Here is a 115,343-nt window from a genome sequence, read left to right as displayed (position 1 = left end):
AGCCATCTACTTCAATATCTGTAATATATTGTTGAAACAACAATTCTTGAGCTTCTCCATTTTCTTCAATAATAATTTCATAAGCCTGTACATCGTCTGTTTCAAAAAAATTAGAGGTGTTATACAACACTCTTAAACCACGGTAGGTACCAATCCATAATTGATTTCTATTATCTAATGCTAAAGCTGTAGCCCATGGATCGGGCATGTTTTGGTCTTCGGAATAAATGGCCTTAATTACTGGACTTTCATTTTCATTATAAGCAATCACACCATACTTATAACAAGAGGCCCATTTTGTGCCATTGTTACCTATAACCATATCTGAAAACCCTAGATTACCATCACTGAAACCATCAGAAATAACATCTTCATAACTAAAGCTTCTCCATTGGTTGGTTTCTGGGTTAAACGATTTTAAAGGTTTATCTACTAAGCTGGTAAGCGTCCATAAAATCCCATTATTATCGAAAGCTGAGGCACCAACTCGAATATCTATATAATTTGGGTTGTTAGACAAAACCAAGGACTCTAAACCACTATTTTCTTGATTGTATAAGGTAGTTGGTAAATCATCATTAATTTCTAGTAAACCACTAAAAAAAGAACTTACAAATACTTGGTTGCGATTATTAGGATTTACTGCTATTTCGTTTAAACTTTTTGCTTCAAAAACCGCATCGTAATTAATATTTATCCAAGAACCGAATTTTAAATGACTAACACCTCTGTTATCTAACGGATAAGGGTTGTAAAAACCGGTGTACTCACCAAAAGTTACCCATAAACCATCGGGCGACGATTCTATTGAAAATGGTATATTTAAAAGTGGTCCCTCAGGATGCACCTCAATGAAATCAATACCATCGGTAAGTGCCGTTTGTAAAACTCCAAAATCCTGAGTGCCAATGTATAAATTTTGGGTATCGCTAATTGCGGCCGTGTATTGCGTATCGAATAACGGGTTAATATCTACTTGTAAAATTGGATTAAATTCCGAATCATAAACAAATACATTATTCTGTGTTGTAACTAATAGATTATTATTGGCCGATTGTAATTTTAAGGGCGTAGTACCATATTGTACTAACCTAGTTAATACATCATTTTCCATTTCGTATATCCAGCGTCCTCCACTTATCACGTAAAGTTTATTGTTAACCATTTGAGCATTCAACCAATTTCCAGTTGCAACACGTTCCCAGTTTTGGAAATCGATTAAATTAGTATTAGCAATTAAACCTTTGCGGATGCCATTACCACTAGTACAAGCTGCATAAATATACCCATTAGAAACAGCGGTTTGATTGACTTGAATTTGAGCACCGTTATCGCCAATAAAATAGGTGTCTCCAAACTCTAATCGGTCTAAACTAAAAACGGTTATACCATAATTGGTAGAAACGTACAACTTGTTTTCGAAAGCATTAAAATGATTGATTCTTTTGTTAGCGGGTGAAATGGTTACTTTTTCAACAATATCAACTAAGGTTAAAACACTGCTACCATCTTCAAAAACCACTTCAATTAATCCGTTTTCGTATCCAACTACTAAAAGTTCATAATCTTCGCTATAATAAATGGTTGAAATAGTTTCACCAGAAAGTCCATGAATTGTGCTAATTTCTTCCATGTCATTATTTTGAGTATTCAAAGAAAAAATAGCATTTGTTGAAGCGGCAAATATTTTATTTTCACCTTTTGAGACATCAATTATTTGATTATATGAAAAATGACCTTCCCAAAGCGCAGAATAATCTTGAGCAAAATAACCCAAGGGTATCAAGCAAAATATTAAAACAAAAAGTTGTTTAAGCATGTTTGTGTATTCAATGGTCAAATATATTTATTACTAACGAGTTTTAGTGTAAAATAATATATTTTCAAAAAAAATACATTTACTAAATAGCCTTTAAAACAACTTTAGCTGCCCTCCTTTATATTGCTCAAACAATTCAGTATTTAGTTTGGGCATGTTTTTATTGGCGAAATATTTACGTTTAGCTAAACTTACAAGCATATTAATTTGTTCGGCTATTTTACCCTCGCCACGCATTCGGGTAGCATAACGCGAATCGTTTAAGTTACCACCGTGACAATCTTGAATTTGATGCAACACTTTTTCTGCACGATCTGGCATGGTTTTGTTAATCCAATCGGTAAAAATTTCACCAATAGCACCATTTAAACGTACCACGGTATGTCCAATAGATAGCGCTCCACAATCGGAAACCGCTTTAGTCAGCGGTAAAATTTCATGACTATTTATGCTGGGTATTATGGGAGCTAACATAACATTAACCGGAATATTATTTTCACTAAGTACTTTTACCGTTTCTAATCGCTTTTTAATTGTTGTTGTTCGCGGTTCTAAAATACGACGTGTGTCTTCACTTAAAGACGTTATCGATATATTTACACCTATTAAATTGTGTTTCGCGAGCGCTTTAAGCAACTCTAAATCTCGAAGAATTAAATCGTTTTTGGTAATTATACCAACAGGATGCTTATACTTTAAAAACACCTCCAAACATTTTCTGGTAATTTCAAATTCCTGTTCTGCGGGTTGGTAACAATCGGTGTTTCCTGACATAACTATAGTTTGCGCTTTCCAGGATTTCTTTTTCAAATGTGCTTCCAACAGTTTAGGCGCATCTTTTTTTACCAAAATACGACGCTCAAAATCTAAACCCGCACTATAACCCCAATATTCGTGGGTATTACGGGCATAACAATAAATACAACCGTGCTCACAACCTTGATACATATTCATAGAATACGCCATACCAACATCGGGACTTTGTACTTTGTTAACTATAGTTTTTGGAAATACCGGTAGGTAAAGTGTTTTATTTTTGTCGGCCTTTTCACCTTCTTTTTGGCAATATTCCAAGAAATCGTTACGCATTTCATGGCTAAATTCGAAAAAGCGATTGGGCGTGTTAAGTTGCGCTCCGCGACCTTTTAAAGCAGATTTTGGGTTCAATTTTTAGAAGTTTTGAGGGTTTTGTGGAAAAATTCAGTTTAAAGTTAGGGATTAATTTAAGCGGAAAATGTTAAAGCGAAAGTTGGTTATTAACAAAATTGGAATTTTGAACAAAATACTTTAATTTTAAAATTAAGTTATTGAAAATTAAAAACTTAAATGTGATTAGTCGAATTAACAACCTTTTAAATAAAGTAATTTTTATGTCTAAATATCCTTTAAGCACAAACAGATTTACAGTAAACTGGGGCGGGAATCGTATTGGCGTTTCGGAAGTAATAGGCCTTGCATTAGAAATAGAACCTATTCAATATACTGAAGGAGCCTTTGTTACAAACGGCCCAGTTTTGATGCCTGGGCAGCAAAAAAAGAATACCATAATTTTAAAACGAGGTATTATTAAAAACGACAATGACTATTACGATTGGATAAATTCTGTAAAAGGAAACACGATTGATCGTCGAGATATTACCATTTCATTACTCAACGAAAATAAAGAACCTGAAATAACATGGATACTAACGAATGCCTTTCCTATAAAATTACGTTGGAGTGATTTAAATGCGCGAAGTAATGAAGCTGCTATGGAAACATTAGAAATCGTATATGAAAGTATACGTTTAGCGAAATAATGCACTTACTTCAACCTCTTCTTAAAATACCAAGACATTAAAATTCCTAATTCTTTATAAGCAGCACCTATGCGCAACTCTCTTTTGTAAGGCGCTGCTTTAGCTTGTATCCTAATTGGAGTTTGCGATTGCCAAATCACATTTTCAGGATTATTAATTTCGTAAACCTTAAGAGCAACATCAATTTTTGCAGGATGCGAAAACCCCACATTATAACCGGGATATACCCAAAGTGTTTCAATATGTAAATTATACTTGGCCTTAGGGTTGTTTTTAACCAAATTAATATGTCGTTTTTGGGGTAGTGCCTTATTAATATCTTCAATAAATAAAGGTTCGTAAAACGCTTCTCTGTCGGCAAACCAAGCTTTTTCGAAAACAGCTCCAGAACCTGGTTCGTGTTTTTCTCTTAATTGGGCTTTAACTTTAACAAATTCGGTTTCGGTATCGTAGCCATGTACTTTAATGCTATCGTAGCTAAAACTAACCGCGAGTTCTTTTTCTCCTTTTAAAATAGAAATATCACCGCTTTCTGTTTTAATGCGCTGACAAAACCCTTGAAATACAAAAACGAAAATAAAAATAACACTTAAAAAATACCTCATCATCTACGCTCCTGGAAAATTAGCCTTTCGTTTTTGTAAAAAAGCGGATGTACCTTCTTTAAAATCTTCGGTATCAAAACAAGCACCAAACGCTTCAATTTCTACTTGATAACCATCTACAGCTGTTTTATAATTCGCATTAACCGCTTGAATAGCTTTACCAATAGCCACAGGGGAATTTCTCATTATTTTGTTGGCTATACTTTCGCAAAAACTCAGCAATTCAGCTTGAATAGTAATATGATTTACCAAACCATAATTTAAGGCATTATTAGCATCAATCATGCCTGCGGTCATAATCATTTCCATAGCGCGACCTTTTCCAATTAGTTGTGGTAAACGTTGCGTACCGCCATAACCCGGAATAACGCCTAAACTCACTTCTGGCAAGCCCATTTTAGCATTGTTACTGGCAACTCTAAAATGGCAAGCCATCGCTAATTCCAGTCCGCCACCGAGCGCAAAACCATTAACTGCCGCAATAACGGGCGTGCTTAAATTTTCAATAAAATTGAAGAGTATTTCCTGACCTTTTGCTGCTAATTCGGCACCTTCTTCACCTGAAAAATCTGCAAATTCGCTTATATCGGCGCCTGCTACAAAAGCCTTATCGCCACTACCCGTTACAATGATTACCTGCGTCTCTCTATCGGCATCGGCTACTTTAAAAGCCTCATGAAGCTCACTGATTGTTTCTTTATTTAAAGCATTAAGCTTTTTAGGGCGATTAACCGTAATTGTAGTTATACCACTTTTATAGGTTGATAAAATATTTGAATAGCTCATAATTTTTATTTTTTAATCTTTAGGAAAAATCACTTTAAAGGTCGTACCAATATTTTTTTCGGTAGTAAAGCTGATGCTTCCTTTATAGGTTTCAACAATATTTTTTACCATCGCTAAACCAAGTCCCATACCACTGGTTTTGGTTGTAAATTTAGGCTCGAAAACCTTATCGATGTTTTCTTCCGAAATTCCGGTACCATTATCAGCAATGGTAATAATTACGTTTTCATAATCTTGATTTACATTTACCAGTATTTTTCCGGACTTCGCATCTGGTATAGCTTGAATAGCGTTTTTAACTAAATTAGTAACTACACGAATAAGTTGTGTACGATCTAATTTGGCAATTATTACTTCTTCATCAGCCGTAAAAACAATGTAATTTTCGTTAAAAATATCTAACGCTAATTTTACAATTTTAACCACATTAAGAGTTTCATTTTGTTGCGCAGGCATTTTTGCAAAATTTGAAAACGCCGAAGCAATGCTACTCATGGTATCTATTTGCTGAATAATAGTTTTACTATATTCATTAACTTTTAAATGAATATCGGGATCGCTAGGATCGAACTTACGCTGAAAGTTTTGAACCGTTAATCGCATTGGAGTTAACGGATTTTTAATTTCGTGGGCTACCTGTTTTGCCATTTCGCGCCACGCCTGTTCACGCTCGCTTTTTGCCAATTGAACAGCACTTTCTTCAAGCTCGTCAATCATACTATTATACGAACTCACGAGTGTTGAAATTTCCTCACTCGTGTCGCTAGTTTCAAGCTTTTGGTTGCGTCTTTCTAATCGCGTTGCATTAATTTTATCACTTATGGTTTTTAAGGATTTTGTAATGTATTTTGATAACAAAAAGGCAATTCCTATGGCCATCAACAACACTAAAAAGAAAGCATATCTTAATCGCTCTAAAAACTGATTAAGTTCCATTGACAAGAAATCGTCACTCTCTAAATAAGGTAAATTTAGTATCGCTAAAGGTTTCGATTTCTGATCTTTAATATAGATATAAGACGATAAAAATGTTTCACCATTCTCTTCATGTATATCAACATATCGGTGATCGGCGGTGTGCGAAATAGCGTTTAAAATTTCGGCATCAATGCAACGTTCGGCTAAATCTGGCTTCAAATTAGCCTTCGATGAAATAAGCATAGAACCCTCCAAATCATATAAATTAATTTGTAATTTATGAATATGCGCAATGGTATAAATATCCTCTTTAAAAATGTACGGAATATTCTCAGTTTTTACTTCCCAAGTATTTTGCCTACCATTTAAAACACTGGTAATGTGCGTTCTAATATTATCTTCTTTTCGCCCTAAACGATCGGTGTGATAATCTTCACTTTGCTCTTTATACTGATAAATGGCCACAACGGTAATTAATACCGAAGCTAACACCACCAGTAAAATCATGGCTATAAAAATGCGTGTTCGTAAGGATAGTTGTTTTAGTTTCAAGCGAAAATTATATTGGATTTAAATATAGCAATAATTACACCAAAATTTGTTAGTCTATGTAAAATGAAGCTTTTTGAACTGAAGATTTATTTACAACTAAAATATCCGATTACGCCTCAGGGTTCTTCTCACGAATACGTTTATATAGCTTAAAACCAAGCATAAGAAGCACACCTAACACTAAAATGCCAACAACTCCCCAAACCCAATTTATCGCGCTTTTTAAAATGACTAAAAACACTACCGCAAACAGAATAAACGTCGCACCTTCGTTCCAAATACGCATAAAACTCGATGTTTTTTTACAGCTATCGTTTTGCAATTGTTTGTAAAAAATGTGCGTTTTATAATGATAAATAAACAGTAAAAATACGAAGGCAAGTTTTACATGCATCCAAGCTTGGTGCAACCAAAACGGATTAATAATAAGCAACCAAATTGCAAAAATAGTCGCCAAAATAGCAGACGGCCATGTAATAATAAACCACAAACGCTTTGCCATGAGTTTAAGCTGTTTGCTTAAAATTTCTTTTTCTGGTGATGGTTTTTCGTTAGCTTCAATTTGATATACAAACAAACGCGGAATATAAAACAAACCCGCAAACCAAGTAATTACAAAAATGAGATGAAACGATTTTATATAGTTGTAATAGTCCATAATTATTCAATTTTTGTAATTAAGTTTTTACGAATTTCTCGATTTAAAAAATAAGCTGTCACAATGGTTGCAAGCGTATCGGCAATAGGAAACGATACCCAAACACCAAATTCACCATACAATTTTGGGAGTATAAAAATTAGCGGAATAAAGAAAAAGCCTTGTCGACTTAATGTTAATAACAACGCTGGTTTTGCTTTACCAATGGCTTGAAAATATGCAGCACCTATTAACTGAATGGCAATAATTGGCGTTGCTGCAAACACCCATCGCATAGCACTTGGTGTTTGCTTTATAACCTCAACATCGGTAGTAAACATCTTAGTGATTAAAACCGGAAAAGCCATAAGCAGCACAAAAACAATGGTTGCTAAAATAGACGCATATTTTATGGCTGTATTGATGCTTTCGCGTACGCGGGAAAAATGCTGAGCTCCATAATTAAAGCCTGCAATGGGCAAAAACCCTTGCGTTACACCCAACACAGGAAACATAGCAAACATAAGCATACGCCCAACAATAGCATAAGCCGTTACCGATGTAGCGCCACCGAGATTGAATAAAATATTATTCATTAACAAATAAGTGATACTTACCACAGCTTGCCTTGAAAGCGTTACAAAACCAAGTGAAGCAATTTCTTTTACAATATTAAATTGAAGTGTAAAGTGTGGAAAACTCAATTTTAACTCGGAATGTTTAGAGATAAAAAACCACACAATAAATAGAAAACACACCACATACGAAATAGTAGTTGCCCAGGCAGCGCCTTCCATTCCCCAACCAAATAGGTTGATAAACAAATAATCTAAAATAAGATTACTAACCGATGGAAGCATCATCGCGTACATAGCAAATTTAGGCTTACCTTCGGCGCGAATTACTGTATTTCCCATCATACTTAGTGCCAAAATAGGAACACCATATAGCACAATACGGTAATAAATTTTTGCAGGTTCAAAAATGGCGCCTTTACCACCAAAAGCAGGAATAATATCATTTATAAAAACTAAGCCAAAAACCACCAAAGTAATGGTTAAAAGCAAAGTAAGCGTGATTTGATTACCAAAAGTTGATAACGCCTTATCTTTATTATTAGCACCAAGCGCTCTCGAAATAATAGACGATCCGCCAATACCAATACTCATACCCAACGCTGCAATAAAAAACGACACTGGCAACACCACATTTATGGCAGCAATAGCAATAGAACCTATCCAATGCCCAACAAAAATGGTATCGACTAAAATGTTAAGCGACATTACCAAAATACCAATAGATGCTGGTACAGCTTGCCTAACTAATAGTTTGCTAATGGATTGCGTTCCTAAATCTTCAGATTTTATTTTTGCCATCTATTTTTTGTCTTGAGCCTTATGCCTTCGCCCAATTTTCAACCCATGTTGCGAGTAAACTTGCCCATTCTTGGTCATCGTTTAAACAAGGTACGGTTGTAAAATCGTTACCTCCTACTTCATGAAAAAGCTCCTGTCCTTCCATGGCTATTTCCTCTAAAGTTTCTAAACAATCGCTCACAAACGCTGGCGTTACAATAGCCATGTTTTTTACACCTTGTTTTCCTAAACGCTCAATAGTTCTATCGGTGTAAGGTTGCAACCACGGATCGAAACCTAATCGCGATTGAAACGACGTTGAGAACGTTCCTGCTTCCAGACCTAATTTTTCGGCCACCAAACGGGTAACCTCCAAACACTGATGCCTGTAACAAAACTCGTGCGCTTTACTTGGTGTAGCACAACAACTACCGTCTATTTTACAATGCGATTTTGTAATGTCGCTTTTGCGAATGTGGCGTTCTGGAACACCGTGATAAGAAAACAACACGTAATCGTAATTTTTGTCTTGTAAATAAGCTTTGATTGAATTTGAAAGCACCGAAATATATTCTGGTTTGTTATAAAACGCTGGAAACGATTCTATTTTTAAATTCGGAAAATGAGCTTCTCGTAATTCTTCGGCTAAAACCGTAATAGTCTCGGTAGTTGCCATGGCAAATTGCGGATACAACGGAAATAACAACACTTCCTCCACACCTTGATCTACTAAAGCTTGCAAGCCTTTTTTAATCGTCATACTTCCATAACGCATGGCTAAACCAACAGGCATATCGAGTTGTTCTTGCACTTTGGCTTGAAGTCTTTCGGAAATAACGATAAGCGGCGAACCTTCGTCCCACCAAATTTTTTGGTATGCTGCTGCAGATTGCTTTGGGCGCGTTTTTAAAATAATACCTTTTACTAAAGCCGCACGCGCAATGGTTGGAATATCAATAACCCGCTCGTCCATTAAAAATTCACCTAAATACTTTTTAACGTCTTTTGGCGTTGGGCTGTCTGGAGAGCCTAAATTAACAAGTAAAACTCCTTTTTTCATTTATAATTTTTTTCAAATATCTGCCGTTTTAGCAAATTTTAAAACATATTGTTATACGAAAATGTAACTTTAAAATAAAAATTACTTATACTTTTTGGTTTGTTTATATAATCAAATTTATGGGTCATTGCTTCTTCTAACAACGCCTGAATTTCAGATGCGCTTAAAAACACTTGTTCTTTGGGCATAAATATGGCACATGCGAGCACCTTGCCTTTTTCATTTAAAATATAATCTAAGCTAAAATGTATTTCTTTTTCAGCTTTAAAAATATTTTCCTTTTTTTCTGATTTTACCAAGTTGAAAAAACTTTGGCTAAATCCTGTGTGTGCTTTATATTTTGCTTTGGTATCCGCTTTTTCAAGTTGGTTGTTTATAGTTTCTTTTTGATTCTGAAGCTTCTGTGAATAAACATCAAAAGCATCAGTTTCAAACACCGCATTATGTTCTTCCGCGTAAGCGAAAACATGAACCTCTTGCGCCATAATTTCAACTGAAACCAACACAAAAATGAGATACACCAACCACTTCACGGTAAAAAAATGCTTGGTAACTTTCAATTGCTATCGGTTTAAACAATAAAAAATTCCGCCTAACAAATGCTGCTGAAAATCGGCATTACCATACATTTCACTCGTGTGCCCTAAACCTGTGTAAAACATGCGTCCACCATCAAATTCTTGATACCATGCTATTGGATGAAACCCACCATTTTTTCCACCTTTATAACTCGACTCGTCGAGCGTTAAAACCACTGTAATGGCATCGCTTATATTTTTAAAATTGTACCATTCGTCGTAAACCGACCACGTTGATTTTAAATGTTTTGTTGAAGGATGCGTTGTATTTACCACATTAATGGTTGCGTTGCATTTTTCGGGGTGATCTAAAAAATAAGCACCAACCAATTGGTTGTACCATGGCCAATCGAACTCGGTATCGGTTGCGGCATGAACTCCTAAAAAGCTACCACCGTTGTTTATGTAAGTTTTAAAGGCTGTTTGTTCATTTTCGTTAAATACATTTTTGGTAGTGTTTAAAAATACAACTAATTGATACTGCGTTAAATTTTTGGTATTAAACAAAGTTGCATCTTCGGTGTGATGTACTTCAAAATGGTTGCTTTTCCCTAAATTTTCAATGGTTTTTACACCAATTTCTATCGATTTATGCCTAAATCCATCCGTTTTACTAAAAACCAAAACTTTTTCTTGAGCGCAAAAAACACCTGAAAACAACGTAACAACAATTAGTAGTAACTGTTTCATTTTATTTTAAACCTTTCTCAATTTTTTCCTCGTAATAATACTTTTGGCGCCCGTTTTTATTTTCGGTATCTTGAAAAATACCACAAGACACGCCTGGTTTTACCAACGATTTTTTACTGTCTTCTTTTGCTAATGCTTCAATTTCTGGGGTTAAAAATTTCATAACAAATTAATTTAAAGAGGTTACATATTTTTTTGGCGTTGTGCCATACTTCTTTTTAAAAGCTGCGATAAAATGACTTGCGGTACTGTAGCCCACTTTTAAGCCAACTTCGTTTACATTGTCGTTACCGGCTTCTAGTAGTTTACGCGCCACTTCCATTTTATAATCAAACAAAAAGCTAAACACCGAATCGCCATAAATTTGCTTAAAGCCTTCTTTAAGTTTTTTAAGCGGTAGCGCAATTTCGTCGGCAAGCTCTTGTAAACTTGGTGGCTCTGCCATTCTTGCGATAATAATGTCTTTAGCCTTGCGTATTTTTATCACATTGGTTTCATCAACTAAAAACGGACATTGCTCTACATCGGCATCTTCGCTGCGGTTAAAATACAGACTTAAAAGCTCGTAAGCTTTTCCTTTATAATAAATGTGTTTTATGCTTTGGTTAAGATTATAGTTTATTAACTGATTGAGAACTATTGCCATAGACGGCGATATAACCCCATCTTTGTAATATTTTTTATCCTTATTCTCGTCGCTTAAAAAGGTAATGTATCCCGCTTCTTGGGAAAACAAACTATGAAATTTTTTAATTGAAATTAATATGGAAACAATCCAAGAATTAGGGTCTATTTCTAAGTTTATAGGTAAGTCACGTTGCGGGTTGTAAAGCAACAACGCATTCTCTTCAACAATATTTAAAGCATAACGGCCTTCGTTGAAAATAAATTTACAACAGCCTTTTAAACAAAAGTGAAACTGAATAAAGTCGCTATTTATATCTTTAACAATACTTTGCGTTTCACTAGTGTCGTTTTTGTAGGTTAAAATTGAAAAACCATCGTCTACTTTTGTTTCTTCAAATGAACTTACAGCGACATTTTTTTGAGCACTTTGAGCGTTATCCATTTTGTTTTTATTTAGAATAGTTCTAAATAGAATTTATCAAAACTATTGATTTTACTACAAAAATATGATATTTATCATACTTTTTCCTAAAATTACACCAAAAAACGCATAGCGTTATTAAAAGTTCGTTTAGCGTTATTTTTTTTTGAGCCATACCTATATTTTTGCTTCACATTTTTCAGGTATAGCATGCAGAACTACAACATTTCAAAAAGTAGCTCCTTTTATGCCATTGGCTTAAGTTACAAAAAAGCCGATGCAGACATAAGAGGACATTTTAGTTTAGATGACGAGTCTAAACTGAATTTATTAGTGCAAGCCAAGGAAAATAACATCGAAAGTTTATTGGTAATTTCTACTTGCAACCGCACCGAAATTTACGGTTTTGCACAACACCCTTACCAACTTATTCAATTACTTTGCGACAATACTCGTGGTACTGTTGAAGAATTTAGAGAAGTCGCGTACATATACAAAAACCAAGAAGCCATTGCGCATATGTTTCGCGTTGGTTCTGGTTTAGACAGTCAAATTTTAGGCGATTTCGAAATTATAAGTCAGTTACGCGTTTCTGCACGCTTATCTAAAAAGCATAATTTACTAAATCCGTTTTCAGAGCGATTAGTTAATGCGGTTATCCAGTCGAGCAAACGTATTAAAAATGAAACTGGAATTTCGTCTGGCGCTACATCGGTATCTTTTGCATCTGTGCAATATATTTTTGATACTGTTGAAGACATTTCTAACAAAAACATATTACTTTTTGGTACTGGTAAAATTGGTAGAAACACCTGCGAAAACCTGGTAAAACACACCAAAAACGAACACATAACGCTTATTAATCGCACCAAAACAAAAGCTGAACAAATTGCTGGAAAGTTTAATTTGGTGGTTAAAGATTATGCGAATTTACAAGAAGAAATAAGTACTTCTGATATTTTGATTGTTGCCACTGGCGCACAACGTCCAACGGTAGATAAATACCTTATTCAATCTAAAAAACCGTTGCTAATTTTAGATTTATCGATTCCTAAAAACGTCGATGAAAACGTTAACGATTTACCAAACGTTTCGCTTGTTCATCTCGATCATTTGTCGAAAATTACCGACAGAACTTTAGAAGCAAGAAAACAACACATTCCGTTTGCCGAAGCGATCATTGAAGAGGTAAAAGCCGAATTTAACACGTGGCTAGAAACACGCAAATTTGCACCAACCATTAAAGCTTTAAAACACAAGCTTAACGGATTTGCTTCTGCAGAACTTGATGTACAACGCAAAAAAATATCGGACTTTAACGAAGCGCAAGCCGAATTAATTAGCAATAAAATTATTCAGAAAATAACCAATCACTTTGCGCATCATTTAAAGGATGATACTATTTCAACCGACGAAAGTCTTGAACTTATTAAAAAAGTATTCCAGCTAGACCCTTCACCAAAAAATGCTTAAAACCATAAAAATAGGCACACGCGATAGCGAATTAGCGCTATGGCAAGCCCATGTTGTTAAAGAACAACTCGAACATTTAGGTTATAAAACCGAACTTGTTCCTGTAAAATCTACAGGCGATTTAGTGCTAGACAAACCACTTTACGAACTTGGTATTACCGGTGTGTTTACACGTACGCTCGATATCGCCATGTTAAACAACGAAATTGACATTGCCGTACATTCGCTAAAAGATGTACCCACTGTTTTACCAAAAGGTATTGTGCAAGCTGCTGTTTTAAAACGTGGTAATGTAAACGACACCTTGGTTTTTAAAGATAATGAAGAGTTTTTAGGCGCAAAAAATGCCGTAATTGCCACAGGAAGTTTAAGACGACGTGCGCAATGGCTAAATAAATACCCAACACACAGCATTGAAGATTTACGAGGTAATGTGAACTCACGTCTTCAAAAATTAAAAGATAACGAACATTGGAATGCTGCTATTTTTGCCGCTGCAGGTATTGGCAGAATTGGTATTCGACCAGAAAATGCGGTCAATTTAGATTGGATGATTCCTGCACCAGCACAAGGTGCTATTATGATTACCGCTTTAGCTGAAGATGAGTTTGTAAAAAACGCTTGCGCGGAATTAAATCACCCAGAAACCGAAATTTGCACGACCATAGAACGTACCTTCTTAAATAAACTAGAAGGTGGTTGTACCGCTCCAATTGGCGCTTTGGCGACTATAAAAAATGAAGAAATTCACTTTAAAGGTGTGCTTTTAAGCTACGATGGTTCTAAAAAAATTGAAGTTACTCGTGTTGAAAAACTAGGCAAACACAACCATTTAGCAGAATGGGCTGCCAATTATATTATCGAGCGCGGTGGTAAACGCCTCATGGATACCCTTAAAAATTCTACTAAAGCCACAAACGTATTTTCTACAAAGTCGTTAACCGAAGACCAGCGTTTACTTTTAAGCGATAATGTTTCGGTAAAAAGCACCGATTTTGTAAAAATCAGCTTAAACAGAATTCATCCTCGATTTTTAAAAAACGAAATAGAAAACGTTGTTATTACCAGTAAAAATGCTGTTGAGTCGTTAGTAACCAACTATTCGGCTACCGAACTTCAGTTTAAAAATATTTACTGTGTAGGCCGACGTACAAAACGACTGATTGAGAAAAAAATAGGTCCTGTTAAGCACATCGAAAAAAATGCTGAAGCTTTGGCTAACTATTTAGTTGAATATATTGAAGGCACAAACGTTACCTATTTTTGCAGTGATATTCGATTGGATGCGTTACCAAACATCCTTAAAGAAAACAACATAAACGTTACTGAAGTTGAAGCATATCAAACCAAATTTGATGGCGAAAAAGTAGACGATTCTGTTGAAGCTGCTATGTTTTACAGTCCTTCAACCGTAGATAGTTACGTTGCCAAAAACAACAAAGAAATTATAGCGTTTTGTATTGGCGAAACCACAGCTAAAGCCGCAAAAAAACACTTTAGCGATGTGCGAATTGCTAAAATACCAACTGTAGAGAGCGTTATTGAATTAGTGAATGAACATTATGTTTAAATCGTCATTACGAGGCAGCATGACGAAGTAATCTCATAAAAAGATTGCCACGTCGTTCCTCCTCGCAATGACTAGACAAAATCATATGATTAAAAACGATTTATTTTTAAGAGCATTAAAAGGTGAAACTGTTGAACGTCCACCAGTATGGATGATGCGTCAAGCAGGACGTTACCTTCCAGAATTTATGGCTATTCGTGAGAAATACGATTTTTTCACACGCTGCCAAACACCCGAGTTAGCTAGTGAAATTACGGTGCAACCTATCCGCAGATACGGTATGGATGCTGCTATTTTATTTAGTGATATTTTGGTTATTCCGCAAGCCATGAATATCGAAGTGCAAATGAAACCTAATTTTGGTCCGTATTTGCCTAACCCAATCCGTACGCAAAAAGATGTTGACAACGTTATTGTTCCAGATGTAAAAGAAGAACTAAACTACGTTTACGAAGCCATAAAAGCCACTAAAGAACTATTAAATAACGAAATTCCGTTAATTGGTTTTGCTGGTTCACCATGGACTATTCTTTGTTACTGTGTACAAGGTCAAGGCAGCAAAACGTTTGATAAGGCCAAAGAATTTTGCTTTACAAACCCAATTGCGGCACACCAAATGCTTCAAAAAATAACCGATACCACCATTGCTTACCTAAAAGAAAAAGTAAAAGCAGGCGTTAACGCTGTTCAAGTTTTCGATTCTTGGGGCGGCATGTTATCGCCAACCGATTATCAAGAATTCTCTTGGCAATATATTCAGCAAATAATCGATGCCTTAAAAAATGATGCTCCAGTAATTGCCTTTGGTAAAGGGTGTTGGTTTGCACTCGATGTTATGGCAAAATCTGGTGCTTCAGCGCTGGGTGTCGATTGGACGTGTTCTGCAAAAAATGCACGTTATTTAACTGGCGGAAACATTACGTTACAAGGTAATTTCGATCCGTCGCGTTTGCTGTCACCACCTTCAGAAATCAAAAAAATGGTTACCCAAATGATTAACGATTTTGGTAAAGATAAATACATTGTAAACCTAGGTCATGGTATTTTACCTAACATTCCGTTAGATCATGCCAAAGCGTTTATTGATGCTGTAAAGGAATATAAAGAGTAACAACAGCTAACGATGGGAGCTTCATTAAAAAACATACAAAAAAAATACACACTTTTTAAAAAAAAATGGACTCCTCAACAGAACCTATTTTATGGGTTTTTGACGTATGTTTTAGCTGGTTTTGTTTTATTATGCATTCCAATATTTCATAAAACTGACGTGTCTATTTTAGACAACTTGTTTACAGCAACCTCTGCCGTATCTACCACAGGCCTAGTTACCGTATCTGTCTTCGATAGTTATAATTTTTTTGGTCAATTTATCATCATGATATTAATTCAACTCGGTGGTATTGGATATTTAACATTTACAACTTACATGTTGTTAAGCACCACAAAAAAAATGACGCTATGGCATAAAAAAATATTATCCACTGAGTTTATTTTACCTGAAAGCATCCAAATTAAAGATTTTTTAAAATCAGTAATCATATTTACGCTAATAATGGAAATTTTGGGGAGCATAATGTTTTTCATTGTTTTTAAACAAGACCTACCTTTTTTTAACGCTTTATGGTCTGCTATTTTTCATAGTGTAAGCACATTTTGTACAGCCGGATTTAGTTTATTTAACAATAGTTTTATTGATTATGCAAATAATCCTTTATTAAATTTCACAGTTGCTTTACTTGCAATTTTTGGCTCTTTAGGATTTATTGTTGTTACAGATTTTTATTTAAAAGTTAAAAATTTTACACATAAAATTAGTTTCACCACAAAAATTATACTTTATGGGTTTATCATACTTTTAAGCTTTGGTACCTGTTTTTTATATTGGTTCGAACCTTCTATCACTCAATTAACCCAAGGCAGGTTATTAGCATCTTTTTTTCAAAGTATGTCTGCAATGACTACCGTTGGTTTTAATACGGTTGATTTTGGATTATTTAACCAATCAATGCTATTAGTTTGCATTTTCTTAATGTACGTTGGCGCATCTCCTTCTGGAACTGCTGGAGGCATTAAAATAACAACCCTATCTGCCATTTACGCCATAATTAAAAGTAGATTACGAGGACAAAAAAAAATAACTTTTATGCATAGAGTTATTCCTTTTGAAAGACTTTACATCGCCACATCTGCTTTTATTTTTTACACAACAATTATTGTTTTGGGCACTTTTTTAATAACTTTTACAAACGACTTTAAATTTGAAGACATTCTATTTGAAGTAGCATCTGCCTTAGGAACTGTAGGTGTTAGCACAGGCATTACAACTAAACTAAATACAATAGGCAAATTAATTATTATTGTTTTAATGTTTATAGGTCGCCTAGGTGTTTTAACTTTTGGACTAGCACTATGGCATAGAAAGAAAGAAAACCAGAAACATAAAATCTTAAAAGAAGATATTGCAATATAAATAAATATGATAAAAAACATACTAAAGGGGTTGCAAGGTTATGCCGGAGCATTTGGTTTAATATCTAAACTAAAACTCTGGAAATTTTTCGCAGTGCCTATGTTAATTAGCTTCGTTACAGCCATAATTATTTTTGGTACGGCGTATAGCTTATCCGATAACATTGGGCATTTTATTGCTAAAATCTGGATTTGGGATTGGGGTCACGATACTTTTGAGACCTTAAGTGCTTTTCTCGGCGGACTCATCGTACTCGTAATTGGCTTAATACTCTACAAACACATTATTATGGCCTTATCGGCGCCATTTATGAGTCCCGTTTCCGAAAAAATTGAAGCGCACATAACAGGCAAAACAGTGCATTACCATCGTAATACCACATTTAATCAACAATTATGGCGTGGTATACGCATAAATCTTAGAAATTTGGGCATGGAACTGTTGTACACAATTCCCATTTTACTCTTAAAATTAATACCTGTTGTAAATATATTTTCAACCATTTTATTATTTCTACTGCAAGCCTATTATGCTGGTTTTGGTAATATGGATTATACGCTAGAACGCCATTTTAAATACAAAGAAAGCATACAATTTGTGCGCAAAAATCGTGGTTTAGCAATAGGTAACGGTATTGTGTTTTTACTATTTTTATTAATTCCTGTTATCGGTGTTATTTTAGTGCTACCGCTATCTGTTACTGCGGCTTCAACTAAAACGATAGAAATACTGAATGTAGAAAATTAATTAAGACCTGTCAGGTTTTGAAAACCTGACAGATTTAGAAAACAATCAAATAACCGCTTCAACTTCACAAACAAATAACCAACTTGAATAAAACAAACATGAAAGACAAATTCTACCAATACATACATGATTTACAAAACACCATAACTTCTGGTTTAGAAGCTATTGATGGTAAAGCTAAATTTCAAGAAGATATTTGGGAACGACCTGAAGGCGGTGGTGGTCGTACCCGCGTTATAGAAAATGGTCATGTTTTTGAAAAAGGTGGTGTAAATATCTCTGGTGTTCATGGTAAACTTCCAGACAGCATGCAAGCTTACTTTGGCGTAAAGGATGCCGATTTTTTTGCCTGCGGATTAAGTTTAGTGCTACACCCAAAAAACCCTATGGTGCCGACTGTTCATGCGAATTGGCGCTATTTTGAAATGTATGACCAAAAAGGCAATATTGTTGACCAATGGTTTGGTGGCGGACAAGACCTTACGCCCTATTATTTATTTGAAGAGGATGCGAAACACTTCCACCAAACATGTAAAACCGCTTGCGATAAACACAATACAGCATTTTACCCAAAATACAAAGCGCGTTGCGATGAATATTTTCACAACACACATCGCAACGAAGGGCGCGGTATAGGCGGTTTATTTTTCGATTATTGTAAAGCATCAGAAGATATGACCATGGAAAATTGGTACAATTTCGTGACTGAAGTTGGCAATAGTTTCCTTAGCGCCTATCTACCTATTGTTGAAAAACGCAAAGATTTACCATATACAAAAGCACAACGCGATTGGCAAGAAATTCGTCGTGGCCGTTATGTTGAGTTCAATTTAGTGCATGATAAAGGGACATTGTTTGGTTTAAAAACTAACGGACGTATAGAAAGTATTTTAATGAGCTTACCACCGCATGTGCAATGGGTTTACGACCATCAACCTGAAGCTGGAAGCGAGGAAGAAAAATTAATTGAAGTATTAAAAAAACCCATAGATTGGGTGTAGAGTTTGAGTAAGCAACTTGTAATTTTACACTTTTAACTTTTTAAATTAAAAAGCATGTATCCATTAAGAAGAAATAGACGATTAAGAACCAACGAAGCCATTCGTAGTTTAGTTCGCGAAACCGTATTAACTCCAAACGATTTTTTAGTGCCACTTTTTGTGGTTGAAGGCAAAGGTGTTAAAGACGAAATTGCTTCTATGCCAAATTACTACCGTTACAGTTTAGATTTGCTTGAAAATGAAGTTAAGGAATTGTGGCGATTAGGCTTAAAATCGGTGTTATTATTTGTAAAAGTGCCCGATAATTTAAAAGACAATAAAGGTGCTGAAGCTTTAAACCCCAACGGATTAATGCAACGCGCCATAAAAACCGTTAAAAACGTTTGTCCTGATATGTTGGTGATGACTGATGTAGCTTTAGACCCTTACTCGGTTTACGGACATGATGGCATTATTGAAAACGGACAAATAATAAACGATGACACTGCCGAATTTCTTGCAGAAATGAGTATTTCGCACGCCAAAGCAGGTGCCGATTTTGTGGCGCCAAGCGATATGATGGACGGACGCATTCTTACCATTCGCGAAGCTTTAGAAGATGAAGGTTTTATAAACACTGGTATTATGAGCTATTCGGCTAAATATGCATCGGCATTTTACGGGCCATTTCGTGATGCGCTAGATTCTGCTCCGGTAGATGTTGTTGATATCCCGAAGGATAAAAAAACCTATCAAATGGATTTTGGCAACCGCTTTGAGGCCATTCGAGAAACCGAAATGGATATTGATGAAGGCGCCGATATTGTTATGGTAAAACCAGGTTTATCGTATTTAGATATTCTGCGAGAGATAAAAAATGAAGTCAATGTTCCTGTAGCTGTATATCAAGTTTCTGGCGAATACGCCATGATTAAAGCTGCTGCCGAAAAAGGTTGGCTTAACCACGACCAAGTGATGCTAGAAACCACCATGGCATTTAAGCGCGCAGGTGCTGATATTATAGCGAGTTATTTTGCTAAAGATTTAATGAAGCTAATATCATAATTATTTTTCCCATTTACTAACTTGGTAGGTTGACTCAAAATAACCTAATTTACCATCAGGCGAAATTGCTTCTAAAATTATGAGCATATCGCCTGTGGTATCTGCGTTGTAGAATTCTATTTCGGCTTCACCTTGCTCATTAGTTGTTATACTTGGCGACCAGTGTATAGTTGAACGTAAATCTGCAATATCCCAATCTACTGGCTCAAGAACATCATATTTTGGCGCATAAAATTCTTTTCTGGGAGAAAACCCAGAAATAACTCCTTTAAAAATGCCTTCAGTACGACCTATACCATAAAGCCCTTTACCAGAATAGGTATAAATACTAATAATTGCGAATGTTTTAAAAGCTATATCTTCAGACACTGGAAAAATTTGATAAAAATATCTTCTTGCATTTTTAGGATGATTTAGAATTTCAAAACTCTTAACACCCTCTACAGGTAAACGAGAAACTAACGGATATTCATAAAGATCTATTAAAACACCATCAATTAAAATAAAAGTAAAATCAGCACCAAAGGCATTAGCCATATCGAATGAATCAAGACCACTGCCTATTTGACTGGTTTTAAAATAATCATAACCCGATTTATTAACTCTTTTTATCCTAATATCATCAGGGAACTTTGACCTTAAAACACTATAAAGTCCAAACATCCATTTTTCTTCTTCTTTTTCGAGTTCTTCATTGCTGATAACTACATCTGGTGGCCCATGAAGTTTAAATACTTTTTCTCGTTTTGGAGTAAGGTTATACCCCGTTAATTCTACTGCATTTAATTCAATGGTATTATCGGGAGTTACAAATCCATCGTTTACTTTTTTATTTTCTATACTTGTATTTAAATAAGGGGTTACAATGGTATCGGCTAACTGAAAATTTTGTTGTTCTTCATAATATATTTTTGGTGGCGCTAAAGCGTCATCTAATGCTATATTATAGTCCTTTTTTACACCTTTCTTATTTGTTGATTGAATTACAAATTTTAAAGTATCTGCATACTGGCTTCCTAAGTTAAAGGCAAAACGCCCTAAAGAATCTGTTTTTTGAAGATAAAATCCTCTAGGATCTCCAAAGGTAAATAAAGATAAATCAACTGTTTTTTTGGGCGGCTTATTTTTATTAAATACAGAATTTACTATGCCTGAGATCCATAAATCAGTTTCAGGCTTTATGCTAAAACTGTTAATTGTATCGGTTTTATTAAATACATAATTACTCCAACCTTGAGTTAGCATTAACGATTCCATATCGCGTTTTCTATTAATACTATTCTTGTTAAAATAATATTTAGGGTTTTCAATTGTTCCTTTTAGTTCTGAGCTTAACAAAAAATGCGATAAAATATTAGGTTGCAATTTTCTAAAATCTCCTAATTGCTTTTTATCAATAACCAAAAGAGAAAGATTTGTTTTAACAGGCTGTCCGTTTGTATTAGCTACTACTATATTTAACTTAGTTTTATCTCGTTGGCTATATCTTGGTTTATTGGTATTTACCGAGATATTTAGTTTTTCTGATTCTTTAAAATTATAGAACAAACGTTCGCATAATGGCACATGATTATTATTTAAAAGTACAACACTATGTATGCCTTCATTAAAAGCATTTTTTTGCATTAATACTTGATAAAATCCGTCTTCTACTTTAAATGAATGTTCTTGTATTAAAACGCCTCTCATTTTTATCTGTACAAAAAGACTATCTGTATTTTTTACATTGGTTTCTACTTTTAAATTTAGATAATTGGTAGTTTCTAAAAGAGACATTACATACCCAGACTTATGTACTTTTGGTAATTCATATTTATAAATTGTACCATCGGCATTTGTAACTTTACAGTAATACGTTTTGGTTATATCTGGTTTTAAAAATATGTAACCCATACCTAATTCGTTACTTAACACCTCAAATAACACATTGTCTTTTTCATCAACAATATCTCCATTTACAACTGTACCTAAACCATTATACTTTACACCTTTATAGCCTAATTTGCTTTTAAGCCCATCAACTAGTTTACCACCTTCAGGAAAAAACTGTAGGTCTAAAAAGTTTTTATCAATAACTATTGTTTTTGTGTGAGTATTATTAACCTTTAGCTTATTATTTTTTAATTTAGTGTCTTCCAATTCTACTTTAAGCTTCACACTATAAGCATCTGTTGGAATTTTATACTCCAAAGCATATTGTTTTTTCTGCTTCTTAATTTCAACGGAGTCCAAAAGGTTTTTAGAATGAATATGCACCTTTAAATCTTTGGCATACGTCTCATCTATTACTTGAGGATTTATATTTGCTGATAGTTTAACTTCTCCTTCTTGTGTTTTAGTAAGTACTATATTTGTTATTACCTCGCCTTTATCAATATCTTCAAGAGAAAACAAATCAATATACCTTTCAAAAAAGAAATCTTTACCAAAATTTCTATTCCAATTGGTATAAGCTCTAATTAAATAACGCCCCGTTGGATACGATTCTCTTAACTGGAAAAAGCTATCTGCAATTCCTTTTTCCAATTTCAATTTTTTAGAGATTAAAATGTTTTTATCAAAATCTACAAGTTCTACATGAACAACACCACTTAGGCTTTTAGGATGGTTAAACACATCGGTAACAATGGCTTTAAACCAAACCGTTTCATTTGAAGTAAAAATTGTATTATTTAATTGTAAATAAATTTTTTCGGTAAAAGCAAATTCGCTAAGAGGTTGTATTTGAGGTAAATTCTGAGCATTTACAAATGATACGAACATGAAAAAAATCAAATTAAACTTAAATAAAAACTCATTTTTCATGTTAAATGTTTATTATTAATATTTACAAATATAATCAACCAACCAGTAAAAACACCAATATAACCCCTTAACATAAAGCTTATTAAGCTAATTACCTCGTTTTTTAGCCTCCTATTTATTTTCAATTTATATTCTAAAAAATATTTTTAAAAGAGAAAAAGTAAAATAGCCATAACTTGTTTACATTTAAAAGGAAGCTAAATAAGATAGTAATAACACATTTAAAATTATTGATAATATAACATGAAAAAAATTGTATTGCATTTGCTCTTAATTCTTGGGTTTACAAAACCTTGTTATGCCCAAATGCCGTATGCTTCGCCAGAATCGGTTGGCTTAAATGGCGACTTTATTAAAACACAGATTGATTCTATAATGCACTTTGGTATTAGCGAAAAAGCCTTTCCGGGTGCGCAACTTTTAGTCGCAAAACAAGGGCAAATTATTTTACACAAAGCTTACGGTTTTCATACCTACGACAGCATTACCAAAGTACAATTAAACGATATTCACGATTTAGCATCGGTCACCAAAATTGTTGGGCCGTTGCCTGCTTTAATGAAACTTTACGAGGAAGGCAAACTAGATTTAGACGCGCCATTTAGTAACTATTGGAAACCATGGAAACACCGAAAAGACAAAAAACACATTACCCTGCGTGAACTTTTAGCGCACCAATCGGGACTGCAACCTTACATTGTATTTTTAAACTCGGTAACTAAAAATGGTAACGTTAAAAAGCGTTTTATTCATTCTGAAGCTAGCAAACGGTTTTCGAATCAAATGTACGACGGAATTTACGTTAAGAATCGATTTAAAAACAAGCTGTTCCGTATTATAAATCGATCGAAAGTAAGCGACAAAAAAGTCTATACTTACTCAGGATTAGCGTCATTAATTTATCCTGAAATTATTGAAAACATCACAGGAGAAACTTACACTAATTATCTTCAAAAGCATTTTTACAAGCCATTGGGATGTGAAACTTTAGGCTATCTTCCTAAGAAAAAGAACTTTAAAAATGCCATTGTTCCAACCGAAAACGATTCCATCTTCAGAAAAACGCTCGCTCAAGGTTGGGTTCATGACGAAAACGCTGCTTTATTTGGTGGTATTTCTGGTAATGCAGGTTTATTTGGTACAGCTAAAGATTTGGCTAATTACATGCAAATGTTAGCAAATTATGGTACTCTTAATGGCACGACGTATTTTAAACCTTCAACCGTAAAGGAATTTACTAAAATTCAATATCCAGAAAATAACAACCGCCGTGGTTTGGGTTTCGATAAACCTTTAATTGGTAACGACACCTTAAACATTACAAAAGCATATCCTGCGCCACAAGTTAGTAAAGAAAGTTTTGGTCATGCGGGTTTTACCGGTACGTTTGTTTGGGCTGACCCCAAAGAACAATTAGTTTTTATTTTCCTATCTAACCGCGTTTATCCTTCAAGAACTCACCGAAACATTTACAACTTAAACATTCGCCCAAAATTGCAACAAGTGTTTTACGAGGCTCAACTTGAGTAATAGTCATAAATAAAATCTTCTTAAAACAAGTGTAAGCAACCTCTTATAGCTTCGACTATTTTAAAAACCGAAAGCTATGACTAAATTTTACACCACTGTTTTTATTGTTATTACCTTCCTGTTTTCATCCTGTAAAGGTGAAGATATTTTAGATGATGAAGTTCCTAGAGAAGTTAGAATTTTAAATCCTATTGAAAACCTTACCGAATCATCAACCCATCAATATAATGCATCGTATTTTAATAATATTGGGCAACAAGAGAGCATTACTATATCCTGGCAAAGCTCAAACGAATCTGTGGCAACAATAAATACTAGCGGATTGGTTACTGGTGTTATGGCAGGCCAAACAGAAATTAAAGCTATTGTAATGGTTAACAATACTACTATTGAAGACAGCACGCCGCTAAATATTGTAATGGATTCCAACACCTCAAACAGTTCTAGCAAAACGGGTACAATTGCCACTACAAGTAGTTACGAACTAAGCGGCACGTTTACACTCTCAACTATTGAAAACACCAATAATCTGTTACTTTCTATAGATGCAAATTACAAAGCTTCAACCAGTTTACCTGGTTTATATGTGTATTTAACCAACAATCCAAATTCGGTAGCCAACGCCTTATCTTTAGGTGCTGTACAAGTATTTAGTGGAGCCCATAACTACGTTATAGAAAATGTTGGTATAAACGATTATTCCTATTTATTGTACTGGTGCGAACCTTTTAGTGTAAAAGTTGGCGGTGCTGATATCGAGTAATTTTAATGATAAAAATTAATATGAAAACATCCATTAAGTCACTCGTTATTTTCACTTTATTAATGAGCTTTTTTATAGGAAATGCCCAATGGACTAAAGGAAAAGGTAATGGTTATTACAAACTATCGTTTTGGTATTTAGAATCGGACAAACATTTTACGGATACCGGAAAAACCGACCCAAATGTAACACGTGGACAAGTTAATGCCAGTTTTTACGGCGCTTATGGCATCACCAATAAACTAGATGCCATTGTTTATTTCCCTTTTTTTAGTAGCACTTATGAAAACGACGTTATTTCGGGAACAACAGGCGAGACCATCTCGTCTGGAGAAACTGTAAATTCTATTGGCGATATTGATATTGCCGTACGCTTAAAACTATTAAAAACTAAACGACTTGCGCTATCAACCTCATTGGTATTTGGTTTGCCCACAGGAAATAGCCAAGGTGGTAGCGATGGCAGCTTTCAAACAGGTGATGGTGAATTTAACCAACTCTTAAAAGTGAATTTAGGCACTCCTTTTAAGCTGCTTAACGCGCCTTTTTACGCAAAAACCTATGTTGGTTTTAACAACAGAACCAATGGTTTTTCAGATGAATTTAGAACAGGCTTAGAAATTGGCGGTAACTTTTTTAATAGAAAAATATGGTTAATTGCCAGAAGCCAAATAGTAGAATCGATGCAAAACGGAAGCCTAAACGCTCAAAATAGCCAAGGAAGCATTTTTGCAAATAATATTGAATATACCAATATTGGCGGCGAAATAGCTTACTACATTACAAAAAAACTTGGTGTTTCGTTAAACTATACACATCCTATTAGCGGCCGTATTATTTATGCCAATGCATCAATTTCTGGTGGTATTTTTTTCGATGTTAAATAAACCTAAAACAACTCACTAAAATCTAAATCCCAATTAACACCTAAAAGCGTAATTAAATTATTTTCTTCGGGAAAATCTTTACCAAAAGCACCTGTTAAACTCACTTTTTTAAATAACTGGTAATTAATATTACCAACCGAACGGTATTGACTACCAAAACCATCGCGTTTTAAATACTCGTAAGCAAATTTTAATTTATTAAACTCAAGTTCAACTTTTCCGCCATAATCCCAAAATACACCTTGGTTTGCAATAAAGCCATCATCAACATACTTAGCAATGCCGTAAATATGTAAATAGTTGGCAGGTTGTGAGGCTTGTTTTTCCTTTTTAATCAAGTTAATAGCAAAGTCGAGGGTTAACCAACCCGAAAACCTGTTTACATTTGATGAGATTGTATTTTCCTTAAATAACATGCCGTAAGCCAAAGCACCATCAAGTCGCAAAAACGGTTTTATATCTTTTGGGTTGTAATAAAACTTTACAATTCTGTCGGTAACCTCTTTAAAATAGGCATTTGCCAAACTTTTACCATCGGGATAATTGGAATTAAAATCAGGGTTTTTAGTCAAAAAACTATTGGCAGCATCAATATAACTTTGAGGTATTTTGTTGTTTATAATATATTCTTCAGCATCAAATTTGGTTACAATTAAATTTAAAAATACTAATGTACCATTATATTTTTGGAGCGCCTCGTTTGAATATGGTGCCGCTGTTTTACTTATAATATCAACTAAACTTTTTACTTTATTTTCACTATAAAGTTGAAGAATGGCCGTTCTTGCACCAATTGAAGCTACTTTTTTATCACCCGTATAACCATCAAATTGTTTTGTTACATATCCAAATGAAAACGAAGAATTTGTTTTAATACCATTAAACGGATTGATATAAAATTCGCCTTTCTTATTTAATTTTATACCTCGAAAATCTTGATAAGAGCGATCTTTTTTATTTGGGATTATCCAATACGGATTCGACTCCAAAGCAATATTTCCATTATTATAACCATTGTAAACATATACCGCCAAACTTTTAATATTTTCGGGCGAGTTAATAGCAGTTGGTGTTTCATCAACCAACGTAAACGCTGGTGTTGTGGTGCTTTCAAAATTAAAGTCGTTAATGGTTGTTTGCGCTTGTTGGGTAGTTACAAAACCTACTAAAACCAAAAAAATGATTGAAAACCGCTTCATAATTATGAGTTTAAAGATTTAACAAAGGCTCTGTGATTACTTCTTAAATCTTCGTTTAAAACAATCTCAATATTTTTTTCAACTGTAAATTGCTCGGGCGATACTTGAATGAATTCTGATTCAAAACTTATAAATGAAGAATAATACGTTTTCCTATTATCTTGGTCGTAAACACTATAACGAATTAGTGTACGTTCCATAACTCTTTGAAGGTTTGGCTCTTGGGTTATATCCACAATAAAAACAAACTTTACAGCTAATACAGGTAATGTTTTAGATTGTTCTTTTGAAAATGAAGAGGTATTTTCAACACTATCTAAAATTTCAAAATTCATTGGATCATCTGATGCTCTTAAAGCAAAAACAGTTGGTCCTACTTGTTGCGCTATAGTTTCAATGTCGGTAACATTAATGGTAATGCGCTGATTATTATCAAAAGTTTCAAATGTTTCCATAGTATTTAGTTTAATGGTGATTTTTTATAAAATACACATCTGCGACGTAATGAAGCACATGTATTTATTACAATACTAAATTGAAATTTTTAGGGAGGAAACACAATACCCAAAAACGGGTATCTAATTGATTTTTATAAAATTACTAAAAATTGTTTTACCGAAAAAAGAAATATTAACCTGTTATCGTTTTAACGAAAAGTGCGACACAAAATGCTTTAACTCACCGTTTTCTTCGTAAGTTAAATCGAACCAATAGTCGTTTGCTGGTAACGGTTGCCCTCTAAAAGTACCATCCCAACCTATATCGTTAGCTCGTAATTGTTTTAATAACTTACCATACCTATCGAAAATTTTAACAGTAGTAGTTGGCTGATCGCTTACAGCAAACACATGCCACGTATCGTTGTAACCGTCGTTATTCGGCGTAAGTACTTTTGGATAATTTATTATAGTAATATCATCAATTATTATAGAACCACACGACGGATTTTCGGTTTTCCTATCGTAAACCGTAACGCTATGTGAACCGCTACTTACACTGGTAAAAATACCTGCATTATCTTCTATTGGGCCATCATCTAACTGAAACCAGTATTCGCCATAACCCTCAACAGTTACAGTTATTCTTGGATTAGGCTCAAAAGTTTCTGTTTGCGATACATCGACCAATACTGGTGGTCCTGATTGTAATACTTCAAACCCTTCGCTAATTTCAGAAGAACAATTAGCAATGGGCGTGTTTTCTTCAATACTCAATGTATAAATACCAGGAGTTGCAGTATCAATTATTAATTCACTAGAAGTTTCTCCAGCAATTTCGGTTCCGTTTAAATACCAAGTATACACATAATTGGCGTTTTGTAAATCGCTAACTAAGGTAACACTGTTTAAAACTGTATTAGTCTCAAAATCTACACATAAGGTGTTGTTTCCTGTTAACGACGAAATTAATGGTTTTAAAACTGGATTTACTGTATAATTAACCGAGGTTGTAGCATAACATACATCTGGCGAACTGGCATGATACACACGAATATAAATAGTTTGAAAATTAGCAAACCTATTTGTATAAGCGTCAGGATTTGTAATTGCATTTATACCATCTTCGGCATCTTGCGAATCTTCAAAAAAGGCCACAATATAATTACTTGGATCTTGTCCATTTAAAACTTCAGTATTTAAAGAAGTTAAATCGAATTGATGAAACCCATCGTTATCACCATCTTCGTCACAAATATTAATAGGATTTGGTGCTGTTGCTAAAGCAGCATCTTCAACCGTTAAATAAAACGTAAAAACAGCATCGCACAAAGTAGCATTATCTGTAATTTGAACATAAATGGTATGAGTGTATGCTACCGAATTCGTATACGGATTTGTTGTTATTTGCGTTGACGCCGAAGCGTCTTCAAAAAATTCAACAGTAAAATCTGAAGCATCTTGGGTGCTTCCTAAAATATTAGGAATTTCGGCAATTAAATCGAAATCGAAATACCCATTTCCGCTAAAAGTACAGGCTCTTAAATTATCTAAATCTATTATTGGTGTAGGACTTACAATAATGCGCATAGTTTGCTCACTTGCACATTGGCCAGCATCGGGCGTGAAAGTGTAAATAGTGGTAGTCGTATTATCTATTGCCGGACTCCAACTTCCTGTTACACCATTTCTTGAGGTAGTTGGTAAAGGGTTAATGTTTTGTCCACTGCAACGTGGCGCAATTTGTGTAAATTCAGGAATAATTATTGGATTAACCGTAATGGTCATGGTTTGCGCTGTGGCACACTGTCCAGCATTAGGAGTAAAGGTATACGTTGTGGTGGTTGTATTATCGAGAGCTGGACTCCAAGTTCCTGTAATACTATTATTAGATGTGGTTGGTAATGGCGATAATGTTTCGCCGCTACAAATAGGAGCTACCTGTGTAAATTCGGGTGTTAAACTTGGGTTGACTGTTACAGTTTCAGAATCGGTTAATGTTTGCGAACAAATTACAGTTCCCGAACCATCAATTACCTGAACACTTTCTAAAGTTAATGTTGAATTTACCGTTAACACTTGATTTAAAGTTGCTATACCTGAATTATCAATATAAACTTGTTGTGCTGCCCCACCATTAATATTATAATTTACAGTTGTATTTTCTGTTCCTGTAAATGTAAAAGTTACCGATTCACCTTCACAAATGGTATTTCTATCAACAGAAACTACAGCATCTGGAATAGGAGAAACCACTAAATTAAAATCGATTAAACTATAGCAATCAGTAGTTGCGGACTTTACTTTTGCATAAATCTGTTGCGGATTACTTGTATTATTATAAATATCTGGCAATTCATTAATATCATCGGTAGCATCGGCTAAATTTTCATAAAACTCAACAGTATTGCTTGCGTCAGAATTAATACTATTTCTTAAACTTCCTAAATCAAAAGACGAAGCATTAGGTGTACTACTACAAGCAATAACATCGTTGATAGCAGTAGCTATTGGTGGAGATGGAAACGCTCCTGCACCTTGCATAGCTGTACCTGTCCACTGTATTTCAAAACTACCTGAAACGTTTGGTCTATCAATAACAATAAAATAAGTTTCACCAACAGCAACGGTTAACCAATCTACATAACCATTACCATTTGCTCCTGGTCCCGTTTGCGTTTGGGTTGTACTGCCATTTATTCCTGTATGGTTATTAAGTAAACCTGCCTGCTGAGGATTGGTAGTAGCACAACGAATAGGACTACCAAGATTAGCACATAACTGGTTAGGGCCATATACCCAAAAATTATAATCAATAGAAATATCTGGATCGTCAGGAATTAAATCAAACCCCAAAGTTCCACCTTGTACAATATTAATCTCTAACCATATTGAATTTTGCTCGAAACCACCACAAGAATTAACTTCTGTTGGATTATTTCCTGGTCCTGTCGCATTCGATTGAAAATTTCCGTTACCACAAACTGTAATAATATTATCGCAGTCGTTTGGTTCGTTTTGAGCTTGCAACGGTATAAAAATTAATATAAACATGCCAAAACACATAAACCTAACCGCTTGAGCTATCTTCATAATAATCAATTGATTTAGGCCATAAATTTAATCATTCTATTTCTTAATTATCAAGAATTGTAAGTGTCTATTTTAGATATTTTAAAGAATAATAAAGTTTGCTTTTAATTTTAGTTATTTACACAACAACAACCTACTATTTTATATCTAAAACTTCATTATTAAACTTTATTCGAGCATAACAAAAAAATGCTCCATAATTATAAATTCCTTTTTGTAACTTAGTGCTACAATAAATTATAATTCAATCTATGGCCTTACTTATTTTTTACGGCGTTATTTCTATTTTCTTTTCGTTTTTATGTTCCATTTTAGAAGCCGTTTTATTAAGTGTTACCCCAACTTTTATAAATGTTAAAAAACAAGAAGGTAAAGCCTTTGCTACTAGTTTAGAGCAGCTAAAACAAGATGTGGACCGTCCATTAATTGCCATTTTAACGCTAAACACCATTGCTCATACTGTAGGTGCAATTTTAGTAGGTGTACAAGCCAAAGTGGCTTACGCTGAAATGTATGGCACAAAAACTTCAACAGTTTTAGGTATAACCATTACAGAAGATTTAATGGTTGGTATTGTATCATCAATAATGACCATTTTAATACTTGTGGCTTCAGAAATTATTCCCAAAACTATTGGTGCCACCTACTGGAAAGGTTTAGCAAATTTTACAACAACAGCACTTCATATTTTAATATTTCCTTTAAAATGGACAGGTATTTTATGGTTGTTACAACTTACCACAAAACTTATTGGAGGCAAAGGTCATGGTAGTGTTTTAAATCGTGAAAGCTTTATGATGATGACCGATATGGCACATAAAGAAGGTGTTTTTCAAGAAAACGAAAGTAAAATAATTAAAAACTTACTTACTTTTAAAGAGGTTTTTGCCAAAGACATTATGACACCGCGAACGGTAATGAAAACTGAAGACCAAACCACTACGGTTGAAGGTTTTTTTAACAGAAACCTAAACCTACGCTTTTCTAGAATTCCAATTTACGCCGATAATCCCGACAATATTAAAGGTCTTGTTTTAAAAGATGAAATTTTTAAAGAAATGGCACTTGGTAATGGCACTAAAAAATTAGAAGAATTACAACGAAACATTATTATTGTTGACCGTAATTTACCAATTCCTACGCTTTTCGAACAACTTGTTGAAAGCCGAAACCACATGGCTTTGGTTGTTGACGAATACGGAAGCGTAAGCGGGTTAGTTACTATGGAAGACGTTATTGAAACCCTTTTAGGCTTAGAAATTATGGACGAAAGCGATAATGTATTAGACTTACAATTACAAGCACGAAAAAGTTGGGAAGCACGCGCTAAAAAATTAGGTATTTTAAACGATGAAACGCCTACAAACTAATGGAGAGTTGCATCATTTCATCACCACTTGGGTTCACTAAAATTGAAGGTGATGTTAATGGTATTACATCAATAATTGTTTTAAATTCTGAAGAAAAACCAACAGATATTATCCCCGAAGTTTTAGAAGATTGCACCATACAACTCAACGAGTATTTTAATGGTACACGAAAACAATTCAGCTTAAAACTAAACCCTAAAGGCACAGATTTTCAGCAAAACGTATGGAATGAGCTAATTAATATCCCCTATGGAAAAACCACCTCATATTTAGAGCTGGCAAAACAATTGGGTGATGTTAAAGCTATTCGTGCTGTTGCCAATGCCAATGGTAAAAACCCGTTATGGATTGTAGTGCCATGTCATCGTGTAATTGGTAGCGATGGCAGCTTAACAGGATATGCTGGTGGCTTGCACCGTAAACAATGGCTATTAAACCACGAAAGCCCGTTTAAACAGCAAACCTTATTTTAGTTGTTGCAACTAATGCTTCTTCCCTATTTCTTATCGATTTTTATGTTAAAAAAGTTATCTAGCTAAAATATTCCCTATATTTATTTAAACTATAAAATAAACTCATGAAATTTATAAAAAACCTATTTAAATGGCTTTTAGCCTTAGTAATTCTGTTGGTTGCGCTACTTTATATTTTCGACTATGGTTATATTATTCGTGGAGCCAAAGTAGTTTATTTTACAGGACATAAAACCGCTTTTATAGACGATTACCCATATTTTGAAAACGATACCATTAAAAAAGGTAATCATGTAGATGAATGGCCAATTCATAAAAATTACAACACCGTAAATGCAACAGAAAAACTCGAAAAAGTAAATACCGATTGGGGCACAATAGCCTATGTAATTATTAAAAACGACAGTATTTGGTTCGAAAAATATTATGATGGTTTTAATAAAAACTCGCAAACCAACTCGTTTTCAATGGCAAAAAGTATAACCTCAGCGATGTTAGGAAAAGCCATTATGGATGGTTACATAAAAAGCCTAGACCAACCTTTAAGCGATTTTTACCCGCAATACAGTTACGCCAAAACTACGGTAGGCGATTTATCGTCTATGTCGTCTGGTCTCGACTGGGTTGAACATTATACAAGTCCGTTTTCGGTAACCGCAAGAGCTAATTACGACGACGATTTAGCCGAAACCATTTTAAACCAAAAAGTCGTAAAAACACCTGGTGAATCTTTTGAATATTTAAGCGGTAGCACTGCACTTCTGGGCATGGTTTTACAAAAAGCAACAGGTAAAACGTTATCCAATTACCTATCAGAAAGCTTCTGGAAACCTATGGGAGCAGCAAACAACGCCTTGTGGCAACTGGACGACGACGACAACCGTTTAGCCAAAGCATTTTGCTGCATTTCGAGTAGCGCACGCGACTTTGCACGCTTTGGAAAACTATATAAAGACTATGGTAAATGGAACGGCAAACAACTACTAGACTCTGCATTTGTAAAAAAAAGCATTACACCTCGTTTTAAAGCAAGTCCAGAGTACGGTTATGGCTGGTGGCTAAAAGACATTGGCGACAAACACTTTTTTATGATGCGTGGCCACTTGGGGCAATACGTTTTGGTAGAGCCTAACGATAACCTCATCATTGTGCGCCTAGGCCACAGAAAATCGCCCGATCAAGGTGTAGGTAAGTTTACTAACGATATTACTGTTTATGTTGAAGAAGCTTATAAAATGATGAATAATTAAAATAGCGCTTTCGCGGAAAACTGGCATGATACAAAAGTTAAATCTAGAAAACATATTATTTTTAGACATCGAAACAGTACCAGAAACTGCGTATTTTTCAGATTTAGATGAAACCAAACAAATGCTTTGGGAACATAAATCGCAATACCAACGAAAAGACGATTTTACAGCAGAAGAGTTTTATGATCGTGCCGGTATTTGGGCCGAATTTGGTAAAATCGTATGTATTTCGGTTGGCTATTTTAATATTAAAGGTGACTTACGAAAGTTTAGAGTGACTTCTTTTTATGGCGACGAATCTAAAATTCTGCGCGATTTTAAAAACTTACTTTTATCACATTTCAATCAAAATCACCATTTACTTTGTGCTCATAACGGTAAAGAATTTGACTTTCCATACATAGCACGTCGCATGATAATTAACAATATAGAATTACCATACAAACTCAACCTTTTTGGTAAAAAACCATGGGAAGTGCCGCATTTAGACACGCTAGAACTCTGGAAATTTGGCGATTATAAAACCTATACCTCTTTAAAATTACTCACAAATGTATTAGGAATTCCATCACCAAAAGACGATATTGACGGTAGTGAAGTGTCGCGTGTTTTTTATAAAGAAAACAATATAGACCGCATTATAATTTATTGCGAAAAAGACACCATTGCAGTTGCGCAAATTTTACTTCGTTTACGTGGTGACGACATTTTAAGCGAAGATGAAATCTTGCACGTATAAAAAGGAACAATTAAAATGAAAAAAGAACCCATTTTATCAGTTAATAACCTTAAAATCGCCTTTGGTAATAACGAAGTAATTCATGGCATTACATATCAAGTTTACGAAAACGAAATTTTAGGCATTGTTGGCGAATCTGGTTCGGGAAAATCGGTATCTTCATTAGCTATTCTGGGTTTACTTCCTAAGAAAATTTCAAAAATAACCTCGGGCTCTATTTCATACTATAATCAGGAATTAACCAGCTTACCGCAAAAAGCATTTCAAGACATTCGCGGTAATAAAATTGCCATGATTTTTCAAGAACCTATGAGTTCTTTAAACCCATCTTTAACTTGTGGTGATCAGGTTTTAGAAATATTAACACAACACACCTTTTACGACAAAAAAGACGCTATTCCAGAAGTTATTTCCCTTTTTGAAAAAGTGAAACTTCCCAATCCTGAACGGGTATTTAAAGCTTATCCTCATGAAATTTCTGGCGGACAAAAGCAACGCGTTATGATTGCGATGGCCATTGCCTGCAAACCCGATATTTTAATTGCAGACGAACCCACAACAGCGCTCGATGTAACCGTACAAAAGGATATTGTAAAACTTTTAAAAAGTCTGCAAAACGACACCAAAATGAGTATTATTTTTATTACTCACGATTTGTCACTCATCTCCGAAATTTCCAACCGTATTTTAGTCATGTACAAAGGCGATATTGTTGAACAAGGCGATGCAAAAACTATTTTTAGAGAACCGCAACACCTTTATACCAAAGCTTTAATAAATTCCAGACCATCGCTCGATACCCGATTAAAAGTATTACCTACCATTCAAGATTTTTTAGATGGCACGCCAAAAACCGAAATCATTACAACGGAACAACGTGCCAAAAATCATAAAAAAATATACAACAAAGCCCCACTTTTAGAAGTTATAAATGTTGAAAAAGAATATTTAAATAAAGGTGGTTGGTTTACAAAACCCGACAGTTTTAAAGCGGTAAACAATGTAAGTTTTAAACTTTACGAAGGCGAAACCTTAGGGTTGGTTGGTGAATCGGGATGTGGCAAAAGTACCTTAGGAAATGCCATTTTACAGTTAAACAAAGCTACTTCTGGAAGTATTTTATATAAAGGCAAGGATATTACAAAACTTAAAAGTAGCGCCTTAAAAAGCTTAAGAAAAGAGATTCAAATTATATTTCAAGATCCATATTCGTCATTAAACCCACGTATGCCCGTTGGTGAAGCCATTATGGAACCCATGAAAGTGCATAAACTATACAAAACCGATAAAGAGCGTAAAGAAAAAACCATCGCTATTTTAAACCGAGTGGGCTTGGGTGAAACCTATTTTAACCGATATCCGCACGAATTTTCTGGTGGCCAACGTCAACGTATTGGTATTGCACGCACTATCGCGTTGCAACCCAAGTTAATTGTTTGCGACGAGTCGGTTTCTGCACTCGATATTTCGGTTCAAGCTCAAGTTTTAAACTTATTAAACGAGTTAAAAGAAGACTTTGGTTTTACCTATATATTTATTTCGCACGATTTAGCAGTTGTAAAATATATGAGCGACCAACTATTGGTAATGAATAAAGGTAAAATTGAAGAATTAGATGATGCCGATGCTATTTATAGCAATCCTAAAAAGGCATACACCCAAAAGCTAATTCATGCTATACCCAAAGGGTTATAGCATGAAAATCTTTTTGGTTAGATAAAGCAAACTTTTCAAAAACTGTATATTTTTTCTAACAGTTTCCTTGAATTTGCTTTCAATTAAAGTAGGTTGTTCAGGTAGATTTGAGGCAAAGTTCATAGGTTAAAGTTTTTGGTTAAGTTCAGGTAGATTTGGGTCTACATGTTTGGTTAATTTTTTAGTAGATTTGAGTAAATCTATTATTAATATTTTGGTTATTTTGGGTGTTACGAATATAAGAGAGTTTTTAAAAACCATCGCTAAAAAACATATTTTTTCGTCGAAATACATGTTTTTTTAACATTTAAAATGTTTTTCACCGAAATCAGCTAAACTAAAAACATACAAACTATGCCAGTTGCACCACTTTATACACCACCAAGAAGCGTTACGCAACAAAGCCATTTAAATAAATATAAAAACTGGTTATCAACGCATTACAATCTGCAGTTTAATTCATATGAAGACTTATGGAATTGGTCCATTACGCATATAGAAGATTTTTGGAAAAGCATTACCCAATATTTCGATGTTAGCTTCCATTCACCATACAAAAACGTACTATCAAATTACAACATGCCTGGTGTAAAATGGTTTGAAGGCGCTACACTAAACTATGCCGAACATATTTTTAAAAATTACCAAGCCAACAAAACAGCCATTATTTTTGGTCACGAATCAGGCACCATAAAAAATATAACTTGGAAAGCATTAAAGCTTAAAGTTGCCGCTATGGCACAATATTTTAAAAGTATTGGTATACAAAAAGGCGATCGTGTGGTGGCGTTTTTACCCAACATACCCGAAGCCACCATTTGTTTTTTGGCAGCAAATAGTTTAGGCGCAATTTGGTCGAGCACCTCGCCAGATTTTGGCGTTGATAGTGTAATAGACCGCTTTTCGCAAATAAATCCAAAAGTAATAATTGCTGTTAACGGCTATTATTACAACGGAAAACCCTACGATAAAACCGATGTTGTAAATAGTATTGTTAAAGCATTACCATCGCTAGAAGAAGTTGTTATTCATAATTACATAAAGGAAGCTAACACATTTCCAGAACATTATACAAGTATTGAAACCCTTTGGAACAACACTACCGAAACTTTAGAATTCACGCCAGTTGAATTTAACGATCCTATTTGGGTTTTATACTCTTCGGGCACAACAGGACTTCCAAAGCCCATTGTGCATAGCACTGGTGGTATTTTATTAGAACATTTAAAATATATGGCTTTTCACAACGATGTGAAACCTAACGAAAACTACTTTTGGTTTTCTACAACCGGTTGGATGATGTGGAATTTCTTGCAAGCTTCATTACTCATGGGATCCAGCATGGTATTGTTCGATGGTTCTCCTACGTTTCCCAATTTCAATGCGCTATGGGATTTTTCCGATAAGGTAAACATCACACATTTTGGCACAAGCGCACCGTTTTTAGTCGCGAGTATGAAGCGCAATATATCGCCAAAAACAACTCATAATTTGGCGTCCATTCGCTCTATTAGTTCTACGGGCGCACCACTGCCTCCCGATGCTTTCGAGTATGTTTATAAGCACATTAAAGATGATGTTTGGCTATGCTCAATGGCTGGTGGCACCGATGTTTGTACTGCTTTTGTTGGTGGTTGTTTAGAGTATCCTGTGTATTCCGGTGAAATTCAATGTAGAGCTTTAGGCGTATCGCTTTTTGCTTATAATGATGTAGCCGAAACAGTTGAAGATGAATTAGGCGAAATGGTAATTGATAAACCTATGCCCTCAATGCCTATTTATTTTTGGAATGATGCCGAAAACAAACGTTATAAATCCAGTTATTTTGAAGATTACCCAGGCAAATGGCGCCACGGCGATTTTATAAAAATTAATTCTGAAACCAAAGGATTAGTAATTTACGGACGTTCTGATGCTACTTTAAACCGACACGGTATTAGAATTGGTACTGCCGAAATTTACAGAGCTATAAACAACATCACCGAAATTGAAGATGCTTTAATTGTTAATTTAGAACTTGAAGGTGGTAACCATTACATGCCACTTTTTGTAAAAATGAAACCCAACCAAGTTTTAAATGATAATTTAAAAGCCCTAATAAAACACGAACTTAAAACCGAATATTCACCACGCCACATTCCAGATGCGATAATTGAAGTTCCAGATATACCGTATACGATTAGCGGAAAAAAAATGGAAGCACCGGTAAAAAAGATTTTACTTAAAATGCCTTTAGAAAAAAGCATAAATATTGACGCTATGAAAAACCCCGAATCGGTGGCGTTTTTTGTTGATTTTGCTAAAAGTATTAGTTAAAAATCCAAATCATCTAAAGTTTCTTCGGTATTTGGAGTATCATCTGAAGCATTATCGTCATCATCTTTAACGGAGCAATCAATGTTAATTGTTAACTCTTTTGGAGCAATAAAATCTTCTTTTGAGATATTTAAATCGGTATCGGCGTAACAATTTTTCATATAAACACCCCAAATAGGTAGAGCCATCGACGCGCCTTGTCCGTAAGTAATACTAGCAAAATGCGCCGCTCTATCTTCGGCACCAACCCAAACACCCGTTACTAAATTTGGAACCATCCCCATAAACCAACCATCACTTTGGTTTTGTGTAGTACCTGTTTTACCAGCTATTGGGTTTGTAAACTGGTACGGATATCCTGTAATAACTTCTCTGTATTCTGCACGCCATTTATCGTAACCTACAGTACGTAAGCGCGTACCCGAACCACCTTCGGTAACACCTTGCATTAATTTAACTGTAACATACGCTGTTTCTTCACTTAAAACATCGCGTGTTTCTGGTTTAAATTGGTATAAAATAGTCCCGTTTTTATCTTCAATTGTGGTTACCATAACTGGTTTGGTGTAAACACCTTGGTTTGCAAACGTAGAATAGGCACCAACCATTTCGTAAACACTAATATCTGGTGTACCTAAAGCAATTGATGGCACTGCAGGAATATCAGATTCTATTCCAAGTCTTTGAGCTAAATCGGCTACGGTTTGCGGACCAACTTTGTCTATTAACTGCGCGGTAATTGTATTTACCGAATTTGCTAAGGCGTTTTTTAATGATCGGGTTCCACCATAGTCTGGCGTCGAGTTTTTTGGACACCATTCTTCCGGATTTCCATATTTATTAGCTTCTATACAATATGGCACATCTGGAAACTCATCGCATGGTGAATAGTGTAATTGATCGATAGCTGCTGTATACACTAAAGGCTTGAAAGTAGACCCTATTTGGCGCTTTCCTTGTTTTACCATGTCGTATTGAAAGTGTTTATAATTCATACCACCAACCCACGCTTTTACATGCCCTGTATGCGGATCCATAGACATCATACCTGTACGTAAAAAAGATTTGTAATAACGCATAGAATCGATTGGCTTCATAATGGTATCAATCTCGGTTGGTTTACCATCAACCCAGGCAAAAACTTCCATTTGCGTTGGTTTATAAAACGAATCTTCTATTTCTTTATTCGATTTTTTTAAATCGTATTTCATGTGTCTCCAACGCTCCGATCGTCGCATAGAGCGATTCATTAAATTGGTAATTTCATCTTTCTCTAAATCTAAAAACGGCGCGGTTGGGTTTCTATCCGGTGTATTTTGATGAAAAAACTCCGCCTGTAGCCTTGGCATGTGTTGCGCCACCGCATCTTCGGCATATTTTTGCATACGCGAATCGATGGTGGTGTAAATTTTAAGTCCGTCGTTGTATAAACTCCATTTTTCACCATCAGGTTTAGGATTCTCTTTAATCCATTTTTTCATGAAATCACGTAAATATTCTCTAAAATAGGTCGCGATACCTTGACTATGCGTTTCTGGAGTATAGTTTAGATCGAGTTCGGTTTTTTGTAAAGAATCTTTAACAGCTTCTGAAATATAATCGTATTTATACATTTGCTGTAAAACAACATTTCGTCTATTTTTTACACCAACAGGATTTTTTCCTGGTCTTGGATTGTATAATGAAGAATTTTTAAACATCCCAACCAACATCGCCGACTCCTTTAAATCGAGCGCCTCAGGTTCTTTGTTAAAATAAATTCTGGAAGCGCTACGAATACCGTCGGCGTTATTACCAAAATCGTAAATATTAAAATATTGTGCTATAATTTCTTCTTTGGTGTATTGGCGTTCTAAACGTATGGCAATAATCCATTCTTTGGCTTTTTGTAAGACACGCTCCACTATGTTTTTTGAACCTTCACCATGAAACAATTGTTTGGCTAATTGCTGCGAAATGGTACTTGCACCACCTCCAGCGCCTAACTTTACTATAGCACGTAAAGTACCACGAGCATCGATACCTGAATGATCGAAAAAACGAGCATCTTCGGTCGCGACTAAAGCATCAACTAAATTTTGAGGTAATTGATCGAAACCTACCGGTGTACGGTTATCATCGAAATAAAATTTACCAAGGGTTTTTCCATCGGAAGATATAATTTCGGTAGCCAAATTTGTTTTAGGATTTTCTAAAACAGTATGGTCTGGCATCTCACCAAAAGCACCCCAAGATGCTAATAAAAAAATGAAAATAACAGCAAAAACACCACTTAAAAATAACCACCAAAACCAGCGAATGTATTTAGTAAAGCCTTGTGTTTCGTTTTCTTGTTTTTTTGCTTTAGCCATAATTTAAAAAAAAGCCGTTAATTAGTACTTGCTATATGTTCTACCCTAAAACCAACATCGGTTACACCTGTTAATTCTTCTACGCCATTAACTTTACCATTTTCGCGCATGGCGTGCTGTATGTTAACCGTGTAATTACCTGTTTCGTTAAAAACAACACCTTCTTTATACCATAATTTATTTTCTTTAACATCGGTAAAACCGGTACCTAAAAGTTTGCCTGTTGGATCTGCCATTCTGTACTCTAAAGTATCTTTTATGGTTTTGCCATGTGGAAATTGCATTTCTACAATTAAAAATAAATTGTTGAATTGGTAGGCATTAGTATTTCGTAAATTAACAAATAAATTATAGGCGTTAGTTGAATCGGGCGGTGTTATATTAAAACTCACAATAGAATCTTTATGCCATTGATTTGGCACCGATTTAAACGTATCGAACACCCGATTGGAATCGCAGGACATGGCGCTTATTACAACAATTACCAACAATAAAATAACATTATTTCGAGCCATTATCAGATTTTTGTCTTTGAGGTTTTCTTCGCTTGTTGTTGTTATTCTTGTTATTATTGCGGTTGTTATTACGGTTACGGTTGTTACTACTATTATTGCTATTCCCGTTGTTTTTATTCCCGTTATTTTGTTTGTTTCTATTGTTTTTACGTTTTCTAGGTCGTTTTGGACTATCGAAACGCGTTAAACTATCTTGACCTACAACGTTCTCGAAATTGGTTTTAGTATCTTCAACCACGTCGCTAGCATACTCTTCGAGGCTTGCAATTTTTTTATTTTGTTTATTAAGGGCAATAATTTCGTTGGCTTGCTCGGTAGTAATTTTATGCCAATTCATCCATTCGCCTTCATAAGCGTACCACATGTGCCCTTTAAAAATATCGGTTTTTTGGCAAACAGCAGTACCTTTTTCGGTTTGAATTTTGGTTTCAACTTTAGGAAAATCTTTCAACGCATCTAAATAAGTATCGAGCTCGTAATTTAAACAACATTTTAATTTACCACATTGGCCTGCCAACTTTTGCGGATTTAAAGATAGTTGCTGATAACGCGCTGCTGATGTACTTACCGAACGAAAATCGGTTAACCAAGTAGAACAACACAATTCGCGTCCGCAAGAACCAATTCCGCCAAGTCTAGCGGCTTCTTGACGAAACCCAACTTGTTTCATCTCAATTCTTGTACGAAACTCACGTGCAAACACTTTAATTAGTTCTCTAAAGTCTACGCGCTCTTCGGCCGTATAATAAAATGTAGCTTTACTGGCATCGCCTTGAAATTCGATATCAGATATTTTCATTTGCAATCTTAAATCTATTGCAAACTGGCGTGCTTTAACCTTCATAGGTTCTTCGCGGTCGCGTGCTTTTTGCCAAATATCAATATCTTTTTGACTTGCTTTTCGGTAAATTTTTAAAGCTTCCTTGATGTCTGTTGCTATTTTTTTGCGTTTCATTTGTACACGCACCAATTCCCCCGTAAGGGTAACAACGCCAATATCGTGTCCCGATTTAGCTTGAGTGGCAACTACATCGCCCATACTAAGCGTTAAATTTTCGGTATTATGATAATATTCTTTTCGGCCATTTTTGTATCGTACCTCAACCCAATTAAAAGGTTGTTCGCCCGTAGGTAGCGACATGTTAGATAACCAATCGAAAACGGTTAATTTGTTGCAACTATCTGTACCACACGTGCCATTATTTTTGCAACCCTTTGGTTGTCCATCTTTAGTTGAGCAACTTGCACAAGCCATATATTAATAAAGTATATATTGAATTCGCTAATAATTAATTTATTACGAATAACGATTTGTAAATAGTTTTAATGCGTAAAGATAACATTATTTACTTAGGAAATAAACATGCTAATTTTTAACAATTTAATATTTTCTTCAGAAAAAATCCAAATCAAATAAAACTAAGAATTTTCTGAAATATTTGAAGGAAGTAAATGAATTTTAACTTAAATTGATGACATGTTGAAATTTATGCGATATGGTTAAAAATCACTTTAATTAATCCTGAATATGAAACAGTTTTACGTACTCCTCATTACTTTTTGCGCATTTGCAACCATTGAAGCACAACAAAACTCAGTGCTTTTTAATGCTGAAGGCGGTGAATTTAAGATAAACCAAAACATGCCTTGTTTAACAAATACCCAACGCGCCGCAATAAAAGAAACCCTTAAAAAAAGTTATAATCAACTTAAAGCTACGGGAAAACTCAAGTACAAAAAATCGACTAACATTCCCAATCCCAAATTTATTTGGCCCATAAAAAAAGCGGCACATGCAAGTTATAACGATACTTGGGGAATTTCTAACTATGTAGACCACAACACGGCTTACCCCGACCAACTCACCGATTATAATTGTGGTAGCAAAACTTACGATACTTCGGCAGGCTATAATCACCAGGGCATCGATGTGTTTTTATGGCCTTTTAGGTGGCACCAAATGGATAATAACTACACCGAAGTTATTGCTGCGGCCGATGGACAAATTGTTGCTAAAAACGACGGTGAATTTGATAGAAGCTGCAGTTTTAACAATAATATCTGGAATGCTGTTTATGTGCAAAATACCGATGGCAGTATATCGTGGTATGGGCATTTAAAAAACGGATCGTTAACCACAAAAGACGTTGGAGAAACCGTAACAGCAGGCGAATATTTAGGCGTTGTAGGTAGCTCGGGTAATTCTACAGGACCGCATTTACATTTCGAGGTTTATGAAGATAACACGTATAGCCAATTAATCGATCCGTATGCCGGAAGCTGCAATAGTTTAAATTCCGAATCGTGGTGGCAAGAACAAAAACCTTATGCTAACCCTAACATAAATGCGGTTTTAACCCACAACACACCTCCTGTTTTTAACGATTGTCCAACCAGTGAAACTACTAATGAAGTTAACAGTTTTGCTGATAACGAAAGGGTATATTTTGCATTATACATGCGCGATCAACAAGCTTCAACAGCTATAAACCTTCAAATTATAAGACCTGACGACTCGGTGGTTTACAATTGGAATTTCGACTTTACCGATACCTACAACTCATCGTATTGGTATTGGTACTACAGCGGTATTTTCGATCAAATTGGCACTTGGAAATGGCAAGCCTCATACCAAGGTAAAACAGTAACCCATACCTTTGAAATTACATCGTCGTTAAATACAGAAACAAATACCTTAGGTACTTTTAGTTTACATCCAAATCCGTTTAACAATGTTGTCAATATAAACTCCAAAAACCTTATAAAGAAAGTTACCGTTTACAACACTTTTGGTAAAGAAATTTTAACAGTTAATGATAATTCAATAGAAAAAATAGAATTAAATCAAACCGCTCCAGGTTTATATTTTGTACGCTTAGAAGATATATATAAGAATACTAAAACCTTGAAAATAATAAAAAAGCAGCTTTAAATAGCATAAGCACGTAAAACCAAAAAAGCTTCACCAGTAAAAGTGAAGCTTTTTTTTATGAAATAAAGTATTTTTAAACAATACCTTGGGCTAACATGGCATCGGCAACTTTTACAAAGCCAGCAATATTGGCACCTTTTACGTAATTAATATAACCATCATCCTCGGTTCCATATTCAATACAAGAATCGTGAATATTTTTCATAATACCTTTTAAACGATCGTCTACTTCTTTACGCGTCCAACTAATTCTTAACGAATTTTGCGACATTTCTAAACCAGATGTAGCTACACCACCAGCGTTTGATGCTTTTCCTGGCGCAAATAAAATTTTAGCATCATGAAAAGCGGAAATGGCACCTTTAGTAGATGGCATATTCGCACCTTCGCTAACACAAATACAACCATTTTGTAAAAGTGTTTTGGCATTTTTCTCGTTTAATTCGTTTTGGGTTGCACAAGGTAACGCGATATCGCAAGGCACTTCCCATGGTGTTTTTCCAGAAACAAACTTTGCATTTGGATATTGCTTGAGATATTCGTTAATCCTACCACGTTTAACATTTTTTAGCTCCATTACAAACTTAAGTTTGGCTTCATCAATACCTCCTTCATGGTAAATATACCCCGAAGAATCAGATAAGGTTACTACCTTTCCTCCTAATTGCAATACTTTTTCGGCGGCAAATTGAGCCACGTTACCCGACCCAGAAATTACAACGGTTTTACCTTTTACAGATTCATTTTTTGTGTTTAACATACTTTCTGCAAAATACACCGTACCGTAACCTGTTGCTTCTGGACGAATTAGAGAACCACCCCACGATAATCCTTTACCTGTTAATACTCCGGTAAATTCGTTACGCAATTTTTTATACATACCAAAAAGGAAACCAATTTCGCGTGCACCAACACCAATATCTCCCGCAGGAACATCAGTATTTGGTCCAATATGCCTAAATAGTTCACTCATAAAAGCATGACAAAAACGCATAATTTCGTTATCACTTTTTCCTTTAGGATCGAAATCACTACCTCCTTTGCCACCACCCATTGGTAATGTTGTTAACGAGTTTTTAAAAACTTGCTCGAAGGCTAAAAATTTTAAAATACTAGCATTTACAGTTGGATGAAAACGCAAACCACCCTTATATGGGCCAATAGCAGAGTTCATTTGTATACGATATCCGCGGTTTACTTGAATTTCACCGCTATCATCCACCCATGAAACTCTAAACGAAATTAATCGTTCGGGTTCAACCATTCGCAGTAAAATATTTTTACCATAATATATGTCGTGTTTAACAATATAAGGAATTACCGTTTCGGCAACTTCCTCTACAGCTTGCAAAAATTCTGGTTCATGACCATTCCTCTGTTTTACAAGATCTAAAAATTCTTCAATGTTTTTTTTCATATACAATAGTATTGCAATGCTAATTTATTAAAATAATAATTTTTCGCCACAAATATACGATATCTATAATTTAAACGTTGATGTTTTTATAATTTCGCAATAAAAAAATCACAAATTCCCTCTTAACTAATATTATTTGTTTGTTATCGCAGTTTTTATATATTTGTGAACATTAATTTGCCTCAAGAAAAACAAACCTTATTATGCTTAACTTGAAACACTTAGTTTCTTTATTCCTGCTGTTTGTTTCAATACAAACTGTAAAGGCTCAATTAGGCTTTTCTCATGAAATTGGTGTTGTTGCTGGTCCAGTTCAATTCCGATCAGACTTTGGTGGCAGAGATGAAAACGAAACTAATTTTGGCAATACAGGTTTTGGAATTGGTTTAATTCACTATATAAACTTCGCATATAGAGCTGATTGTAACTGCTATACAACCGATACTTATTTTAACGACCATTTTAAATTGCGAAACGAACTTTCGTACAACCGCACTAAATTAAATCACTTTGGAAAATGGGTTGATGCCAACAGAACGTCGTTAGATGCAGATAGACTTAGAGCACATAGTGGTATTGCAAGTAATTTAGATATTGGTACGCAACTTGAATATTTCCCGTTAAGTATTCGAGATTTTCAAGGATTTGCTTATAAATTTGCACCGTATATTAGTTTAGGAGTGCACTATACCTGCAGTTCTCCAAAAGCAACAACTACCTTTGGAGATGGTAATATTTATAACGAAGATAATATTTACTCGCCCTGGTACAAAGATCAAAGTTATTTACCACCGTTAGATGGCGGAACTACTCGTGAATATCCAATTGATACTTCTTCGTTTTCTGCATGGTCTGCAGTTGCAAGTGTTGGCGTGCGTTATAAATTAACGAAACTATCTGATTTACTTTTAGATCTTAGATGGCAGTATTACTTTAGCGATTGGGTTGATGGGCTAAACCACGAACTTAAATTTAATAAACACAACGATTGGTTGGTTTGGTTTAATGTTGGTTACGTTTATTACCTTAATTAATTTTCAATTTTTAAAATATTGTTAAGTTTTTTGCAATTAATAGGCTGTATTAATTGCATTTTTTATTTTTAAAGGTATTAAAATGCTTCATGAAACAACTTAGCCACTACCTCGTTATATTCTTTTTTATCAGTTCTTTTTTTAATTGTAAAGAAGAATCAACACCTATCGAATTTAATGAAATTAGTATAAATATTGAACACAACAAGCTTGTAGAAATAAATACAATTAAAGCTATAGGCGATTCAAAAATTGCATTAAAAATAAACAACCAACTTAACGCAGCTCTTATAAATGCATTACATATAGGTAATACAGAAACTCCTAAATCAAAATCTGTAGAAGAAAGCATAGCCTTATTTAACCAAGCCTACAATGCTTTTTCTGATGAAGTAAAAGAAGCCACCCCACCATGGGAAACTCAAATAGACGCTGAAGTGATGTATCAATCTCCCGAATTAGCTTCAATTGCTATTACTACTTACGCTTATACCGGTGGTGCACATGGGCTTACTCATATAGTATTTAAAAACTTCGACACCACTACGGGCAACTCAATCGCCACTTCTGATTTATTTAGCGATTTTGACGGTTTTAAAACTCTAGCAAAAATGTTTTTCGATAAAAATTTAGATGATAAAAACATTTTATTTGAACCTACAGAATTCAACCTCCCAAAAAACATTGCCTATAATAGCGAAGGCATCGTTTTATTATACAATACTTACGAAATCGCTCCGTACTCAACAGGAATAATTGAGTTTGTAATACCTTTTAAGGACGCAGCGCCGTATTTAGCTTTTAACAGCCTTTAATAGCGCCAAAATGTACCCATAATGCAATCCTTCGTGAACAGCAGCAAATTGTAAAGCGTCTTCTATTTTGGTTAAGGTGTTTCCTGTTGTAGACACGGTATACTCATTAAACGTTTTAAACACACCAGCCTTATAATTGGCTTCGGTATTTTGTATAGTTGAAATTAATAAGTTTTTAATCTCGTTAACTTCATGTTGCGAAATAGCACCGTCAGGTTTTGTATCTTTACGGTATTTGTTTATCATCTCATTTGAAACAGAAACCTCTAAACCAGATAATTTATAAACCAACAATTGCTCTGTTACAATAATGTGGGCAATATTCCAGATAACATTATTATTAAAACCTTCTGGTATTTTATTTAAATCTTCAAGTGTGTTTTCTTCTATAATTTTTTTAAAAATACCACGTGTGTTATTTAAAACTTTAAATACGAAATCCATTTGTTTATTTTTGGTTTAAATATACCGCTAATTTACTGTTCAAAATAAAACAAACATGAAAAAAGTCTATTATTTAAAAACCTGTAATACTTGTACTAGAATTTTAAAAGATCTTAATTTATCTGAGAACTTTATATTACAAGACATAAAAAGCGAGCCTATAACAGTGAAGCAAATTGAGGAAATGAAAGCGCTTTCGGGAAGTTATGAAGCTTTATTTAGCAAACGAGCAAAGCTCTACAAAGAAATGGATTTAAAAAACCAAGATTTATCCGAGCGCGATTACAAAAACTACATTTTAGAGCATTACACTTTTTTAAGTAGACCAGTAATTGTTTTGGAAGACAAAATATTTATTGGAAGTTCTAAAAAAGTTATTGAAGCGTTAAAAACAGTAATGAGTTAAAATAAAAAAAGCCCAACATTTCTGTTAGGCTTTTTGCTCCTCAGGCTGGGCTCTACGCGACCGACCTATCTATCTGATTAACATTTGTTTAATGAAAAAGCGGTTTTATTGAAACCTTTTTTAAAGCCTAATTATTTAAACTTTTAAATTTCTGCTTGACTAAAAACATTACATAGTCTAAATCAACTCCTTTAGAAACCTCAATTTTATAAACTGTTCCTTTGGTACCTCTCTTCCATTCCCAAGAATGTTCCTTAGCGATTTTTTTGGGGTCATCAAAAGTAAAGTATTCTTTTGAAGTACTTCCATCGGTGTTAATGTTACCTCTGGGAACATCTAAAATTATTTTAGTCTTTCTAAAATTTAAAAAACAAATAGCTTTATTATTATCGTTTACTAAACTTATATAATGCTTTTTTGGATTTAAACTTACCTCTCCCAATTCGAAAAAACGTTCTTTTAATTCTAACCAAATATTATAAATCTGATTATTTTCGGGTGAAACGTGATGTTCCTCTCCATACACTACAACTTCTTTATTTACTGAAGTAATAATATTTTGTGTGCTAGACGTAGATAACGAAGATATACTCTCTTTAGAACTTATTTCATGTTTATCTAAAACAATAATATCGTTACCAAAACGCTTAATTTCCCAGAGCTCGAAAGGCAAATTTTTAAAATTTACACTATCCTTTTGGTAAGCATTAAACGAAGGAGAAACAAAAACTATTTTTGATTGACTCCAATCGACATCACTAGTTTTTAAAACTTTGTTCTGATACTGAGATAGCGCTAAAACGAAATCTGACTTGTTATTAAGCAACAATTGCAAATAAGTATACCCCTGATCTATAACCGAATAACTTGCTCCTTTTTTATATTCTATAATTACAAAAGCATTGTTATCAGAATCAAAACATAACGAGTCTATTCTGTAATTACCAACAGTAAATTCCGATTTTACTAGTTGTAGCTGAAAAATTGTTTCTAAATTATTTTCAACTAAATCTTGAATTTCTTTTTCGAGTTTAAAAGATTTTACATCTATTTTCTCTACTTTATCTTTCTTTAAATTAAATAATTCCATAACTAACTTTAATTAACAGCCTACAATGCTACCCTGCATTATCATTAACATTATCTATAATTGAAATAATTTGCCTAACATCGTGTTCATCTTCAAAAACACCTATAATTCCAGAGTCATGTGATTCATTAAAGGGCGGTTTTACTAATAACGATTTGTCTAGTGTACCATTTACGTTTAAATAGTTGATTAAAGTATTAATAAAAGTAATTTGCGCAGCTTTTAAATTTTCGTTATTTATAAAATCGGCAAATAGCTGATTTACCACACTTATGTTTAAACCCACTACACTTCTAATAAAACTACCTAGCGGCATATCTCCTATTTTACCTTTATAATCGTCCTTAGTACTATTTGTGCCGTCATATAAGAAAGACTCTAACAACGCTAACTCTTTTTGCGTTATAGGAATATTATTATGCAACTTATTAACAACTAAGTGGGATTTATGCTTTCGTATAAAAACTTCAATTCTATCCCTGTAGGTTTGTAAATTAGCATAAGATGCCATTATATCCTTTTCTTCAACTTTATCATAAAGTAAGGTATCTTGAAAATCTGTATATACTGGCTTTACATCTTCTTTATCAATAAACTTAACCAAGTCTCTTAACTCTGTTCTAACATGTTCTATTTGAACAACACCAGCTTCTTTCCAGAATGTGGCGTTTTTAATTTGATTAATAACTTCTAACTTATTGGCTACAGCTGGTATATTTCTTTTTTTAAATAATTGCTCTCCTATACCGTAAATAGTTGTTGTTAGTCCTGTAACAGCCTTAGATTTTAAAATTACTGCCTGTTGCAACCTTAATACTAAGACATCGAAACGCTTAGCTAATTCATCTTCTTTTTGACTAATAATAGGTAAATGCGATAAATGGGTACAAATATCTGAAACATCGCCTATTGATAAATTTTGCCAACGTTGTATGTTTTTATAATCCTTAACATAGCGCAACGACTTTCTAACTTCGAAACGAGTTTCATCTAAAGTATTTATAGCCTCATGCAATTCGTGAATAAATTTTTTAGCTAAATCATCCTCGTTAGCACTGGACTCGCTACTACTTCTTAATGCTATTGCTATTTGCAGTTTAGTTTCAAATATTTTTTGAGATAAAGTTTTTGAACTATTGGTTTTTACACCATCTGGAAATTCATCAAAAAATTCGAAATTACCGCAAAAATCGAATATTAAAAAATGGGTCTTATCTTCTCCAGGAGCAAATAAATCTGGCCTTAATCGCGTACCTCGCCCAATCATTTGCCAATACTTAGCATACGATTTTACAGACTTAAAAAACACTAAATTTACAACTCTAGGAGCATCTACACCTGTATCCATCATGTCTACAGACACAGCAATTTGTGGATCTATTTCTTGTTTATCGTCTGTAAACTTGTCAAGTAAATCTTGTGCTTTAGTTTCATAGTTATCAATTACCCGCAAAAACGAACCGCCATATTCTGGATAATTTTTATTGAATCGTTCTTCAATATAAAGGGCATGTCTATGGTTTTTTGCAAACACAATAGTTTTACCAAGTTTATCGCCTCCATTTACCTTTATCCCTTCATTCATTAAAAAATCTAAGGCAACATCAATGGTTTTGGTATTAAAAAGAAAACTATTTAACTGGTTTTTATCAATTTGCGCCGTATCATCTTCTGGTTCTATTTCAAAACTGCCAAACTGTTCTTCGTATTTACGTTTATCTAGATCGGAAAGTTGATTGTATTTTACACCTTCTTCTAAAAATTGTATAGGTACTTTTTTAGCTTTTGGTGGCACTAAATAACCGTCTTTTACAGCTTGATTTAACTCGTAAGCAAAAGTTGGGTTATCATCTTCTATACCAAACAACCCATAAGTATTATGATCTATATCTTTTTTTGGTGTTGCTGTTAAACCAATTAAAATCGCATCAAAATAATTAAATATAGCGCCATATTTTTGGTAAACCGATCTATGCGCTTCGTCAATTATAATTACATCAAAATGCCCTACCCCATAAAACCTATTATCATCAACAATGCTGTCAATTTTATTCATTATAGTAGGGTATGTAGAAAACACCAACCTCGTGTTGTTATCTTCTTTTTCTTTAGTTAAATCTATAGCACTTAAATGGGGTAAATGTTCTTTAAAAGCATTTTTAGCTTGTGTTACCAAGGCATTTCTATCGGCTAAAAACAGCACCCTTTTTGCCCAATTGCACTTGGTAAACATATCTACCATTGCTGCCGAAGTTCTTGTTTTTCCACTTCCCGTAGCCATAACCAAAAGTGCTTCTCTATGCTTGCCCTTTAACGTATTCTGAAACGTTGTAACTAATGTTTCTGAAACACGTTTTATAGCTTCTAACTGATAGGGGCGTCCTGCAATTTGTGTATTTACTTGATACTGCCTAATATCTTTCCTGTTTTTACGCTGCTGTATTAAAAACTGAAGCTCTTCTTTGGTGTAAAACCCAAATACTTCGCGTTCTGGATAAAACAAATCATCCCATAAATACGTATCGAAACCATTTGAATAAAATATTATGGGACGTTGTCCTGTAGATTGCTCTAAACAATTAGCATATAAAAGGGCTTGTTGTTTTCCTTTTCTGGCATCGTGTAAACTTTGTTTAGCCTCAATAACTGCAAGCGGTAAACCATTATTATCCCACAACACATAATCAACATAGCCTGTACCTGAAGGATTGGTGCTTTTTGGCATTCCTGTAACAGGGTATTCAATATCTATACCTTTTTTTAAAGTGTGCCAACCTGCTTCTTTTAGCAACACATCTATATACAGTTTTCGTGTTTCAAGCTCTGGTGTAAGCTGCGGAATATCGCGTTCAGGAATAACTTCCTTTTGGCGTTTCTCTTTACGTTTAGCTAATTCCTGCTGTTGTTGACGTACTTGCTTTTTTAAAAGCTCGTTTTCTTTTAACAAAGCCTCTTTTTGAGCCTGTTCTTCTCTTAATTGTTTAAGTTGAGCCTCCTTTTCTTCAGCTAATGTTTTAAGCTGCGCTTTTGTAATGTTACCTGTTGCCTGATTATTTACAGGTATATAAGTTTCGTTAAAAGTTGGAATTTCAACTGGGGTATTGCCATAATACTTTACGAGATACACCGAAAAACTAAAAATTGCTTTTAAAGCAACCATAGCTTTTGTTTTAGATACGGCATTACCATGTGCGCCATCGTTTCCAAAACGCCTTACCAAGTCTAACTCCTTATGCAACGATGGTTTTACACTACTTTTAAAATCGTAATGAAAAAGTAAAGCCACTAATTTAGTATCATAAGGCTTTGTAAAGTCTAAATCATTATCATATAACCAATGCAAGCCTAACTCTAAAACGGTTCTAGATAATAATGCAGCATATTTAGGCTCGGTTAACGTATATTTTTCTGCAACTACAGCTTCGTTATACAGCTTTGGAAAATCTGGTTTTAAAAAGTTAAAGTTGCTCATATATACATTAATTAGTAAACAATTTAACCAACCTATAATTTATGTAGTAATTAAACTTGCCTTGTTTCATTTTTATAAGCACCCCATCATCTGCTAAAGTATTTAGGTAACTTGCTGCGGTAACTCTACTAACATGCAGTTCGTCTTTTAAAAATTCTATTTTAGTATAAGGCTGCCTAAACAAATGGTTAATTAAATCGTGACTATAAAATTTATAGTTTTTACGCAGTACTTCTTTCATTTCCTGCATGGCTTTTTTAATTTCTTTTACCTTATCTATGGTTTGATAAGCTGTTTCTTCTACACCTTGTAGCATAAACAACAACCATGCTTCCCAACTATTCGTATCTCTTACGTCTTGTAGTTTCTTATAATAATCTTGCTTATTAGCTATTATATAACGACTTAAATATAATATAGGAATATCTAAAAGGTTTTGTAGAACTAAGTACAATATGTTTATTATACGGCCTGTACGCCCATTGCCATCGTAAAATGGGTGAATACTTTCAAATTGAAAATGTATTATAGCCATTTTTAAAACAGGGTCGTAATCACTTAATGCTTTATCGTTAATATAGGCTTCAAGATTTTGCATAAGTAATTTAATAGTTTCTGCATCTTGTGGTGGTTGATAAACTATTTCTCCTGTTTTATCATTCTTTAAAGTTGTACCAGGCAACTTACGTAACCCTGCTTTATTATTTTCTAAAACCTCTTGTATTTTAATAATATCGTTAACCGATAATACTTTTTTTGCCTTTACTATGTTTGCTCCTTTTTTTAAAGCTTCTACATAATTTCTAACTTCTTTTGTGGCAGGAGACAAGTATTTTTCTGCGGTTATAGTACTTTTATAAATTTCGTCGTGAGTGGTTACAATATTTTCTACCTCCGAACTGTCTTTTGCTTCCTGTATAGCTAAGGTATTAATTAAAATATCTTGCTGAGGCATAGTTTGTGCCAACCCTTTAAGTTCTGCCAATGCACGGTTTACCAATGCTAATTTTTTTAAAACAGCTTTGGTTTCTAAATCTTGTGTGTATGGTAATAGTTTGGGTTGCCAACTCATGTAAACAAACTTTACAAAACTTTATATGTTTTTAATTCATGTAAAGATAATTGAATTTTCTTTACACGTTGTGCGGTTGTATAAAAAAAAAGCCATTTTCTTTATATGTAAAATATTGGTGTATAAATAAGCTAAATTATTTTACACGTAATTTTTACTACCCACAAAAAACACTACACTAACTCGCCTTTAAACGCCCTTTGCAATAAACTATTAAACAAAGCCTCACTTTTTTGCAATGCCGTTTGCGCTTGTTGCTTTTGTTCATATATTAATTTTAAAGAATCAACAAATTTCTTCTGAATTTTAATAGGAGGTAATATTATTTCATAATCTCCCATAATTTTTGTGTTCAAATTTGGTTGCGTTCCATCAGGTGCGGTGTCTCTGAAATATTTTGTCACAGAATTTAAAGTTTTCAAAAGAAAAATTTTATCAATTATATTTTCATCAAACTCAGAAAATGCTAGCCAACCATCATGAATACAACCTTCAAACTGGATAATTCTGGCAAACCCTAAACTTACCCCACAATTAGCAAATATTAGACTTCCCTTAGGTAATAACCTCGTTTTTCTTAATCCTTCATCAATTATACTTTCTTTAGTAGAATACAAATAAATATCATCACCTTTTGAAGCATCACCTATTTTTATCCATGGGTTTTTTCCTCCCAAAAAATTTTTAATTGGTCTGGGTGAGCCTCCTCTTACAATGCTCATTAATGATTTCATTGGCTTCTTCTCCCACCCTTTCGGATTTGTAACAGGGTCGCCAAACATTTCTAAAAACAAGCTTTGGGTTAAGGCGTTGTATTTATTAATAAGTTGCTGGTTAAGTTGGCGTATGTTATCGGCTTCATCTAAAATGGCAGCTATTTTTTTTTGGGTTTCTAGGGGTGGTAGCGGGATTTTAATCGAATTTAATGATGATTTCGTTAACTTCCCCCTAGTAGCTCCATTAATATATAGAGATAAATCGGTATAATTCAAATAATACATTAAATATTCTAAAATAGTATTATCCTTAGCAGTAACTACATGCGCATGATTATTTACCCAACATTTTTCATTATAAATTTTTGAGCAAACTTCATTAAAACCCCAGCTACCACCATCTTCAGCTATACATAAAATTTTTTCATCATATATATACTCATCGATATACCCCATTATATTGTTAGCCCCGATATATGGATATAAAGGCTTAGACTCCTTTTCGCTCCTTTGTTTAGAATTTAAAGGAATTCTTCTATTATCTAGATTGTTTGTTAATTTAACAAATTCAACAAATTCCATTAACTCATCATCTTTTCCAAGTTTAACAAAGCTTCGTTACGTTGTTTATCGAGGGTTTTTATTTGTGCAATAAGGGCTTCTGGTTTTTCGTAAACCACTTCTTCGTACACAATTTCTTTATAGCGGTTTATGCTTAAATCCCATTGGTTATCGGCTATTTCTTGTTTAGGCACTAAAAAGCTTTGTTTTGTGCGGTCTGAGAAGTTCTTTTCAAGAGATTGCTTCGTTCCTCGCAATGACGCACTATTCATTATTTTATTAGCATCTAGTAATATTTGTGGTATGTCGCATTTGCCTTTTACTTCTTCTAGTATATTTTCTGGTTCGGTAAAGCATTGCTCAAATGCTTCTTCTGGTACTAAAAGGTTGCGTTTATCGTCTAAACTTAAACCATCGGCTTTCATATCGTAAAACCAAACGTTATCTGTTCCACCAGAATTGGTTTTAGTAAAAAATAAAATGGCTGTACTTACGCCTGCATAAGGTTTAAACACACCACTTGGCATGCTTATTACGGCTTGCAATTGCTGGTTTTCTACTAGTTCTTTACGTATGTTTTTATGTGCTGTACTACTACCAAATAGTACGCCATCGGGCACAATTACTGCTGCTCTACCACCTGTTTTTAACATACGTAACATTAAGGCTAAAAATAAAAGCTCGGTTTTTTTTGTTTTGGTTACTTTAAGTAAGCTACTTTCTACTTCATCGTAATCTAAACTACCTTTAAAAGGTGGGTTTGCCAGAATAAGCGAGTATTTGTTTTCTATGTTAGCATTAGCTTCGCTAAGAGCATCTTTACCTATAAGTGTTGGATTTTCTATGCCGTGTAATTGCATGTTCATAGCACCAATACGCAACATGGTAGGATCGAACTCCACACCATTAAACATACTATCTTTAAAATGTTCACGAAATGTTTTTTGGGTAAACCAATCTTTATGCTTATCGTAAATATATTGTCCCGCGGCTACCAAAAACCCTGCTGTACCACAACTAGGGTCGCAAATTACATCGTCTTGTTTAGGCTGTACCATTTGCACCATCATTTGTATAATATGGCGCGGTGTTCTAAACTGCCCGTTGGTACCTGCCTCGGCTATTTTAGAGAGCATGTACTCGTATAAATCGCCTTTGGCATCTTTATTTTCTAGATTTAAATCTTCTATTTTTTGCACCACCTTATCGAGCAACTTTGGTGTAGGAATCATAAAAATAGCGCCTTTCATGTACTGCGCAAAAACACCACCTTGCTCTCCTATATTTTTCATAAAATCGAAAACTGTAAGGTCATCAAGGTCTCGTTGTGGTTTTGTAAACAAATCGAACATAACCTCGGGGTCTTTATCTTTAAAGTTGCTCCAACGCAAAGGAGCTTGTGCTTTTGTATAAATGCTTTTGCCCGTTGGTACACCTAAAAGGTTTTCGGTTTTATCGTTTAAAGTTTGCTTTTGGTCTAGCTGTTTTAAAAATATTAAATACGTAAATTGTTCTATAACGGTAAGTGGATTAGAGATACCTCCCGTCCAAAAATCTGTCCAGATTTTATCAATTTTACTTTTTAATTCGCCTGTAATCATAGATTCGTGTAGTTGCATAGCACAAGTGTTTTAAATTTTAAATATGGTTTTACTTATTTTGTAATACCATGGTTTAAAATTATTTACAACTTGTGCAGTGTATTTGCATTAATAGTTTTGTTGTGCTTTTTGCAATCGGTTTTTTATGTTTTGCTTAATAAACTCTGGGTTTATAACCCGAAGGTCTTCACCAAAGGACAAAATTAATTTTTCCATTTCATAATTAGGTATCACTTCAATAGAAAATGTATATCCATTTTCGTTTTCTTCAACTTTTTTTTGTGAACCGTGAAGTGGTTTTGTTTTTATATAAGGTGCCAATGTTGTACTTGCCTGTAATATAATAGTTATTAAGACATCGTTATGTTTTGTTACGCCTATTACATCTTCAAAATAGGTTTCAAAATCAACCATTTCGGAGTCATCATAGGGTTCTATACAAGGCTGAATAGCTTGTATTCTATCTAAAGCTAAGTTTGTTAAACCCTTAAAATCTTGTTTTTTTCCAAATACAAACCATCGATTATTATGTTGTTTTAAATAGTAGGGGTGATATACCCAACGCTGCGCTGTTTGGTGCTTAAAACTTTGATAGATAACTGTAATAGCTTGCTTATTATTAATAGCTGTAAACAAGGGCTCAATAAACTCCAAGCCTTTTAAATAAGGATTATTATCGAAACCTATAATATCTTGATTGTGTTCTGATAAATTAAAGCTTTGGTCTAATTTAGGAATTAACTCGTTTACCCATTTAAATTGCGGCAAGCCTTTAAACCTTGTTAATACCAAAATAGCTGATTTTAATTGTTCTGCCTCTAAATTATTTAAAGGTTGATTATTAATAGAAAACGAGGCATCTTCATATTGATAATAAGCACGTCTGCCATCCTTTATTTTTAATAAAATAATGGAGAAACCTTGAGAAGACTCCATAAACCTTATATCGTCGTAAAGTTGACGCTTTTTTATGCCATCGGAATTTGGATCGAACTCAAAAATGGCTGTATTACATGCTTTTAGTAAATCTTCAATATAATACCGCTTACCTGTATTACGGAAGCATTTATCCAAGGTTTGATAACGTATTATAGCATGCTTGTTAGTAGACATAAACCCGCTTTTGGGTAAACTTAAACTATTATGCGCACATACACTGCATTAATAGCCATTAAAATTGCAGCAGTATTAACTTTTATTATAATAACATGCAACGTGATTATTTTTTACGCTTTAATATTGCTGGATTTTCGTACTATGAAGGTGCTATAGCTTTTAAAAAACTACAAATAGGTAAAAAGCTAAATTTAAAACCAGAACCTAAAAATGTGCATGATAAACATGCCGTAGAAATTTATTTTAAAACATTAAAATTGGGATACATTCCACGACAGGATAGCAGAAAAATTGCACTCTTATTAAAATATGGTTTTGACAAATTTCAAGCACGAATACAATGTATAAACCCTGAGGCTCATCCTGAAGCACAAATTGAGGTTATTTTATATTTAGTAGAAAAAAAGGCGGTATAAATCAGATACCGCCTTTAATTTTTTAAGATTTATAGCTCCATTTATAACCGCCACTGTATTCTCGTTCACCTCGACAAACCCTACTGATACAAGTTTTACTTACACTTGTTTTTTTACTAGCCTCTGCAACTGATTCATAAGTTGCCACTTGTTTACCAGCAAGCGTATATTGAATGACCTGCTTTTTACGCAAATCTTTTTCTGGACTAAAAGGAACGCTAAAGTTATAGCTCCAATAATACCCTTTACAAGTTTTGTTTTGTCCTATACATGCATTTCCAATAGCATTTTTATGTGCACTAACTGCACTAGCTGCATTTTGTAGGCAATCATATGTATTTACTAGACTACCATCTTCAATAGAATACTGATACACTGTTTTTTTAAACCCACCACCTGAATTACAATTATAACCTGTCTCTTTGGATTTTAATTTATTTATGTATTCTTTTTCTTTTCTGGCAAGCTCGTCTGTTGTATTAGCAGTATCCGTCATCTCCCAAGTAAACGCCTCTGCACCATGTGTAGCTATAGCTTTTGCAAAAGGATGCTTTTCTCCTCTATTTGCACGCTCTATATGGTCTAGTTTTCGCTGTTCTAATGAATCTGTTGTTGCACCAACGTAAAATTCTCCTGTTATTTCACACTTTACGGTATAAATTATACCTGCGGATTTTTTATTCTTCTTCATCGCTTGCCTCCTTTCTTGACTTTAACTGAAACGAATAAATACCACCAGAAGATTTAGACTGGTAGGACAAATTGTTTTGTTTGGCATACTCTATTGTCCATTTAGTAAAAGTGTGTGACGTAATATCTATTAAATGAGGATATTCGATATGAAACAAACCAATCATCTTACGTTTATCATGCCAGGTATCTGACGTAAACATCTTCGTAGAAAAAGCTTCAAATTCAGCAGAACTCACGTTAATCAACCTATGCTTTTTTAAATTTATTGGACTAGCTTCAACTAGACCATGCTTAAGGTACACTTGTAAACATTCAATCATAAAGTTGTCAAAGTTGTCCCATTCACATTTGTCCCATTCATCAAAAAATTGATTCCCATAAACCTTATAAGGCTGGTTTTTTACAAAAAAATCCGATAGCTCAAATTCGTAACGGCGTCTCTCATCAGACGAACCTCCTGGTCCCTTTACAATATAATTAGATGAAATTAGGTATTTCGGAGCTTCTTTTGCGCTTAGGTGAATTTCATCCTTTCTTTTTCTTTCAATTACAATTCCAGAAGTTAATTCCGAAAAAATGGTTTCAATTGAAAAATCCTTTCCAACATCGTCATAAACAGAAATATCCGTATCGACACCAATTCTTTGATTCCTAAACCAAGAACCTATTTTCAAATTTTTGCCCTCTGTAAAAACGACATTAACCATATGCTTTAAAGCTTTTGCAATCAAACTTTTACCAGTACCTCCATTAGCTTGTCCATCAAAACTTATTTTTTCATCATTTAAGATAATTGCTTTACATAAACTTGGATTATTATATCTATGCATTAAATAACCTATCGCTGTCTGAAGTGCTAAAAACCTATCTGCACTGGATTTTGAAAGCTTAAAGCAAAAGTCTCTAAATTGCCCTTTTTTAGAAATTAACTTCTTAAAGTTCCTTGTTCTTATTCTAGACTTCCAAATATTATGATCTAACTGCTTATAAGGGATAATTTCAATCGAGTCTGCCATGACTTTAACAGCGGTGTTTTTATAATATATCCAACCACAATCTGACTTATCTTTATCTGAAAAGCTTTCTATTTTTGGAAGTAACCCTAATTTCTTTTTATTTATATAACTTCCTACTCCAACAGCGAACTTTTCCAAAACATTATTTAGCTTTAAACTTACTAAGTAATTTTGAATACACTTTATTAGATCACTTTCATCAACTTCTCGAATAATGTTATTTTTTATCTTTACAAGCATTGTTCCTCCTTTTTCAAAGAACATCAAAAAATATCCATTTTGGGCTAAAAATTGAATGAGAGTATAATGTAAGATGGTTATTTTACCATCTTCATTTATTTTATAGAATTTAATCTTTGTCATTACAACAAGTTTTTAATTAATAAAAATTTGTTTCTTCATTAGTTGGATAGTGGAAGAATCGTGCACCATCGCAACTAATCACATGACAAAGATGCTATAGAAAAGTAATATTTAAAAAAATATAAAAGGTATGTATGGGATGAAAAAATATCCCATAAAATATTATTTAAATTTCAAAATGTGATTTTTTTTAATTTCTTTGAAGGTGTAGCATATGCAGCATCTGTTCTTAACGTTGAAAAATAATTATAAGCTTTATCCATACTCATGTATTTTTTTGACTTTTCATTATAATACAAGAAATGTTTTTCTAACAAAGCGCCTAGTTCCTTTTCTTGAGCTTGGTCTTTATTAACAAAACCTAGATCTGATAATTTCTGAAATAACTGACATACTTCCTTTTTATTTAGATTAAACATTATTTTATCTGCATTAAAATCAGAAAAAGAATTTGGCATTTTACTTTTCAAAATATTTATAATTTCTTCTAAAACGATTTTTGTTCTGTCTTTTGCAGTATTATAATTTGCGTACAAACTAATATTGTTCAAGGCATTTGAGTATGAATTAATTAAATTTATTTCACTCTCAATAAAGTACATTTTAGAATCTGGAGCGTGTATATCTTGATTTAATTTAGCGTTAAAATTATCGACATACTTATTTTTCACTATTCTAAGTAAAGGGAAAAAATAATCGTCGAAAAAATCTAATTCCTTTTCTTCTGGATAATATTGCCATGTAGGTATTTTTTTCTCTTCACCATCTTCATCGAATATTATGTCGTAAATCATATCATTACTTGGTACCATAAAGACACGCTTAAATTGACCATTTTTTACATCAATTCCATTAGCAAAAAACCTATGCTTAATAAAACCTATTTTTTCTTCGATGAAAAAATCTACTAAACTAACATTAGGGTAAAAAAAATTAAAATTCATATAAACAATTTTTAATAACTAACTCCGTGCCATTTAAATAGGCACGAAGACGTTATTTACGATTCATTTTCAGTGGTTTTCTTTAAAGGCTAAACCGTCTCAAAAGAATGTTAACCTGTATTGAAAAGTACAAATTTCAAACAAAATACAGCATAAAGCCAATCTATAGATTTTAATTTTAGCCCTGTATTTATCACAAATGGGTTAAAATGTCGAAATAATTATAATAATATGCCTGCTTATTAATTATAAAAACTGTTTTACCAGAAGAGGAAAGTTTGACTTCTTCAACCTTTGCATAATCTCCAACCGACAACTTGCCAACTTTTTTCTTAACTTTTACGGTTATGGGACAATACAAAGTCTTAAGTTTACCATACCACGTAATTACCAAAATACTACTAGGAGAGCAGTACCTCCATAATTCGGAGAAATCTTTGTTATCCATGTGATTAAAATAAAATGCCCTATTTTTTAAAAAGGGCATGTTTAGCTATGTATTATTAATTTAAATACCATATAGGTATATCATTTTGCAGTGAATCAGCTAGCTTTTGAATAAGCTCATACGAGTTTAAACTTCTAGTCAAAAAAGAATCAATGTAGCTACTTTTTGTTGCTTCTGTTAGCAAATTGTAAACCTTCCATAAACTAATACTACCGTCTTCTTGCCTTGAAAAGTTATTATCATCATAATACCCCTTTGCAACGGTGTTAATCTGCCCATCATTTAATAATAATGCAGGTATATTTCCCTTTTCTGGTTTAGGCAAATAATTATACATTCGACATTTACCCAAAAACTTAGCAAACTGCTTTTCAGTTAAACTATATTGAGATAAGCTTTTTAAAGTATTTAAGTGGTTTTGCATTTCATACCTCCCCAACATATCTAAAACTTTTGCCTTTAGTTCATCGACGCTAACCGCTCTTAACTCTTCTACCAGACCATCACTACTTACACACAGATTCGTACATACTATATTTTTAAAACCAATGAAAACCTTAAATTTTTCAAAATTCTTTTTACTATATAGATTCTCCTGATTATAGGCACGAACACCACCTACTACTAAATTTAACTTATTACCACTAATAGACTCAGATATTGTTGGTATATCAATTTTAAACATCATCCTTTCGTAATAAATTGTTTTTTCAGTCTCTTTTAAATCCTTTACAGGTTTACCAATAGCTTCTGGTATCCGACCTTTTATTACATGACTAACACGCAATTCTGGACTTAAAATTCGCTGCCCTGAAAAAATAGCTTTTACACTAGTATCAACAGCATTAATAAATTCGTGATGAGCCACCGTACATTCATTATCCTTACTAAATACGGGAATAGTACAATCTTTTTTTAAATGTAAAAGGCTAACCTCTTTTGTGTTAGCCTTTATAAATGGTTTAGATAACGTTGAATTAACTATAACATCCTGTTCTGGTATGACAAGGGATTTTCTAACTTGTTGTAGTTCCATTATTTATGTTTTTAAATTCAATAATTTCTGAATTAGGCACAATATTATGGTTAACCGTTTCTATTAGGTTTTTTCTTTCCAAAATATCGCTTTTAATTACTGTTTGATAATTAGGGTATTTTGCATAAATATGCCTTAAACCTTCAAGAGTTTCGCATTTAGCAATTTCTTTTCTCGCATCTGCTAAATCACTTCCATTATTACACCAAAAAACTAATTTCTTCCCTGTTGATGCATTAATTACAAATTCTGGTTTATTTGAAAACAACCCTGTTCTGTCCTTTGAAGCTTTAACAAGATGCTTATCGTTTATTAACTCAAAATTTACAGTTAACTCATACTCATAGCCTTCTCTTGTAATTTCCTTGGTACCATGTTTAACAACTTTAGTTTTACCATTCCCATCCGAATCCATTGAATAATCAATTTTTCGTCTGGCAGTTGTTATCACATGACAATTAGTTTGTAATATTTTATCAATAAACAACTGATGACGTGGTGTTACTGATGCCCAATCTTGAAATCTGCCACCTAACTGCTCATGAATCTGTAAACACCCTCCTGTACCATTCCATTCGTGTGTTATACTATCTATAATAATTACCTCTATTTTAGCTTTTTCGCAAACCTGAATGGCTTGAACATATTTTTCTGGTGAATAGGGAGCACTTAAACTTAAGGTATTATAATTACCTAAATGTGAATATAAGTTTGCAGATTGATTCTCGGTATCAATAATAGCTATTTTACTGTAATCACCTGTAATACCATAAGCTAAAAGCAACGCGGAATAAGTTTTCCCAAATCCTGAAGCTCCGCTAATACCTATTTTTAATTTTACTTGCTCTCTCTTAGCTTGTTTTAATTCCATAATTAATTTATTTAAAACTATTAACTACATTAATATTTAATATATAACCATAAAAAAAAGAGGCTATAATGCCTCTTTTTAATATTTTGTAACTAATAAATTACATAACTTCTTCTTCCTCAACTACGTTATCTTGAACTATTGGCATAGACTCATCTTGATACTCCCAACGATGCTCTAAAGTGATTATCTCTCCTGTTTCTGGCAAGGCATATTCATACGGTTCCACATCAACTTTAACAATTTTACCTGGAAATTCCTGACCTATAATTTGCTGGCAAGTCTCCTCGTCAAACGTTGTTGGTGCCGTTGCAGTTTTGGCAGTAAAGTACATTTTACCAGATTCCTTACTTTTTACTGGTGTTATACCTCCTTGTAATACTAAAACAAAAAATTCTTCACCTGTTTTAGATTCTCTTTTTTTGAAATCAATAACTTTTACCATGATTTTAAAATTTAATTAAACAATGACGGGGAGCCATTCCCCTCCGCAGATTAGGGAGGGGTGGTTTGTTAATTATTGACTGTTTACGGATATAAAAAAGTTTCAAAAAAAATTTTATAATATTTTTTGAAAAGTTGTCGCGTTATTTAATTGTCGTGAATATTATAATAGCACGAGAAAAAATCTTTAAAACCTTTTAACGATTGCTTTCCATTCGGATAAATACGCCTGTAACAAATATCTAGTTCTCCATTACTATTTTTAACTTCTGAGTAGCTCATATAGGGAATACCCTCATAATCAAAATAAATTACTTCTGTAGAAGACAGCTTACCTTCTACACTAAAACCTTTCGTTATAATAAAATGATTAAATATTTCCTCCTCGTAAGAACATGAAATTTTATCATTTATGTATTCCTTAATGATTTTTTTGTTATTCTGGTAAAACACTCTTTCATAAAACAAAGTTGGGCGTATATGTGTCTTACTATTGATTATCAACACTTGGTTTTGAAAATTGCCTTTATCGGGAAATCTTATCTGCATATTTATTTTAAAAATTAAACTGAGCATTCCAATTTTTTTTTACAAACCACTTTATATGTGTCTATAAAATATCGATATGCATTATTGTTAAAAGCTCCGTCCGTTATGTAATATTGTTTCTTACCATTAATTTCTTTACCGCACTCTTCCATATTATTCTTAACCCATACCTCTACATCTGGATATGCTATTGTAAACCAATCTACAACGCCTAAGCTCCTTTTCATTATATCTTTTGAGAAATATTTTTCAAAAGTAGGACTGGGTTGAAATTTTAAAGACTCGGTAAAATAAGGTAGTACATAATTAAGTTTTCTCCATATATCTAACCCATTAGGAAAAAGCGCAAGGTTAACCCTTTCATTATCACCATATTTAAAAAAATCAATTTTGTCAGCAATAAAAAAAGACCTTATAACAACTTCTAATTCATTTGAAATATCTAATGTTTTAAATACCGTTTCCCATATCATCTTATTTGCTGCTTCATTTGAGTCAAATGAACTAGGAATTCTATTTTTCTTTGTTTCAGAAGTATTTGCCCGTATTGGTTTTTTGGCGAGCACTTCCTTCCATAATTCTCTTTTTTCTAACTGTTTCTTAACATTATGCTTTTTAGCTTTATTCTCAAAATAATCAGAAACAAAAAGCACACCAATGATTGAAGCAAAAAACACAAGTAAAATTATTATACCTCCAAAAGCTCCAAGCTCTGCACCATCAAATATAGACACCAAAATACCTACAATAGTAAATGCCATTATTAATCCTAAAACTAATTTTAATTTATCCATACTAATTTTAATAATTATATGTGCTGTTAAGCCTTGTAAAAACATCTAAAACTTCACTATCTAAAACGATGCAATCATTTATATTAACTTCATCATTAAATTTTTTAAGCAGCAATGCCATTGCAAAAATACCAACTGCCTTACTTGACAATGAAAGCTTAATATTACTCAACATACTTTGTCTTAAATCAATTGGATTTGGGCAAATTTTCCTTAAATAACACTGATTTAGTAAACTTCTAGTATGTTTAGAATTATTGATTGTTTTTTGAATACTCCTAATTTTACGCTCTCCAAACTCTCTTAAAAAATCATTATAATATATTTCAAAAGCTGTATTGTAATCCATTGTCTTTGATTTTATTAATTGTTGACATATATGCTTACCCTATGAGCTAATTTAAAAAGTATCATTGACATAAATGTCAATAGATTCAAAAAAAATACTTACCTACCAGAAGGAATTTGGCAAACAGCTTAAGAAAATAAGATTGAGTAAAAAAATGTCTCAACTTGATTTAGCTGCAAGTTGTGATTTAGAAAAAACGAGTATTTCTAGAATCGAAAACGGAAGAACCAATACTACACTCAAAACCATGATTATAATATCGGAAGCGCTAAATGTAAATATTTACGAACTTTTTGATTTTGAGATATAACAATTGTAATATTTGAAAAAAGTTAACATCTTGACAAATTCTGTCCAAGTACATTAATCTTTTAACTAGCAGCAAAACTTTTAAATATACACCAATAGAGTTTCAACAATAATTTACTAATGAGATACGCTCGAGTTGGGAAAAATTAATCATCCCTTAATTTTTTAATTTCCAAACTAATTCTTTTTTGAACTACCTTTCCATAACTATCTTGCATTATTTTTATATTAGAATGCCCTAATAACTCACTTACTATCTCTATAGGTACATTATTATAAAGCAGAACAGTACTAGCAAATGTTCTTCGAGCCATATGGGTTGTCAAATTCTTATCTATACCAACAATGCTAGCAATTTCTTTTAAATATGAATTATAACGCTGATTACTAATTCGAGGAAAAATATCGCTCCCTTTATTCTGGTAAAAAGTTAAAATTTTTTCTGCCTTAGGTAATAGAGGTACGGATAGTTCTCTCAATGTTTTATCTCGTTTTATTTTAATCCATAAATTGTTATCAAAACCTTTAACCAAGTGTTTAGCTTTCAATTTCATCAACTCGTTATATGGTAACCCAGTATAACAACAAAAAATAAACAAATCACGAATAAAATTTAACCTTTGTTGTTTAAAGTTGTAACTTTCTAACTTTTGAAGTTCATCAGATGATAAGAAAACAACTTGTTTTGTAACATTTTTAGCTTTGTAAAGCAAAAATGGGTCTTTTTCTAGAAAATCTTCTGCTACAGCAACCCGAACTACTTTTCTAAGCCTTTGAATTTTCTTGTTTATGGTAACTTGCTTTAATGGTGGCTCATGCTGAGTTTTATAGTAGTACTCCAACTCTGTTAAAAAATTTGGCTTTAATTCTTTTAACCGAATATCATTAGTTTTATACTTCCATTTAATGTAACTTTTTACGTCATTTTTAATATATTCAAATTTATTATAGGTTACTTGCTTTATATCAATACCTACAAGTGTTTTCAGCTTATTTAAATAGTTTTCGTAAAACTCAATTAGACTATAATTTTGTGTAGCTTTTTTACCTAAATAAGCGTTATATATATCATTTACTGTAAAACTTCTTTCCTGAATTTGAAGCAATAAAAAAGCCCTATTAATTTTTGTTTTAATAAGGCTTAATTGTTGGTTGATATTATCTCTATCAGGTTCTGGCGGTTTCACCAATTGTTTTTTACTATCCCAATTTTTTGGATTTATAAATTGACCGACGGCAAAAGACTTCCTTTCTTTATTATAAGTTAATCTACAGCTAAGAGGAGCCCGATTATCTATTCTAGTTCTACTTACTGATATGACGAATAGTATGTTTAATTTATGTTTATTCATATTTTTAATTTTTAATAGAAATTGACAACTGCAACCTTTTAAATTTAGACTGCAACCTCAAGTGCAACCTTTTTTTTATAAAAAGTTGGCAATTTGTCAAAATTGATAAAATGTGGGTAATGTGCTTAATGCAGGTATAATAAGGAAAGTTTAATCCACAAAAAAAGCCCAACATTTCTGTTAGGCTTTTTGCTCCTCAGGCTGGGCTCGAACCAGCGACCCTCTGATTAACAGTCAGATGCTCTAACCAACTGAGCTACTGAGGAAGGTTGTGCTTTGTCTTAGCGAGCGCAAATATATAAGTTATTTTAATTTATACAAAACTTAAACAAAAAAATTATTTAAAAAATTTTCTATTTGCACATTTAATTAAACAGCGCCTTGTAAATATCATTTCCGTTGGCAAACAACACGAGTGCTATAAGTATAAAAAAACCAACCATTTGGGCATATTCCATAAATTTATCACCTGGTTTTCTACCTGAAATCATTTCATAAAGTAAAAACATAACATGTCCGCCATCAAGTGCTGGAATTGGTAATAGATTTAAAACGCCTAACATAATTGATAAAAAGGCTGTAATACTCCAAAACACTTGCCAGCTCCAAAACTCAGGAAATATATCGTAAATGGCTTTAAAACCACCAACACCTTTATAAGCTCCTGTACTTGGTGTAAAAATAGCTTTTAATTGATCCCAATAAGACACCATCTTTTCTTTAGCTTTATTTAAGCCTACAGGAAAGGACTCAAAGAACCCGTATTTCTTGGTTTCGAATTTATAGTAACCAAGAGTTTCTAACGTTTTTGGTGTTGAACCAGAAGCATAAACCAATCCTAATTTGCCCTCATTGTTTATTTTTAAAGGCACGTTTATTTCGGTTTCTTTACGCTTTACGGTTGCAGTCACCTCTTGACCTTTAAAAGTTTCTAAAGCCTTTTTAACTTGATCGGCATACTTAGTTTTTACATTATTTAATCCAACTACAATATCTCCTTTTTGTAACCCGCTAACTTTGTTGCTCGACGAATCTGGAACTTCTACGATAATAAAAGGTTCTCTTAAATCTATAAAATCTTTTTCTTTAGAATCTATTAACTGCGCCAAGAAATCCTCCGGCATCGTTACGGTAGATTTTACACCATCGCGCTCAATGCTAATTTCTTTTCCAAATAACACCTTTTCTGAAATCTCGGAGAAATTATTTATGGTTTTACCATCTACAGCAAGAATTTTATCTCCTGTATATAAACCAGCTTTATTCGCAACGGTATTTTCAATTAAAACCCCATCTACAACATTTTTGTTTGGTAAAAATCTATCGCCATAATAGTAACTCATACCAATGTAAATAAGTATGGCTAATAAAAAATTTACGGTAACACCACCAAGCATAATAATTAAACGTTGCCATGCAGGTTTAGAGCGAAATTCCCAAGGTTGTGGTTCTTTGGCCATTTGTTCGGTATCCATACTTTCATCTATCATTCCCGAGATTTTCACATAACCACCAAGGGGTAACCAACCAATACCGTAAACGGTTTCGCCTATTTTTTTCTTAAATAATGAGAACTTTACATCAAAAAACAAGTAAAATTTTTCTACTCGTGTTTTAAAAGCCTTTGCTGGTATAAAATGCCCTAATTCGTGAAGAACAATAAGCAAAGACAAACTCAGTAAAAACTGAGAAATTTTTATTACAAACTCCATAGTATGTTTTCTATCAATTTTTTAGAATCGCACAAAAGTACATTTTTAAACCAACTTTAAAAAGCTTAATAATTTTTGAAGTGGTATTTAACAATAATTTATAGCCCATATATATTTTTAAGCTCTAATTTTCAATGTATTTTTGTGTAAATTTCTAGATTTATGTTAACCTTTTTTAAAGACTACAAGAAGTTTGCCATTGTGTTTTTAATAATTTCGGCAGTTATTTTGGCTTTAATTTATAATACTTTAAATGTTTATCAGCCTTTAAACATTTATCAGCCTGCTATGGTAGATGAGCAATTGGTTGATAGCACCATACAACACCAACGAAAATACCACAAAATTGCCAATTTTAAGCTTATTAACCAGAATGGAGACACAATAACCCAAGAGACTTATAAGGATAAAATTTATGTAGCCGATTTCTTTTTTACCACCTGCCAAACGATTTGCCCCATTATGACCGACCATATGAGCGATATACAGAAAGAAATTATTAATGATGATGAGGTTATGCTACTATCACATACCGTAACACCAAAAATTGATTCGGTCGCGCAATTAAAACGTTACGCCAAACGAAAAGGTGTTATTGATAAAAAATGGAATTTGGTTACCGGCGATAAAAAACAAATTTATGAACTCGCCAGAAAGAGCTATTTGGCTGTAAAAGATTTTGGTGATGCAGGACCGTTTGATATGATACACACCGAAAACTTTATGCTTATTGATAAAAAACGACAAATTCGCGGGTTTTACGATGGCACGGATAAAGAAGAGATTAACCGATTACTAGACGATATAGCCATTTTAAAGGAAGAATATAAACAGTAACTGCTACTTGCATTAGGGATTGCAGCGGATAGCTTTTGGCGAGGCGCACATCGAGCCAAAACTACTAGCGGAAAGCCCGACCCTTTGGGTAATGCCCTTAAAAACCCTGTTTTATTTAGAAAACTTTAAACCTGAAACTTTTGAACCTGAAGCTTTTTTACATTATTTTTGCTTCTTTAAAATCAATCTAAATAAGTTTGCAATACACTTTAGCACATTTAAAACGTGGCGAACGCGCTGTTATTACAGATGTTTCGTCTAACCTTATTCCGTTAAAACTTTTAGAAATGGGCTGCTTACCTGGTAATACCGTAGAATTGGTACAGCTTGCACCGTTTAAAGACCCTATGTACTTAAACATAAATGGGGCGCATCTTGCTATTAGAAAAGAAACTGCAACTCTTGTATTAATTGAAAAAATAGCAGATGAGTAAACAAATTAATGTCGCTTTAATTGGTAATCCAAATACCGGTAAAACCTCAGTATTTAATGCACTTACCGGATTAAACCAAAAGGTTGGAAATTACCCTGGTATTACGGTTGAAAAAAAAGAAGGTTCTTGCAAACTTACTAACGGCACCAAAGCTCATATTATTGATTTACCTGGTACTTACAGCCTTAACGCATCGTCGTTGGATGAAAGTGTGGTTATTGAACTTCTTTTAAATAAAAACGACAAAGATTTTCCGGATGTGGCTGTTGTGGTTGCCGATGTTGAAAATTTGAAACGTAATCTACTAATCTACACCCAAATTAAAAACTTAGAAATCCCGACCATTTTAGTCATTAATATGGCCGATAGAATGGAGAAAAAAGGAATTTCGTTAGATATTAATGCGCTTGAAAAAGAGCTAAATACCAAAATAGCGCTTATCAGTACGCGTAAAAAAACGGGGATTGATAATTTAAAAGCGCTTATTGAAGACTACCAAAGCTTAAACACAGAACCCTGCTTGAATGTGAGCGACATAGATCCTGATTATTTTAAGCGTTTAAGTGATGCCTTTAAAAATCAACTGCCCTACAAGTTGTGGTTAGTGATTACTCAAGATGTTAATTTTGGCAAAATTGAGCGCGATACTTTTAATCAGGTTGAAGATTTTAAAACTAAAAGTGAAGCCGATTTAAAAAAACTACAGCAAAAGGAAACCATAAAGCGCTATCAGTTTATAAATAATGTGCTTAAAAAAGGTTTAACTGTAGATTTAAGTACTGCTACCGATTTAAGAATAAAACTCGACAGAATATTAACCCACAAAGTTTGGGGTTACGCCATATTTTTTGTGATTTTATTTTTAATGTTTCAAGCGGTTTACGAATGGGCTGGTCCGCCAACAGATTTAATTGATGAAGCCTTTGCAAGTTTAGCCGATTGGGTTAAAAACACCCTGCCCGCCGGTGCGTTTACCAACTTATTATCCGATGGTATTATTGCTGGTGTTGGTGGCGTTATGGTCTTTATTCCGCCCATTGCATTTCTATTTTTGTTTATTGCACTGCTTGAAGAAAGCGGTTATATGAGTCGCGTGGTGTTTTTAATGGACAACCTAATGAAACGTTTTGGACTAAGCGGAAAAAGTGTTGTGCCACTAATTTCTGGTAATGCCTGTGCAATTCCTGCCGTTATGGCCGCAAGAAATATTGAAAACTGGAAAGAACGCCTTATTACCATTCTAGTTACACCGTTTACTACTTGTTCGGCGCGTTTACCGGTTTACGTTATTATTATTGCTCTGGTAATTCCAGAAGGTTCGTTCTTAGGTATGAGCTATAAAGCGCTAACCTTAATGGGACTTTACATTATTGGGTTTTTAACCGCGATAGTGTCGGCGTATATTTTAAACAAAATATTAAAGATTAAAAGCAAAAGCTATTTTGTTATAGAAATGCCAAGTTACAAAGTGCCATTATTTAAAAACGTAGCGATAACCGTTTTAGAAAAAACAAAGACTTTTGTACTTGAAGCTGGTAAAATTATTCTAGCTATTTCTATTATTTTATGGTTTTTAGCTTCTTATGGTCCTGGTGAGAATTTTAATAACGCTGAAAACATTGTAAAAACGGAATATCCAAATTTAGATGAAACCGAATTAGACGATAAAGTAGCTTCGTTTAAGCTAGAATCGAGCTATATTGGCATTATTGGAAAAGCGATTGAGCCAGCTATTCGTCCGTTGGGTTACGATTGGAAAATTGGTATTGGTTTAGTAACATCGTTTGCTGCACGGGAGGTTTTTGTGGGTACCTTAGCCACTATTTACAGCGTAGGAAGCGCCAATGATAATGAAGATGAAGACACGATAAAAAGTAAAATGGCTGTCGAAACACACAACAACGGCACCAAAGTGTTTACTTTAGCATCTGGCATTTCTTTATTATTATTTTATGCGTTCGCAATGCAATGCATGAGTACTTTGGCTATTGTGAAACGTGAAACTAATAGTTGGAAGTGGCCATTAATACAATTAGGTGCAATGAGCGGATTAGCCTATATTGTAGCTTTAATAGCCTATCAATTTTTGAAATGATTTGGATGTAACTACGACTGAAGCACTATGAACTCGATAATACAAAACATGCTCGTTACCATTACCGTTGCTTTTGCTGTCGTTTTTTTAGTTAGAAAGTTTTTCTGGAAACCTAAAAAGAAAGACTCCAAAAGTTGTGGTAACCAAAATTGTGGGTGCGGTTAATACATTTTGATTACCAGAACTTTTTAAATCTTATGTCAACTTGTGGTGTATTCGAGAAAAACGATATGAAACTTAAATTAACGATATTTTTTCTAACCTTTAGTTCAATCTTGTTTTCGCAAGAATTGAAAACAATCCAAGCAGTTCAAAGAACAGATTCTGAATTTTTTGACTATGAAGATTATGAAGCACCTGACAAACCTATAGGAGAACTAATCTTTTTGAAAGGTTGCAGTTGGTATTGTGGTGGTTCTGTAAAATCGATTAACGCTTCATCTGAATTGAAAGAAAATAACGAAATAAATTACTCACCGAAAAATGCTCATGATTTTAACAAAAACACAGCTTGGATTGAGGGAAAACCTGATTTTGGGGTTGGAGAATTTATTGAATATTGTTTTGACTTTAACGAAATAAAAGGATATAAAGGTGGTTTAGGTATTAATCGAATTTTACTAGCAAACGGTTACAAAAAAAATAAACAGATTTGGGAAAACAATTCTCGAATTAAACAACTTAAAGTTTATTTAAACGATAAACCTTATGCGATTCTAGACCTTTTGGATTCATTCGAAATTCAAACAATTGACATCGGAGAAATAAAATTTCCAGCTAATAGAGAAACAAAACTGAAATTTGAGATTACGCAAGTTTACGAAGGAAAAAAACACAAAGACACTGCTATTAGTCTGCTAATGTTTGACGGAATTGGAGTGCATTAAAAAATAAAAACGACAACATAACAATGTCTAGAAATAGCTGCTTGATCTGTTTCTAATCGGAAAATCCGTTGGATTTTCCTTTGGTTTCTTTGTTAAATCGCAACCAAACCACGTAACCATCCATAGTTGCGTTAAGCGCAGTCGAAACCAAATTAAGATAAAGCTGTTTCAAAGCTATTGGATTGTAGCTACCGATTATTTCACCTCTATTCTGTCATGCTGAACTTGTTTCAGCATCTCAAATCACATCATCTAAAAATCAACTTGTTGCTATGAGACCCTGAAACGAGTTCAGGGTGACACGCCATTTTATTTTAGTTTACAGATTCTTATTTGAACAGTTCTTTATGAGTTTATGTTGAACTCATATTAATTCTTACAACAGAAACTCAGTCTACAATTTTTTGGCAGCATCTTCATCAAGAAACCAATATAAATTTCCTGAAGTTGGATTTACTAAAGCCGCTGGATAATCTTTCGCTGCTTCCGATTGATTAAAAATCTCATCAACTTTTTCGGCTTTATTAGCGCCCGTTACTAAAAATGCCACTTGTTTCGCGTTATTTATAATCTTTCCTGTAATCGATACGCGACGTTGCCCTGAATCTGGATGAATTGCAACAACACAGTTTTCACTAGCATCCCAAAGATCAATTTCATGCGGGAAAATAGAAGCTGTATGTCCATCGTCGCCCATTCCAAGAATGACTAAATCGAATTGCGGTATATCATTTTCTGTTTCTAGCGTATCGTTTAAAACTTGCGAGTAGCGCACGGCTTCGTCTGCTGGCGTATCTTCACCTAAAACTCTAAAAATATTAGCTTCAGGAATATCAATTTTAGAAATTAAATGATCGACTGTCATTTTATAATTGCTTTCGCTATCGGTTGGCGGCACACAACGCTCATCACCCCAATATAAAAGCACTTTGCTCCAATCTAAATCATTAAAATTTTCAGCTATATAATCAAAAATAACTTTTGGTGTACTGCCGCCCGAAAGCGCAATGGTTACTTTTTCATTAGTTTTTATAAGTTCCTTTAAATACAGTGCGAAGTATTTAGAAACTTCAGCTTTATCTTTATATATTTTTCTTTCCATTTTTCTTAATATTTAAAACACAATAGCTAGGTTCGTCTGCTAAATTCTTACTTGGGTTACGCCAAAAACCACGACCTTCAATTAAGTCGTCTGCATGTAAAGGTCCCCAAACACCTGCAGAATAACCATGTACTGTAGCCGATTTGCTCTCATTCCAATACTTTAAAATAGGATCAACAAAAGCCCATGCTGCTTCAACCTCATCAGCACGCGCATAAAGCGTAGCATCACCTTGCATGGCATCAAGAAGTAAACGTTCGTAAGCTTCCATTATATTGTTGCCTTCATCTAAATCGGAATAATAAAAATCCATATTAGCACGCTCTACATTAAAGCCTTGTCCTGGTACTTTTACTCCAAATTTTATTAAAATACCTTCATCTGGCTGAATACGTATTACCAATTTATTATCAGTATCAAAATCTTGATCTTTAAAAATATGGTGATGCGACGGTTTAAAATGAATCACTATTTCGGTAACCTTGGTTGGCATACGTTTAGCTGTTCGCACATAAAAAGGTACATCTTTCCAGCGCCAATTATCAATATAAAACTTAATAGCAGCAAAGGTTTCGGTAATAGAATCTGGCGCAACACCTTCTTCTTGACGATATCCTTTTACGATTTCACCATTTATTACAGCCGATGTGTATTGTCCTTTTATCGTATGATCGAATATGGTTTCATCATCCTCCATAATACGCAACGCCTTTAAAGCTTTTACCTTTTCGTTACGAATTTCTTCAGGGTCGTCGCTAATAGGCGGTTCCATAGCCACAATAGACACAATTTGCATTAAATGGTTTTGAAACATATCGCGCAGCGCTCCAGATTTGTCGTAATACCCACCGCGATTGCCCACACCAACACTTTCAGCATTTGTAATTTCTATATGGCGAATGTAATTTCGGTTCCAAAGCGGCTCAAAAATGGTATTCGAGAAACGTGTCACCAATAGGTTTTGTACCGTTTCTTTACCTAAATAATGGTCTATGCGGTAAATCTGCGATTCTCTAAAGTATTTTTGTAACCCTTTATTAAGTTCTTTTGCAGTTTCTAGACTGTAACCAAAAGGTTTTTCAACAATTAAACGTTTCCAGCCCACACCTTCAACACTTAAATCTACTGCAGCTAAATTTTTCGCAACCGTTTCGTAAATACTTGGTGGCAACGAAAAGTAAAATACAAAATTGTGGTTTATTTTAAACTCATCATTTAAAACGTGTATTTTTTCTTTAAGCGGTGTAAAATCGGTATCGTAGCCATCACCTAAATCTTTATAAAATAGTTTTTTTGCAAACTCTGCTTTAGTTGCTTCGGCATGTTCAGATTCATCCTTTAAAAATTCACTATTAAAAACCACGCGATTTCTAAAATCGTCGTCGGTTAAATCGCTTCTACTCGTTCCCAAAACCACAAAGTTTTTAGGTAAAAAGTTGCCTTTATGAAGCTCGTATAATGCTGGAATTAATTTACGTTTAGTTAAATCGCCCGATGCTCCAAAAATAATTAGCATCTGCCTGTCTATAGATTTCATAAGTATTAAATAATTTTTTGAAAGTAACGTTTTTAAGCTCCATTTTTAATGGATAACTAAATATTTTATTTTACTTTTGAATAGATATTTTCTCGGCAACTAAGATACACTATCTTTCTAAGCACATAAAGGTTTTTGCCGATTTTTACAAAACAATTTAACTACTAATTATGAGTGACAAAAAATATGATTTTGGATTAGTTGGCCTTGGCGTAATGGGGCGTAATTTTATATTAAATGTTTCCGACAACAACTTTACGGCTTTTGGGCACGATACAGACCAAGAAAAAGTAGATGCTTTAATTGAAGAAGGTGGCAATGCTCAAAAAGTAAATGCTTCAACCGATTTAAAAACCTTTGTTGATGCATTAAGCGTACCACGAAAAATCATGCTTTTAGTTCCTGCTGGAAAAATTGTAGATATTGTTATTGAAAGTTTAATTCCGCATCTTGATAAAGGCGACATTATTATTGATGGTGGAAACTCATTTTACACCGATACCGACAGACGCGATGCGTATTTAGAAGAAAAAGGTATTCACTTTTTTGGTGCAGGTGTTTCTGGTGGTGCAAAAGGCGCTAGAAAAGGCCCAAGTATTATGCCTGGTGGCGATGCTGAAGCTTATAAAGTGGTACAACCTATTTTTGAAGCTGTTTCGGCAAAATATAAAGGTGAGCCTTGTGTGGCTTACATGGGAAGAAAATCTGCTGGAAACTATGTAAAAATGGTTCACAATGGCATTGAATACGGCCTGATGCAACTAACCAGTGAAATTTACGATTTACTTAAAAAAGCTGGCGGATTAACAAACGAAGAGCTTCATAAAACCTATGCAGAATGGAACGAAGGACGCTTACAATCGTTTTTAGTTGAAATTACTGCTGATATTTTCACCGAAAAAGATGATAAAGGTGAAGGCGATTTAGTTGATAAAATTCTTGATAAAGCCAAACAAAAAGGCACTGGAAAATGGACCTCGCAAAATGCTATGGACTTAGGTATTCCTGTACCAAGCATTGATATTGCGGTAAGTATGCGTGAAATTTCAGCTTTAAAAGATGAGCGTATTATTGCTGATGAGCTTTACGGAAAACCAACGCCAGAAGCCATTGATAAAGCAGAATTAATTAAACTAGCCGAAGAAGCACTGTATTTTGCTTATATAGTTACTTATGCTCAAGGCTTGCACCAATTAACCGATGCTTCTAAAGAATATGATTACGGCTGTGACATCGCAGTTATTGCCAAAATCTGGAGAGCAGGTTGTATTATTCGCGCCGCGTTATTAGCTGATATTACTGATGCTTACAACGACAACCCAGAGCTTAAAAACTTATTATTAGCACCTGCATTTGTTGAAAAAGTAACTTCAACCGTCGATTCTGCTAGAAATTTAGTGGCTTATGCTGCAAAAAGTGGCATTCCTGTTCCGGGATTATCAAATTCGCTAACTTATTTTGATGCGTACACATCAAGCAGATTACCATTAAACCTAATACAAGCACAACGCGATTACTTTGGTTCGCACACATACGAGCGTTTAGATATGGAAGGTATTTTCCACACCGAGTGGGAAGCCGAATAAACAAATAACGCTTTTAAAAAAAACAAAACCCCTTAAACAATTGAATTTAAGGGATTTTTTATTGCCTATATTATTTTTTTAGCTACATTTGAATAAATTTTTAAGCTTACTTAAAAATAATTTAAAGCCAATTAAATGTCTGTAGCCATTGAAAACTTTGTAAAGGCCATTTACAAAAACGGAAAAAGCAATACCAACGACACAAAACCTGGTAATATTGCTAAAGAACTTGGTATTTCTAGTGCCGCTGCCACCGATATGGCTCAAAAACTAGCAGCAAAAGATATAATCGTTTATAAAAAATATCAACCTTTAAAGCTTACCGAAAAAGGCAACAAAATGGCATTAAACATTGTGCGTAAACATCGTTTATGGGAAAGTTTATTGTTTAAATTATTCGATTTATCGTTACATGATATTCATCGTGAAGCCGAATTATTAGAGCATCAAACTTCCGATTTGTTAGCCGAAAAAATAAGTGATTATTTGGGCAACCCAAAATTTGATCCGCATGGTGACCCTATTCCAACAGCAAGTGGAGAAATTACAACTACAGATACATCTGTACCGCTTTCAAAAGCATCAGAAGGCAAAAATTACATTATTTCGAGACTATTAAGCACCGATAAAGAGTTTTTCGATTTTTGTTCGGCAAATGCTTTAAAATATGGCAATACCATTCATGTGTCAAAACAATTTACTTCAAGTAAAATGACACAAATTTCAATAAACAATAACACCATCGTGCTTAATAGCGATTTCTCTAACATTATATATGTCGATGAAAAAGAGTAGTCTCGTTATAATATTTACTTTATTAGCTTTCATATTAAAAGCACAAAATATAACTGGTAAAGTTACTTCAAACAATGCGCCTTTACCTTATGTTAATGTGTATTTAGAACACACAACAAAAGGCAATGCCACGAACGAATCTGGAAATTACAGTATAAAAAACGTTTCCGAAGGCACTTATACAATAGTCGCCTCTTTCACTGGGTACAAATCTGTTAAAAAACAGATAAGCATTAACAATCAGAATGATATTACCGTAAATTTTGAGTTGGAAGAAACCGATAATTTAAACGAAATTGTAGTTACTGGAACCTTAAAACCTGTATCTCGTTTAGAAAGCCCGATTCCTGTTGAAGTCTATTCTACCTCATTTTTAAAACAAAACCCAACACCAAATATTTTTGAAGCACTCCAAAATGTAAATGGCGTACGACCTCAACTAAATTGCAATGTTTGTAACACCGGCGACATTCACATTAATGGTCTCGAAGGACCTTACACTCTAGTTTTAATCGATGGTATGCCCATTGTTAGCGGTTTATCTACGGTTTATGGTTTATCAGGAATTCCAAACGCATTAATAGAACAAATTGAAGTGGTTAAAGGCCCTGCTTCGTCGCTTTACGGAAGCGAAGCCGTTGGCGGATTAATTAATATAAGAACCAAAGATTTTTATCGCGCTCCTATTTTTTCTGCGGATGCTTTTGTAACCAGTTGGGGCGAAACTAACATCGATTTAGGAGCTAAAGCAAATGTGGGTAAATCAGCAAGTGTGTTATTTGGGTTGAATTATTTTAACTACTCCAACCCTATTGATAACAACAATGATAACTTTACCGATGTTACCTTGCAAGATCGTATTTCGGTGTTTCAAAAATGGAATTTTAAACGGAAAAGCGGTAAGTTATTTTCTATTGCTGGTAGATATTTTTATGAAGATAGATGGGGTGGCGAAATGCAATGGAATTCATCATACCGCAGTGGAAACGAAGTTTACGGCGAAAGTATTTACACCTCACGATATGAGTTAATTGGAAACTATCAATTACCAATACCTGAAAACGTTAGCTTTCAGTTTTCATATTCCGATCACGACCAAAATTCGGTTTACGGCGACACACCGTACCTCGCCAAACAACGCATTGGTTTCGGACAATTGCTTTGGGATAAATCCTTAACAAATCACGATTTACTTTTTGGTATTGCTGCTCGTTATAATTTTTACAATGATAATACGCCCGCTACAACAAATGCCGATGAAGTCACTATTCCTTCAATTTTTATTCAAGATGAAATAAAATTAGACGAAAAACAAAATCTGCTTTTAGGTGCACGATATGATTACGACAAGCGCCATGGATCAATTTTTACACCACGAATGGCTTACCGTTTTAAACCTTCAAAAAACGATATTATTAGATTAAATGCAGGCACTGGTTTTCGCGTGGTGAATTTATTTACCGAAGAGCATGCTGCACTTACGGGAGCACGCGATGTAGTGATTGAAGAAGCCTTGAAGCCTGAACAATCATACAATATAACTCTTAACTATCTAAAATCACTCAAAACGAACACAGGCGAATCGTTTACTTTCGATGCTTCCGTTTGGTACACCCATTTTACCAATGCTATTATTCCCGATTACGACACCAATCCTAACCAAATTATCTATAGTAATCTTGATGGTTATTCAACCTCAAAAGGCACTAGCATAAATATTGATGCTGTTTTAAACGCCAATTTAAGAACTTCAATTGGCGCAACATATCAAGACGTTTCAAAAACAGAAAACGATGTGAAAACACAACAAATTTTAACTGAAAAATTTAATGGAGTTTGGTCGGTTTCCTATAAAAATTACCCAACACATCTTACGCTAGATTATACGGGCAGCATTTATGGCCCTATGCGATTACCGCTTTTAGGTGATCTTGACCCAAGAAGCGAATATTCGCCAACATGGAGCATTCAAAATATTCAATTAACCTACAACGGATTTACTAATTTTGAAATTTACGGTGGCATTAAAAACCTATTAAACTGGACACCAAATAAAGGCAATCCGTTTATAATCGCAAGACCAGAAGATCCGTTTGATGAAAATGTACAGTTCGACAACCAAGGTAACGTCGTTGCTACCAACGATAATCCGTATGCATTGACTTTTGACCCTTCGTATGTGTATGCACCAAACCAAGGACGACGATTATTTTTTGGCATGCGATACAGCTTAAATTAATACAATTAAATGTTTTAAAAAATGAAAAAATATATAGTTTTAATAACCCTTGCAATCAGCCTTATAAGCTGCAAAAACAACACCAAATCTAACTCCAAATTAAACGTTGTAACCACAACCACCATGATTACCGATTTGGTAAAAAACATTGGTGGCGACGTTATTGAAGTTAAAGGTCTAATGGGAAGCGGTGTCGATCCGCACCTTTACAAAGCCAGCGAAGGCGACGTAACAAAACTTACCAACGCCGATGTTATTTTTTACAACGGTTTACATCTTGAAGGTAAATTGGTTGAAGTCTTTGAAAAAATGAAAAGCAAAAAAACCGTTGCTATTGCTGATGCTTTAGACAAATCGACTTTAATTGGTTCGGAATATTTTGCCTCAAACTACGATCCACACATTTGGTTTAACATCGATTATTGGATGCAAGCCGGTGCCTATGTTGCAAAAACACTGGAAGAAGCAACTCCAGAACACGCTGAAACTTTCAGAAAAAATTGGGAAAGTTATCATGCGCAATTAGTAACTTTAAAACAGGAAATTTCAGGGATAATTGAAACGCTTCCGCAGGAAAAACGCATATTGGTAACAGCACATGATGCCTTTAATTACTTCGGAAAATCGTTTCATTTTGAAGTTGTTGGTTTACAAGGTTTATCAACAGCCACTGAAGCCGGTGTGCAAGATGTACAAAAGCTCGCAGCCTTTATTATTGAGAATAAAGTGAATGCGATTTTTGTGGAAAGCTCGGTACCAAAACGCACCATTGAAGCTTTGCAAGCTGCTGTAAAATCGAAAAACCACGACGTAGCTATTGGCGGCACATTATATTCTGATGCCCTAGGAAATGCAGGCACGGTTGAAGGCACTTACATTGGTATGTATAAATACAATGTGAATACGATTGTTGGCGCGTTGAAAGCCTCTCCTAACCTCTCCAAAGGAGAGGAATAAAACGCTAACTTATAAGTTTAGTTTTTAGAGAATTGAAAGTTTAATTTGAACAGTCCAGAAAATACCAGAAACCAAGTCCCACATTCCGATAAAATCGGAATCATCAATCTGCAGAAATAGAGAGTGAGAAAACGTAATTGCGAAGTGTAGCTTCAAGCATGAAGTTTTTAAAACAAAAGTTCCGCAGGAATTTCCTCAGATTGATATGATTTTTTGGCTTGGTCTATCCTGAGCGTAGTCGAAGGGTTTTGCATCAAGGCAAAATGAATAAATAAATTTATTAACATTATGTCACAACAAGTAGATAAAACAAAAACGGAAAAAACAGGTGCTATTGCAGTTCAAGTAGACGACCTCACCGTTGCATACAACTACAAACCCGTTCTTTGGGATATCGATTTAGAAATTCCCGAGGGTGTTCTTATGGCAATTGTTGGACCAAACGGCGCGGGAAAATCAACCTTAATAAAATCTATTTTAGGCATTTTAAAACCTATTGCAGGTAGTGTAAACATCTACGGAAAGTCTTATAAAAAACAACGTCATTTAGTGGCTTATGTTCCTCAAAAAGGCAGCGTTGATTGGGATTTCCCAACCACCGCACTCGATGTGGTTACTATGGGAACTTATGGTAGTTTAGGTTGGATTAAACGCCCCGGACAAAAAGAAAAAAAGGAAGCCCTTGAAGCCCTTGAAAAAGTTGGTATGTTACCCTTTAAAAACCGACAAATTAGTCAGTTATCTGGTGGACAACAACAACGTATATTTTTAGCGCGCGCTTTGGTGCAAAACGCTTCTATTTATTTTATGGATGAGCCATTTCAAGGTGTTGATGCCACTACCGAAATTGCCATAATTAATATTTTAAAGGAATTACGCAAAGCAGGAAAAACAGTAATTGTGGTGCACCACGATTTACAAACCGTTCCCGAATATTTCGATTGGGTAACCTTTTTAAATGTTAAGAAAATTGCCACCGGACCAGTAAAAGATATTTTTAATGACGATAACCTTACGAAAACTTACGGTATTAATTACAAAGTAAGTATTCAAGAATGATGTAATTCCTGTAAAGAATGAACATAAAAGAATACATAGAATTACTTTTCACAGATTACACCTTGCGTACCATAACACTAGGCACCGCTATTTTAGGTGCGGTTACTGGCATGCTTGGTAGTTTCGCCGTATTAAGAAAACAGAGTTTATTAGGCGATGCTATTTCTCATGCAGCGCTACCTGGCATTGCTATTGCTTTTTTACTCACAGGTACAAAAGATTCAAATGTGTTGCTTATTGGCGCTTTAGTGAGTGGTCTTGTCGGTACATTTTGGATACGAGGTATTATCAAAAAAACACATTTAAAATCCGATACGGCTCTTGGATTAATTCTGTCGCTCTTTTTCGGTTTCGGAATGTTATTGCTTACTTTCATTCAAAAGCAACCTAACGCCAACCAAGCAGGATTGGATAAATATTTATTCGGACAAGCAGCGACACTATTAGAGCGCGACGTTTGGCTTATGACGATTGTTTCTGGCGCCTGTTTAGTTGTATTATTATTGTTTTGGAAAGAATTTAAAATCTTACTTTTTGACTCAGATTACACAAAAACTCTTGGGTTTAACACCAAAATAATTGATATTTTAATCACCTCTTTTATCGTACTCGCCATTGTATTGGGTTTACAAACCGTAGGTGTCGTACTTATGAGCGCCATGTTATTAGCTCCTGCTGCTGCTGCGCGACAATGGACCAACAAACTTGGTGTTATGGTGTTTTTAGCCGCTTTATTTGGCGCATTTTCTGGAGTTTTTGGTACAGCTATTAGCGCCACACAAAACAACCTTTCTACTGGTCCTGTAATTGTAATTATCGCGGGTGTTTTTGTGTTGTTCTCATTTGTGTTTTCTCCAAACCGAGGACTGCTATTTAAACAAATTCGTTTTATAAAAAACCGACGCGATTTACAGCTTCATAAAACCTTAACCTTTATGTATCACATTGCCGATACGCATGATAATGTTTCGCATCCGCATACGGTTAAAATACTGAACAATTTTCAAGGTTATACCAAAGGCACGCTTCAAAAATTGGTAAAACGAAATTTAGTTGAATTAGATGGAAACATGTGGAGTTTAACCGAAGAAGGTTATAAAACAGCTTCAAATTTGTACAATCAGCAAAACAAAACCGATGAGTAACGCACAAATAGAAATACAACTTATCGCCGCGTTAGTTGCCATAGCTTGCGCCATTCCAGGTTCCTTTTTAGTCCTCAGAAAAATGGCCATGATAAGCGATGCTATTAGTCATTCTATACTACCAGGTATTGTTATTGGTTTTTTTATTACTCAAGATTTAAACTCGCCTGTACTTATTCTTTTAGCTGCCCTTACCGGAATTATTACCGTGGTTTTGGTAGAATACATACAAAACACAGGATTGGTAAAAGAAGACACCGCTATTGGTTTAGTTTTTCCAACACTATTTAGTATTGGTGTTATTTTAATTGCTAAAAATGCCAACGATGTACATTTAGATGTAGATGCCATTCTTTTAGGTGAATTAGCCTTTGCGCCTTTTGATAGATTACTTATTTCTAGAGTTGATGTTGGGCCAAAATCTTTATGGATTATTGGATGCATTTTAATTATAACAATCACATTGCTTATCGCCTTTTTCAAGGAATTAAAAGTAAGCACATTTGATGCTGGATTAGCGGCTTCCTTAGGCTTTTCGCCAACGTTAATTCACTACGGGTTAATGTCGATATCATCAATAACCTCGGTTGGTGCTTTTGATGCTGTTGGTGCCATTTTGGTGGTTGCTCTAATGATTGCTCCTGCTGCCTCGGCCTATTTAATCACTAACAATTTAAAGCGTATGCTCGTCTATGCCATAAGTTTTGGTGTGTTTAGTGCCATTGCAGGTTATTGGCTCGCTCATGCGTTAGATGCTTCTATTTCGGGTTCTATTACTACCATGCTTGGTCTCGTGTTTTTAAGCGTGTATTTATTTGCTCCTAACAAAGGCGTTATTGCAGTTTTATACCGAGAGAAACAACAACGCACCGAAGTACTTTTACTTACGTTTTTACTTCATTTAAAAAACCATACCGAAGAGACGGAACGCCATGTAAATCATTTAAATGAACATATTAATTGGGGGAAAGTTCGGAGTAAGACCATATTAGATTTGGCTCTAAAAAACAACATGATTCAGTTTAACAAAAACATTGTGGCTCTTACCGAAAAAGGTGATGCGTTTACTACGCAAGCCATCGATTACATCATTACCAACGAAGATGGACAAATTGAAGACATGAAAGATGATTTCTTTTTGTTTAGGGGTTAGTTTTGGTATCTTTATTGTGGCTAATTAATTCAAAAACTAGCCATTATGAAAACTATTATACTCAATATCTTCGTAATCTTTTGCTTCATTTCTTGCAATAATGAATCGAAATATCAAGGCAAGTGGATAAACTCTGCAGTTAAACCAAGTCGTTTAAATAATGAATCAAAAAGTATCATCATTGAAAATGATTCAATCAAATTCAACTTTCCTTATTTTGATTATTGGCATAAATACTCTTTAAAAATTAAAAATAGAGAGTTACTTTTTAATGATTATTCTGTTAAAGCTAATGTAAAAAAAGACACTTTAACACTCAACGATTCAATCTTTTTGGTTAGAAATATTTCTGATACTTCAAATTGGGATAAACCTTTATTAAAAATAAATCTACTCAACAGCATTATCCCTCAAGCATTATTCAAAGAAAATAGCGATAATGAAATTTTCCTATATTTCGGACAGAGCCTAAAAACGAATTCGTTAAGCTTACGATTAAATGATTCTTATGCAGAAATAAACGATATACCCCAGTTTGTATACAACGAACGTGCAAGCTCAAGATGCGAACTTACGCCATTTTATTCTGCCACATTTTTTATTGATAAAACTACACCGATGAAGTTTGTTGAAGACATGCTCTATCAATTAAAAGCTGTCAATCTTTTAAAAGTTAATTTCGTTGGAAAAATAAATTTAGAATATGATGATTCTCTAGGGTTTAGATACAGCTATGACATATTAACTAAAAAGCTATTTCCCTTTATTGAGAACGACGGTTACTACACAAATTCACTTAAGAAAATCTCCAAAGTACCACCACCGCCAATAACACTCTCGCTTTCAGATACCATAATACCGAAAACACGAATTATTTATTTAAAGAATAATCAAATAATTCATAATAACACAACGATTACTACTGGTCATTTAAAAAATCTTATAAAACCATGGATTGAAGAAAATGATATTATAATTAGCCTTTATGATTTAAATTCGAATTTTAATATATTTTTTGAGATGAACGCCATAATTAACAATGAATATATAGACTTTAGAAAATCTTTGGCTAAACAAATGTTCAATAAATCACTTTATGAGTTAACCGATGAAGAATATTTTGATATTAAATTGAAACATCCTATGACTCATGTTTGGGATTTTTCAATACCACATTACAATCATATTATTAGAAATAATAATTCCTTTTTTGGCTTAAAAGTTCCTTTAGTGGATTCCGCATCGAGGGCGGAATGACAAAATAAACCCTACTTTAGCAAAATGGCACAACACAACGAATTAGGCAAAAAAGGTGAACAGTTAGCGGTTGATTTTCTTATTGAGAACAACTATGATATTATTGAACGCAACTACCGATTTGATAAAGCCGAAGTTGATATTATCGCTCAAAAAGAAGATACATTAGCCATTATTGAGGTAAAAACACGATCAACCATAGATTTTGGTAATCCTCAAGATTTCGTAAAACCAAAACAAATAAAAAATTTAGTTAAAGCTGTTGATGAATATGTTACCGTTAACGGATTAGATTTAGAAGTTCGATTTGATATTATTGCTATTGTAAAAGAGGGCAAGCAGTATAACATAGAACATTTAGAGGATGCTTTTTATTATTTTTAAGGCTTATGTCATCCTGAACTTGTTTCAGGATCTCAAAACCGAAAGATAACCACGTCCACTCCTCGTTATGACATTTTAATTACTCTTCTCCTTCAAAAAACAGTTTTAAAGCCTCAAAATCTTCTGGTTTGGTAATAATTTTTTTGTCTTTATCAAGTATAAAATAAGTTGGTGTTGCTGTAACACCATAATCGTTACCAATTTGATTATCCCATTTGCCTTCACCATACACATGAATAAACTCAGGATAATTGTAAGTTAGGGTTTTCCAACCATAAATTTGATCTTCTAAACCAATCGCAATTACTTTTACTTTACCTTTTTCGTAAGTTTTTACCAATTTATGTAACTGAGGGATTTCATCTAAACAATGCGAACACGTGCTACTCCAAAATACAATAACGTAATTTTCAGCCAGCTTTAATTCGCTTAACTTTTTGGTGGTTACTGTACTTTCTTTTTTAAACTCAATTGAAAAATCGGGAGCTACACTACCATTCGATAGGTTTTTGTACAGAATTAAAGTGTGTAAAAGCTCTTGATCGTTAAGCTCTACGGCAATATTCATTAAATAATTTTCAGAAATATAGTTAGCCACAGGTTCTATTCCTAAATCAACCATTTGTTGCCATAAATCGACCAACATGATACGTTTAGTTTTTACAGGCACCTTCTGCATGGCCTTACAAAATACACTTATGTTTTGTTTATAATTGGTAATATCGTCTTTGGTTTCATCACTCATTCCAAAAACGTAATTCAGCATTTTTTCATCTAAAAAATTAGAACTTTGAAGGGTAGTATTTGCAAAATCGATATTATCGAAATAGTGTTTCCTTAAATTACCAATATAGGTTTTAACATTTTCAACTTTTGTTGGAATATAAGGTTTATTGGCTTTAATAAAATGTAATGCAATGGTGTTTTGAGCCGCTTTTTCAAAATTAGTTTGAGTTTCCTTTTGGGTTTTAAAAATAGATTTTAAAGCCGTTGTATCTTTACTTTGACTACCATAATAATTACTTAAACTCTGTGTAATCATAGACATGCTATTGGTATAAGAGGTAAGCAATTTGTTTTCGATAGATTTTACAAAAGTTACGCCTGTTTCAGAATTAAAGGTTAGTTCAATATTTTCTTTTCCGTTGTAAATAATATCGAAATTATAATCTTCTTGTGGTAACGCATAAACCAAGCGATACATCCCTTTTGTTACTGTTGAATCTAATTGTATTTCGAACGATCCGTCCTTCTCCAATTCATAACTCGCCACATACTCCGAAACTGTTGGTGTTACTTTATACAAAATAGTAGCGCGAAACTCTCCCGCAGGCGAAAAAACCCCTTTTATAGTATGTTGCGCCAACAACATATTGGGTAAAAAAATGAAGAGAAAAAATATGCGTTTCATTTATATTGATTCTTTTGGTATGTTGGTAATCTTCTTTTTAAGTTTGATGCTAAAACAAATTCAGTATCACGTAAAATTATTAATTCAATAATTAAGCAGCAATAGGTTTTAATGCGTTTAACGCCTGTTTTACAGTTTTTATGTTGTTAAACGTAAGCAATAATCGCAATCCGTTTCGGGTTTGTTTTTCCTTCATTTTACAAGCTTCAGGGTGTTTTTGTACAAACTGTAACACGTTAGTAAAATTAGTACTTTGATAAAAACTACTTTGCTGATCGTTAATAAAATACCCTATTAATTTGTTTTGCTTCATCACCACTTTTTCGAAACCAATTTTGGTTGCCAGCCACTTTATTTGGACACTGTTTAATAAATCGGTCACTTGTTGTGGTAATTCGCCAAATCTATCAATTAAATTAGCTTCGAACTTTTGTAATTCTTCGTCTGTTTTCAATTCGTTAAGTTGAGTGTACAAACTTAAACGCTCTGCAATATTATTTACGTAATTATCTGGGAAAAGGAGCTCGAAATCGGTATCAATGGTAACATCTTTTACGTAAACCTTGTTTTCTTCAGGTTCGTCGTATAAATCTTTAAATTCGTTTTCCTTTAATTCTTCAATAGCTTCGTTTAATATTTTTTGATAGGTATCGAAACCAATTTCATTTATAAATCCGCTTTGTTCACCGCCCAATAAATCGCCTGCACCACGAATTTCTAAATCCTTCATAGCAATATTAAAACCACTACCAAGCTCGGTAAATTGGGATAAAGCTGTAATTCGTTTTCTGGCATCTTCAGTCATTGCCGAATACTCTGGCGTAATAAAATAACAGAAGGCTTTTTTGTTGCTACGCCCTACACGACCACGCATTTGGTGCAAATCGCTCAAGCCAAAATTATTGGCGTTATTAATAAAAATGGTGTTGGCATTTGGCACATCGAGGCCACTTTCAATAATTGTTGTACTTACCAACACATCAAAAGCGCCATCCATAAATTGCAACATGAGTTCTTCGAGTTTTTTACCATCCATTTGCCCATGTCCAACGGCTACTTTAGCATCGGGTACCAAACGTTGAATCATGCCTGCTACTTCTTTAATATTTTCAATACGATTATGAATGAAAAATATTTGTCCGCCGCGTTCTATCTCATAACTTACCGCATCTCGAATGGTTTCTTCGTTAAAACGAATTACGTGACTTTCGATTGGATAACGGTTTGGCGGTGGTGTTGTAATAACCGATAAGTCACGCGCTGCCATTAAACTAAACTGAAGCGTTCGTGGTATTGGCGTTGCGGTTAGCGTTAACACATCTACATTTTCTTTTATGGTCTTAAGCTTTTCTTTTACAGCAACCCCAAATTTTTGTTCTTCGTCTACAATTAAAAGGCCTAAATCTTTAAACTTTACGTTTTTATTTACTAATTGATGCGTTCCAATAATAATATCCACAGTGCCTTTTTCGAGCTGCTCTAAAGTCTCACGTTTTTGCTTTGCCGTTCTAAAACGGTTGACATAATCTACAGTTACCGGGAAATCTTCTAAACGCTTTCTAAAGGTTCGAGCATGCTGATAAGCCAAAATGGTTGTTGGTACCAAAACAGCTACTTGTTTGCCATTATCTACCGCTTTAAATGCGGCTCGAATAGCCACCTCGGTTTTACCAAAACCAACATCGCCACAAACCAATCTGTCCATGGGGCGCTCGCTTTCCATATCGGCTTTAATATCGGCTGTTGCAGTACTTTGGTCAGGCGTGTCTTCGTAAATAAAAGAGGCTTCTAATTCGTGTTGTAAATAACTATCGGGTTGGTATTGAAAGCCTTTTTCGGTTTTACGTTTCGCGTAGAGTTTTATTAAGTTGAAAGCGACATGTTTTACACGTGCTTTAGTTTTTTGTTTCAGTTTTTTCCAAGCGGTACTGCCTAATTTATAAATTTTAGGTGGCTTACCATCTTTACCATTAAACTTGGTGATTTTGTGCAAAGAATGAATGCTTAAATACAGTACATCGCGCTCGCCATACACCAATTTTATGGCTTCTTGTTTATTACCTTCTACATCTATTTTTTGTAAGCCTCCAAAACGTCCAACACCATGATCGATGTGTGTTACGTAGTCGCCAATTTCTAAATTAGTAAGCTCTTTTAAACTTATAGCTTGCTTTTTAGCATAGCCATTTTTAATGTGAAATTTATGATAGCGCTCAAAAATTTCATGATCGGTATAACAAACTATTTTATTTTCATGATCTATAAAACCCTGATGAAGCGATACGATTATGGTATTATACGGACTAACCTCAAGATTTGAATCGTCGAAAATGTCGTGAAAACGTTTGGCTTGTTGCTCACTTACGCAGGCAATATAGTTGGTGTAGCCTTTGTTATGATTGCTATTTAAATCTTCAATTAATAAATTAAATTGTTTGTTAAATGATGGTTGCGGTGTTGTGTTAAACTCTAAGAAAGTATTCTGCGAAGTTTCTATTTTGTTCAGCATAACTGCCGAATTACCAAACTCAACAAGTGTAAAATCTAACAACTGCTTTTTTAATAACGAAGCATCGCAAAATAACTCGTTAGGTTTAGCGTGTTTTATATCTTTTGAAAGGTTTGCGAAAGCGTCTACAGCTTTACCATAAAAATCGTCGATTCTCGAAAACAATAAATCTGCATTTTTTATGCCTACAACTGTTTTTTGAGCCACGTATTTTAGGAAGCTTTGGCGTTTTTCTTCCACCATTTTATTCGCCACATTGGGAATAATATTGATTTTTTTAAGCTGATTTATGGACAGCTGCGTTTCAACATCGAAGGTTCGAATGGTATCGACCTCATCGCCAAAAAACTCGATTCGATACGGCTCGTCGTTACTAAACGAAAACACATCTACAATACCACCGCGTACCGAGAATTCTCCAGGTTCGGTTACAAAATCCACACGTTTAAACTTGTACTCGAAAAGGACTTCGTTTACAAAATCGATAGACAAATTATCGCTTACCGCAATTTTTAGTGTATTGCGCTCTAACTCTTTTCGGGTTACCACTTGCTCGAAAAGCGCATCGGGATAGGTTACAATTAAGGCCGGTTTTTTTTGCGAATTAATGCGATTTAAAACCTCGGCACGCAATAATACATTGGCGTTATCGGTTTCCTCAATTTCGTATGGTCTGCGGTAACTTCCTGGGTAAAAAAGTACATCTGGCTTATCGCAAAGTTGCTCGAAATCGTTCAGGTAATGTGCAGCTTCTTCTTTATCATCAAAAACCAGTAAAAACGGCTTTTTTGCTTGCTTAAAAGCATTTGCTAAAACAAATGATAATGCAGAACCTACAAGACCTTTTAAATGTGTTTTTGTTTGAGTTTGGGCAATAGCATCGTGCAGATTATGCGATTGCAAAACCTGTAAATAGGCTTGAGAGATATGGGTTTTACTCACCTAATTGTGTTTTTAAAGTTGCAAAGATAAGGCATGTACTTTATTTTTAGTATAATACTGTATTAAAATGCATGGTTTACGGATTTAATTTGCGTTAGGGATTGAGCGGCATGTTTGAGCTCGCCGACGCAGGAGGCAGCGAGTAGCGAAAGCCCGCCCCTTGTGGTAACGCCCAAAATTTAAAATTTTTAGGTTAAATTATTAAAAAAATATGTAGGTTTGCAACACTTAAAAAATTGATAATTATGTCGTTTTCAGATTTATTTGATAGTGGTTTTAAAAAACGTAATGAAGACCATTTCGCAGCTATTGTTCGTGTAGCCATGGACGATGGTATTATAACCGACGGAGAAAAAGCGTTTTTAGATAGATTAGCTCGTAATTTAAATATTAGCGAAGTAGACTATGCCGCTATTTTAAAAGATTACAAAAAACACCCTATTAACGCCCCTCATTCTTATGATTTAAGATTAGAGCGTTTATATGATTTAGCAAGAATGGTTTATGTTGACCATATTAAAGATGAGGATGAAATTAGCTTGCTTAGAAAAATTGCAGTTGGCTTAGGATTTCATCCTGAAAATGTAAAATATATTGTTGACAAAGCATTAACATTAGTAAGCAACGGTGTTGATTTAGATACTTTTACTGATGAAATGAAAAATATGAACAAATAATAACTTCATTTGTTTTATAATAAAAAAGCGCGTTCTTAATACAAGAACGCGTTTTTTTATTTATGCAATTTTAATTGAATACGCTTTCGCGGAAGATCTACCTCTAAAACTTTAACTATTACCTGCTGATGCAGACTGATATGCTCGTTTACATCGCTGACAAAACCATCGGATAGGTTTGAAATATGAATTAAACCACTTTCCTTAATACCAATATCGACAAAAGCACCAAAATTAGTAACGTTGTTTACAATACCTGGTAGCAGCTGTCCCGGTTGTACATCGGTAATGGTTTTTATATTTTGATTAAAGCTGAACACTTTAGCTTGCTCGCGAATATCTAACCCAGGTTTTTCAAGCTCTTTTACAATATCTTGAAGGGTTGGCAACCCTACTTTATCTGAAGCATATTGTTTTAAATTGATGCTTTGCAACACTTGCGAATTACCAATAAGTGCATCAACTGTTTTACCTTCATTTTTTGCAATAGTTTTTACAATATGATAGCTTTCTGGATGCACCGCAGAATCATCTAACGGATTTTTAGCATCTTTTATTCTAAGAAACGCCGAACCTTGCTCGAAGGCTTTTCCTCCTAAACGCGGCACGTTTTTTAAATCGGTTCGCGATGCAAATGCACCATGCGTATCCCGATAAGCTACAATATTTTCGGCTAGTTTTGGTCCGATTCCAGACACATAACTCAGCAAACTTTTACTGGCCGTATTTAAGTTTACGCCAACAGCATTTACACAATGCTCTACAACAGTATCGAGTTCGTTTTTTAGTTTGGTTTGATCTACATCGTGCTGATATTGCCCAACACCAATACTTTTGGCTTCAATTTTAACCAATTCTGCCAACGGATCTTGCAAACGGCGACCAATAGACACTGCTCCACGTACCGTAACATCGTAATTTGGAAACTCGTCGCGTGCAATTTTTGATGCTGAATAAATACTCGCACCCGCTTCACTTACCACAAATACCTGAATATCGTTTTTAAACCTAATTTTTCGAACTAACGCCTCAGTTTCACGCGATGCGGTTCCATTCCCAATGGCAATGGCTTCAATTTTATAAGCTTCGGTTAATGAGCTGATTTTTTTAATAGCGCCCGTACTATCATTTTTTGGCGGATGCGGATAAATAGTTTCGTTGTGTTTTAACTGCCCTTGCGCATCTAAACAAACCAACTTACAACCGGTACGAAACCCTGGATCGATAGCTAAAATACGTTTTTCGCCTAATGGCGAACCTAGTAACAATTGTTTTAAGTTTTTTGCGAAAACGGTTATGGCCGAAGCATCGGCTTTTTGTTTGGCGTTTTGCAAAGCTTCGTTACTTAACGATGGTAAAAGCAAACGCTTGTAAGCATCTTTTATGGCTAGCTCGATTTGTTCTGCGCAATCGTTATTCGATTTTATAAGACGCTGTTCTATTTTATTTAGTGCTCTATCGTCATCAATTTCAATTTTTACACGAATAAAACCCTCACCTTCAGCTCTTAAAATAGCTAATAAACGGTGTGATGGTATTCTGTTAAGCGATTCTTCCCAACCAAAATAATCTTTAAACTTTTGAGCATCTTCTTCGTGCTCTTTAGTTTTTACAACCTTTGTTGAAATAATGGCGAAACGCTCAAGTTGATAACGAATGTTGTTACGAATATCGGTACGCTCGTTTATCCATTCGGCTATAATATGGCGCGCACCTTCTAGAGCGTCTTCGGCAGAATTTACCTCACCTTTTACATAACGAAATGCCACCGACTCTACATCTCTTGCATTTTGGCTCATTATTATTTTAGCCAAAGGTTCTAAACCTAATTGGCGCGCTTTTTCTGCTTTAGTTTTTCGGCTTTTCTTGTAGGGCAAATACAAATCTTCTAAGGCCGTAGCATCTTGAGTGGATTCAATTTTTTGTTGCAATTCGGGGGTTAAAACATCTTGTTCTTCAAGGGCTTTTAAAATGGCGGCTTTTCGTTTTTCTAAAGCTTCAAACTGCTCTTTATATTTTACAATGTCGCCTATTTGTACTTCATCTAAATTTCCTGTGGCTTCTTTCCGGTATCGGGAAATAAACGGTACAGTACACGCATCATTAAGTAAATTAATGGTGTTTTGTATGGCGGTTTTGGGCAGTTGGGTATGCGAGAAAATATAATCGGTTATTAACATAAAAGGTGTTCTTATTCTGTAAAAAAGCAAATATAGAAAGTTACTTTATTAAAATATACGACATTCATCGTATTACTTCCTGTTTCATTAAAAAGTAGTTTTGTTTCCCTCAACAACACGTATTTTTTATGAAAACTCTGAAAGGTTTAAGTTTCTTAATTACACTACTCTTAGCATTTAATGCTTATTCTCAAAAAGTAGATTTTGTAAATGCACCACTAAATCCTATTGCTTTTAAATACAAACTAGAGCATTTTAATTTAAAAGGCGATGTTTATTCGGCAGGTTTTAAAGATGGCTTCAAAAACATGCCTGTTTTTAGTAGATCAGGGCATTGCATAAAATCTACTCTACACTATAATTATGAAAACGGTATTTTAAAAGGTAATGGTGGCCATACCTATACAGTTAATGAAGCTGGTTACATTACTAAAATACGTTACTTTGGTGGTGCTACAGAAACCTTTGTTTATGAAAACGGTTTAATTGTTAGCAACGATCATGTTTATAATACAAAACACAGCATTACAAAATACACTTACGATAATAAAAATAGGCTGATTTTTGAGGAAATCAACCAAAATGGAGACCTTAAAACTATAGCCTATCAATATAACTTATTAAATGATGCGCTACAGATACAATACACTTCAAAAAATAAAAACAAAGAATTAACTTACATAAATACCTATAAAAATGGATGGCTAGTAAAAACCGAAGGCGGATATACCCCAAATATTACCACTGAAATATTTTATAAGTTTGATGAAAAAGGAAACCCAATAGAGCAAACCTACAAACAGTCGAACGGCATTACAAATGTTTTTACAACCCCAATTCAATACTATAGCGAGCTTGAAAAAAAGAACGAAATTACATTCGGTTCGGTGTATCCCGATAAAGCTTATCCTGTATCTATTTTTAGAAATGGCAAAGTAGCCAACGATATTAGTTGGAGCAAACTACCAGAAACGGAAGATATACAGTTATATGATGTTTTTTCACATTCCTATTACACCGTAAAAGGTTCTCATGCCAAAGACAGAAAGCCAACAAGCCGCTTAAAAGCAGAAATGGTTTTACCAAACTCCGATGTTATGATGCATAAATTAAACGCGAGTTTTGCCCCATATTATCAAGGCGTACCCGTTTTTACAGACGCAAAAAAAAGTATGAGTAAAACCACAAAAGGAGACCGTATTGTTTACGCTTCGAAAAACAAATATTACGACACAAAAACTCTTATATATTATGATATAGACAGTAATAAAGCTTATTTAAACGGCAAACTTTTAAAGCACAGCAAAACACCTAGTAGTCACTTTTTTTATTATAAATATGATAAAAATGATAAAACATATTTCTATTTAGTTGTTAAAGGCAAAATACAAAATGAAGTAAAAGAGATAACCTATACAACAACTTTTGATCAGGTAGTAACTTTACCAGATGATACAAAAATAACGCTATCATCCTATAAGTATGCCCAAAAAAACGAATGGCTTCCTGCCAGATATTTTGATGCAACTACAGATATCATCAGTCAAAATAAACCCGAGCTAACTGCAACTACAAAAACAACCTCCCCGTGTATTTCAGGAAATTGTAAAGACGGTTACGGTACTTATGAATTTGAAAGTGGAGCAAAAATAGAAGGTTTCTTTAAAAACAGTAAATTCCATGGATATGGACAGTTTCTTTATGCCAATGGTGATATTTATAGTGGTAATTTTTATAACGGGCAGCGAAGTGGATTTGGAACATATGAATGGAAATCAACAAACGAACAATACTATGGGCATTGGAAAGACGGCAAACAAGATGGCTATGGCTATTACTATAAAAACAACAAATTAAGTCAAGCAGGTATTTATACCCAAGGCAAATTAACCACCAATTTGTTAACCGATTATTTAAACAAAAAAACAACTGGAGATAATTGTTTGGGTAATTGCCAAAACGGATACGGAGTTATTAAATACAATCAAGGCGATGTTTATTCTGGATTCTTTAAAAACGGAAAGCCCTACAAAGTAGGTGGCTATAAATGGAAAAAGAATGGTAACTTCTATGTAGGCGATTGGGACAGCCAAGGAAAAATTAATTACGCTGGTATGTTTGCAACAAGCACGTACATCTATAACGGAGCATTTGCCCACAATGGACAATTATCAGGTCTAGCCGTAAAAACCGATAGAAAAACATTCAAAAAAACTTATGGCGAATTTAAAAACGGAGCGTTAGTTGTTGACTATTCTAATATTTACACACCAAAAGCTACTACAACTACTAATAGCCACAATACAAATGCTTCCGAACAAATAGATCGTGCTATGCTAAGCTTAACAAAGTTATACATAAGCACCTTCTATAAAAACAAATCTGAGTTTAAACAAATAGTAGTTAACCAACACAATAATCTTGCACAAAAAATAAGCATCGACAGATTAAACAAAGATCATGCATCACTATTTAAACGGCTTTATCAATTAGACAAAGTTGTGGCTCACAGATATTTAATTAACATACCCAACCCATATGCTAGAGCGCATACAAAAAACATTTTATCTGAATTAAGTAATGAAGAGCGCACATTTATTCGAGAAGAATCTAAAAGATTTACTAGCCAATATAAACTTAAAGAACAATATGTCCCTAAAAATTAAATTACTATCTGCTAGCCTATTATTTCTGGGTTTAAATGTAATTGCGCAATCGCTTCCTAGTATTAGTTACAAGAATTATGGTTTTGAAAATGCAGTTTCAAAGGTTGAATCTGTTTATTACAACCTCAATAAACAACCAAAAGAAAAATCTGCACATCAATTCACTAAAAATGGCTTTATTGAAAGCTCTCTAACGGAAAATTTACAGGAGAAAACATGGTTGCTAACAAAAAGCAGCTACAAAAAAGGCAAACTGAACAAACGTATTTTTCAAAGCAATGACGCATCAGTAAACAAAAAACACACTTACAAATACAATGCAAAAAACGAGCTTGAAAAAGAAACCATAATTTTTAAAAATGGTCAAAAAAATCAAATTAATTTTACCTTCGAGAATGGTAGATTGAAGGAAACCATAGCCCATAAATATAATTCGCTAACCACAATTAAGTATTTTTATTCAGAACAAGGTAATCTTTATAAAACTACAAAAACCCTAAAGAAAAACAACCAGCCTGATGTTATAACTAACAGTTTTTATTTAGAAAATAAGGAAATAACTTCGTACGTTGAACCGCAAAGCAATTTTAAAGTCAGCACCTATTTAGACAACCTAATTTTAAAATTTAATTTAACTGAAGACGAAAAAACAACGGAAAGGCTTCTAAAAGGCATGCAGCGTTTCAACAAAGAAGCGCCTAAAGATAATTTACCTTTTGGGTTAGAATCCTACTCTAACCAAACACTTCAATTTTACTCAAAAAACAAAGACAAACTTCAACTTACAGAAGTAGTTCTGTTTGAATACATAACCGACAAACAAAACCACAAAATAGCTTACGCGGAAGCACATATCGATTTAAACACAAATACTATTGCAGGAATTCGGTTTTATAAAACCACACTAGCTAATGGCGAAATTTTAGGAAACACCGCATACGAAGATGCCGTCCTACATAAGTTTCAAGACATGCTAGAAGCTGTAAAAGCAATGTAATCATTTAATAAACTAGACATGAGTTATCTAAACACATTATTAGACAAACCCTTAAAACATTATGCACAATGGGACTTTTTGGTGTTTACGCTTCTAACAGCGCTGTCGATATGGAACGGACAAACAACTGTGTTTTATGTTCTTTTCTTCTTTTGGTGGAACGAGCTTATTAGAATAATTATTGATAGAATTCTTTTCAAAAGAAACAAAAATGCAGTGCTTGTTGGTAACCAATCCACATCAATTTTTGGTTCTTTTATTCAAATGGGTGTTTACTTCATTTTTATTGTTGTGTTTTTTGCATTTATGGCAAATTGGAACAATGATACACTCATTTTAATAAACATGAAAATACTGTTTTTCAGGAATTGGTTTTTCAATATCAACCTAATATTCGTAATTATAGAACGCATTATGATACACAGCTCAGATCAACCTGTAAAAGTAAGTTTTGGAGTTTTTACCCCAAATATGCTCGTGCTTCATGTGTCCATCATTCTAGGCGTTATATTTATGTTTTTTGTGGTTCGTAATTTCCCTGAAACTTTTACACCAACTAACTTATTTGGCTCAGTACTCATCATTTTACCTTTTTTATTAATTAGAGCAGCAGTTCAATATGTTAGAATGAGATATTAACCGAAATTAAAATTCGCACTTTTTTAAAATGAAATTTCCAAGACTATTAGTTTTAGTTGGTATTGCTGGTTTAATCATTTTTCTGAAACTGTTTTTGCCCACAGAGAAAGAACGTGAAGAATCGGTAATGAACGAACTTGTAAACCGAAATACACTTGAAAAACAATTGGTTGGAAAATGGAGTTCAATAAGGTATGTTGATGGATTAGTGCTTTATGGACGATTCCATTTATTAAGCGCAAACCTGAAATACAGATACCGAGGCACCGACAATAGTAAAATTTGGGGAATAACTTGGTGTGTTAATCAAAGTGATTCGGTACTTACTACAAAGACAGCTTCGGGTGACCAAAATCGTTATAAATTATTAGAAATTACACCAAACCGCATTAAGCTGCAGTACATAAAAAATGATAGTCTTGCGCAAATTGAGCATTGGTATCGCCATCCGTATGGAGATTATAATTAAAATGAAATATAAACCGCTTTAAGAAGAGGTGTTAAGCGACCTTTTTTAGCAAATCGAAACACGGGCATTTGCCACAACGTTTATTTTCGCCCTTTTTGTATTTTTCACAGCATTTGCTTTTTACCTTTTTCGCGTTTATAATACCCGCCTTGTGTAAGGTTTTTAAAGCTTTTTTCTGTTCTTTTTTATCTTTTTTCTTCTTTCCCATGTAGTTATAGAAAATAAAAACTGGGCAAATGTAGACTATTCTTAATTAATCTAAATAATATTAAATGTTAAAATTAAGCCTGTGTATTATCTTGTGCTGCAGTACTTACAGTTAAGTTTTGTATGTCTCTATCGAATAAATACAAACCGCCTTTATCGTCACCAATAAGATTAATTTTGTCTAAAATGGTTCGGGCAACGGCTTCTTCTTCAATTTGTTCAGACACATACCATTGTAAAAAGTTGTGAGTAGCATAATCTTTCTCTTGAAGCGAAATATGAACCAACTCATTTATACTTTGCGACACAAACATTTCGTGTTTTAAAAGCAATTCAAACATATCTTTAAAAGAGTTAAAAGTAACATCGGGTGCTTTTAATGCCGAAACTTTAGCGTGCCCACCGCGTTCGTTAACAAACTTCACTAATTTAAGCATGTGCTCGCGCTCTTCATCGGATTGTGCATACATAAAACCAGCAACACCTTCTAAACCTTTTACTTCGGCCCAACATGCCATAGCTAAATATATTTGTGATGATTCGGCTTCAATTTTAATTTGATTATTAAGGGCTTCTTCTATTGTTTTTGATAACATAATATTTTGTTTTTAGTAAAGTTATAAAATATAATAAAATAAAAAAGCCGCCCATAAAAAGACGGCTTTGGAGTTAAAATAGTTAGTAATCCCTTATAAAAAAATTAACTCCCCGCTTGTTGCTTAGCGTCTTCAATCATTTTTTGATTAGGAAGAATGGCCACATTTACGCGACGGTTTTTTGCTCTACCGTCAACAGTATTGTTATCGTACATCGGTTGATTTTCACCAAACCAATTTGTAGTTAATCTCCCTGAACTAATACCATGACCAGATAAGTAATTAGTAACGGCATAAGCTCTGTTTTTTGATAGCGTCATGTTATAATCTTCTGCACCTTGGCTATCGGTATGTCCTACAACCAAAATATTGGTATCTGGATATTCGGCAAAAACACTCACTAATTTGTTTAATGTTGCTTCCGATGCTGTATTGATATTATATTTATTGGTTGCAAAATACACGCCGCTATTCTCGTCGAAGGTAACTACTATCCCATCATCAACACGTTCTACTTGCGCTCCTGGAACTTCTTCTTCAATCTTTTGCGCTTGCTTATCCATTTTATTTCCAATAAGTACGCCAGCACCACCGCCAACTACACCGCCTATAACAGCTCCTAGTTCGCCGTTACCTCCCTTACCGACATTATTACCAATTATGGCTCCTAAAATAGCTCCGCCAGTTGCGCCAATTACAGCACCTTTTTGTTTATTATTTGCATTTTGAACCGATTTACAACTTGTAAAAGCCAAAACGATTACCAACGCTAACATGGTTACAGACGATTTCTTCAATATATTTTTCATTTTTTTAATTTTTTTGGGTTAATTATTTTTTGATAAAATTCATTGTAATGGTAAACGGTTGTCCATCTACATTCAATGTTTGTTGCCACTGCATTGTGGTATCTGATAAGTTTGTTAAACTTAACCTGAAACCTTGATTGGTTTCCGATTTGTACTTCTCGCTTGTTGGTTTTAAAAGAAAATTATAAAGTCCAGTAGTTTCATCAATTTCTTGAATGGTAAATACAAAGTGGCGTTCTCCTGCCAAACAATCACTGTTATTTATACTATAAATTCCCGTGTTGTTGTTAGGCACAAATTGCCATGTACTACCTTCAAAACAAAATTTTGAAACATCGTTAAGTAAGGTCACGTTATAAGTTCCTGGTTGACTATACGTAATGGTATTTAACGACCAATCTCCTTTTATAACCTTGTTAGATTGCCGCACGGTTTTTGAAGATCCGCAAGACATTAAACATACAAGTGTAACTAATAAAAGTATTCGTTTCATAAAGTTGATTTTAATTAATAACCTACTCTATTTACGACAAGAAGCTACCGTAAAGACGCCGATTTTTTAGACAACGCGTTTTAAGAAAGCTTTTAGAAACACCAATAAACATTTAATTATCAAGGCATCGCAAAGAATTAAACATCATTTTATTCATTCATTTTTAACAACGAATTAACTAAAAAAGCACCTTGAAAAAGGTGCTTTTATGATGTATTTAGAATTATGAGAATGACTTTTACTCAGTAAACTTAGTTAAAGAATAAGTTTTAGGGTCACCATTATTAAAATTTCCTAAAATGATGTAATCCTTATATCTGAAAATAGTTTCAGTTTCCTTTTTATCATTAATTTCAGATTCTTTTTGGATTTGTTGATATCCACCTTTTTGAGAACCAGAAGCTACCGAAGACAATGTAGTTTCAGACTTTCCCGTATCATCAACATAATCATCAATTCTATCGAAAACATTAGGTTTTATATCACCATCTAAATGATTAAAATCAGCATCAAACAAACATTCAATTCTTGTTGATTTCGATGATGTATATGCGTTATAAGCAAAATAAGTAGGGTTGAAAAAAATGTTACTACTACCCATGGTTGTAATTGGAATTCCGCCAAAACCACCCATAGGCATCATCATTCCACCTCCTCGAGCCACTTGTTTTTCACTTCCTATGGTAATAATATGTTCCGAATCTTGCTTATAAGCACTTATACCCAAATCTCCAGAAGAAATTTTTCGTAGAAACTTTTTTGTGCTTTCTAACTCCCTATAATTATCGTAAACACCACCTTCTTGAATTATTGGCGTATTTTTAAAGGTAATACTATCCTCAACTTTTAAGTTGATTTCTTTGATTATTTCGCCAGTATGATAGTTCTTTATATCTACTTGCATCTCTTTGTTATTTGAAGCTATGGTATAAATAAGGTCATTATTTATATAAGTATTGGCACTTTTTTGATTTAGCTTTAGCGATTCTAACGATTTCATTACAGTTTTTAGGTCGTAACTGAAATCCTTAATATTTATAGTAAGAATCTGGGTTTTATGTTTATAATTGTCGAAAGTAAAAACAACTTGATTGCCCATTACATAAAGTTTTTTCTCTTTTGATGTAACTTCGATAGGATTCGGTAATTTATTATCAATCTTATTGGTTTCAATATTTACATAATTGCCTCTACTGTTTATTTTAAAAACATTGTATAAGGTTTGGCTTTTACCGTCTCGACCTAAAAATGCTCCCATTTGAAAATTCAAACGATGTGGTTTTGGCAAATTAACACCATCAAACTCATAAATACTTAATATTGAAGTTTCTGAATTGATGGTAAACATGTAGAACTTATTATCTATGGTTACCGTTTGTATAAACTTTTCGTTATAACTACTTAAAGTAAACTCTTGTAAAGAAGATACTTGACCATCAAAAGAAAAACCTATGCCCGCAAATTTATTATGTTTCTCGTTGGTTAAAAACAAATTATAATTCAACTCGTTCTCTAAACCATACCCTATTATCGTATTATATTTTCGTCTTTTGTCTTCTAAACTCAGCTTGTTCTTTATCTCAAAATCTTCGTTAAACAAATAACTATGCACTTGTTTTGCGTTGATAAAAAACATGACAAAATCGTTGTTTTCTTGATTTACAACTTGAAAGACTTCTTTTGTTGCATACCTGGAAGAATTTAAACTGTTTTCGAATTCAACTAATCTTTCTTGAGAAAAACCAATAACATGTAACCCAACAATTAAACTGAAGAGTAATTTCTTTCGCTTCACTTATAAATTTTCTTAAAATTAAAGCATGAAAATAAACAAAGTAATTTTAGAAAACTAACTTATCTGCAAACCATTACTCACTTCTTGGTCATCCGGATTTACAAAGACCAATTTACCTTCTGGCGTTTCGGTCATTAAAATCATACCTTGACTTTCAACACCGCGTAGTTTTCTTGGAGCTAAGTTTACTAAAACAGTAACTTTTTTACCAACCACTTCCTCGGGTGTAAAGCTTTCGGCAATACCTGATACAATGGTTCTGGTATCGATGCCTGTATCTACTTTTAAAACCAATAACTTTTTAGTTTTTGGCATTTTTTCGGCTTCCAAAATAGTCCCTACACGAATGTCTAGTTTTGTAAAATCTTCAAACGTAATGGTATCTTTTTGTGGTTCAACCGCTTTATTAGCCGCTTCGTTTGCCTTTTTACTGGCTTCCAATTTATCTAATTGTTCTTGAATGGTTTTATCTTCAATTTTACTGAATAATAATTCGGCTTTACCTATTTGATGTCCTGCTGGGAGTAGCACTTCTTTTTCTGTGATGTCGTTCCATGACATCTCGACTGCGTTCGATGTGACATTAAGTATGCCTTTTAATTTAGCTGAAGTAAACGGTAAAAACGGCTCACTTAAAGTTGCTAAAGCACTTGCTATTTGCAGCGCCACATACATAATCGTTTTAGTGCGGGCTTCGTCTTCTTTAATCACTTTCCATGGTTCGGCATCGGCTAAGTATTTGTTACCTAATCGAGCTAAATTCATAAGCTCTTGTCCTGCTTCTCTAAATCGGTAACGCTCAATAGAACTCGCGATAACGTTTGGATAGGCTTTTACAGCCGCAAGCGTTTCTAAATCGACATCGTTAAATTCATTTGGCTCTGGTACAACGCCGTTGTAATATTTGTTGGTTAACACCACCACACGGTTTATGAAATTGCCAAAAATGGCTACCAACTCATTGTTATTTCTAGCTTGAAAATCTTTCCAAGTAAAATCGTTATCCTTAGTTTCTGGTGCATTTGCGGTTAATACATAACGCAACACATCTTGCTGATCTGGAAATTCTTCTAAATATTCAGGTAACCAAACCGCCCAATTTTTAGAGGTTGATAATTTATTGCCTTCTAAATTTAAAAACTCGTTTGCTGGTACGTTTTCAGGTAAAATGTAACTACCTTCAGCTTTTAACATACTCGGGAAAATAATACAGTGAAATACAATATTATCTTTACCAATAAAATGAATCAACTTGGTATCTTCATCCTTCCAATATGGTTTCCAGTCTTTTCCTTCGCGTTCTGCCCATTCTATGGTTGATGAAATATAACCAATTGGCGCATCAAACCATACGTAAAGTACTTTACCTTCGCCACCTTCGGCAGGTACAGGAATACCCCAATCTAAATCGCGGGTTACTGCTCTTGGACGTAAACCATCGTCTATCCACGATTTTACTTGTCCGTACACATTAGGTTTCCAGTCTTTTTTGTGCCCTTCGAGAATCCATTCTTTTAAGAAATCTTCATGCTTATTTAGCGGTAAAAACCAGTGTTTAGTTTCTTTTAAAGTTGGTGTATTTCCAGTTAAGGTTGACTTCGGATTTATTAAATCAGTCGCGTTTAAACTGGTACCACACTTTTCACATTGGTCGCCATAAGCTTCTTCGTTACCACACTTTGGGCAAGTACCTGTAACAAATCTATCGGCTAAAAACTGATTAGCTTCAGCATCGAACAATTGTTCGGTAGTTTCTTCGATAAACTCACCTTTTTCATTTAACGTTTTAAAAAACTCTGAAGCTGTTTTATGATGAATAGGTGCCGAAGTACGCGAATAGTTATCAAACGAAATTCCAAAATCTTCAAACGATTTTTTAATAATCGCATGGTATTTATCTACAATATCTTGTGGTGTTACACCTTCGTTTTTTGCTTTAATGGTAATTGGCACACCGTGTTCATCACTTCCGCCAATAAGTACCACATCGTTTCCTGTTAAACGTAAATAGCGCGCATAAATATCGGCAGGAACGTAAACGCCAGCTAAATGGCCAATGTGTATTGGGCCGTTTGTGTATGGTAATGCGGTGGTAATGGTGTATCTTTTTGGTGTGCTCATTTTAATATTCTCATTGAATTGTCATTGCGAAATTTTTGAAAAAAATGTGGCAATCTGTTGATTTTATAAATTCCCACGCTTCGCTCGGAATGACATATTTTTTAAAGCCGTAAAAGTACGTAATTTGACTACTATTTAGAAAAAATTCTGCGAATTAAAAACTACTGAAATTTCGAGATCCCGCTTATTAGCGGGATTAGTTCAACTTCCAATTTTATTCTCACTCTTTTGAGCTTAATAAAATGGAGTTTCACTAAAAAAATGTACTTTTACATTATGCGCAAATTCCTATTAACTTTATGTGTGTTTTGTCTGGTTTTTTTCTTTGGTAAAAACCAAGCCTTTTCGCAAAATACACCATCGACATCTACAATAATGAGCTTAAAAAAACCACCATACTTAAAACCAGGTGACACTGTGGCTATTGTGGCGCCTTCGGGTATTTTAAAAAACCGTGAAAAAGAATTACAACAAGCCCAAGATTTAATGAAAAGTTGGGGTTTACATACCGTTATTGGAAAACACGTTTTTAGTAAAGCCAACCATTTTGCAGGAACCGACGACGAGCGTTGCGAAGATTTACAAAAAGCCATGGACGACCCAAAAATTAGTGCCATTTGGTGTGCCCGTGGTGGTTACGGTACCGTAAGAGTTTTAGATAAATTAAACTGGACTAAATTTAAAGCCAACCCAAAATGGCTTATTGGCTATTCTGATATTACGGCGCTACACAGCCAAATACATAATGAAGGCGTTGAAACTATTCACGCGATGATGTGTACAAGCATGCGAGATGATTTAACAGAAATTGCCGAAACCGTTTCAACCTTTAAAGATGCCCTTTTTGGCAATTCGTTAAAATATACTTTAAATGGAAGCGCATATAACAAAGTTGGTTCTGCTAGGGGACAATTAGTTGGAGGAAACTTAACCTTAATTCATACCATGTTAGGTTCGAATACTAGCATTGATACTTCAGGAAAAATACTTTTTATTGAGGAAATTGGCGAATATAAATATCATATAGACCGTATGTTACAAAGCATGAAGCGCGCCGGATACTTTGATAATTGTACAGGCGTAATTGTTGGAGATATGAGTAAAATGAGAAAAAATACAACACCTTGGGGCACCAGTATTGAGCAACTTATTTTAGATGCTCTATCCGATTATGATTTCCCGATAGCTTTTAATATGCCTGCAGGCCATGAAAAGGATAATCGTGCTTTAGTTTTAGGTAGAACGGTTGAGTTGACCGTTAACAAAGCACAGGCTACGGTAAAATTTAAAGAATAGACACTTTTAAACGTTAATTTAATCGTTTAAAACTTGCATTCAACCAATTTTTTCTATCAAAATCAAAATTTATTTTAGCATTGTAGCTTATTTTTAAACGCCTATATGTTATAATGAAAAAATTACCAATAATAATTGCTTTTGGTTTATTATTTAACGTTGCTGCAAATGCAGACACCATTAAAAACTCAAAATTAAACTTAAACAATCCAGATGTAAGAAAATGTCTTATTGAAGCTGCACAAAGTGAAGGCTGGAAATTAGCATCGGTTTATCTTAATGCCAACAATAAAATAGTTTATGTTTTCGATAAAGAAAACGATACTAAAATATACACAAGCAATCAAGCTTTTTCAAATTAAGAAAATTACACACTAAAAAAACCAACTAATTTTTAAAGTTAGTTGGCTTTTTTTTTATTACTAAAACCCGCGCTCTTTTTGCAATTGTTCGTAAGCCGCTTGTACTTGCCTAAACTTTTCCTCGGCACCTTCTTGATGTTCTTTTCCTAAATGAATTACCCGATCTGGATGGTATTTTTTAGCCATTTTTCGGTAGGCTTTCTTAATTTCATCAACGGATGCCGATTTTTCAATTTCTAAAATTTTATACGCATTATCGCTACTATTATAAAACATCGCTTTAATGCTTTCGTAATCCATTGCGCTAATACCTAAATACCCTGCCATAGTATAAATTTGGCGTTCTTCATCTTGAGTTACCATCCCATCGGCTTTGGCAATACCAAATAAAAAATGTATCAGTTGCAGGCGCGAAGCATGATCCATCATTTGCTTTATTTGCAAACACACAGGCCTTACCGATACACTTTGCTTACTAATATTTTTAAATAATTTAAAAGCTTGGTTAGCACGATCTTTACCATACATACTTACAAATTGCTGGCGTACATAATCCAGCTCTCGTTGGTCCTGTTTACCATCGGCTTTAATTATTACCGATGCTAAAACTAGTAAACTCACCTCAAAATCTCCCGATTGTGTTTGTGGTCGTTGTCTAGGTTGCGTACGATAGGTTGTATGCCTGCTTCTAGTTTGAGGTTCGCCATCACCTAAAAATGGGCTACCACCGTTAGTGGTCATATTATCAATTAAACTGCCTACAGCTAAGCCAATTATTGCGCCAATTGGCCCTCCAAACGACCATCCTAATGCGCCGCCTATCCATTTTGAAAAACTCATGTAATAGTATAAATTTTTATTATGGTTAAATATAATATTTGTTTGTAGATATCACAGCGTTTTTGTTACACAATTGGTATCTTTGCAATCCCAGTATAAACTGGAACGGAACAAAAAATTGTTAATTAAAAAAATTATAATATGTATCCAGCAGAATTAGTAAAGCCAATGCGCGAAGATTTAGTAAGCGCTGGTTTTGAAGAATTACACACTCCTGAAGCCGTAACCGAAGCCTTAGAAAAATCTGGAACTACTTTAGTTGTAGTAAACTCGGTTTGTGGTTGTGCTGCAGCAAATGCACGCCCTGGAGCTAAATTAAGCTTACAAAACGCAAAAAAGCCAGACCATACGGTAACTGTTTTTGCAGGCGTAGATAAAGAAGCCGTTGATGTTGCTCGTGGGCATATGGTACCATTTCCACCAAGCTCACCAAGTATGGCTTTATTTAAAGATGGCGAATTAGTACACATGTTAGAGCGTCACCATATTGAAGGTCGTCCTGCAGAATTAATTGCAGAAAACCTTATGGATGCTTACAACGAGTTTTGTTAATTCGTGTTTTAAAAGCAACTTTTATTGTTATGCTGAATTTCTTTTCAGTATAACAAAACCTATAAAAAACTGATTAAAATTTAAACGATAACCTAGATCCTGAAACAAGTTCAGGATGACACAGGTTTTAAATTTTAATCAGTTTTTAATTTTCCACGCAACCCTTCTGCAAATCTTTCATCTATTTTATAAAATGAAAATACAAAAGATGAAAAAGATTTTATGCACCATTATCATACTTGTTTGTTTCTTCAGTTTAACTGCGTTTCAATGTAATGAAGATGAAAGTGGCAATTACGAAGAGGAATTAGCCGAACTTAATCAGTTAAAAACAGATATTGAAACACTTGCGCAAAGTTCCGTGTGCAATGAAAACGAAACCTGTAAATATATTGCCTTTGGGAGTAAAGCTTGCGGCGGACCAAAATCGTACCTGCTGTATTCAACTTCAATTAGTACTGAAAAACTCGAAAATTTAGTTTCAACTTACAACCAGAAAGAAAGCGACTTCAACACAAAATGGGATGTGCTTTCAGATTGTTCTTATGTAAATCCGCCAACATCTATTATTTGCGAAAATAACAACTGTGTAGCTGTATATTAAAACGTTGTTTTCGTTACATTTGCTTCATGCAAAAAATACTAGCTTATCCTTTAACGGTAGTTTATTTTATACTTTTTGGGTTAACATTACTTGTTTTCCATCCTATTCAGTGGTTTTGTTTCAATGTTTTTGGTTACAAAGCACATAAAATTAGTGTCGATTGGCTTCAGTTTTTTATAATGAGAAGTTTAAACGCTTTAGGCACCCGATTTTCGTTTAGCAATCCGCATAATATACCAGAAAACCAACCACTTATTATTGTTGCCAATCATCAAAGCATGTACGACATTCCGCCATTAATTTGGTATTTACGAAAGCATCATGTTAAATTTATAAGTAAAAAATCTTTAGGAAAAGGCATTCCAAGTGTATCATACAACTTACGCCATGGTGGTTCGGTTTTAATTGAGCGTAAAAACCCTAGACAAGCCTTACCCGCTATTATGAAATTTGGCGAGTACATTGAAAACACCAAACGTGCCGCCGCTATTTTTCCTGAAGGCACAAGAAGCAGGAACGGTGCACCAAAAGCATTTCAAACAAAAGGACTCGAAATACTGTTTAAAAAAATTCCATCTGCCATAATTGTTCCAGTAACCATAAATAACTCGTGGAAATTGGTTAAATTTGGTAAATTCCCTATGGGTATTGGTGCGCATTTAAAATTTCAAGTTCATAAGCCCCTTAAACTTTCCGATTTTGAAGATAAAATGGGGCTTATAAACACCATTGAATCAACCATTAAAGAAGCAATTCATTAAAAAAACTAAATAAAATGTCATTAAAAAATGTGAGACTAGAGGTTATGAAATTTCTAGAAAAGGATGTTGAGACATTAATAAAAAAATACTTAATTCCAATAGATACCATTTGGCAACCAACTGATTTTTTACCAAATTCTGAAGGCGACAGCTTTTTCGACGAAATTGAAGAAATTAGAGAACTATCAAAAGAATTACCATACGATTTTTGGGTAGTTTTAGTAGGCGATATGATTACCGAAGAAGCCTTACCAACCTACGAATCGTGGTTAATGGATGTTGAAGGTGTAGACCAAGTAGGAAACCCTAACGGATGGTCTAAATGGGTAAAACACTGGACCGCCGAAGAAAACCGCCATGGCGATGTACTTAACAAATACTTGTACTTATCGGGTAGAGTTAACATGCGTGAAATTGAAAAAACTACTCAATATTTAATTTCGGATGGGTTTGATATTGGCACCGATAGAGACCCATACAAAAACTTTGTTTACACTAGCTTTCAAGAGTTAGCCACTTATATTTCACACAATCGTGTAGCAAAAATTGCGAAAAAAGCAGGCAATAAACGCTTAGGTAAAATGTGTCAAATTATTTCGGGCGACGAAATGCGTCATCATAACGCTTACGCGGAATTTGTTGAGCGTATTTTTAAAGTAGACCCAAGCCAAATGATGATGGCCTTTTACTACATGATGAAACAAAAAATTACCATGCCAGCTCATTTTTTACGTGAATCTGGCGATAAAATAAGTACCGCTTTCGAAGAGTTTTCTAATACGGCACAACGCATTGGTGTTTATACCTCGAAAGATTATGTAGATATTTTACAAAAACTTATTGATAGATGGGAAATTGACAAAGTTACGAACCTAACAGATGAAGCCGAAAAAGCACGCGATTACTTAATGAAACTACCACAACGCATGTATAGACTGGCAGACCGAATGAAAATTCCTGAGAATTCTTATCAATTTAAATGGGTTGAACCTGCTGTTAGTAAATAATTTTGAATGACTCAAGATCAACTCATAAACAAAACTAAAAACTTTGTAAAACAAACTTTAGCCGATGCCGAAGGCGGTCATGATTGGTTTCATATACATAGAGTATACAACAACGCCCTGCTAATTGCAAAAACCGAAAATGTTGATGTTTTTACCGTGTCGTTGGCTGCCCTACTTCACGACATTGCGGATAGTAAATTTTATGATGGTGACGAAACCGTTGGCCCAAAAATGGCTCGCGAATTTTTGTTTAAAATCAATGTAGACTCAACTATAATAGAACACGTTGTAAATATAATTAAACATATTTCGTTTAAAAATTCGTTGTCGGGAGACGTTACATTTACATCAAAAGAATTAAAAGTTGTACAAGATGCCGACAGGCTTGATGCTATTGGCGCTATAGGTATTGCTAGATGTTTTAATTATGGAGGTTTTAAAAACCGACCTATGTTTAATCCAGCAATAAAGCCCAATTTAAACATGACGAAGGCAGAATACAAAACCTCAACGGCACCTACAATAAATCATTTTTACGAAAAACTACTGCTTTTAAAAGATAAAATGAATACAGAAACTGCTAAAAAAATAGCGAGCAAACGCCATAAGTATATGCTCGATTTTTTAGACCAGTTTTACAACGAATGGGATGGCAATTGCTAAACCGCTTCGGCCGAATCTTGAATTATTAGCTTTATTTCTTTGCGGTAATTAGATGCTGTTTTACCTGTTATATCAGTAAATTGCTTGTTAAAATGCGAAAAATTATTAAACCCACATTCGTAGCAAATATCGGCAATACTCATTTGGCTTTCATTTAACAATTTGGTAGCATGCACTACACGATATTCGTTAACCAATTGGGTAAATGTTTTTCCTGTTGCTTTTTTAAAGTATCTACAAAAGGCCGGAACCGTCATACTTACTTTATCGGCAATTTCATCTAACGAAATATGGTTTTGGAAATTTTGATTTACATATTTAAAAATAATATCGATTTTCGAACTATCTTGAGCTTCAGTTTCAAAAGCAAATCCATCAGCATTTAACAATTCATAATCATCTGTTTTAGCTAAATAATCTAAAATTTCTAAAAACTTAATTACTTTTTTTAAACCTTCATAATCGTTTAACGCTTCAATTTTAGGTCCTAATTTTTGTTTTGTATTAACTTTAAATCGAATACCTTTTTTTGCTCTATCGAACAGTGCCGCTAAATTGGCACTCTCTGGAACGCTTAAAAACTCTTCACCTAAAAAATCGGCTTTAAATTGTATAGTAGTTTCTGTACCAGTAGCAGTTAATCTATCGGTAAAACCATTATGAGGTAAATTGGACCCCATTAGTATTAATTGGCTATTGTTAAAATAGGATAAATGATTACCAATATGGGTTTTACCTTGGCCTTTATTTACATAAATAAGTTCTAACTCTGGATGAAAATGCCAATAGGCTGCATTTTTATCGAGGGTATCTACGTGTTGTTTAATTAGAAAAGAGCTACCAAAACTAGGTGTAAGCTTTCTAAAAGTAGGCTTTTTATTAATCATAATAAATAGTATTTAAGGACAACAATATTATTATAACGCAAAATTAACACATATTATGCATACATTGTATATATTTTTCTCAAAAATGTATGTTATTTTAACATTATAACCTATTAACAATTTATTAACGGTTAATTTAGCACACAAAATAGATAAAATAGTTGTTTTTATCGACGAACTACACCCCTATCTTTGTATTGTTAAACAACATGAAATACATATCGATGTTTGGCTAAATAAAAAAACCTTAATAAAACAGTATGAATGCTTTATTAAGGTAATTTAAATAAACGTTGACAAACATATACTCTTATTTAGAGTAACAAAATTCATTAATAATTAGTTTAATGTCTTATTTAGTTTAGTTGGTAAAAGTGAGCTGTGGTGGCTCACTTTTTTTTTAATGTCTTATTTAGTTTTGTTAATTTTTTGTGAAAATAATACAAAAAAACAATTCTCCAAAACATTTTTTATCTTTTTTAACCTCAAACTATGCTATATTAACTCTAAATAAAAAAACAGGGTAATATAGCATATAAACTAGTCAATTTTAGTAATTTCTATCATGGTTTTCTATTATACATTTGTAGTGTTAAACATTATTAAAAATATATCGATAGTATTTTAATGTTAACGGAATTAAAAAAATTGGTGGTAGATTTTTTTAAATCTTTTAAAATATAAATCGATAAAACATATACTCGCATAGAGTGACAAAATTCATTAATAATTAGTTTAATGTCTTATTTAGTTTAGTTGGTAAAAGTGAGCTGTGGTGGCTCACTTTTTTTTATGTATTAATGCCATATCAAAAAACGATTTCTAAATAGCTTCCTTTAAAAGGAGCCAACTTTAACCACAAACTAATGCAGAGCTAAACCCAATACTTCAAGTATTTTAACCCTAATAAACACTAAATTTTCTAATGCATATTCCACAGATAAAATACCATATAAAACCGTCAATTTTAATAATATAATTATCTAATTTGTGTATTAGTTTTGAAGTGTTAAACATTATTAAAACAATTATCGAATTAGTTTAATATTACAGACTTTAAATATTGGTGGTAGATTTTTTTAGTCTTTTAAAACAAAATCGATATAAACCATATACTCACATAGAGTGACAAAATTCATTAATAATTAGTTTAATGTCTTATTTAGTTTAGTTGGTAAAAGTGAGCTGTGGTGGCTCACTTTTTTTTATGTATTAATGCCATATCAAAAAACGATTTCTAAATAGCTTCCTTTAAAAGGAGCCAACTTTAACCACAAACTAATGCAGAGCTAAACCCAATACTTCAAGTATTTTAACCCTAATAAACACTAAATTTTCTAATGCATATTCCACAGATAAAATACCATATAAAACCGTCAATTTTAATAATATAATTATCTAATTTGTGTATTAGTTTTGAAGTGTTAAACATTATTAAAACAATTATCGAATTAGTTTAATATTACAGACTTTAAATATTGGTGGTAGATTTTTTTAGTCTTTTAAAACAAAATCGATATAAACCATATACTCACATAGAGTAACAAAATTCATTAATAATTAGTTTAATGTCTTATTTAGTTTAGTTGGTAAAAGTGAGCTGTGGTGGCTCACTTTTTTTTATTCAAATAAATCACTAGCATAAAAACATATAACCAGGTTTTATATAAATTTGAAATTACACTTTATTAACACAAGTTAACAAAATAGGTAAAATAACATACATTCACGTTAATTCTATTGTTTTTTGTAACCTAAAACCACAGTATCTTTGAATTGTTAAACATTATTAAAAAAATTATCGAAATAATTTTAATGTTAACGGACTTAAAAAAATTGGTGGTAGATTTTTTTAAGTCTTTTAAAACAAAATCGATATAAAAATTTTCTCTTACAGAGTAACAAAATTCATTAATAATTAGTTTAATGTCTTATTTAGTTTAGTTGGTAAAAGTGAGCTGTGGTGGCTCACTTTTTTTTATTCAAATAAATCACTAGCATAAAAACATATAACCAGGTTTTATATAAATTTGAAATTACACTTTATTAACACAAGTTAACAAAATAGGTAAAATAACATACATTCACGTTAATTCTATTGTTTTTTGTAACCTAAAACCACAGTATCTTTGAATTGTTAAACATTATTAAAAAAATTATCGAAATAATTTTAATGTTAACGGACTTAAAAAAATTGGTGGTAGATTTTTTTAAGTCTTTTAAAACAAAATCGATATAAAAATTTTCTCTTACAGAGTGACAAAATTCATTAATAATTAGTTTAATGTCTTATTTAGTTTAGTTGGTAAAAGTGAGCTGTGGTGGCTCACTTTTTTTTTGCCCATACTTAAACACTCAACTTTATTATTTATAAAAAAATAAGATTAAATTTCTACCAAAACTATGGTTTTATAGATATTTAACCGCCCATTACAGTATATTAACTTTTATTAAAAAAACCTGATAATTTAGCACATATATAAGTAAATATCAATGATTTATAAAGTATATTACCTATATAACTTTGCAGTGTTGAACGTTAATAACACCAAATCATGAAAAACGTAATTAAAAACACAAAAAAAGGATTCTTAATGGTATCTATGTTTGCTACCTTGTTAAGTTTCGCAACAGAACCTGCTTTTTTAACATTTAATAAAGATGCTAAAAAAGCGATTTTAACATTACAAAAAGTTAAAGAAGGAGACCAACTAACCATTATAGATAATAATGGCGTTGTACTATATAAGGAAGTCATTGAAAAAGCAGGAAACTACCAAAAAGCTTTCGACTTAACTGCACTTCCTGATGGAAACTATGTTTTTGAATTAGAAAAAGATTTA

General features: G+C 33.8%; 101 protein-coding genes and 1 tRNA gene (1 of these 102 running past the window's edge). 50 read left to right on the top strand and 52 right to left on the bottom strand.

Annotation, left to right across the window (positions count from 1 at the left end; translation table 11 throughout):
• On the bottom strand, nt 1–1,819 hold the 5' portion of the coding sequence (gene porZ / locus PK35_RS15755; protein WP_044627573.1) for a type IX secretion system anionic LPS delivery protein PorZ. The gene continues 530 nt to the left of window position 1, outside the view; the window shows 1,819 of its 2,349 coding nt (coding positions 1–1,819); its start codon is at nt 1,817–1,819; its stop codon lies beyond the left edge, outside the window.
• Between the two features lie 93 nt (nt 1,820–1,912).
• A complete protein-coding gene (locus PK35_RS15750; protein ID WP_044627536.1) occupies nt 1,913–2,986 on the bottom strand; it encodes a PA0069 family radical SAM protein in 1,074 nt (357 codons plus the stop codon).
• Nucleotides 2,987–3,189: 203 nt separating this feature from the next.
• Here PK35_RS15750 and PK35_RS15745 point away from each other — a divergent pair, with 203 nt between their 5' ends.
• The gene (locus tag PK35_RS15745; protein WP_044627572.1) at nt 3,190–3,618 is read left to right on the top strand and encodes a phage tail protein; all 429 of its coding nucleotides are present in this window, start codon (nt 3,190–3,192) and stop codon (nt 3,616–3,618) included.
• A gap of 5 nt (nt 3,619–3,623) precedes the next feature.
• On the opposite strand, the gene PK35_RS15740 is transcribed toward PK35_RS15745, so the two are convergent.
• The 10 genes from PK35_RS15740 to PK35_RS15700 form a co-directional block, all read right to left on the bottom strand.
• Complete coding sequence (locus PK35_RS15740; protein WP_044627535.1) at nt 3,624–4,226, bottom strand: hypothetical protein; 603 nt, start codon at nt 4,224–4,226, stop codon at nt 3,624–3,626.
• A complete protein-coding gene (locus PK35_RS15735; RefSeq protein ID WP_044627534.1) occupies nt 4,227–5,009 on the bottom strand; it encodes an enoyl-CoA hydratase/isomerase family protein in 783 nt (260 codons plus the stop codon).
• Between the two features lie 12 nt (nt 5,010–5,021).
• The gene (locus tag PK35_RS15730; RefSeq protein WP_082048607.1) at nt 5,022–6,479 is read right to left on the bottom strand and encodes a sensor histidine kinase; all 1,458 of its coding nucleotides are present in this window, start codon (nt 6,477–6,479) and stop codon (nt 5,022–5,024) included.
• 109 nt (nt 6,480–6,588) lie between these two features.
• On the bottom strand, nt 6,589–7,137 hold the full coding sequence (locus PK35_RS15725; RefSeq protein WP_044627532.1) for a CopD family protein: 549 nt from the start codon (nt 7,135–7,137) through the stop codon (nt 6,589–6,591).
• Between the two features lie 2 nt (nt 7,138–7,139).
• Nucleotides 7,140–8,492, bottom strand: a complete 1,353-nt coding sequence (locus PK35_RS15720) for an MATE family efflux transporter (protein WP_044627531.1) — start codon at nt 8,490–8,492, stop codon at nt 7,140–7,142.
• Nucleotides 8,493–8,511: 19 nt separating this feature from the next.
• A complete protein-coding gene (hemH, locus tag PK35_RS15715) occupies nt 8,512–9,531 on the bottom strand; it encodes a ferrochelatase (protein WP_044627530.1) in 1,020 nt (339 codons plus the stop codon).
• Nucleotides 9,532–9,569: 38 nt separating this feature from the next.
• The gene (locus PK35_RS15710; RefSeq protein WP_131474429.1) at nt 9,570–10,091 is read right to left on the bottom strand and encodes a hypothetical protein; all 522 of its coding nucleotides are present in this window, start codon (nt 10,089–10,091) and stop codon (nt 9,570–9,572) included.
• A 3-nt stretch (nt 10,092–10,094) separates the two neighbouring features.
• Nucleotides 10,095–10,799: a ThuA domain-containing protein gene (locus tag PK35_RS15705; RefSeq protein WP_044627528.1), complete on the bottom strand. Its 705-nt coding sequence runs from the start codon at nt 10,797–10,799 to the stop codon at nt 10,095–10,097.
• 1 nt (nt 10,800) lies between these two features.
• Nucleotides 10,801–10,962, bottom strand: a complete 162-nt coding sequence (locus PK35_RS17765) for a hypothetical protein (protein WP_202903843.1) — start codon at nt 10,960–10,962, stop codon at nt 10,801–10,803.
• 6 nt (nt 10,963–10,968) lie between these two features.
• Nucleotides 10,969–11,868 carry an AraC family transcriptional regulator gene (locus PK35_RS15700; protein ID WP_044627527.1) on the bottom strand — a complete coding sequence of 300 codons (900 nt, stop codon included), beginning with the start codon at nt 11,866–11,868 and terminating at the stop codon, nt 10,969–10,971.
• A gap of 189 nt (nt 11,869–12,057) precedes the next feature.
• On the opposite strand from PK35_RS15700, the gene hemA reads away from it, so the two are divergent.
• The 7 genes from hemA (at nt 12,058) to hemB (ending at nt 20,155) form a co-directional block, all read left to right on the top strand.
• Nucleotides 12,058–13,320, top strand: a complete 1,263-nt coding sequence (hemA, locus tag PK35_RS15695) for a glutamyl-tRNA reductase (protein ID WP_044627526.1) — start codon at nt 12,058–12,060, stop codon at nt 13,318–13,320.
• Nucleotides 13,313–14,890, top strand: coding sequence for a hydroxymethylbilane synthase (gene hemC, locus PK35_RS15690; protein ID WP_044627525.1), 1,578 nt, complete (start codon nt 13,313–13,315; stop codon nt 14,888–14,890). Before hemA ends, hemC begins: the two co-directional genes overlap by 8 nt.
• A gap of 85 nt (nt 14,891–14,975) precedes the next feature.
• Complete coding sequence (gene hemE, locus PK35_RS15685) at nt 14,976–16,001, top strand: uroporphyrinogen decarboxylase (protein ID WP_044627524.1); 1,026 nt, start codon at nt 14,976–14,978, stop codon at nt 15,999–16,001.
• Nucleotides 16,002–16,013: 12 nt separating this feature from the next.
• Nucleotides 16,014–17,363 carry a TrkH family potassium uptake protein gene (locus PK35_RS15680; RefSeq protein WP_044627523.1) on the top strand — a complete coding sequence of 450 codons (1,350 nt, stop codon included), beginning with the start codon at nt 16,014–16,016 and terminating at the stop codon, nt 17,361–17,363.
• Between the two features lie 6 nt (nt 17,364–17,369).
• Nucleotides 17,370–18,110, top strand: a complete 741-nt coding sequence (locus PK35_RS15675; protein WP_044627522.1) for an EI24 domain-containing protein — start codon at nt 17,370–17,372, stop codon at nt 18,108–18,110.
• Between the two features lie 98 nt (nt 18,111–18,208).
• A complete protein-coding gene (hemF, locus tag PK35_RS15670; RefSeq protein ID WP_044627521.1) occupies nt 18,209–19,111 on the top strand; it encodes an oxygen-dependent coproporphyrinogen oxidase in 903 nt (300 codons plus the stop codon).
• 54 nt (nt 19,112–19,165) lie between these two features.
• Nucleotides 19,166–20,155: a porphobilinogen synthase gene (gene hemB, locus PK35_RS15665; RefSeq protein ID WP_044627520.1), complete on the top strand. Its 990-nt coding sequence runs from the start codon at nt 19,166–19,168 to the stop codon at nt 20,153–20,155.
• Here the strand turns inward: hemB and PK35_RS15660 are convergent, their stop codons facing one another.
• Complete coding sequence (locus PK35_RS15660; RefSeq protein ID WP_131474428.1) at nt 20,156–22,918, bottom strand: hypothetical protein; 2,763 nt, start codon at nt 22,916–22,918, stop codon at nt 20,156–20,158. It lies immediately after the preceding gene.
• A gap of 285 nt (nt 22,919–23,203) precedes the next feature.
• On the opposite strand from PK35_RS15660, the gene PK35_RS15655 reads away from it, so the two are divergent.
• The 3 genes from PK35_RS15655 (at nt 23,204) to PK35_RS15645 (ending at nt 26,140) form a co-directional block, all read left to right on the top strand.
• The gene (locus PK35_RS15655; protein WP_044627518.1) at nt 23,204–24,490 is read left to right on the top strand and encodes a serine hydrolase domain-containing protein; all 1,287 of its coding nucleotides are present in this window, start codon (nt 23,204–23,206) and stop codon (nt 24,488–24,490) included.
• Nucleotides 24,491–24,566: 76 nt separating this feature from the next.
• Complete coding sequence (locus PK35_RS15650) at nt 24,567–25,253, top strand: DM13 domain-containing protein (RefSeq protein ID WP_044627517.1); 687 nt, start codon at nt 24,567–24,569, stop codon at nt 25,251–25,253.
• 20 nt (nt 25,254–25,273) lie between these two features.
• A complete protein-coding gene (locus PK35_RS15645) occupies nt 25,274–26,140 on the top strand; it encodes a hypothetical protein (RefSeq protein WP_131474427.1) in 867 nt (288 codons plus the stop codon).
• A gap of 2 nt (nt 26,141–26,142) precedes the next feature.
• On the opposite strand, the gene PK35_RS15640 is transcribed toward PK35_RS15645, so the two are convergent.
• The 3 genes from PK35_RS15640 to PK35_RS15630 all read right to left on the bottom strand — a co-directional run bounded on the left by PK35_RS15640 (nt 26,143) and on the right by PK35_RS15630 (nt 30,869).
• Nucleotides 26,143–27,339, bottom strand: a complete 1,197-nt coding sequence (locus PK35_RS15640) for a hypothetical protein (protein ID WP_044627515.1) — start codon at nt 27,337–27,339, stop codon at nt 26,143–26,145.
• A 2-nt stretch (nt 27,340–27,341) separates the two neighbouring features.
• A complete protein-coding gene (locus tag PK35_RS15635; RefSeq protein WP_044627514.1) occupies nt 27,342–27,794 on the bottom strand; it encodes a hypothetical protein in 453 nt (150 codons plus the stop codon).
• Nucleotides 27,795–27,977: 183 nt separating this feature from the next.
• Entirely contained in the window at nt 27,978–30,869 is a 2,892-nt protein-coding gene (locus PK35_RS15630) for a T9SS type B sorting domain-containing protein (protein WP_044627513.1), read from the bottom strand.
• A 251-nt stretch (nt 30,870–31,120) separates the two neighbouring features.
• On the opposite strand from PK35_RS15630, the gene PK35_RS15625 reads away from it, so the two are divergent.
• From PK35_RS15625 to PK35_RS15600, 6 genes are all read left to right on the top strand, one after another.
• Entirely contained in the window at nt 31,121–32,239 is a 1,119-nt protein-coding gene (locus PK35_RS15625; protein ID WP_044627512.1) for a CNNM domain-containing protein, read from the top strand.
• Nucleotides 32,239–32,712 carry a methylated-DNA--[protein]-cysteine S-methyltransferase gene (locus PK35_RS15620; RefSeq protein WP_044627511.1) on the top strand — a complete coding sequence of 158 codons (474 nt, stop codon included), beginning with the start codon at nt 32,239–32,241 and terminating at the stop codon, nt 32,710–32,712. The genes PK35_RS15625 and PK35_RS15620 overlap by 1 nt, the downstream gene beginning before the upstream one ends.
• Before the next feature lie 104 nt (nt 32,713–32,816).
• A complete protein-coding gene (locus PK35_RS15615) occupies nt 32,817–33,962 on the top strand; it encodes a serine hydrolase domain-containing protein (protein WP_044627510.1) in 1,146 nt (381 codons plus the stop codon).
• A gap of 25 nt (nt 33,963–33,987) precedes the next feature.
• Nucleotides 33,988–34,701: a 3'-5' exonuclease gene (locus tag PK35_RS15610; protein WP_044627509.1), complete on the top strand. Its 714-nt coding sequence runs from the start codon at nt 33,988–33,990 to the stop codon at nt 34,699–34,701.
• 15 nt (nt 34,702–34,716) lie between these two features.
• A complete protein-coding gene (locus PK35_RS15605) occupies nt 34,717–36,396 on the top strand; it encodes an ABC transporter ATP-binding protein (RefSeq protein WP_044627508.1) in 1,680 nt (559 codons plus the stop codon).
• Between the two features lie 354 nt (nt 36,397–36,750).
• Nucleotides 36,751–38,712, top strand: coding sequence for an acetoacetate--CoA ligase (locus tag PK35_RS15600; RefSeq protein WP_044627507.1), 1,962 nt, complete (start codon nt 36,751–36,753; stop codon nt 38,710–38,712).
• Here PK35_RS15600 and PK35_RS15595 read toward each other — a convergent pair.
• Genes PK35_RS15595 through PK35_RS15585 form a run of 3 tightly spaced genes read right to left on the bottom strand, consistent with a single transcriptional unit; the run spans nt 38,709 to nt 42,833 of the window.
• A complete protein-coding gene (locus PK35_RS15595; protein ID WP_044627506.1) occupies nt 38,709–41,063 on the bottom strand; it encodes a penicillin-binding protein 1A in 2,355 nt (784 codons plus the stop codon). The genes PK35_RS15600 and PK35_RS15595 overlap by 4 nt on opposite strands.
• A gap of 17 nt (nt 41,064–41,080) precedes the next feature.
• Complete coding sequence (locus PK35_RS15590; protein WP_044627505.1) at nt 41,081–41,578, bottom strand: gliding motility lipoprotein GldH; 498 nt, start codon at nt 41,576–41,578, stop codon at nt 41,081–41,083.
• Nucleotides 41,565–42,833, bottom strand: a complete 1,269-nt coding sequence (locus tag PK35_RS15585) for a PSP1 domain-containing protein (RefSeq protein WP_044627504.1) — start codon at nt 42,831–42,833, stop codon at nt 41,565–41,567. The genes PK35_RS15590 and PK35_RS15585 overlap by 14 nt, the downstream gene beginning before the upstream one ends.
• Nucleotides 42,834–43,106: 273 nt before the next feature.
• Between PK35_RS15585 and PK35_RS15580 the strand changes: the two genes are divergently transcribed.
• Nucleotides 43,107–44,510, top strand: a complete 1,404-nt coding sequence (locus PK35_RS15580; protein ID WP_044627503.1) for a peptidoglycan DD-metalloendopeptidase family protein — start codon at nt 43,107–43,109, stop codon at nt 44,508–44,510.
• A gap of 73 nt (nt 44,511–44,583) precedes the next feature.
• On the opposite strand, the gene gdhA is transcribed toward PK35_RS15580, so the two are convergent.
• Nucleotides 44,584–45,927, bottom strand: a complete 1,344-nt coding sequence (gdhA, locus tag PK35_RS15575; RefSeq protein ID WP_044627502.1) for an NADP-specific glutamate dehydrogenase — start codon at nt 45,925–45,927, stop codon at nt 44,584–44,586.
• Between the two features lie 203 nt (nt 45,928–46,130).
• Here gdhA and PK35_RS15570 point away from each other — a divergent pair, with 203 nt between their 5' ends.
• On the top strand, nt 46,131–46,961 hold the full coding sequence (locus tag PK35_RS15570; RefSeq protein ID WP_044627501.1) for a THC0290_0291 family protein: 831 nt from the start codon (nt 46,131–46,133) through the stop codon (nt 46,959–46,961).
• Nucleotides 46,962–47,050: 89 nt separating this feature from the next.
• A complete protein-coding gene (locus PK35_RS15565; protein ID WP_044627500.1) occupies nt 47,051–47,776 on the top strand; it encodes a DUF3298 and DUF4163 domain-containing protein in 726 nt (241 codons plus the stop codon).
• Here the strand turns inward: PK35_RS15565 and PK35_RS15560 are convergent.
• A complete protein-coding gene (locus PK35_RS15560; RefSeq protein ID WP_044627499.1) occupies nt 47,756–48,220 on the bottom strand; it encodes a DinB family protein in 465 nt (154 codons plus the stop codon). The two genes, PK35_RS15565 and PK35_RS15560, sit on opposite strands and share 21 nt — an antisense overlap.
• A gap of 55 nt (nt 48,221–48,275) precedes the next feature.
• Here PK35_RS15560 and PK35_RS15555 point away from each other — a divergent pair, with 55 nt between their 5' ends.
• Complete coding sequence (locus PK35_RS15555) at nt 48,276–48,626, top strand: arsenate reductase family protein (RefSeq protein ID WP_044627498.1); 351 nt, start codon at nt 48,276–48,278, stop codon at nt 48,624–48,626.
• 127 nt (nt 48,627–48,753) lie between these two features.
• Here PK35_RS15555 and PK35_RS15550 read toward each other — a convergent pair whose 3' ends face one another.
• From PK35_RS15550 to PK35_RS15525, 6 genes are all read right to left on the bottom strand, one after another.
• On the bottom strand, nt 48,754–49,716 hold the full coding sequence (locus PK35_RS15550; protein WP_044627497.1) for a PDDEXK family nuclease: 963 nt from the start codon (nt 49,714–49,716) through the stop codon (nt 48,754–48,756).
• A gap of 28 nt (nt 49,717–49,744) precedes the next feature.
• Entirely contained in the window at nt 49,745–53,188 is a 3,444-nt protein-coding gene (locus PK35_RS15545) for a DEAD/DEAH box helicase family protein (protein ID WP_044627496.1), read from the bottom strand.
• A 7-nt stretch (nt 53,189–53,195) separates the two neighbouring features.
• Complete coding sequence (locus PK35_RS15540) at nt 53,196–54,260, bottom strand: Fic family protein (protein ID WP_044627495.1); 1,065 nt, start codon at nt 54,258–54,260, stop codon at nt 53,196–53,198.
• A gap of 173 nt (nt 54,261–54,433) precedes the next feature.
• Nucleotides 54,434–55,558 (bottom strand): restriction endonuclease subunit S, encoded by a 1,125-nt coding sequence (locus PK35_RS15535; protein WP_052826042.1) that lies wholly within the window; start codon nt 55,556–55,558, stop codon nt 54,434–54,436.
• Nucleotides 55,558–57,156, bottom strand: coding sequence for a class I SAM-dependent DNA methyltransferase (locus PK35_RS15530; RefSeq protein ID WP_238320931.1), 1,599 nt, complete (start codon nt 57,154–57,156; stop codon nt 55,558–55,560). Before PK35_RS15530 ends, PK35_RS15535 begins: the two co-directional genes overlap by 1 nt.
• Nucleotides 57,157–57,246: 90 nt before the next feature.
• Nucleotides 57,247–58,251, bottom strand: coding sequence for a helix-turn-helix transcriptional regulator (locus PK35_RS15525; protein ID WP_044627493.1), 1,005 nt, complete (start codon nt 58,249–58,251; stop codon nt 57,247–57,249).
• 95 nt (nt 58,252–58,346) lie between these two features.
• Between PK35_RS15525 and PK35_RS15520 the strand changes: the two genes are divergently transcribed.
• Nucleotides 58,347–58,670 (top strand): HIRAN domain-containing protein, encoded by a 324-nt coding sequence (locus PK35_RS15520; protein WP_044627492.1) that lies wholly within the window; start codon nt 58,347–58,349, stop codon nt 58,668–58,670.
• Between the two features lie 22 nt (nt 58,671–58,692).
• On the opposite strand, the gene PK35_RS15515 is transcribed toward PK35_RS15520, so the two are convergent.
• From PK35_RS15515 to PK35_RS15470, 10 genes are all read right to left on the bottom strand, one after another.
• Nucleotides 58,693–59,361: an NUMOD1 domain-containing DNA-binding protein gene (locus PK35_RS15515; RefSeq protein WP_044627491.1), complete on the bottom strand. Its 669-nt coding sequence runs from the start codon at nt 59,359–59,361 to the stop codon at nt 58,693–58,695.
• The gene (locus tag PK35_RS15510; protein WP_044627490.1) at nt 59,348–60,742 is read right to left on the bottom strand and encodes a primase-helicase family protein; all 1,395 of its coding nucleotides are present in this window, start codon (nt 60,740–60,742) and stop codon (nt 59,348–59,350) included. The genes PK35_RS15515 and PK35_RS15510 overlap by 14 nt, the downstream gene beginning before the upstream one ends.
• A gap of 173 nt (nt 60,743–60,915) precedes the next feature.
• On the bottom strand, nt 60,916–61,686 hold the full coding sequence (locus PK35_RS15505) for a hypothetical protein (RefSeq protein WP_044627489.1): 771 nt from the start codon (nt 61,684–61,686) through the stop codon (nt 60,916–60,918).
• A 193-nt stretch (nt 61,687–61,879) separates the two neighbouring features.
• Nucleotides 61,880–62,134 (bottom strand): hypothetical protein, encoded by a 255-nt coding sequence (locus PK35_RS15500; protein ID WP_044627570.1) that lies wholly within the window; start codon nt 62,132–62,134, stop codon nt 61,880–61,882.
• Between the two features lie 55 nt (nt 62,135–62,189).
• Nucleotides 62,190–63,170: a DUF3871 family protein gene (locus PK35_RS15495; protein WP_044627488.1), complete on the bottom strand. Its 981-nt coding sequence runs from the start codon at nt 63,168–63,170 to the stop codon at nt 62,190–62,192.
• Nucleotides 63,151–64,041: an AAA family ATPase gene (locus tag PK35_RS15490; protein WP_044627487.1), complete on the bottom strand. Its 891-nt coding sequence runs from the start codon at nt 64,039–64,041 to the stop codon at nt 63,151–63,153. The genes PK35_RS15495 and PK35_RS15490 overlap by 20 nt, the downstream gene beginning before the upstream one ends.
• Nucleotides 64,042–64,141: 100 nt before the next feature.
• Nucleotides 64,142–64,486, bottom strand: coding sequence for a hypothetical protein (locus PK35_RS15485; protein WP_044627486.1), 345 nt, complete (start codon nt 64,484–64,486; stop codon nt 64,142–64,144).
• A 146-nt stretch (nt 64,487–64,632) separates the two neighbouring features.
• On the bottom strand, nt 64,633–65,034 hold the full coding sequence (locus PK35_RS15480; RefSeq protein ID WP_131474426.1) for a hypothetical protein: 402 nt from the start codon (nt 65,032–65,034) through the stop codon (nt 64,633–64,635).
• A 14-nt stretch (nt 65,035–65,048) separates the two neighbouring features.
• Nucleotides 65,049–65,828, bottom strand: a complete 780-nt coding sequence (locus PK35_RS15475) for a hypothetical protein (RefSeq protein ID WP_131474425.1) — start codon at nt 65,826–65,828, stop codon at nt 65,049–65,051.
• A gap of 7 nt (nt 65,829–65,835) precedes the next feature.
• A complete protein-coding gene (locus PK35_RS15470) occupies nt 65,836–66,177 on the bottom strand; it encodes a hypothetical protein (RefSeq protein WP_044627483.1) in 342 nt (113 codons plus the stop codon).
• Between the two features lie 73 nt (nt 66,178–66,250).
• Here PK35_RS15470 and PK35_RS15465 point away from each other — a divergent pair, with 73 nt between their 5' ends.
• Entirely contained in the window at nt 66,251–66,487 is a 237-nt protein-coding gene (locus PK35_RS15465; RefSeq protein WP_044627482.1) for a helix-turn-helix domain-containing protein, read from the top strand.
• A gap of 145 nt (nt 66,488–66,632) precedes the next feature.
• Here the strand turns inward: PK35_RS15465 and PK35_RS15460 are convergent, their stop codons facing one another.
• The 3 genes from PK35_RS15460 to rseP form a co-directional block, all read right to left on the bottom strand.
• On the bottom strand, nt 66,633–67,838 hold the full coding sequence (locus PK35_RS15460; RefSeq protein ID WP_044627481.1) for a site-specific integrase: 1,206 nt from the start codon (nt 67,836–67,838) through the stop codon (nt 66,633–66,635).
• A 192-nt stretch (nt 67,839–68,030) separates the two neighbouring features.
• Nucleotides 68,031–68,104: transfer RNA gene (locus PK35_RS15455), tRNA-Asn, on the bottom strand.
• Between the two features lie 99 nt (nt 68,105–68,203).
• Nucleotides 68,204–69,550, bottom strand: a complete 1,347-nt coding sequence (gene rseP, locus PK35_RS15450; RefSeq protein WP_044627480.1) for an RIP metalloprotease RseP — start codon at nt 69,548–69,550, stop codon at nt 68,204–68,206.
• 162 nt (nt 69,551–69,712) lie between these two features.
• Here rseP and PK35_RS15445 point away from each other — a divergent pair, with 162 nt between their 5' ends.
• From PK35_RS15445 to PK35_RS15430, 5 genes are all read left to right on the top strand, one after another.
• Nucleotides 69,713–70,387, top strand: coding sequence for an SCO family protein (locus PK35_RS15445; protein ID WP_044627479.1), 675 nt, complete (start codon nt 69,713–69,715; stop codon nt 70,385–70,387).
• A 197-nt stretch (nt 70,388–70,584) separates the two neighbouring features.
• A complete protein-coding gene (locus PK35_RS15440) occupies nt 70,585–70,821 on the top strand; it encodes a FeoA family protein (protein WP_044627478.1) in 237 nt (78 codons plus the stop codon).
• A complete protein-coding gene (gene feoB, locus PK35_RS15435) occupies nt 70,814–72,916 on the top strand; it encodes a ferrous iron transport protein B (protein WP_044627477.1) in 2,103 nt (700 codons plus the stop codon). The genes PK35_RS15440 and feoB overlap by 8 nt, the downstream gene beginning before the upstream one ends.
• 27 nt (nt 72,917–72,943) lie before the next feature.
• On the top strand, nt 72,944–73,081 hold the full coding sequence (locus tag PK35_RS17455) for a FeoB-associated Cys-rich membrane protein (protein WP_082048606.1): 138 nt from the start codon (nt 72,944–72,946) through the stop codon (nt 73,079–73,081).
• 65 nt (nt 73,082–73,146) lie between these two features.
• Nucleotides 73,147–73,803 (top strand): NADase-type glycan-binding domain-containing protein, encoded by a 657-nt coding sequence (locus PK35_RS15430; RefSeq protein ID WP_131474424.1) that lies wholly within the window; start codon nt 73,147–73,149, stop codon nt 73,801–73,803.
• 394 nt (nt 73,804–74,197) lie between these two features.
• On the opposite strand, the gene pgl is transcribed toward PK35_RS15430, so the two are convergent.
• Both pgl and zwf read right to left on the bottom strand, forming a co-directional pair.
• On the bottom strand, nt 74,198–74,905 hold the full coding sequence (pgl, locus tag PK35_RS15425) for a 6-phosphogluconolactonase (RefSeq protein ID WP_044627475.1): 708 nt from the start codon (nt 74,903–74,905) through the stop codon (nt 74,198–74,200).
• Nucleotides 74,886–76,442 carry a glucose-6-phosphate dehydrogenase gene (gene zwf, locus PK35_RS15420; protein WP_044627474.1) on the bottom strand — a complete coding sequence of 519 codons (1,557 nt, stop codon included), beginning with the start codon at nt 76,440–76,442 and terminating at the stop codon, nt 74,886–74,888. Before zwf ends, pgl begins: the two co-directional genes overlap by 20 nt.
• Before the next feature lie 170 nt (nt 76,443–76,612).
• Between zwf and gndA the strand changes: the two genes are divergently transcribed.
• The 9 genes from gndA to PK35_RS15375 all read left to right on the top strand — a co-directional run bounded on the left by gndA (nt 76,613) and on the right by PK35_RS15375 (nt 87,017).
• On the top strand, nt 76,613–78,028 hold the full coding sequence (gene gndA / locus PK35_RS15415) for an NADP-dependent phosphogluconate dehydrogenase (RefSeq protein WP_044627473.1): 1,416 nt from the start codon (nt 76,613–76,615) through the stop codon (nt 78,026–78,028).
• Nucleotides 78,029–78,163: 135 nt separating this feature from the next.
• Nucleotides 78,164–78,823: a metal-dependent transcriptional regulator gene (locus tag PK35_RS15410; RefSeq protein ID WP_044627472.1), complete on the top strand. Its 660-nt coding sequence runs from the start codon at nt 78,164–78,166 to the stop codon at nt 78,821–78,823.
• Nucleotides 78,810–81,062 carry a TonB-dependent receptor gene (locus PK35_RS15405; protein WP_044627471.1) on the top strand — a complete coding sequence of 751 codons (2,253 nt, stop codon included), beginning with the start codon at nt 78,810–78,812 and terminating at the stop codon, nt 81,060–81,062. The genes PK35_RS15410 and PK35_RS15405 overlap by 14 nt, the downstream gene beginning before the upstream one ends.
• Nucleotides 81,063–81,083: 21 nt before the next feature.
• A complete protein-coding gene (locus tag PK35_RS15400) occupies nt 81,084–82,019 on the top strand; it encodes a metal ABC transporter solute-binding protein, Zn/Mn family (protein WP_044627470.1) in 936 nt (311 codons plus the stop codon).
• Between the two features lie 288 nt (nt 82,020–82,307).
• The gene (locus PK35_RS15395; protein ID WP_044627469.1) at nt 82,308–83,078 is read left to right on the top strand and encodes a metal ABC transporter ATP-binding protein; all 771 of its coding nucleotides are present in this window, start codon (nt 82,308–82,310) and stop codon (nt 83,076–83,078) included.
• A 17-nt stretch (nt 83,079–83,095) separates the two neighbouring features.
• Nucleotides 83,096–84,223: a metal ABC transporter permease gene (locus PK35_RS15390; protein ID WP_044627468.1), complete on the top strand. Its 1,128-nt coding sequence runs from the start codon at nt 83,096–83,098 to the stop codon at nt 84,221–84,223.
• The gene (locus PK35_RS15385; protein ID WP_044627467.1) at nt 84,216–85,376 is read left to right on the top strand and encodes a metal ABC transporter permease; all 1,161 of its coding nucleotides are present in this window, start codon (nt 84,216–84,218) and stop codon (nt 85,374–85,376) included. The genes PK35_RS15390 and PK35_RS15385 overlap by 8 nt, the downstream gene beginning before the upstream one ends.
• Nucleotides 85,377–85,421: 45 nt before the next feature.
• Nucleotides 85,422–86,633: a hypothetical protein gene (locus tag PK35_RS17230; RefSeq protein WP_052826036.1), complete on the top strand. Its 1,212-nt coding sequence runs from the start codon at nt 85,422–85,424 to the stop codon at nt 86,631–86,633.
• A 24-nt stretch (nt 86,634–86,657) separates the two neighbouring features.
• Nucleotides 86,658–87,017, top strand: a complete 360-nt coding sequence (locus PK35_RS15375; protein WP_044627466.1) for a YraN family protein — start codon at nt 86,658–86,660, stop codon at nt 87,015–87,017.
• Between the two features lie 79 nt (nt 87,018–87,096).
• On the opposite strand, the gene PK35_RS15370 is transcribed toward PK35_RS15375, so the two are convergent.
• Together PK35_RS15370 and mfd are read right to left on the bottom strand one after the other, a co-directional pair.
• Nucleotides 87,097–88,428, bottom strand: a complete 1,332-nt coding sequence (locus PK35_RS15370) for a TlpA family protein disulfide reductase (RefSeq protein WP_044627465.1) — start codon at nt 88,426–88,428, stop codon at nt 87,097–87,099.
• Between the two features lie 91 nt (nt 88,429–88,519).
• A complete protein-coding gene (gene mfd, locus PK35_RS15365) occupies nt 88,520–91,879 on the bottom strand; it encodes a transcription-repair coupling factor (protein WP_044627464.1) in 3,360 nt (1,119 codons plus the stop codon).
• Between the two features lie 245 nt (nt 91,880–92,124).
• Here mfd and PK35_RS15360 point away from each other — a divergent pair, with 245 nt between their 5' ends.
• On the top strand, nt 92,125–92,556 hold the full coding sequence (locus tag PK35_RS15360; RefSeq protein WP_044627463.1) for a tellurite resistance TerB family protein: 432 nt from the start codon (nt 92,125–92,127) through the stop codon (nt 92,554–92,556).
• Nucleotides 92,557–92,612: 56 nt separating this feature from the next.
• Here PK35_RS15360 and PK35_RS15355 read toward each other — a convergent pair whose 3' ends face one another.
• Complete coding sequence (locus PK35_RS15355) at nt 92,613–94,736, bottom strand: Tex family protein (protein ID WP_044627462.1); 2,124 nt, start codon at nt 94,734–94,736, stop codon at nt 92,613–92,615.
• A 128-nt stretch (nt 94,737–94,864) separates the two neighbouring features.
• Here PK35_RS15355 and PK35_RS15350 point away from each other — a divergent pair, with 128 nt between their 5' ends.
• From PK35_RS15350 to PK35_RS15335, 4 genes are read left to right on the top strand one after another with little or no spacing between them, the layout of a single operon-like run.
• Complete coding sequence (locus PK35_RS15350; RefSeq protein WP_044627461.1) at nt 94,865–97,402, top strand: hypothetical protein; 2,538 nt, start codon at nt 94,865–94,867, stop codon at nt 97,400–97,402.
• A complete protein-coding gene (locus PK35_RS15345) occupies nt 97,386–98,399 on the top strand; it encodes a hypothetical protein (protein ID WP_044627460.1) in 1,014 nt (337 codons plus the stop codon). Before PK35_RS15350 ends, PK35_RS15345 begins: the two co-directional genes overlap by 17 nt.
• An 18-nt stretch (nt 98,400–98,417) precedes the next feature.
• Nucleotides 98,418–99,038, top strand: a complete 621-nt coding sequence (locus PK35_RS15340) for a hypothetical protein (protein ID WP_044627459.1) — start codon at nt 98,418–98,420, stop codon at nt 99,036–99,038.
• A gap of 28 nt (nt 99,039–99,066) precedes the next feature.
• Nucleotides 99,067–99,507, top strand: a complete 441-nt coding sequence (locus PK35_RS15335; protein WP_044627458.1) for a hypothetical protein — start codon at nt 99,067–99,069, stop codon at nt 99,505–99,507.
• 281 nt (nt 99,508–99,788) lie between these two features.
• Here PK35_RS15335 and PK35_RS15330 read toward each other — a convergent pair whose 3' ends face one another.
• From PK35_RS15330 to metG, 5 genes are all read right to left on the bottom strand, one after another.
• Nucleotides 99,789–100,310: a ferritin gene (locus PK35_RS15330; protein ID WP_044627457.1), complete on the bottom strand. Its 522-nt coding sequence runs from the start codon at nt 100,308–100,310 to the stop codon at nt 99,789–99,791.
• A gap of 104 nt (nt 100,311–100,414) precedes the next feature.
• The gene (locus PK35_RS15325; RefSeq protein ID WP_044627456.1) at nt 100,415–101,119 is read right to left on the bottom strand and encodes a YiaD family glycine zipper/OmpA-like lipoprotein; all 705 of its coding nucleotides are present in this window, start codon (nt 101,117–101,119) and stop codon (nt 100,415–100,417) included.
• Nucleotides 101,120–101,141: 22 nt separating this feature from the next.
• Nucleotides 101,142–101,612 (bottom strand): lipocalin family protein, encoded by a 471-nt coding sequence (locus PK35_RS15320; RefSeq protein WP_044627455.1) that lies wholly within the window; start codon nt 101,610–101,612, stop codon nt 101,142–101,144.
• A gap of 238 nt (nt 101,613–101,850) precedes the next feature.
• The gene (locus tag PK35_RS15315; protein WP_044627454.1) at nt 101,851–103,407 is read right to left on the bottom strand and encodes a hypothetical protein; all 1,557 of its coding nucleotides are present in this window, start codon (nt 103,405–103,407) and stop codon (nt 101,851–101,853) included.
• Nucleotides 103,408–103,461: 54 nt separating this feature from the next.
• Nucleotides 103,462–105,528 (bottom strand): methionine--tRNA ligase, encoded by a 2,067-nt coding sequence (gene metG, locus PK35_RS15310; RefSeq protein ID WP_044627453.1) that lies wholly within the window; start codon nt 105,526–105,528, stop codon nt 103,462–103,464.
• A 261-nt stretch (nt 105,529–105,789) separates the two neighbouring features.
• Between metG and PK35_RS15305 the strand changes: the two genes are divergently transcribed.
• Together PK35_RS15305 and PK35_RS15300 are read left to right on the top strand one after the other, a co-directional pair.
• Nucleotides 105,790–106,824 (top strand): S66 peptidase family protein, encoded by a 1,035-nt coding sequence (locus PK35_RS15305; protein WP_238320930.1) that lies wholly within the window; start codon nt 105,790–105,792, stop codon nt 106,822–106,824.
• A 113-nt stretch (nt 106,825–106,937) separates the two neighbouring features.
• Entirely contained in the window at nt 106,938–107,186 is a 249-nt protein-coding gene (locus tag PK35_RS15300) for a hypothetical protein (RefSeq protein WP_044627452.1), read from the top strand.
• 60 nt (nt 107,187–107,246) lie between these two features.
• On the opposite strand, the gene PK35_RS15295 is transcribed toward PK35_RS15300, so the two are convergent.
• Nucleotides 107,247–108,026, bottom strand: coding sequence for a TerB family tellurite resistance protein (locus PK35_RS15295; RefSeq protein WP_044627451.1), 780 nt, complete (start codon nt 108,024–108,026; stop codon nt 107,247–107,249).
• 141 nt (nt 108,027–108,167) lie between these two features.
• Between PK35_RS15295 and PK35_RS15290 the strand changes: the two genes are divergently transcribed.
• The 5 genes from PK35_RS15290 (at nt 108,168) to PK35_RS15270 (ending at nt 111,613) form a co-directional block, all read left to right on the top strand.
• Nucleotides 108,168–108,578, top strand: a complete 411-nt coding sequence (locus PK35_RS15290; RefSeq protein WP_044627450.1) for a BrxA/BrxB family bacilliredoxin — start codon at nt 108,168–108,170, stop codon at nt 108,576–108,578.
• A 208-nt stretch (nt 108,579–108,786) separates the two neighbouring features.
• Nucleotides 108,787–109,182 (top strand): hypothetical protein, encoded by a 396-nt coding sequence (locus PK35_RS17225; protein WP_052826034.1) that lies wholly within the window; start codon nt 108,787–108,789, stop codon nt 109,180–109,182.
• Nucleotides 109,183–109,208: 26 nt separating this feature from the next.
• Entirely contained in the window at nt 109,209–109,943 is a 735-nt protein-coding gene (locus PK35_RS15280; protein ID WP_044627449.1) for a lysophospholipid acyltransferase family protein, read from the top strand.
• A gap of 14 nt (nt 109,944–109,957) precedes the next feature.
• Nucleotides 109,958–110,950 carry an acyl-ACP desaturase gene (locus PK35_RS15275; RefSeq protein WP_044627448.1) on the top strand — a complete coding sequence of 331 codons (993 nt, stop codon included), beginning with the start codon at nt 109,958–109,960 and terminating at the stop codon, nt 110,948–110,950.
• Nucleotides 110,951–110,956: 6 nt separating this feature from the next.
• A complete protein-coding gene (locus tag PK35_RS15270; protein WP_044627447.1) occupies nt 110,957–111,613 on the top strand; it encodes an HD domain-containing protein in 657 nt (218 codons plus the stop codon).
• Here PK35_RS15270 and PK35_RS15265 read toward each other — a convergent pair.
• Nucleotides 111,610–112,500 carry an AraC family transcriptional regulator gene (locus PK35_RS15265; RefSeq protein WP_044627446.1) on the bottom strand — a complete coding sequence of 297 codons (891 nt, stop codon included), beginning with the start codon at nt 112,498–112,500 and terminating at the stop codon, nt 111,610–111,612. The two genes, PK35_RS15270 and PK35_RS15265, sit on opposite strands and share 4 nt — an antisense overlap.
• A gap of 2,555 nt (nt 112,501–115,055) precedes the next feature.
• Here PK35_RS15265 and PK35_RS15260 point away from each other — a divergent pair.
• The coding region (locus tag PK35_RS15260) for a hypothetical protein (RefSeq protein ID WP_414629299.1) at nt 115,056–115,343 on the top strand (288 nt) is incomplete at its 3' end.

The sequence above is a fragment of the Neotamlana nanhaiensis genome (assembly GCF_000943555.1).
Taxonomy (GTDB): domain Bacteria; phylum Bacteroidota; class Bacteroidia; order Flavobacteriales; family Flavobacteriaceae; genus Neotamlana; species Neotamlana nanhaiensis.
This window is presented reverse-complemented; position numbering and strand designations above follow the sequence as displayed.

What these genes read in the sequence shown, in the direction of transcription:
- PK35_RS15350 (WP_044627461.1), top strand. Translation starts at nt 94,865, where the DNA reads ATGAAAACTCTGAAAGGTTTAAGTTTCTTAATTACACTACTCTTAGCA.
- PK35_RS15335 (WP_044627458.1), top strand. Translation starts at nt 99,067, where the DNA reads ATGAAATTTCCAAGACTATTAGTTTTAGTTGGTATTGCTGGTTTAATC.
- PK35_RS17455 (WP_082048606.1), top strand. Translation starts at nt 72,944, where the DNA reads ATGAACTCGATAATACAAAACATGCTCGTTACCATTACCGTTGCTTTT.
- PK35_RS15300 (WP_044627452.1), top strand. Translation starts at nt 106,938, where the DNA reads ATGAAAAAATTACCAATAATAATTGCTTTTGGTTTATTATTTAACGTT.
- PK35_RS15480 (WP_131474426.1), bottom strand. Translation starts at nt 65,034, where the DNA reads ATGCAGATAAGATTTCCCGATAAAGGCAATTTTCAAAACCAAGTGTTG.
- PK35_RS15550 (WP_044627497.1), bottom strand. Translation starts at nt 49,716, where the DNA reads ATGGAATTATTTAATTTAAAGAAAGATAAAGTAGAGAAAATAGATGTA.
- PK35_RS15555 (WP_044627498.1), top strand. Translation starts at nt 48,276, where the DNA reads ATGAAAAAAGTCTATTATTTAAAAACCTGTAATACTTGTACTAGAATT.
- PK35_RS15655 (WP_044627518.1), top strand. Translation starts at nt 23,204, where the DNA reads ATGAAAAAAATTGTATTGCATTTGCTCTTAATTCTTGGGTTTACAAAA.
- PK35_RS15675 (WP_044627522.1), top strand. Translation starts at nt 17,370, where the DNA reads ATGATAAAAAACATACTAAAGGGGTTGCAAGGTTATGCCGGAGCATTT.
- PK35_RS15390 (WP_044627468.1), top strand. Translation starts at nt 83,096, where the DNA reads ATGAACATAAAAGAATACATAGAATTACTTTTCACAGATTACACCTTG.
- PK35_RS15720 (WP_044627531.1), bottom strand. Translation starts at nt 8,492, where the DNA reads ATGGCAAAAATAAAATCTGAAGATTTAGGAACGCAATCCATTAGCAAA.
- zwf (WP_044627474.1), bottom strand. Translation starts at nt 76,442, where the DNA reads ATGAAATCTATAGACAGGCAGATGCTAATTATTTTTGGAGCATCGGGC.
- PK35_RS15645 (WP_131474427.1), top strand. Translation starts at nt 25,274, where the DNA reads ATGAAAACATCCATTAAGTCACTCGTTATTTTCACTTTATTAATGAGC.
- PK35_RS15370 (WP_044627465.1), bottom strand. Translation starts at nt 88,428, where the DNA reads ATGAAACGCATATTTTTTCTCTTCATTTTTTTACCCAATATGTTGTTG.
- PK35_RS15635 (WP_044627514.1), bottom strand. Translation starts at nt 27,794, where the DNA reads ATGGAAACATTTGAAACTTTTGATAATAATCAGCGCATTACCATTAAT.
- PK35_RS15660 (WP_131474428.1), bottom strand. Translation starts at nt 22,918, where the DNA reads ATGTTCGTATCATTTGTAAATGCTCAGAATTTACCTCAAATACAACCT.
- PK35_RS15410 (WP_044627472.1), top strand. Translation starts at nt 78,164, where the DNA reads ATGTCTGTAGCCATTGAAAACTTTGTAAAGGCCATTTACAAAAACGGA.
- PK35_RS15465 (WP_044627482.1), top strand. Translation starts at nt 66,251, where the DNA reads ATGTCAATAGATTCAAAAAAAATACTTACCTACCAGAAGGAATTTGGC.
- PK35_RS15620 (WP_044627511.1), top strand. Translation starts at nt 32,239, where the DNA reads ATGGAGAGTTGCATCATTTCATCACCACTTGGGTTCACTAAAATTGAA.
- PK35_RS15505 (WP_044627489.1), bottom strand. Translation starts at nt 61,686, where the DNA reads ATGAATTTTAATTTTTTTTACCCTAATGTTAGTTTAGTAGATTTTTTC.
- PK35_RS15640 (WP_044627515.1), bottom strand. Translation starts at nt 27,339, where the DNA reads ATGAAGCGGTTTTCAATCATTTTTTTGGTTTTAGTAGGTTTTGTAACT.
- hemB (WP_044627520.1), top strand. Translation starts at nt 19,166, where the DNA reads ATGTATCCATTAAGAAGAAATAGACGATTAAGAACCAACGAAGCCATT.
- PK35_RS15490 (WP_044627487.1), bottom strand. Translation starts at nt 64,041, where the DNA reads ATGGAATTAAAACAAGCTAAGAGAGAGCAAGTAAAATTAAAAATAGGT.
- PK35_RS15590 (WP_044627505.1), bottom strand. Translation starts at nt 41,578, where the DNA reads ATGGCTCGAAATAATGTTATTTTATTGTTGGTAATTGTTGTAATAAGC.
- PK35_RS15445 (WP_044627479.1), top strand. Translation starts at nt 69,713, where the DNA reads ATGTTAACCTTTTTTAAAGACTACAAGAAGTTTGCCATTGTGTTTTTA.
- PK35_RS15520 (WP_044627492.1), top strand. Translation starts at nt 58,347, where the DNA reads ATGCAACGTGATTATTTTTTACGCTTTAATATTGCTGGATTTTCGTAC.
- PK35_RS15395 (WP_044627469.1), top strand. Translation starts at nt 82,308, where the DNA reads ATGTCACAACAAGTAGATAAAACAAAAACGGAAAAAACAGGTGCTATT.
- PK35_RS15485 (WP_044627486.1), bottom strand. Translation starts at nt 64,486, where the DNA reads ATGGTAAAAGTTATTGATTTCAAAAAAAGAGAATCTAAAACAGGTGAA.
- PK35_RS15540 (WP_044627495.1), bottom strand. Translation starts at nt 54,260, where the DNA reads ATGAGTTGGCAACCCAAACTATTACCATACACACAAGATTTAGAAACC.
- PK35_RS15705 (WP_044627528.1), bottom strand. Translation starts at nt 10,799, where the DNA reads ATGAAACAGTTACTACTAATTGTTGTTACGTTGTTTTCAGGTGTTTTT.
- gndA (WP_044627473.1), top strand. Translation starts at nt 76,613, where the DNA reads ATGAGTGACAAAAAATATGATTTTGGATTAGTTGGCCTTGGCGTAATG.
- PK35_RS15605 (WP_044627508.1), top strand. Translation starts at nt 34,717, where the DNA reads ATGAAAAAAGAACCCATTTTATCAGTTAATAACCTTAAAATCGCCTTT.
- PK35_RS15375 (WP_044627466.1), top strand. Translation starts at nt 86,658, where the DNA reads ATGGCACAACACAACGAATTAGGCAAAAAAGGTGAACAGTTAGCGGTT.
- PK35_RS15460 (WP_044627481.1), bottom strand. Translation starts at nt 67,838, where the DNA reads ATGAATAAACATAAATTAAACATACTATTCGTCATATCAGTAAGTAGA.
- PK35_RS17230 (WP_052826036.1), top strand. Translation starts at nt 85,422, where the DNA reads ATGAAAACTATTATACTCAATATCTTCGTAATCTTTTGCTTCATTTCT.
- PK35_RS15280 (WP_044627449.1), top strand. Translation starts at nt 109,209, where the DNA reads ATGCAAAAAATACTAGCTTATCCTTTAACGGTAGTTTATTTTATACTT.
- gdhA (WP_044627502.1), bottom strand. Translation starts at nt 45,927, where the DNA reads ATGAAAAAAAACATTGAAGAATTTTTAGATCTTGTAAAACAGAGGAAT.
- PK35_RS15400 (WP_044627470.1), top strand. Translation starts at nt 81,084, where the DNA reads ATGAAAAAATATATAGTTTTAATAACCCTTGCAATCAGCCTTATAAGC.
- PK35_RS15275 (WP_044627448.1), top strand. Translation starts at nt 109,958, where the DNA reads ATGTCATTAAAAAATGTGAGACTAGAGGTTATGAAATTTCTAGAAAAG.
- PK35_RS15625 (WP_044627512.1), top strand. Translation starts at nt 31,121, where the DNA reads ATGGCCTTACTTATTTTTTACGGCGTTATTTCTATTTTCTTTTCGTTT.
- feoB (WP_044627477.1), top strand. Translation starts at nt 70,814, where the DNA reads ATGAGTAAACAAATTAATGTCGCTTTAATTGGTAATCCAAATACCGGT.
- PK35_RS15290 (WP_044627450.1), top strand. Translation starts at nt 108,168, where the DNA reads ATGTATCCAGCAGAATTAGTAAAGCCAATGCGCGAAGATTTAGTAAGC.
- PK35_RS15295 (WP_044627451.1), bottom strand. Translation starts at nt 108,026, where the DNA reads ATGAGTTTTTCAAAATGGATAGGCGGCGCATTAGGATGGTCGTTTGGA.
- PK35_RS15565 (WP_044627500.1), top strand. Translation starts at nt 47,051, where the DNA reads ATGAAACAACTTAGCCACTACCTCGTTATATTCTTTTTTATCAGTTCT.
- PK35_RS15700 (WP_044627527.1), bottom strand. Translation starts at nt 11,868, where the DNA reads ATGGATAACGCTCAAAGTGCTCAAAAAAATGTCGCTGTAAGTTCATTT.
- PK35_RS15500 (WP_044627570.1), bottom strand. Translation starts at nt 62,134, where the DNA reads ATGGATAACAAAGATTTCTCCGAATTATGGAGGTACTGCTCTCCTAGT.
- PK35_RS15270 (WP_044627447.1), top strand. Translation starts at nt 110,957, where the DNA reads ATGACTCAAGATCAACTCATAAACAAAACTAAAAACTTTGTAAAACAA.
- PK35_RS15510 (WP_044627490.1), bottom strand. Translation starts at nt 60,742, where the DNA reads ATGACAAAGATTAAATTCTATAAAATAAATGAAGATGGTAAAATAACC.
- PK35_RS15535 (WP_052826042.1), bottom strand. Translation starts at nt 55,558, where the DNA reads ATGGAATTTGTTGAATTTGTTAAATTAACAAACAATCTAGATAATAGA.
- PK35_RS15745 (WP_044627572.1), top strand. Translation starts at nt 3,190, where the DNA reads ATGTCTAAATATCCTTTAAGCACAAACAGATTTACAGTAAACTGGGGC.
- PK35_RS17225 (WP_052826034.1), top strand. Translation starts at nt 108,787, where the DNA reads ATGAAAAAGATTTTATGCACCATTATCATACTTGTTTGTTTCTTCAGT.
- PK35_RS15320 (WP_044627455.1), bottom strand. Translation starts at nt 101,612, where the DNA reads ATGAAACGAATACTTTTATTAGTTACACTTGTATGTTTAATGTCTTGC.
- PK35_RS15580 (WP_044627503.1), top strand. Translation starts at nt 43,107, where the DNA reads ATGAAACAGTTTTACGTACTCCTCATTACTTTTTGCGCATTTGCAACC.
- hemF (WP_044627521.1), top strand. Translation starts at nt 18,209, where the DNA reads ATGAAAGACAAATTCTACCAATACATACATGATTTACAAAACACCATA.
- PK35_RS15585 (WP_044627504.1), bottom strand. Translation starts at nt 42,833, where the DNA reads ATGGCTTGTGCAAGTTGCTCAACTAAAGATGGACAACCAAAGGGTTGC.
- PK35_RS15355 (WP_044627462.1), bottom strand. Translation starts at nt 94,736, where the DNA reads ATGTTAATAACCGATTATATTTTCTCGCATACCCAACTGCCCAAAACC.
- metG (WP_044627453.1), bottom strand. Translation starts at nt 105,528, where the DNA reads ATGAGCACACCAAAAAGATACACCATTACCACCGCATTACCATACACA.
- PK35_RS15360 (WP_044627463.1), top strand. Translation starts at nt 92,125, where the DNA reads ATGTCGTTTTCAGATTTATTTGATAGTGGTTTTAAAAAACGTAATGAA.
- hemC (WP_044627525.1), top strand. Translation starts at nt 13,313, where the DNA reads ATGCTTAAAACCATAAAAATAGGCACACGCGATAGCGAATTAGCGCTA.
- PK35_RS15525 (WP_044627493.1), bottom strand. Translation starts at nt 58,251, where the DNA reads ATGTCTACTAACAAGCATGCTATAATACGTTATCAAACCTTGGATAAA.
- PK35_RS15545 (WP_044627496.1), bottom strand. Translation starts at nt 53,188, where the DNA reads ATGAGCAACTTTAACTTTTTAAAACCAGATTTTCCAAAGCTGTATAAC.
- hemA (WP_044627526.1), top strand. Translation starts at nt 12,058, where the DNA reads ATGCAGAACTACAACATTTCAAAAAGTAGCTCCTTTTATGCCATTGGC.
- PK35_RS15680 (WP_044627523.1), top strand. Translation starts at nt 16,014, where the DNA reads ATGGGAGCTTCATTAAAAAACATACAAAAAAAATACACACTTTTTAAA.
- PK35_RS15735 (WP_044627534.1), bottom strand. Translation starts at nt 5,009, where the DNA reads ATGAGCTATTCAAATATTTTATCAACCTATAAAAGTGGTATAACTACA.
- hemH (WP_044627530.1), bottom strand. Translation starts at nt 9,531, where the DNA reads ATGAAAAAAGGAGTTTTACTTGTTAATTTAGGCTCTCCAGACAGCCCA.
- PK35_RS15610 (WP_044627509.1), top strand. Translation starts at nt 33,988, where the DNA reads ATGATACAAAAGTTAAATCTAGAAAACATATTATTTTTAGACATCGAA.
- PK35_RS15405 (WP_044627471.1), top strand. Translation starts at nt 78,810, where the DNA reads ATGAAAAAGAGTAGTCTCGTTATAATATTTACTTTATTAGCTTTCATA.
- PK35_RS17765 (WP_202903843.1), bottom strand. Translation starts at nt 10,962, where the DNA reads ATGAAATTTTTAACCCCAGAAATTGAAGCATTAGCAAAAGAAGACAGT.
- pgl (WP_044627475.1), bottom strand. Translation starts at nt 74,905, where the DNA reads ATGGAAAGAAAAATATATAAAGATAAAGCTGAAGTTTCTAAATACTTC.
- PK35_RS15330 (WP_044627457.1), bottom strand. Translation starts at nt 100,310, where the DNA reads ATGTTATCAAAAACAATAGAAGAAGCCCTTAATAATCAAATTAAAATT.
- PK35_RS15650 (WP_044627517.1), top strand. Translation starts at nt 24,567, where the DNA reads ATGACTAAATTTTACACCACTGTTTTTATTGTTATTACCTTCCTGTTT.
- PK35_RS15595 (WP_044627506.1), bottom strand. Translation starts at nt 41,063, where the DNA reads ATGGCTAAAGCAAAAAAACAAGAAAACGAAACACAAGGCTTTACTAAA.
- hemE (WP_044627524.1), top strand. Translation starts at nt 14,976, where the DNA reads ATGATTAAAAACGATTTATTTTTAAGAGCATTAAAAGGTGAAACTGTT.
- PK35_RS15475 (WP_131474425.1), bottom strand. Translation starts at nt 65,828, where the DNA reads ATGGATAAATTAAAATTAGTTTTAGGATTAATAATGGCATTTACTATT.
- PK35_RS15530 (WP_238320931.1), bottom strand. Translation starts at nt 57,156, where the DNA reads ATGCAACTACACGAATCTATGATTACAGGCGAATTAAAAAGTAAAATT.
- PK35_RS15345 (WP_044627460.1), top strand. Translation starts at nt 97,386, where the DNA reads ATGTCCCTAAAAATTAAATTACTATCTGCTAGCCTATTATTTCTGGGT.
- PK35_RS15305 (WP_238320930.1), top strand. Translation starts at nt 105,790, where the DNA reads ATGTACTTTTACATTATGCGCAAATTCCTATTAACTTTATGTGTGTTT.
- PK35_RS15385 (WP_044627467.1), top strand. Translation starts at nt 84,216, where the DNA reads ATGAGTAACGCACAAATAGAAATACAACTTATCGCCGCGTTAGTTGCC.
- PK35_RS15570 (WP_044627501.1), top strand. Translation starts at nt 46,131, where the DNA reads ATGCTTAACTTGAAACACTTAGTTTCTTTATTCCTGCTGTTTGTTTCA.
- PK35_RS15325 (WP_044627456.1), bottom strand. Translation starts at nt 101,119, where the DNA reads ATGAAAAATATATTGAAGAAATCGTCTGTAACCATGTTAGCGTTGGTA.
- PK35_RS15265 (WP_044627446.1), bottom strand. Translation starts at nt 112,500, where the DNA reads ATGATTAATAAAAAGCCTACTTTTAGAAAGCTTACACCTAGTTTTGGT.
- PK35_RS15340 (WP_044627459.1), top strand. Translation starts at nt 98,418, where the DNA reads ATGAGTTATCTAAACACATTATTAGACAAACCCTTAAAACATTATGCA.
- PK35_RS15630 (WP_044627513.1), bottom strand. Translation starts at nt 30,869, where the DNA reads ATGAAGATAGCTCAAGCGGTTAGGTTTATGTGTTTTGGCATGTTTATA.
- PK35_RS15430 (WP_131474424.1), top strand. Translation starts at nt 73,147, where the DNA reads ATGAAACTTAAATTAACGATATTTTTTCTAACCTTTAGTTCAATCTTG.
- PK35_RS15515 (WP_044627491.1), bottom strand. Translation starts at nt 59,361, where the DNA reads ATGAAGAAGAATAAAAAATCCGCAGGTATAATTTATACCGTAAAGTGT.
- PK35_RS15725 (WP_044627532.1), bottom strand. Translation starts at nt 7,137, where the DNA reads ATGGACTATTACAACTATATAAAATCGTTTCATCTCATTTTTGTAATT.
- rseP (WP_044627480.1), bottom strand. Translation starts at nt 69,550, where the DNA reads ATGGAGTTTGTAATAAAAATTTCTCAGTTTTTACTGAGTTTGTCTTTG.
- PK35_RS15495 (WP_044627488.1), bottom strand. Translation starts at nt 63,170, where the DNA reads ATGGAACTACAACAAGTTAGAAAATCCCTTGTCATACCAGAACAGGAT.
- PK35_RS15615 (WP_044627510.1), top strand. Translation starts at nt 32,817, where the DNA reads ATGAAATTTATAAAAAACCTATTTAAATGGCTTTTAGCCTTAGTAATT.
- PK35_RS15600 (WP_044627507.1), top strand. Translation starts at nt 36,751, where the DNA reads ATGCCAGTTGCACCACTTTATACACCACCAAGAAGCGTTACGCAACAA.
- PK35_RS15470 (WP_044627483.1), bottom strand. Translation starts at nt 66,177, where the DNA reads ATGGATTACAATACAGCTTTTGAAATATATTATAATGATTTTTTAAGA.
- PK35_RS15740 (WP_044627535.1), bottom strand. Translation starts at nt 4,226, where the DNA reads ATGATGAGGTATTTTTTAAGTGTTATTTTTATTTTCGTTTTTGTATTT.
- PK35_RS15560 (WP_044627499.1), bottom strand. Translation starts at nt 48,220, where the DNA reads ATGGATTTCGTATTTAAAGTTTTAAATAACACACGTGGTATTTTTAAA.